This window comes from Streptomyces sp. LaPpAH-108 (genome assembly GCF_000373625.1).
Lineage (GTDB): Bacteria > Actinomycetota > Actinomycetes > Streptomycetales > Streptomycetaceae > Streptomyces.
The window spans coordinates 227,166-342,508 of the sequence record NZ_KB891996.1; the positions used below are offsets into that span (position 1 = coordinate 227,166).

A 115,343-nucleotide genomic window follows, 5' to 3' on the forward strand; every position below is an offset into this window, starting at 1 on the left:
CCGCGTGGTCGGCAGCACCCCGCACATCTGGCCCGCGACCGCGGCGACCATTCCGCACCGTTCGAGGTGCGACAGATAGGTCTGGCGCAGGCCCAGTCGTGGGCCGCCGATCCAGTGGACGGCACGCACCGGGGCGCCGCGCCTGCGCAGCAGCTCCAACGCGCTGTCCAGAGTCGGATCTCCTGTCGGCCGTGGCACCACCACGGCGATACGATCCCCGTCTGGGGCTATCCGTCCGGCCAGCGCCAGCTCCACTAGCTGTGCACCGGCCAGACCGAGGTCGAGCGACTGCGGCTGCGCAGTGGTACCCGTGGCCGGGTCCAGTGCGAGCAGCAGAAGCTCTTCCGGAATTGTTCTGCGGCTCCTGCCCATCCATGCCTCCCCGCGTGGATGAATGACAGGGTGACGCCTCTCACATTCATCTGTCGAGAGTGCGTGCCCGGTTCGTGGGGGAACCGGTAGGTATGTCGTTCTCGTCTACCACCCTGGGCAAGCCCCCACACAGGACACTGGTACATGGTTCGGACAGGGCGCGCGGCGAGCGTGCGGCGCATGGAGGAGGCATCGGTGGCGGGCGAGTCCCCCGACAGGTCGAAGCAGGGTTACTCCGTCGGTTCGGCGGAGGGGGTGGATTCGGCCGGGTCCGAGGACCGGTCCGCCGGGGCGGGGGTGTCGGGTGGGGTCAACTCCGGTGCGGGCGACGTGAATAACTCGACCGACGCCTCCGGCGGGGGCGCCACCGTGAAGACCTCGACCGGGTCCGCCTCCGGCGCGGGGGTCAACTCCGTCGAGGGCGACGGCGACTCCGCCACGAAGACTTCGGGGAAGTCCCGCTCCGGCTCCTCCGGTGACGCTGGCGACAACGTTTCCGCGGGTGGCGCCGACGCGGCCGAGGGCGATTCCGCTTCGCGTGCCGGTGGCGCCGCCGAGAGCGACAGCAAGCCGTCCGCCGAGGGCTCTGCCAAGGGCGGCAACGATTCCGCTGACGCGGCCAAGGGTGCCGTCAGGGGCTCCTCCGCTTCGCGCGCCGGTGGCTCCGCCGCCGCGAGCAAGAGCAGCGGCTCCGCCAGGGGCTCCTCCCGGGCGGCCAAGGGTGCTTCCGCCCCGCGCGACGGCTCTCCCGAGAACGTTACCGAGGGTGCCTCCCCCGTAGCCAAGGGGGCTTCCGCCTCGGGCGCCGAGGGCGTTCGTGAGGGCGACGACGAGAGTTCCGCTGGCGCGGCCAAGGGTGCTGCTGCTGCGGAGACCGGCGATGCCTCCAAGTCGCCCAAGGGCGCGGCCGGGGAGCGTTCCGCCTCGGGCGCCGAGGACGTTCGTGAGGGCGGCGGGAGTTCCGCTGACGCGGCCAAGAGCAGCGGCTCCGCCGGGGCGGCCAAGGGTGCTGCTGCTTCGGACGCCGACGATGCCTCCAAGCTGTCCGCCAAGGGCGGCAACGGTTCCGCTGACGCGGCCGAGGGGCCCGCCGGGGACTCCTCCAGGACGGGCAACGGTGCTGCTGCTTCGGACGCCGACGATGCCGCTGACGCGACCGAGAACAGCGGCGCTGCCGACGTGTCCGAGGGGCCCGCCGGGGGCTCCTCCCGGGCGGGCAACGGTGCTGCTGCCTCGGACGCCGACGGTGCCAAGGGCGGCGACGATTCCGCTGGCTCGGTTCAGGGTTCCTCCCGGGCAGCCGAGAGCGCTTCCGCTTCGGACGCCGCCAAGTCGTCCGCCAAGAGTGACAGCGAGGACGCTGGCGCGGACCAGGGCTCCGTCGGGGGCTCCTCCAGCGCCGCCAAGGGTCGTTCCGCTTCGGGTGCCGTTGGTGCCCCCGAGAAGGCCGAGGGCAGCTCCGCCGACAAGCCGGGCCTCATTGGGAAGTCCGAGGGCACGTCCGCCTCCGGTACCAAGGCCAGCCCCGCCAGTACCTCCAAGTCGGCGTCCGCCCCTGGCTCCGCCGGGCCGAAGGCCGAGGACGAACCGGCTCCCGCCGCCAAGCTCGAAGACACGACGGCCCAGGCGGGGAAGGCCGCCTCTGCCTCCGAGCCGGAGTCTGCCGGGACGCCCGAGGGCAAGGGCACCCCTGCCTCCAAGTCGGACCCCGCCGAGGACAAGCCGACCTCCGGGAGCAAGTCCGGCTCCGACGGCAAGGTCACCGCTGCCGAGAAGTCCGGCCAGGATGCCCCCGGCGGGAAGTCGACCCGGGCCGGGACGCCCGAGGGCAAGAGCACCCCCGCCTCTAAGCCGGGCGCCGCCTCCGGCTCCGCCGAGGGCAAGCCGACCTCCGGCACCAAGTCCGACTCCGCCGACGCCCGCGACACCAAGCCCGGCCAGGCCGCTCCCAGCGGCAAGTCGGCCGCCGCCAGGACATCCGAGGGCAAGACCGCCTCCGGCTCCGAGCCCGGCCCCGCCGACAAGGCCGACCAGGCCGCCCTCGACGGCAAGTCGACCCCGGCCGAAACGCCCGAGAGCAAGAGCACCCCTGCCCCCAAGCCAGGCCCCGCCGAGGACAAGCCGACCCCCGGCACCACGTCTGGCTCCGCCGACACCCGCAGCACCAAGCCCGGCCAGGACACCCCCGGCGGCAAGTCGGCCGCCGCCAGGACAGCCGAGGGCAAGACCGCCTCCGGCTCCGAGCCCGGCCCCGCCGACAAGGCCGACCAGGCCGCCCTCGACGGCAAGTCGACCCCGGCCGAGACGCCCGAGAGCAAGAGCACCCCTGCTTCCAAGCCGGGCCCCGCCGACACCCGTAATAGCAAGCCCGGACCGGCCGCCCCCGGCTCCGCCGACAAGGCCGACCAGGTCGCCCTCAGCGGCAAGTCGGCCGAGGCACCCGAGGGCAAGAGTGCCCCCGCCGCCGAGCCGGGCCCCGCCGACACCGCCACGCAGAAGCCGACCCCCGGCTCCAAGCCCGGCCAGGACACCCCCGGTGGCAAGTCGGTCGTCGCCGGGACGCCCGAGGGCAAGGCCGCCCCCGCTGCCGAGCCGGGCCCTGCCGACAAGGCCGTCTCCGGATCCGCCGAGGACGAGCCGGCCTCCGGTGCCGAGCCCGGCTCCGCCGGCACCTCCGGCAGCAAGGTCGCCGACAAGGCCGACCGGGACGCCCCCGGTGGCAAAGTCATCCCCGCCCCCAAGCCCAACCCCGACGACGAGCCCCCCGCCAAGGCGGCCCCCGTCGATCAGCCCACCACCACTCTCCGCTCCCCCAAGCAGCCGGGGAAGGATCAGGCGACCACCACGTTGCGGGCGCCGAAGGGGGTGGATCAGCCGACCGCGATGTTGAAGGTGCCGGAGCGGGAGGGGGAGAAGACCAGTCGGTTCGTCGCGCTCAAGGGGGACATAAGGACCGCGACGCCGCCCGCGGAGGAGACGCGGAGCGTGCCGCAGGTGGGGCCGGAGCGGACGACGCAGCAGCCGTTGCCGCCGAAGCCGCCGCTGGATCTGCTGGCCGAGCTGACGAACACCCCGCCGCCGCCGGAGACGCCGGTGCGGACGCTGGTGCGCAGGGTCAAGATCTGGACGCCGCTGGTGCTGCTGCTGGTGGTGATCCTGGGCGTCGTACAGGCGCTCAGGCCGCTGCCGCAGCCCACGCTGGAGCTGACCGCGAAGGACACCTACACCTTCCCCGGCACCACCGACATCCCGTGGCCCACCGACGGCCAGGCCGCGCTGGACGTGCAGGGCGTCGGCACCTTCGGCTCCTCCGGCTCGGACAAGCCCGTGCCGACCGCGAGTGTCGCCAAGGTGATGACCGCGTATCTGATCCTGCGCGACCACCCGCTGAAGAGCGGCGAGAAGGGTCCGAAGATCGAGATCGACAAGACGGCCGAGTCGCAGTCGAAGGCGGGCCAGGAGTCGACGGTGGTCGTCACCGCGGGTGACCGGATCACCGAGCGCGAGGCGCTGGAGGACATCCTGCTGGCGTCGGCGAACAACATCGCCCGCCTGGTCGCCCGCTGGGACGCCGGTTCGGTGGACGCGTTCGTCGCCAAGATGAACACCACCGCGAAGCGGCTCGGTATGAAGAACACCAAGTACACCGACCCCTCCGGCCTGACCGACTCGACGGTCAGCACCGCCCGGGACCAGGTGAGGCTGGCGAAGGCCGCGATGGCGTACCCCGCGTTCCGCGAGGTCGCGGCGATGATGTCGTACACCGACTACAAGGGCACGTACCACTCCAACTGGAACCAGCTCGTCGGGCACAACAACGTCGTCGGCATCAAGACCGGCACCACCACCTCCGCCCTCGGCAACCTGGTGTTCGCCGCGAAGCAGGACGTGGACGGCCAGACGCGTCTGATCATCGGTGCCGCGATGCGCCAGCCCCCCGCCAAGTCCGACAACTCGATCCTCACCGGTGTGCTGGAGGCGGGCGACAAGCTGATCCGGGCCGCGCAGGGCGCCCTGAAGTCGGCGACGGTCCTGAAGAAGGGCACGGTCGTCGGGTACGTGGACGACGGTCTCGGCGGCCGGACCCCGGTCGAGGTGACCGAGGACGTGAAGGCGACCGGCTGGGCGGGTCTGAAGGTGAAGCTGTCCTTCGCCGGTGACACCGTCCCGCACACCGCGAAGGCCGGTACGAAGGTGGGTTCCCTGACCGTCGGTGACGGCTCGGCGGGTGCGGTCCAGGTCCCCGTCGCGCTGCGTGACGACCTGGCCGAGCCCGGTCTGGGCAGCAAGCTGACCCGCCTGGGCTGAGCCCCGCGCCCGTGCCAGGCCGCACCCCGTCGCAGGTGTTCCCACCCGGGAGCCGTGCGGCGGGGTGCGTGCTAGCGTCACGAAACGGGGCAGGTCACCGGTCACGGGACAAGGCCGCACAGCGGGACGAGGACCGGCCGGGAGCACGCGGGGGACAGGTGGCCGGGAAGAGCAGACGGGACACGGGGAGTGCCTTCAGGTGGCCACAGCCGAGCCGACACGCGCCGACCACACCGAGGGCGGTGACCGCATGAGCCCCGAGTCCGGCACGGACACCGGCACGCGGACCCGCGTGCCCGCCGACCCGCGCGCCAAGGGCCGTACGGCCTGGCGCCGTTGGCCCCACGAGCACCCCGTCCTCTTCATCACCGCCCTCGCCGCCGTGCTGCACGTGATCTGGTTCTTCACATCGGCCAACAGCGGCGGCGACCTCGCGGCGCAGGACGCCTGGGCGGAGTTCGTCGGGCGGCACCCGGACTCGGCGTACAACCTCGCCTGGTACGGCGGCATGCACCCGGTGTCGTACAGCGTCCTGTCGCCGTATCTGATGTCCGTGCTCGGCGTGCGGACGACCATGATGATCGCGGGCACGTTCTCGGCCGGGCTGCTGACCCTGATCCTGGTGCGCGGCCGGGCGGTGCGTGAGCCGCTGTGGCCCGCGCTGGCCGGGGTGTTCGCGCTGATGGGCAACGCGGCCTCGGGCCGGGTGACGTTCGGGCTCGGCACGATGTTCGCGCTCGGCGCGGTCGCGGCGGTCTTCTGCTGGCCGTACCAGGGCCGGTACGCGAGCTGGGCGAAGGCGCTTGCGGCGGCCCCGCTGGCGCTGCTCGCCGGGGTGTTCGCGCTGCTTGCCGGGGCGGTGTCCGGCTGGGTGGCGTACGGACTTGCCGCGCTGTTCGGGATCGGCGCGATCGCGGTGCTGCTCTACTGGCCCTACGAGGGCCGCTACAAGCGCTGGGCGAAGGCGCTGGCCGCCGCCCCGCTGGCCGCGCTCGCGACGATGGCCTCGCCGGTGGCGGGGCTGTTCGTGGGCCTGGTGGCGGTCGCGCTGTTCCTCCAGAAGCGGCGCCCTGGCGCGTGGGCGCTGGGGCTGGCCCCGGCGGCCGTGGTGGCGCTGTCGGCGTGGCTGTTCCCGTTCTCGGGCACCCAGCCGATGACGTTCGGCTCGGTGGTCATGCCGCTGCTGTACGGGCTGCTGTGTCTGGTGCTGGTGCCGCGCACGTGGGTGACGGTGCGGCTGACGGCCGGGGTCTACAGCCTGAGCGTGGTGCTGGTGTGGCTGATCAGCTCGCAGATCGGCTCGAACATCTCGCGGCTTCCGATGCTGTTCGCGGGCGCGACGCTGGTGGCCGCGCTGCCGTTCGCGGTGCCGCGCACGCACAAGTGGTACGCGCTGGTGCTGGCCATCGCCGGGTTCGTGGGCTGGATCGGCTTCAAGTCGGTGGACGACGTGATCCACACGACCCCGGCCGCGTCCTGGGCGCGTGAGCTGGCCCCGCTGGTGAACGAACTCCAGCAGGTGGGCGCGGAGAAGGGCCGGGTGGAGGTCGTCCCGGCCCGCTCGCACCGCGAGGCGTCCGCGCTCGCGCCGTACGTGAACCTGGCGCGCGGCTGGAACCGCCAGGCCGACATGGAGCGCAACCCGCTCTTCTACGACGACACCCTCAACTCGGCCAACTACCACGAGTGGCTGCGGCGCTGGGCCGTGCACTACGTGGTGCTGCCCAGGGCGGACGACCCGGACGGCGACGGCGGGGAGCGCGAGCGGGAGCTGGTGCTGCGCGGGATGCCGTATCTGAGGCAGGTGTGGGGGAACGCGGACTGGCAGCTGTTCCGGGTGACGGACCCGGTGCCGCTGGCCGAGCCGAACGCGGTGGTGCTGCGGGCCGAGCAGGGCGAGATGACCCTGAAGGTGAGCAGGGCGGGCCGCATCCTGATCCGGATCCCGTACTCGCCCTGGCTGAGCGTGGTGGACGAGCACGGCAAGCCGCTCAAGCCGCCGCAGGAGACCGCTGCGTCCAAGGAGCGGGCGGAGGGCGTGCCGAAGACGTACGTCAACGTCAACGGCTGCCTGGCCGAGACTCCGCAGGACGCGGCGGGCGACGCCTGGACGGTGCTGCTGGCGCCGAGGGCGGGGACGTACCACCTGGCGGCGCCGTATCAGCTGCCGCGCGGGACGCCGTGTCCCCAGGAGCTGCGGGACGCCCAGGGGTGAGATCCGGCCGTGCACCGGCCCGTACCCGCTCACACGCACTCACACACGCTCACACCTGTGAACGCGTGAGCAAAGCGTTCACACCTGACCGGGAATGGCCTGGCGAGGCCGGTTTGCGCGGCTGATCGGACCGTTCGTGGTCCATTACAGTGCTGCCCGTCGGCCGGACGCGAGGTGCCGTGAGGGGGTCTGCATGGGTGCGACGAGCGGCGCCGTCTGGGGTCGCACCGAACAGCAGGACTTCCGCAGCCGGGTGCGCGGCACCCTGCTCGGCATCGCGCTCGGGGACACGCTGGGCGCCCCCGTGGACGTGCTCGGCCTGGACGAGATCCGCTCCGCGTACGGCGCCGAGGGCGTGCTCGACCTGGGCTTCGCGCACGGGCGGCGCGGTGCGGTCACCCACCACACCCAGCTCACCCTGTTCACGGTGGACGGCCTGATCCGCGCGCAGGTCCGCCGGGACACCGGCGCCTGGCATCCGCCGACCGATCTGCACCGGGCGTACTTGCGCTGGCGGGCGACCCAGCGGGACTGGGGGCCCGACGAGCGGCGCAAGGAGGACGGCTGGCTGGCCCGCGAGGAGTGGCTGTACGCCCGCAGGGAGCCTCCGAGGTCGCTGCTGAGCGGGCTCGGGGACGAGGTGATGGGCACGCTGGAGCGGCCGAAGAACCCCGGCGAGCTGGGGCCTGAGGCGGTGGCGCGCTCGGGGCCTTTCGGGCTGCTGGTGGGCTGGGAGCCGCAGCTGGTGGCGCAGTTGTCCGTCGAGTGCGCGGCGCAGACCCACGGCCATCCCGTCGCGTGCCTGACGGCCGGGGCGTACGCCGTGATCGTGCACGCCCTCGCGCGCGGCGAGGATCTGGACGCGGCCGTGTGGGGCGCGGTGGCGCTGCTGTCGGCGCGGCCGGGCCACCAGCCGGTCGTGGAGGCGCTCCAGCACGCGGTGAACGCGGTGCGCCTTGGCCCGCCGAACCCGGTCCGGGTGGAGGAGCTGGCCGGGGACGGCACGGCGGACGGGCTGCTCGCGGCGGCCGTCTACTGCGCGCTGGCGGCCGACGACGTACGCCTCGGCCTGTGCCTCTCGGTGAACCAGTCCGGCCCGTCCGCCGCCGCCGGGGCCCTCACCGGGGGGCTGCTCGGGGCGCTGCACGGCGAGACGGCCCTGCCCCCGGCGTGGCTCGCCGAGCTGGAGGGCCGTCCCACCATCCTGGAGCTGGCCGACGACTTCGCCATGGAGATGACCCAGGGCCCGGCCCTGCACAGCCCGGCGGGCTCGGCGCCGGGGTGGCTGGCGCGCTATCCGCGCGCCTGAGCCGGGGCCGGTACGGCCGCTTCCGCGCCGTCGCCGTCGGTGTTGATCCGCTCGATGACGGCCAGCCGCTCGGGGGTGTCCTCGGGCTTGATCAGGCCGATGACGACGTAGAGGACCAGGGAGACGGCGAGCGGGACGGAGACCTGGTACTGGAGCGGGACTCCGCCCTGGACCTGCCAGCTGATGGGGTAGTTGACCAGCCAGAAGGCCAGCAGTCCGGCGGCCCAGCTGGTGAGCGCGGCGGTCGGCCCCGAGCGGCGGAAGGGGCGCAGCAGGCCGAGCATCATCGGGATGGCGATGGGGCCCATGAGCCCGGCGACCCACTTGATGACGACCGTGATGATGTCCTTCAGGGCGGGCGAGTCGACCTGGGTGGCGACCGCCATCGACAGGCCGAGGAAGACCACGGTGGTCACCCGGGCCGCGAGGAGTCCCACCCGCTCGCCCCACACCCGCGCCCGCCGCCACAGCACGGGGACGACGTCCCGGGTGAAGACGGCCGCGACGGCGTTGGCGTCGGAGGAGCACATGGCCATGGTGTGGGAGAAGAAGCCGACGACCACGAGTCCCAACAGGCCGTGCGGCAGCAGCTGTTCGGCCATCAGGGCGTAGGAGTCGGAGCCGTCGGGCTTCTGGGCCGTCACCAGGAGCGGGGCGAGCCACATCGGCAGGAACAGCACCAGGGGCCACACCAGCCACAGCAGCGCGGAGAGGCGGGCGGAGCGCTCGGCCTCGCGGGCGGAGGCGGTGGCCATGTAGCGCTGGGCCTGGTTGAGCATGCCGCCGTTGTACTCGAAGAGCTTGATGAACAGGAACGCCAGCAGGAAGACGGTGCCGTAGGGGCCCGCGAGCGGGGTGCCGTGGCCGCGCAGGGCGGGCTGGTCCCAGGCGTCGAGCAGGCCGATGTGCCGGTCGCCCAGCTTCACGGCGACCGCGACGAGCATCGCGAGCCCGGCGAGCAACTGGATGACGAACTGGCCGAGTTCGGTGAGCGCGTCCGCCCACAGGCCGCCGATGGTGCAGTAGACGGCGGTGATCGCGCCGGTGATGAGGATGCCCTGGTTCAGGGACAGGCCGGTGAACACCGAGAGCAGGGTGGCGATGGCGGCCCACTTGGCGCCCACGTCCACGATCTTCAGCAGCATCCCGGACCAGGCGAGTGCCTGCTGGGTGCGCAGGTCGTAGCGGTTCTTCAGGTACTCCAAGGGGGAGGCCACGCGCAGCCGGGAGCGCAGGCGGTTGACGCGGGGCGCGAAGAGCCGGGAGCCGATGGCGATGCCGATCGCGATGGGCAGGGCCCAGGTCACGTAGGAGGTGACGCCGTAGACGTAGGCGATGCCCGCGTAGCCGGTGAACATCACCGCGCTGTAGCCCGACATGTGGTGCGAGATGCCGGACAGCCACCAGGGCATCCGGCCGCCCGCGGTGAAGAAGTCGCCCACGTCGTCCACGCGCCGGTGCGACCAGATGCCGATGGCCACCATCACGCCGAAGTAGCCGATCAGCACGGCCCAGTCGAGACCGTTCATGTCTCACCCTCCAGCGTCCGCAGCCATGTTCGGCAGTCAGGGATGTGAACTCCGGGTACGACCATGGGGGTTGGGGCGTGGAGGCGTCGAGTCACGGGGAGGTAAAATCGTTCGCCGGGGTGACTGACGTTCAGATGTATGAACCCGAGCGGGGGTGCTGCGAAGCCGAGCGGGGGTGCTCAGCTCGGGCGCACCCAGTCCGGCACCCAGGTCCCGGGCGCGTCATGGGCGGGCGTCGCTCCCGCGAGGTAGGCGCGCAAGGTGGTCAGGGCCGGGTGGGGGTTGTCCCGGTGCCACAGGAGGGAGTGCGGGTAGACGGGCGTCGGGTCGGTCACCGGGATGCGGCGCAGGCCGTGTCCTGCGGGCCAGGCGAGACGGGTGGGCTCGCCCATGAAGGTGGCCAGGGCCGGGGTGTCGGCGATGGTGTCGAGGAGGGCGTCGGAGCCGAAGTTGGGGCCGGTCACCTCGATGGTGAGGCCGAACTCGGCGACGAGGTCGTCGTAGTAGGCGGCCCACTCGGTGCCGGGGGCGACGCCGGGCATCCAGATCCGGTGCCCGGCGAGCTGGGCGAGGGTCACGGACCGGGCGCCCGCCAGTGCGTGGGCGGGGCCGGTGAGGAGCTGGAGCGGCTCGTCGAGCACCCGGACGGACGCGATGTCCTCCGGCAGAGGCCGGCCGGGCGCGGCGACGGCGCGGAAGGACGCGTCGATCGCACCGGAGCGGATGGCGGTGACGGCCGTCTCGATGTCGAACAGCATCATCACGTCGAGGCCGATCTCGGGGTGTGCGTGGTGGAAACCGCGCATCAGGCCCGACTGCGCGCTGCGCGAGGTGAGCACGTCGACCCGCAGCGGACGGCTCCCCCGGTGCACGGAGGCGACGGCCCGCTCGGCCACGCGCAGCAGCTCGCGCGCGTGCGGCAGGAACGCCTGCCCGTCGATGGTCAGCTCGGCGCCGCGCGGGGTGCGGGTGAACAGCCGGACGCCCAGGGCGCGTTCCAGCGCGGCGATCCGCTTGGAGACGGCCTGCTGGGTGACCGCCAGCTCGTCGGCGGCCTCCCGGAACCGGCCGGTGTCGGCGATGGCGAGGAAGGTGCGCACGGCGTCGAGGTCCATGGGGCCAGGCTAGAACGACAACCAGTGGTTGTCGCCCGGCGGCTCGGCGGTTGTTTGATCCCTGGTCGCTGAGCCCGCTTTGATGCATGGGGTCGCGGATCGGTTGTGGAGGCGGGTGACGGGTGTGAGGGACGGGCGTGGGCTCGGGCGGGCCTTCGGGTGGCTCTGGGGGGCGTACGGGACGAGCGCGCTCGGCACCTGGCTGGCCTTCGGGGCGTTCCCGCTGATCGCCGTGCGGGTGCTGCACGCGGGCCCTGCGGAGGTGGCCGCGCTGTCCTCGGCGGGGGCGGCGGTGGGCGCGGCGGTGGCGGTGCCGCTCGGGCCCTGGGTGGAGTTCCGGCGCAAGCGGCCGGTGCTGATCGCGATGGACCTGGTGCGGTGCGGGGCGCTGCTGACGATCCCGGCGGCGTACGCGCTCGGCGCGCTGAGCTTCGTGCAGCTGCTGCTGGTCTCGGTGGTGGTCGCGGCGGCGGACATCACCTTCCGGGCGGCCTCCGGGGCGTACCTCAAGACGCTGCTGCCGCCCGGGGACCTGCTCGTCGCCAACGCGCGCTTCGAGTCGACGGCCTGGACGACGACGATCGTCGGGCCGCCCCTGGGTGGCGCGGCGATCGGGCTGCTGGGGCCGGTGGTGACGGTGGTGGCGGACGCGGTCAGCTATCTGCTGTCGGCGCTGGGCCTGCGGGCGATCGGGGGCGGGGAGGAGCGGCCCGCCGGGCGCGGGGCGGCGGCGCGGCTGCGCCCGGGTGATCTGGTGGCGGGCTGGCGTTACCTCCTCGCCGATCCCACCCTGCGCCCGCTGTTCCTCAACGCGGCTGTGTTCAACGGCCTGTTGATGGCGACCGAGCCGCTGCTCGCCGTTCTGATGCTCGGGCGGCTCGGGTTCGCGCCGTGGCAGTACGGGCTGGCCTTCGCGGCGCCCTCGCTGGGCGGGCTGCTGGGCTCCCGGCTGGCGCGGCCGCTGGTGGCGCGGTACGGGCAGCACCGGGTGCTGATCGCTTCTGGACGGCTGCGGGCCCTGTGGCCTCTCGGCCTCGCCTTCCTGGGACCGGGCACGGGTGGGCTGCTGCTGGTGATCGGCGTCGAGCTGGGGCTCATCCTCTGCTGCGGGGTCTTCAACCCGGTGAGCGCGACCTGCCGCCTGGAGCGGACCCGGGCCGACCGCGTCACCCGCGTGCTGTCCGCCTGGACGGTGACGACGAAGGCGACGACGGCCCTGCTGACGGCCGTGTGGGGCGTCCTGGGCGCGCTGCTCGGGCCGCGTACGGCGATCGGACTGGCGGGGCTGCTGCTGTTGGCGACGCCGCTGCTGCTGCCCCGCCGTACGACGGTGCTCCCGGCCGAGCCGGAACCGAGCGTGGCCTGAGCCCTACGCCCGGCGCCGCTCCGGCAACTGGTTCACGACCAGCGCGACCCCGCTCACCAGGACGATCCGGGTCGCCGCGTCCAGCCCGTTCCAGGACTTGGACTGCCACATCGCGAACCACTCCCCGCCGATGGCGATGAACCCGGCGCCGAAGAGGAGTATCAGCATCAGCAGGCCGTAGGTGGAGACCCGGCGGGCCCGCTCGGCGTCCCGCCGCGCCCACAGCCAGGTCCCCCACACCAGCACGACGGCCGCGGCCGTCTCCCACACGATGATCGCCACGTACGCGGTGTCCTGCAGCGCGCTGCTCGTGATCGCCCGCCACATCAGGGCGTCGTCCTTGAACGTCGTGTCCATCGCCAGCACATGCCGGACGTACTGCTGGTTCGACCCGAAGTCGGTGATGTTCCCGAGGGCGACGAGGGCGATGTACAGCGCGAGCACCCCGGTGAACACCCCTGCGGCCAGGGAGAGGCCGGTGCGGGGTGTGGTGGGGGTGGGGGCGCTGATGTCGGTGGGAGTGGTGGTCATGGCTGAATTCTCGCCGGAACGGGGCGAGTTCTGGCGTACGCATTGCGCCAGAATGGGAAGGCCGGCTTCGGGGGAAGGACGCGGAATGGTGCGGGAACGGCCCTCCATGCAGGAGCTGATCGGGCGCCGCAGACGCGCGGGCTTCGTCGGACGCGGCGGTGAACGGGCCGCGTTCCGGGAGAACTTGGACCTCTCCCCCGAGGACGAGCGGCACCGCTTCCTCTTCCACGTCCACGGCAACGCCGGGGTCGGGAAGACCTTCCTGGTCCGGGAGTTGGAGCAGATCGCCCGGGAACGCGGGGCCCTGACGGCGTACGTCGACGAGAGCGCGGGCAGCGTGCCCGAGGTACTGGCGGAAATCAGCCGCGAATGCGCCCGGCAGGGACGGGAGTTCAAACGGCTTGACCGCGCGCTGGCCTCCTACCGCGAGCGGCGCCACGAGGCGGAGGCGGTGGCCGCCGGGCTGGATTCCGCGCCGGAGGGGCCGTCCCCGGTGACCTCGATGGCGGTACGGGCGGGGCTCGCGGGGCTGGGCCTGGTGCCCGGCGCGGGGCCCTTCGTGGGCGCGGTCGACGCGGCTCGACTCAGCCAGTACGCCGACCGGTTGCGGCGGGGGCTCAGCGCGCGGTTCGGCAACCAGGACGATGTCCAGCTGGTGTTGTCCCCCGAGCGGGCCCTGACACCCAAGCTGCTGGACGAACTTGCCGATGTCGCCTCCGACTTGGCGTGGATCGTGCTCGCCTTCGACACGTACGAGCGCTCCGGGCCCTTCCTCGACGCCTGGCTCCACGACCTCATGACCACCGACCGCTACGGCGCCCTCCCCGCCCACGTCATCGTCCTGACCGCCGGACAGCACCCCTTCGACACCGCCCGCTGGGGCGGCTTCGCCGACTTCATGACCGAGGTGCCGCTCGGGCCCTTCACGGAGGCGGAGGCCCGGGGGTTGCTGGCGGACCGGGGAGTCGTGGCGGAGCCGGTCGTGGCGGAGGTGCTGCGGCTGACCGGGGGGTTGCCGCTGCTGGTCTCGACTCTGGCGGAGCAGCGGCCGGTCGACCTGGATGACGTGGGCGACCCCAGTGCGACGGCCGTTGAACGGTTCCTGAAGTGGGAGCCGGATGCTGTGCGGCGGGGGGTGGCGTTGGCGTGTGCGGTGCCTCGGGGGCTGGACATGGATGTCTTCCGGGCCGTCGTGGGCGGGCCGGAGGAGGAGGCGGACGGTCTGTTCGCCTGGCTGCGGGGGCTGCCGTTCGTGGACGACCGGGGGGATCGGCTCCGGTATCACGATCTGGTGCGGGGGACGATGCTGCGGTTGCAGCGGGGGCGGTCGCCTCAGGGGTGGCGGGAGCGGCATGAGCGGCTGGCGGGGGTGTACGGCGGCTGGTGCGAGGACGCGGCCGTCGGCATCCGGCCGGTCAAGCTGTGGAGTCAGCAGCGGTGGCGCGAACTGCGGCTGGAGCAGACGTACCACCTGCTGTGCGCCCGGCCGCACACGGAGCTGGCCGGGGCGCTGAAGGGGCTGATCGCGGCCTGCCGCAAGGAACAGGCGGACGGCCGCCGCTGGGCCCACATGCTGGAAGAGGCGGGCTTCGCGACCGACGACGCGGAGCTTCGGGGCTGGGGCCGACGGCTCCGTGTCGCGCTCGCGGACGAGCGGCAGGGGGTGATCAAGGCGATGGACCTCCTCCTGTCCCGCCCCGGACTCGATGCGGTCGGATGGGCACTGGCACACGGGCTCAAGGGACGGGAGTTACGCAGGCGCGGTGAGTGGCAGGAAGCACTGGGCGAGTACGACAAGGCGATCACGTTCAGTGAGAGCACGGTCTTGCCCGACGCGGACCTCGCTGTTCTGTATACAGGCCGTGGCCTCACTCACCAGCGGCTGGCCGATACCCCGTCCGCATTGGCCGACTTGGACCGGGCCGACACGCTGTGCCCCGACGATGTGGCGATTTGCCGCGCCCGTGGCGGGGCCTACCGGAGGGCCGGACGGTATGAGGAGGCCGAAGCGGAATTCGACCGTGCCATCGCTCTGAACCCGGTGGACCATTTCGCGGTCGTCAGCCGGGGAGTCTGCCGCCACATGCTCGGGCGGCTGGACAAGGCACTGGCCGACTTCGACCGCGCTCTCGTCCTCAACTCCACATACGCCTGGGCGCTGGTCCGCAGGTCACGGCTACACCGCGACCGAGGCGACTGGGAGGCGTCCTTTGCGGACCTCGACCAGGCCGTGTCTCTCCAGCAGACATCGGCCTGGGTGGCGTCCGAGCGGGGCGACGCCTACCGGCTGGCGGGCCGGTACGAGGAGGCGGTCATCGAACTGAGCCGAGCCGTCGAGCTGCAGTCCGACCACGCTTCGGCGCTGGCCAGCCGTGGGGCGGCTCACCTCGAACTCGGCCAGTACGAGATGGCATTGGAAGACCTGAACCGCGCGGTCGAGGTGGTGCCCGGCTATTCCTGGGCGCTGGGTCACCGGGGTCTGTGCAAGCGAGAACTCGGCGACGAGGAAGGGGCGTTGGCTGATCTGCGGCAGGCAGCCGAGGCGGATACGAACAACCGCTGGATTCACAGAGAGCTGGGAGACGCCCTCAGGCATGCCGGACAGTACAGAGAGGCGTTGCCCGCCCTGCAGCGGGCGCTGGAGCTGGATTCCGAGGATGCCCACACCCTGGCCATCTTGGGCTCCACACACCGCCTCATGGCGGAGTACACAGAAGCCTTCCAGTACCTGGACCGCGCACTGACACTGGCTCCCGAATATGGCTGGGCGCTGATCCAGCGCGTCCTGGCAGCGCAGGAGACTGGGCGCGTCACGCGGGCGTTCGCTGATCTAGACCGATGTATCGCTCTTGAGCCCATCGCGAATTGGGCCCGCAGCGACGTCGTCGAGTTGCTGATCCGGTGCGGTCGTTGGCCGGAAGCGCTCGAACGGCTGGCTGAAGCCGAGCGCTTGGGGATCTCCGACGAGAACTGGGGCGAGCAGCGCGCGGAAGCGTACCGGCACATGCGGCAGTGGACGGCGGCCGTACAGGAAGCGGAGCGGATGCAAGTGCGCTATCCGCTCGCCGGTACGGCCCACATGGCCCTGGCCGTCACGGGTTCTCAGGGCGCACGCTCAGCAGAACGACTCTGGAGAGGGGTGCCCCCGCTGCTGGAGCCGGGCAGCCCTCAAGCCCCGATTGTGCGGTGCCTCGTGGGCTGTGCACTGGGCGAATGGGACAGCGCCGACTCGGCACTCGCTGAAGCTCTGTCGCGCCCCGCCTGGGACGACCTCGCCCTCCTGGCCGACGACCTCACCGAGCTGCTGAACGCCCCCGGCGCCGACCGCTCCCGTTTGATCCCCCGCCTAGCCGCCGTAACCAACGCCCGCGACGCCGTCCAGTCCCGCTACGCGGAATAACCCCCTCGAGCTGAAGGTCGCGGAGGACGGCGTGGTCCAGCTTGATGCCGGTGGTGCCGGTGAGGAGTCGGCCGAAGCGCGCGCCGGTCAGGTCCGCGGAGCGGAGGTCGGCTCCGGTGAGGTCGCACCCCGCGAAAGTGGCCCCGGGCAAAGACACACCGCTCAGGTCGGCATCGCGGAAGGAGCACCGGGTGAACGACAGCTCCTGGGGACGCGCGGACACAAGATCGCTGCCGTCGAAGGACTCCCCGCGCAGAGCCGCGTACCTCCGGCGGGACGCGAGGTCTTCCTTGGCTGTCGGCGCTCTGCCCATGGCCGACATCATGTCAGCAGCGCGGCGACCGCCTCCGGGGCCTCGCGCATCGCGTTGTGGCCGGTGGGGAGGTCGTGGACCTGCCAGTCGGGGTCGGCGAGGAGCCGGGTGCGGAGGTCGGTGAAGGGGGTCCGGTCTTCCCACCCCGAGCAGTAGACGAACTCCCGCCGGGGGATCTTGGCGAGCGCCCCCGTGAGGCGGATCGTCTGGACGAACGAGGCGAGGGGGTGGGGGCGGCGGCGGGGGTCACCGCCGGGCGGGGGCTGGACGGCGTAGCCGGTGGCGGCGGCGCCGGACGCGAACGCTTGCCGGTAGGTCTCGGTCGTCAGCGACCAGCACGAGTCACCGTCACGCGGTACGTACGCGTCGAGATGCACGAGCCGCGAGACCCGGCCGTCCGCGCGGTCGGCCGCCGCCGCGATCACCATCCCACCGTAACTGTGGCCCACGAGCGTCGCGTTGGTGAGGTGGGCTCGGTCGAGGAGCCGCAGTACGTCCTCGGCGTGCGTGTCCAGGTTGGCCGTCGCGACCGTCTCCTGGTCGTCGTCCGGCCGCAGCCCGGTCAGGGTCAGGGCGTGCACGGTGTGCCCGGCCCGCTCCAGCAGCGGGACCACCGGGTCGTACGACCAGGCGCCGTGCCAGCCGCCGGGCACGAGGATGAACGTCGCCATGCGCTTCTCCTTCTCCCGAGTTCTCCCGAAGCTTCCCCAGGCTGAGCGGGTGGCGATGCGGAAGCATTCCGTCCGGCCGGTGCGGAAGCCGTGTGGCTGCGAGCGGCTGCCGGAGTCCCTCGGCCGAGCTGGCGCTCAAGGCGGCGGAGGAGGAGGTTACTTGACGACCGCCACCCGCGTCCCCGAGTCGCCGAAGGCCCACAGGGCGGTGCCGTCCGCCTTGTGGAGGCGGATGCCGGTGGTCTGCTTGCCGTTGGCGGGGGGCGGTGAGGAGCCGTCGATGGCGTTGGAGAAGGCGGCGTCACCGGCCGGGGTGTGGGTGAAGTAGAGGATGTGCTCGATGGCGACGCCGTCGGAGCCGGTGCCCGCGGGCATCCGGCCGAGGACGGTGTACCGGCCGGGCTGCGGGCTCACCGTGCCCGGCCAGACCGTGAACGTGCGGGTGGCCTCGCCGGTCGCGTCGACCAGCCAGACCCGCTTCTCGCCGACCGAGTAGACGATCCGGCGGCCCTGCCCGGAAGCCTCCGGGAGCGCGGGCGGTCCGGAGGGCTTCTTCGGGGTCTCGGCGGTCGGGCTCGCGGCGGTGGAGACCGTCGCCGAAGGGCTCGGTCTCACCACCGCCGCCGTGGGATGCGGGCCGTGCTCGGCCTGTATCGCGAGGGCGATGACGGCGGCGGTCGCGCCCACCGTCAGTCCGGAGACCCAGGCCCACGAGGGCAGTCGGGCAGCCACGGGTACGCATCTCCTCCGCTGTGAGTCCCCCGCGTCAGATCCGGGGTCGGATCATCGTACTCAGTCCAGGACCGGCAGCAGATCCGGCAGGTGCCCGTCCGAGGCGCGGGCCGCCTTCCGCCGCTCCTCGGGGACCTCGCCGTAGAGGGTCGTCCGGGGCTTCGACGGGCGTCCGGCCGCCTCCGCGACCGCCTCCAGGTCCCGTACGGACTTGTACGAGCCGTACGACGAGCCCGCCATCCGGGAGATCGTCTCCTCCATCAGCGTGCCGCCCAGGTCGTTCGCGCCGGAGCGCAGCATCTCGGCCGCGCCCTCGGTGCCGAGCTTGACCCAGCTGGTCTGGATGTTGGGGATCAGCCCGTGCAGCAGCAGCCTGGCCATCGCCGTCACCGCGCGGTTGTCCCGCATGGTCGGGCCGGGGCGCGCGATGCCCGCGAGGTAGACCGGCGCGTTGGTGTGGATGAAGGGCAGCGTCACGAACTCGGTGAAGCCGCCGGTGCGTTGCTGGATACCGGCCAGCGTGCGGAAGTGGCCGAGCCAGTGCCGGGGCTGGTCCACATGGCCGTACATCATCGTGGACGACGAGCGGATGCCCAGCTCGTGCGCCGTCGTGATGACCTCGATCCAGGTGGCCGTGGGCAGCTTGCCCTTGGTGAGCACCCAGCGGACCTCGTCGTCCAGGATCTCGGCGGCCGTACCGGGGACCGAGTCGAGTCCCGCCTCCTTCGCCGCCGTCAGCCACTCGCGGATCGAAAGCCCGGTCCTGGTCGCGCCGTTGACGACCTCCATCGGGGAGAAGGCGTGGACGTGCATCCCGGGGACGCGCTCCTTGACCGCCTTCGCGATGTCGAAGTACGCCGTGCCGGGCAGGTCCGGGTGGATGCCGCCCTGCATGCAGACCTCCACCGCGCCCACGTCCCACGCCTGCTGGGCGCGGTCGGCGACCTGGCTCAGGGAGAGGGTGTAGGCGTCGGCGTCGGTGCGGCGCTGGGCGAAGGCGCAGAAGCGGCAGCCGGTGTAGCAGACGTTGGTGAAGTTGATGTTGCGGGTGACGATGTACGTGACGTCGTCGCCGACCACCGACTTGCGTACGTCGTCGGCGATCCGGCACAGCGCGTCCAGGGCGGGGCCGTCGGCGTGGAGGAGGGCCAGGGCCTCGTCGTCGGTGAGCTTCGTCGGGTCGTCGGCCGCCGTGCGCAGAGCGGCGCGTACGTCCGTGTCGATGCGCTCGGGGGCCATGCCGGGGGCCGCGGCCTCGCGCAGCTCGGCCCAGTCGCCGTAGACCTCGTCGAAGTCGTCGCGGCGGTCGGAGGTGCGCCCTTCGGAGTCGATGGTGGTGTGCAGGTCGGTGCGGCCGGTCGCGGTGAAGACCTCCTCGGGCTCCTGCCAGGGCAGGCCCTTCGGGAGGACGTCCGGGCGGGCGAGGCCCGTCTCCGGGTCGGCCAGGGCGGCGACGTGCGGGCGCAGCCGGGGGTCCAGCCAGGGCTCGCCCCTGCGGACGAACTCCGGGTACACGCACAGCCGTTCACGCAGCTCGAACCCGGCCTTCTGGGAGCGCTCGGTGAGCTGCTCGATCTGGGGCCAGGGGCGCTCGGGGTTGACGTGGTCGATGGTGAGCGGGGAGACGCCGCCCCAGTCGTCGATCCCGGCGCCGATCAGCCGCTCGTACGCGCCGTCGACGAGGTTGGGCGGGGCCTGGAGGCAGGCGGCGGGGCCCATGATGTGCCGGGCGACGGCGACCGTGGCGATCAGCTCGTCCAGTTCGGCGTCCGGCATTCCGCGCATGGCCGTGTCGGGCTTGGCGCGGAAGTTCTGGATGATCAGCTCCTGGACGCCGTGGTAGGCGCGGGCGACCTTGCGCAGCGCGAACAGGGACTCCGCGCGCTCCTCGTAGGTCTCCCCGATGCCGATCAGCAGCCCGGAGGTGAAGGGCACGGAGGAGCGGCCCGCGTCCTCCAGCACCCGCAGCCGTACGGCCGGTTCCTTGTCCGGGGAGCCGTAGTGCGGGCCGCCGGGCTCGGACCACAGGCGGGTCGCGGTCGTCTCCAGCATCATGCCCATGCTCGGCGCGACCGGCTTGAGCCGCTGGAAGTCCGTCCAGCTCATGACGCCCGGGTTGAGGTGGGGCAGCAGGCCGGTCTCCTCCAGGATGCGGATGGAGATGGCGCGGACGTAGGCGATCGTGTCGTCGTACCCGTGCGCGTCCAGCCACTCGCGTGCCTCGGGCCAGCGGTCCTCGGGCTTGTCGCCGAGGGTGATGAGGGCTTCCTTGCAGCCGAGCGCGGCCCCCTTGCGGGCGACGTCCAGGACCTCGTCGGGGGACATGAACATCCCGTGTCCGGCGCGGCGCAGCTTGCCGGGGACGGTGACGAAGGTGCAGTAGTGGCACTTGTCCCGGCACAGCCGGGTCAGCGGGATGAACACGCTCTTGGAGTACGTGATGACGCCGGGCCTGCCCGCCTGCTCCAGGCCCGCGTCCCGCACCCGCGCGGCCGACGCGGCAAGGTCCTCGAGCTGTTCTCCGCGCGCCTGAAGCAGCACCGCCGCCTCGGCGACGTCGAGCGCGACACCGTCCCGCGCTCGTTTGAGGGCGCGACGCAGGGAGTTCTCGGTGGGGCCGGTTCCGGGGGTCGCGGAAGTCGTCATTGCATGAGCATACGTTCGGGGGCACGGGGTGCCAGGGGGCCTTTGCCCGGCGGTGGGACGCGCGAGGGGTGGCCAGTGGAGTGGGCGGGGGCGGGTCGTGGGGCAGCCCCAAGTGCCGCTGCCCGCCTAGTCGCCGTCGTGCGGCCGGTCCCCGTGTCCGGTCCGCGCGTCCCGGCGCATTCCCATGATCTCCGCCACGGCGTCCAGCCAGCGGACGGCGCGCTCCTCCGTCTCGGCTCCGGTGGTGACCTGGGCGGCCGTCTCCAGCCATGCGCGCAGCAGCGCGGACGCTTCCGGGGAGGGCAGCGGCTCGGGCAGTTCCGCCGCGTACCGCAGGCCGCCCGCGCGGGCGATGTCGGCGACGAAGGCCACCGCGCGCGGCACCACCCCGAGCCGGTCCAGGCGTACGGCCACCGCGACGGCGCCGTCCCCGAACAGGGCGGTGCGCAGGGCCTGCTGGCGGATCAGCGGATCGTGATCGTGTAGACGAAGAACGCCGGGCGGTCGTCCGGGGTGCCCGACGCCGTCGGGAAGGGGCTCACCGAGGCCGTGCCGGTGACGGACGCGCTGGGGAGCGGCTTGCCCGACTCGGTGCCGCTGTGGCAGCGGGCCATGGGGCAGTGCAGGAGCTTCACGGTGGCGCTGCCCTTCGCCAGGGCAGTGGTGCCGCGCAGGCCGTCGAGGCGCTTGCGGCGGTCGGTGGTGTCCTCGGTCGTCATCGCGCGGCCCCTCAGTAACCGGAGAGCGCCGAGGGGTGCTCGGCACGGGTGGGCAGGGTGGTGACGTGATCCGGGCCCGCCGGGGTCGGCATCGTGGTCCCGGCCGGACCCGCGGGGACGCTGCGCACGCTGGTGTCCACGAGGCCGTCGCTGCCGGCGTAGGCGCCCTTGGACAGCCGTACCTTGTCGGCGAGTTCGTGCAGCGCGTCCTCCAGGGTGCGGGCCTCCGCCTCCCAGGCGGCGGCGCCCGCGTCGGGGCCGCCGAGGGTGTCGTCCGGGTAGCAGAGGGCGGGGGCGACGGCCCCGCGGATCGTGCCCGCGTCGTCGCCCGCGCCGTCCAGTTCCTTCGCCTGTCCGGTCAGCCCGGACCTGACCGTGTAACCGTCCGCAGACGTGCCCGTCCCGCTCCCCCGTTCGACGCCGCCCGGCCGCCGGGCACGCTGACACGGTGTGATCGCACGGGCGTTCCGTGCGCCGCACGGCATGTGGAGGGTTTGTGGAGCCACCCGCGCCGCCTTGTGATCGGCGTCTCGCACGGCTGACGGAAGCGGGCTCAAGAAGGCAAACTGGCCTAGGTACAGGGATGTCTAGGGGGCGAGCGCATGGACGGTGGGCCGCGGGTGCCTGAGCAGCGGGTCAGCGGCTTCGCCGGGTTGCGGTTCGGGGTGCTCGGGCCGGTGCGGGCGTGGCGTGGGGACGAACCGGTGAACACCGGGACGCCGCAGCAACGCGCGCTGCTGGCGGCCCTGTTGCTGCGCGAGGGGCGTACGGCGACGGCGGCCGAGCTGATCGACGCGCTGTGGGGCAGTGAGCCGCCGCACCGGGCGCTGGCGGCGGTACGGACGTACGCCTCGCGGCTGCGCAAGGCGCTGGGGCCCGGGGTGCTGGTCAGCGAGTCCAGCGGCTATGCCGTACGGGGTCTCGGCGAGGGCTCCCTCGATCTCACCTCGGCCCAGGAGCTGGCCGCGCGGGCCGAAAAGGCGCGCGGGGCAGGGGACTTGCCCGAGGCGGGCAAGCTGCTGCGGCTGGCGCTCGCCCTGTGGGACGGGGAGCCGCTGGCGGGTGTGCCGGGGCCGTACGCCGAGACGCAGCGGGTGCGGCTCGAGGAGCTGCGGCTCCAACTCCTGGAGTCCCGGCTCGACATGGACCTGGAGCGGGGCAACCACGCCGAGGCCGTCTCGGAGTTGACCGCGCTCACGGCCGCGCATCCGCTGCGCGAGCGGTTCCGCGAGCTGCTGATGCTCTCCCTCTACCGCAGTGGCCGCCAGGCCGAGGCGCTGGCCGTCTACGCCGACACCCGGCGGCTGCTCGCCGAGGAACTGGGCGTGGACCCCCGCGCGGGGCTCAGCGAACTCCAGCAGCGCATCCTGCGCGCCGACCCCGCCCTCACCGGACCCACACCGCCGCCCGCCGAGCCCGCCGTGGTGGCGGTCAAGCCCGCACAACTGCCCGCCTCCGTACCGGACTTCACGGGTCGCGACGCGTTCGTGGCCGAGCTGAGCGAGGTGCTGGCCTCGGCCTCGGAGGCGGAGGGCCAGGTGATGGCGGTCTCCGCGCTGGCCGGGATCGGCGGCGTCGGCAAGACCACCCTCGCGGTGCACGTCGCCCACCGGGCCCGCGCCGCCTTCCCGGACGGCCAGCTGTACGTCGACCTCCAGGGCGCGGGCCCCCGCCCGGCCGAGCCGGAGACCGTGCTCGGCTCCTTCCTGCGCGCCCTCGGCACCCCGGACCGCTCGATCCCGGAGTCCCCGGAGGAGCGGGCCGCGCTGTACCGCTCGGTGCTCGACGGCCGCCGGGTCCTCGTCCTGCTGGACAACGCCAAGGACGCGGCCCAGGTGCGCCCGCTGCTGCCGGGCACCGCGGGCTGCGCGGCGCTGGTGACCGCGCGGGTGCGGATGACCGGGCTCGCCGGGGCCCATCTGGTGGACCTGGACGTGATGTCCCCGGAGGAGGCGCTGGCCCTCTTCACGCGGATCGTCGGCGCCGAGCGGGTCGCCGCCGAGCGCGAGGCCGCCCTCGACGTGGTCGCCGCGTGCGGCTTCCTGCCGCTGGCCATCCGGATCGCCGCCTCCCGGCTCGCGGCCCGCCGCACCTGGACGGTCTCGGTGCTCGCCGCCAAGCTGGCGGACGAGCGGCGCAGGCTGGACGAACTCCAGGCCGGGGACCTCGCGGTGAAGGCCACCTTCGAGCTGGGCTACGGCCAGCTGGAGCCCGCCCAGGCGCGCGCGTTCCGGCTGCTCGGGCTCGCCGAGGGCCCCGACCTGTCGCTGGCCGCCGCGGCTGCCGTACTGGACCGGCCGCAGGAGGACACCGAGGATCTGCTGGAGTCCCTGGTGGACACCTCCCTCCTGGAGTCCGCCGCGCCCGGCCGCTACCGCTTCCACGACCTGGTCCGCCTCTACGCCCGCTCCTGCGCCGAGCGCGACGAGGCGGCGCCCGGCGAGTGCGCGGCGGCCCTCTCCCGGCTGCTGGACTTCTACCTCGCCACGGCCGCCCGGGTGTACGCCATCGAGCGCCCCGGCGACCGCACGGTGGAGCATCTGGACCCGGCCGCGCACGAGGGGCTGGCCTTCGCGGGGCACCGTGACGCGCTGGACTGGCTGTACGCGGAGGCCGATCCGCTGCTCGCGTGCGTACGCCAGTCGGCGTCCGGGGCGACGCTGCGGCGGGCGGTCGATCTGCTCGTCGCCTCCAAGGACCTGGCCGAATCCGGCGCCAACGCCCACCAGTTCGGGGCCGCCGCGACCGCCGTACGGGATGCGGCCGAGGCCGCAGGGGACGCGCGCACGGAGGGCCGGGCACGCACCACGCTGGCCCAGGTCCACATGGCGGCGGGCCGGTTCGACGAGGCGGAGGCCGAGGCGCAGCGGGCGGTGGAGCTGGCGGAGGACGCCCGCGACCCGTGGATCGACTGCAACGCCCCCAGCGAGCGCGGGATCGTCGCCGCCTACCACCAGCGCAACGAGGAGGCGGAGACCTACCTCCAGCGCACTCTGGACGCCTACCGCGCGGACGGCAACCTGCCCGGCGAGGCCAGCGCCCTGTGCAATCTGTCCCGGGTACGGCTCGCCATGGGACAGGTCGACAGCGCGGTGGAGCTGGCGGAGGCGGGCGTCGCCATCTACCGTGACCTGGGGCTCTCCGTCCGTCTGGCGAACGGGAGTTACGCTCTCGGGCTCGCGCTCGCGGAGTCGGGACGGCCGGCGGAGGCGGAGGCACGCCTCACGGAGGCGCTGACGATATTCCGGGACAGCAGGCAGCGGCTGTGGGAGGGCATGACGCTCTTCCGGCTCGCCGGGGTACGGCTCGCGGCCGGGTGGCCCGCCGCCGCTGCCGCCCAGGCCGAGCAGTCGCTCTCGGTGCTGCTGCACGTCGGCGGGGACTGGCGGCGGGCGGGTGTGCTGACCGTGCTCGGCAAGGCGCTGGACGCGCTCGGGGAGTCGGACCGGGCGCGGGCCTGCTGGACGGACGCGCTGGCCGTCTTCGAGCGGCTGGACTCCCCCGAGGCCGCTGAGCTGCGGAAACTGCTCACCCCTGCGCCGACGGGCTGACAGCGGGGGCCCCGGGGCGCCGCGTTCATCATTCGTTTATCGTGCCCGAGCACTCTCTAGGCAGTCGGCTCGTCGTTCACGGGGGACGCACAGGCCGGCTGGGCCCCGGCCCGTCCGGAAGTCCTCGGGGGAGCGGCCGGACGGGCCTGCCGTCCCAGCACACCTTCACAGCAACGGAGTTCAGACGATGAGCGACGCCAAGAAGTCCGACAAGGTCACTCCTCAGGAGAGCCACATCACGGGTGGGGAGACGGCGGAGGCCGCCGAGGTGACCCCGCAGGAGAGCCACATCACCGGCGGCGAGAACGCCGAGGAGCTGGACGACGTCACCACCCTGGAGAGCCACATCACCGGCGGCGACCCGCGCTGAGCCCGCTCCGGGGGGGAGCACACGGGGGAAAGTACGGGGGACGTGAGGCCGCGGCGGCGCGGGTGGGGGGATGCCGCCGCGGCCTTCGTGCGTTCACCAGCCGATCCGGGCCGCCACCGGCAGATGGTCGCTCCCGGTGTCCGGCAGCGTCCATGAGCGGTCCGGCGTCACGCCCCGGACCAGGATCTGGTCGATCCGCACCACGGGGAAGCCCGCGGGCCAGGTCAGGCCGAAGCCGCTGCCCGACGTGTCCTGGACGGAGCGCAGCCGCGCGGTGATTCCCGCGAACGCCCGGTCGTCCAGGGTGCCGTTGAGGTCACCGAGCAGCACCACCCGCTCGCTCGTGTCCTCCGCCAGCGCCTGGCCCAGGGCCCGCGCGCCGATGTCCCGGCTGCCGGTCCAGAAGCCCTTCCTGGGCATGAGCCGTACGGACCCCAGGTGGGCCACGTACACCGTCAGCGGGCCGTGGTCCGTGGTCACGGTGGTGCGCAGCGCGCGGTTGGCGGGCAGCTTCTGCGCCTCCGTCTTGGTGGCCGCGAGCGGGCCGTAGTCCATGATGTCGATCATCCGGGTGTCCGAGAGCGGCAGCGTGCTCCACAGTCCGACCGTGCCGCGCACCACGTGGTGCGGGTATGCCCGCGCGAGCCCCTTCTCGTACTGCGGCGTCGCCTGCGGGGTCAGCTCCTCCAGGGCCAGCACCTGCGCGCCGGAGGCGGCCAGGGCGCGGGCGGTGGCGGCCGGGTCGGGGTTGCCCGCGCCGACGTTGTGGCTGACCAGGGTGAGGTCGCCGCCCGGACCGGACTTGTCGGTGAGCAGCCCGCCGAAGAGGCTCAGCCACACGGTGACCGGCAGCACCAGCGCGACCACCGCCGAGGCGGAGCGGCGCCACAGGGCCCCGGCCAGCAGCACCGGGACCGGCAGGCCGAGCCAGGGCAGCAGGTTCTCCAGCAGACTGCCGAGGCCCGCGAAGTCGGTGACCTGGGCGTGCAGCGGCAGCAGCAGGCCGAGCAGCAGCGCCAGCGCGGTGAGCACCGGGCCACGCCGCCACAGCTGCGGCCGGGTGGTGGCGTGGATCGCCCGGTGGAGGCGCGCGCGCCAGGGGGCGGTGCGGCTCGGTCCGGGGGTGTTTCGTGTCATGGCACCAGTCAAGGACGGGTGATGTTGCCGGGGCGTATGCGCTTTTCGATACGTTGCCGATATGCGCCGACTCGTAGCCTTTCTCCCATGCGTGTGCTGATCGTCGAGGACGAGCCCTATCTGGCCGAGGCCATCCGCGACGGACTGCGTCTCGAGGCGATCGCGGCCGACCTCGCCGGGGACGGTGACACCGCCCTTGAGCTGCTGAGCGTCAACGCCTACGACATCGCCGTGCTCGACCGCGACATCCCCGGCCCCTCCGGTGACGAGGTCGCCCGGCGCATCGTCGCCTCCGGCAGCGGGATGCCGATCCTGATGCTCACCGCGGCCGACCGGCTGGACGACAAGGCGTCCGGATTCGGGCTCGGCGCCGACGACTACCTCACCAAGCCGTTCGACCTCAGGGAACTGGTGCTGCGGCTGCGGGCGTTGGACCGCAGACGCGCCCATCACCGGCCGCCCGTACGGGAGATCGCGGGGCTGCGGCTCGACCCCTTCCGCCGGGAGGTCCACCGGGACGGCCGCCATGTCGCCCTCACCCGCAAGCAGTTCGCGGTCCTTGAGGTCCTGGTCGCGGCCGAGGGCGGGGTGGTCAGCGCGGAGGAGCTGCTGGAGCGGGCGTGGGACGCGAACGCGGACCCGTTCACCAACGCCGTACGCATCACGGTCTCGGCGCTGCGGAAACGGCTCGGGGAGCCGTGGGTGATCGCGACGGTGGCGGGGGTGGGGTATCGGATCGACGCGGGAGGGGACGCGGGGGATTCCGGTGCGGCGGGTTAGGGCGGCGGGCGTGGATAGGGCGCCCGGGGTGAGCGTCCGGCTCAAGCTCACGCTCAGCTATGCGGGGTTCCTCATGCTGGCGGGGGCGCTGCTGCTCGCCGCGGTGTGGTGGTTCCTGCTGCGGTACGTCCCGGAGCGCGCGCTCATCGTCCCGGGCTCCACGGAGAACCCGACCGTCGGCGATGTCTTCCCGGTCCGCTCCAACCTGCTGCGTGTCTTCGCGCCGAGGGCGTTCGGGGTGCTGGCGTTCCTGCTGGTGTTCGGGCTCGTGGGCGGGTGGTTCCTCGCGGGGCGGATGCTCGCGCCCCTGGGGCGCCTCACGGAGGCCACCCGCAGGGCCGCGACCGGATCGCTCTCCCATCGGGTCCAACTGCCGGGCCGCAGCGACGAGTTCCGGGAACTGGCCGACGCCTTCGACACGATGCTCGCGCGGCTGGACGCGCACGTGGCCGAGCAGCGGCGGTTCGCCGCCAACGCCTCGCACGAGCTGCGCACTCCGCTGGCCATCTCGAAGGCGCTCCTCGATGTCGCCCGCTCCGATCCGGACCGCGACACCGATGCCCTCCTCGCCCGGCTCAGCGCCGTCAACACCCGGGCGATCGACCTCACCGAGGCGCTGCTCCTGGTCAGCCGTGCCGAGCAGCGGTCCTTCACCCGGGAACCGGTCGACCTGTCCCTCCTGGCGGAGGAGGCCACGGAGACCCTGCTCCCGCTCGCGGAGCGGCACGGGGTCGCGCTGGAGACCTCGGGTGACATCGCGACGGCGCTCGGATCACCGGCGCTGCTGCTCCAGTTGACGACGAACCTGGTGCACAACGCGATCGTCCACAACCTGGCGGAGGGGGGCACGGTGTGGGTGAGCACGGAAGCCCGGCCCGGGTCCGTGATGCTCACGGTCGAGAACACCGGCGAACGGCTCACCCCGGAACTGGTCGCGACGCTCACCGAGCCCTTCCGGCGCGGGACCGAACGCGTCCACACCGATCACGCGGGGGTCGGGCTCGGGCTGGCCATCGTCAGGACCCTCACCGAGGCGCACGACGGGACGCTGACGCTTGTTCCGCGCGAGGGCGGCGGCTTGCGCATCTCCGTGGAGTTGCCCGCGAGTTGAGGGCGCCCGGCGCGTCAGCCCGCCTGCCGCGCCGTACGCTCCGCCTCGCAGCGGCCCACGTCCAGCCCCTCCACACCGACCCGCACCAGCGTCTGCTCGGCACCCCGCGCGGGCACGTCCACCTCAGCCCGCCCGACGCGGAGTTCGGCACCGGTGCTGTCCAGGAAGTGCACGACAGCGGTGTACCGCACCTCGCGCTTGTTGTGGTTGGTGACTTCGACGGTCGCATACGGCTTCGCGACCGTCGCACAGCTCAGCACCCGGACCGTCCCGTCCTCGACGCTCCGCCCGCGCCCGCCGGCGGTGGAGGTGGGGTGCTGCGTACGGGGTGTCCGGTAGCCGCCGGTACTGCCGTACGAGTCGTCCGGATCGTACGTCGCCCCACCCCCGGAACTGGAGCCGGAGAAGCCCCCGCCCGACGACGACGTACTGTCGTGATCCTGGCTGGAGCTGCTACACCCAGCGCCCCCACCCGACCCGTGCCTGCTGTGCCCATGCCCCCGGGAAAACCCCGTGAGCGCCAGCACGGCAAGTGCCAGCACACCCATCAACCTGAGTCCGCGCCCCCGTAGCCCCATGCACTTCACCCTAACGGCCCACCCACCGAACACCCCGCGAACCCGCTAGCCCCCCACGCCCCTCGAAACCCCCGGCCGCACCCCGGCTCAGAACCAGCGCAGTGGTTGCGCCACCCCCGCATCACGCGCGGGTACGAACGTTCCGGCATCGCGTCCTCGAACGCCCGCCGGGCCCGGTCCCCCGGTCCGTCACGCCGTGCGGGCCGTCCCCGTTCCCTTCTCCGCGTCCAGGGCGTACACGCAGCGGTCCTTGCTGCAGGCGTAGACCACGCCGTCCTTGACGACCAGGGAGCCGGTGATCTCGCCGCCGGTGGCGAGTTTCCAGCGGAGGCGGCCGTCGTCGGCCTTGAGGGTGTAGATGAGGGCGTCGGTGGAGCCGAAGTGGATGCGGCCCTCGGCGACGGAGGGGGCGCCGACCACGTCGCCGCCCGCCTGGAAACGCCACTTGGGGGTGCCGGTCACCGCGTCCAGGGTGTACAGGCCCTTGCCGCTGCCGACGTGGACGTGGCCGCCCGCGACCAGCACCGGTTCCACGGAGGCGCGGGACTCGGTGGCGATGCGCCAGCGGTCGCGGCCGTCGGCGGCGTCGAGGGCGTAGACCGTGCCGAGGTAGTCGGCGAGGTAGACGCCGCCGCCGGTGACGGCCGGGCCGGGGACGAAGGCGGGCGGCGCGAGGAAGACCGCCGGGGCCTCGAAGTGCCAGCGCACGCGCCCGGTGGCCGCCTCCACGGCGAGCACCCGGCTGCCCGCGCACAGGTAGACGTGACCGTCGTCGGCCGGGGTCAGCCGGACCGGGACACCGCCGCAGGAGGCCGCGTCGCCGACCGGGTAGGACCAGCGCTCGTCGCCGGTGCGGGCCTCCAGGGCGCGCAGCCGGGCGTCCTGCCAGACGTAGACCGTGCCGTCGTGGACGACGGGTCCGGCCTCCGGGGACTCGAAGTCCGTCTGGCAGCCGGTGATCTCCCACAGCTTCTGGCCGCTGGACGCCTCCCACGCCTGGGCGCCGCCGCCCCGGGTGCCGGTGACGACGGTGCCCCGGTCGGCCTTGAGCGAGTACACCCACGCGTCCGTGGACAGCCGCCACAGATCCGTGCCCTCGCGGGCGTCCAGGGCGAACAGGGTGGGCCCGTCGGAGGCGTGGATGCGGCCGTCGGCGACGGTCATGGACCAGGCCACGTCGCGCGTCTTGAAGCGGCGGCGTCCGGTGGCCACGTCGAGCGCGTGCACCTCGAAGGAGGTGACGTAGACGAGGTCGCCGTCGACCGAGGGCGTGCCCCACACGTCGTTGGACATGCGGAAGCGCCAGGGCCGCCAGCCCGCCGCCTCCGGCTGGAGCGCCGGTACGGGCGGTACGGCGGGGTCGGCGCCGAGCACCCCGGGACGCGGCCGGGACCAGCTGGCCACGAGCCCGGCCTCCGGCGGCGGCGCCTTGACGGCGGCGGCGCGGGCGTCGGCCACCCGCGGCCCGGGCCCGATCGGCACCTCCACCCCGGCGAGCCGCACCGGACCGGTGTCGGGCCCGCCCAGCGGGACGGGCGCCGGGGACGGCACGACAGGGTCGTAGGAGGGCGGCGGGGGCACGGCCGCGCGGCCCCCGCTGCGCGGCCCCGGCGGCAGCGGCGCGGGCTTGGCGGGCGGACGGCCGCCCCGGCGCGCCTCGATGAGCGCGACGGCCTTCTCGGGCAGCCACGCGGAGGCGGTGCCGGAGTCGTCGGAGCCGGAGCCGAACAGATGCGGGGCGAGCTGGGACTGGAGGTCGGCGGGGCTGGGCCTGCCGGGTGCCTCCATCTGCATGCAGGCGTCGATGAGCGGGCGCAGCTCGTCCGGGAGCCCGGTGATGTCCGGGCCCTCGCGCAGCAGCATGAACACCGTCTCGACCGGGTTGGCCCCGTGGAAGGGCGGGTGCCCGGTGGCGGCGAAGACCAGGGTGGAGCCGAGCGAGAACACGTCGCTGGCGCCGGTGACGCTGCGGGAGTCCTTGGCCTGCTCCGGGGACATGTAGGCGGGGGTGCCGACCGCGACGTTCGTCATCGTCAGCCGGGTGTTGGACACCCCCGACGCGATGCCGAAGTCGATGACCCGGGGGCCGTCCTCGACGACCAGCACGTTGGACGGCTTGAGGTCGCGGTGGACCAGGCCCGCACCGTGGATGGACTGCAGGGCCTCGGCGACGCCCGCCGCGAGCCAGCGCACCGCCTGCGCCGGGAGCGGGCCGCACTCGTTCACTATCTCTTCCAGCGAGGGCGCCGGGACGTACGCGGTCGCCAGCCAGGGCACCGCGGCGCGCGGGTCGGCGTCGACCACGGCGGCCGTGTAGAAGCCGGAGACCGCGCGGGCCGCCTCCACCTCGCGGGTGAAGCGGACCCGGAAGAGCTGGTCCTCGGCCAGCTCCGTGCGGACGGTCTTGATCGCCACGCGCCGGCCGGACGCCGAGCGCGCCAGATAGACCAGCCCCATGCCACCGGCCCCCAGCCGGCCCAGCACCTCGAACGGCCCGATCCGCCGCGGGTCGTGCTGCGTCAGCTGATCCACCACTTGCCTGCCACCTCCCCGTACGAGCCGCGTCGCCCACCTGCGGACGCGGCCGTAGTGCAGCGTCTCACCACCGCACCGCCCTGGCGGCACGCACCCCGATTCTTCCTGGCCGGGCGGCCGGTTGCGAACCCGGCCGCGAATCGGGGTGTCTCGTGCCCAATCCCGTCATTTCGCCGCCGCGCGGTGCCCCGTCACCGGTGCAGCAGCGCGAACGACGCCCCCTGATTGTCGGTGACGACGGCCACCCGTCCGTACGAGGCGTCGAAGGGCGGCACCTGGACCCGGCCGCCGAGCCGCCGTACGGCCGCGAGGGCGGCGTCCAGGTCCTCGACCCGGAAGTGGACGACGAAGTGCGGGGGCATCTCGGCCGGGAACACGTCGGTCACGTCCGCGCGGCCGAAGTCGGGCTCGGTGCCCGAGCCGAACAGCGCCTCGTGGAAGAGGGCGCCGTAGAAGGCGTTCGCGGCGGCGGTGTCGCGGGTGTACAGCTCGGCCCAGACGAACGTGCCGGGCTCGCCCCGGCGCCCGAAGCCGGGGAGCGAGCCGGGCTGCCACAGCCCGAAGACCGCACCCTCGGGGTCGGCGGCGAGGGCGGCGGCGCCGAGGCCGTCCACCGGGAAGGGGCCGGAGATCAGGGTGCCCCCGGCCTCGGTGATGCGGCGGCCCAGCGCGCGGGCGTCCGGGGTGGCGAAGGAGACTGTCCACACGGTGGGCATCCGCCCGTCCGTCTTCGGGGCGAGCGCGGCGACCGGTGCGCCGTCCAGGCGGGCCCACACCGAGCCGCCGGGGGCCTCCTCGGCGGGCTCGAAGGTCCACCCGAAAAGTTCACCGTAGAACCGCTTGCCCGCCTCGACGTCGGGCAGTTGCGCGTCGACCCAGCAGGGCACGCCCTCGCCGTACGCCGGTGCACTGTTTTCGGCCATATCGTCAAAGTAACCGCGACGCGCGCACCCCGCAGACCAGGGAAATCGCCCCGAGATGGCCGGGCACCCCATTTGCAGTCGGCCGAATAGCGCTCCTGCTCCCCGTCGGTAAGCTGACGGCATGACAGGACAAGTGCGTACCGTCGACGGCCGCGTGGCCGGCCGGCGTGGGCAGGCGACCCGGCAGAAGCTGCTCGACTGCCTCAGCGAGATGCTCAGCTCCTCCCCCTACCGGGACGTCAAGGTCATCGATGTCGCCCGGAGGGCGGGCACGTCGCCCGCGACCTTCTACCAGTACTTCCCGGACGTCGAGGGAGCCGTCCTGGAGATCGCGGACCAGACCGCCGCCGAGAGCGCCGAGCTGGCCGAACTGCTCGCCGGGCGCAGCTGGGCGGGCAAGGCGGGCTGGCAGACCGCGCAGGAACTCGTGGACGGCTTCATGGACTTCTGGCGCCGCAACGACGCGATCCTGCGCGTGGTCGACCTCGCCGCCGCCGAGGGCGACAAGCGCTTCAACAAGCTCCGCATGAAGATCCTGAACGCGGTCAACGGCCCGCTCACCGAGGCCGTAGCCGACCTCCAGGCCAAGGGGCGGGTGGACAAGGACGTCAACCCGTCGGCGATCGCCGGCTCCCTCGTCACCATGCTCTCCTCGGTCGCCGCGCACCAGAAGGGCTTCTCCGCCTGGGGTGTGAAGCAGGCCGAACTCAAGCCGACGCTCTCGCTGTTGACGTATCTCGGCGTGACCGGCAAGAAACCCGCCAAGTAGCGCGTACCCCACGTCCTGTCTGGCGGGCGGTGGTCCCCCTCGGGTGGACCACCGCCCGTCCCGCGTCCGGGGGCGGCGGGGCCGCTGCGGCGATACTCGGTCCATGGCACACGAGGAGACCCCGGCCCACCCCGATCTGCCCGCCCTGCTGCGCACGCTCAGGGTGTGGCCGCCCGGGGCGACCGAGCTGCGCCCCTTCGACCCGGGCACCGCGCCGCCCTCCCCGCTGCCGCTGTTCACCGCGTGGTTCGCGGACGCCGTACGGGCGGGGCAGCCCGAGCCGCACACCATGTCCCTTGCGACGGCCGACGAGGACGGGAATCCGGACGTACGGATCGTGATGCTGCACGGCGCCGACGCCGCGGGCTGGTCCTTCGCCTCCCACGCCACGAGCCGCAAGGGCCGCGCCCTGGCCGCCCGCCCGTACGCCGCCCTGGCCTTCTACTGGCCCGTGCTCGGCCGCCAGGTGCGGGTGCGCGGCCCGGTCACCACCGCCCCGGCCGAGGAGGGCCAGGCCGATCTGCACGCCCGTTCCACCGGCGCCCTCGCGGCGGCGCTCACCGGCCGCCAGAGCGAGGAGCTGGCCTCGCCGGAGGCACTGCGCGAGGCGTCCGACCAGGCGTGGCGGCAGGCGCGCGAGAACCCCGCGGAACCGGTTCCCGGCTGGACGCTCTACCACCTGCGCCCCGAGACCGTGGAGTTCTTCCAGGGCGACCCGGAGCGCCGTCACGTACGCCTGGAGTACCGGCGCACCGAGTTCGGCTGGGCGCGCCAACTGCTGTGGCCGTGAAGCGTTTTCACACATTTCGCACTCCGCACACGTCATCGTTGTCAATCCGCAACCAATTCCGGTCTTGACCGATACCCATCAACCGGGGGTGTGATTACGCTCGCGCTCATGGCCGACTCGCGTCCCTCTCTCGCGCATCTGACCGCGACCCCCGCCGACCGTCCCGTCTATGTCATCGGCGCCGGTCCCGGCGGACTCGCCGTCGCGCACGCCCTCAGGGCACGCGGGGTGCGGGCGGTGATCCTGGAGAAGGCCGACCGGGTCGGCGCGTCCTGGCGCCGCCACTACGACCGCCTCCGGCTGCACACCACCCGCAGGCTCTCCGCGCTGCCGGGCCTCGCGATACCCCGCGCGTTCGGCCGCTGGGTGGCCCGCGACGACGTGGTGCGCTATCTGGAGAAGTACGCCGAGCACCACGAGCTGGAGATCGTCACCGGGGTCGAGGTGTTCCGGGTGGAGCCCGCCCCGGACGGAGCGGGCTGGCTGCTGCACGCCTCCGGCGGCCGGGAGCTGACCGGCAGCGCGGTGGTCGTCGCCACCGGCTTCAACCACACCCCGCGCCTGCCCGACTGGCCCGGACTGGAGGACTGGGACGGGGAGTTCCTGCACGCGAGCGCCTACCGGAACGCCCGCCCCTTCGCCGAGCGGGACGTGCTCGTGGTGGGCGTCGGCAACACGGGCGCCGAGATCGCCGTCGACCTGGTCGAGGGCGGGGCCGCGCGGGTGCGCCTCGCCGTGCGCACCGTCCCGCACCTCGTGCGCCGCTCGACGGCGGGCTGGTCCGCCCAGCACACCGGCATCCTGGTACGGCGGCTGCCGGTGCGGCTCGTGGACAGGCTCGCCCGGCCGCTGGCCCGCCTCAGCACCCCCGACCTCTCCGAACACGGCCTGCCCCGGCCGGAGTCGGGCCTCTACAGCCGGGTGCGCGAGGGCGCGATCCCGGTGCAGGACGTGGGCCTGATCGACGCGGTGCGCCAGGGCAAGGTCGAGATCGTGGCCGCCGTCGAGGGGTTCGAGGACGGCAAGGTGGCCCTCGCCGACGGCACCCGGGTGGCCCCGGACGCGGTGATCGCGGCCACCGGCTATTCACGGGGCCTGGACTCCCTGGTCGGGCATCTCGGGGTGCTGGACGGCCGGGGGCGCCCGGTGGCGCACGGCGCCCGCACCCCGAAGGAGGCGCCGGGGCTGTACTTCACCGGGTTCACCAACCCGATCAGCGGCATGTTCCGCGAACTCGCCCTGGACGCCGAGAAGATCGCCCGCGCCGTCGCCCGGCGGGCGGCCCGCGAGGCTACGCGGGCACGGTGAGCGGCGCCGGGCGGCGCCGGATCACCAGCACCATGAGCGTCGCCGCCGCGCACAGGGCGCCGGAGGCGTACCAGACCATGTCGTAGCTGCCGAACACATCACGGGCGACCCCGCCGAGCCAGGCCACCAGGGCCGCGCCGATCTGGTGCGAGGCGAGCACCCAGCCGAACACGATCGCGGAGTCGTCGCCGTACCGGTCCCGGCACAGGGCGAGGGTGGGCGGGACGGTGGCGACCCAGTCCAGGCCGTAGAAGACGATGAAGAACACCATCGGCGGATGCACGGCGGGGCCGAGGTTCAGCAGCATCGGCAGGAAGAGCAGCGAGGTCCCGCGCAGCGCGTAGTACACGGCGAGCAGACGGCGCGGCTCGAAGCGGTCGGTGAACCAGCCCGAGGCGATCGTGCCGACCACGTCGAAGACGCCGATGACCGCGAGCAGCGAGGCCGCCGCCGTGACCGGCATGCCGTGGTCGTGGGCGGCGGGCACGAAGTGGGTCTGGATCAGCCCGTTGGTGGAGGCCCCGCAGATCGCGAAGCTGCCCGCGAGCAGCCAGAACGGCCCGGTGCGCGCGGCCTGGGCGAGCACGCCGAGCGTCCGCCGGGCGGCCCCGGTCACCGGCGGCGGCTTCGGCACGAACTCCGTTGCCCCGTACGGCGCGAGGCCCACGTCGGCCGGATGGTCGCGCAGCAGCAGCCAGACAAAGGGGACCACCGCGAGGGCGGCGGCGGCGACCGTGACGGCCGCCGGGCGCCAGTCGTGACCGCTCTCGATCATCCAGGACAGCAGCGGCAGGAAGATCAGCTGCCCGGAGGCGGACGCGGCGGTCAGGATGCCACTGACCAGTCCGCGCCGCGCGGTGAACCAGCGCCCGGTGACGGTGGCGGCGAACGCCAGCGCCATCGAGCCGGAGCCGAGTCCGACCAACAGCCCCCAGCAGAGGATGAGTTGCCAGGGCTCGGTCATCCACACGGTGAGCCCCGAGCCCAGCGCGACGACGGTCAGCGCGACGGCGACCACCCGGCGGATGCCGAAGCGGTCCATCAGCGCGGCGGCGAACGGCGCGGTCAGGCCGTAGAGCGCGAGGTTCACGGAGACGGCCGCGCCGATCGTGCCGCGCGACCAGCCGAACTCCTCGTGCAGCGGGTCGAGGAGGAGTCCGGGCAGGGAACGGAAGGCCGCCGCGCCGATGATCGTGACGAAGGTGACGGCGGCGACGAACCAGGCGCGGTGCACCCGGCGTCGCCCTGCCGGAGTCCGGGGAGCGGCGGTGGCTTCGCTTGTCTGAGTCACAGCTCAAGGGTCGGGTCCGCATGCGCGCGCATCGAGTGGCCCGCAGGACAGTGTTCGCTAGGATCGGGCCATGGCCACGCCCGAGGAGTTCCGACCGCACCGTGTCGTCGTCCTGGCCCTGGACGGCCTGCTCCCCTTCGAACTGGGCATCCCCCACCGCATCTTCACCCGCGCCCGTGACGAGGAAGGGCGGGCGTTGTACGAGGTCCTGACCTGCTCGGTGCGTCCGCCGGGCCCGGTCGTGACCGACGCCGACTTCAGCGTGCACGTGCCCCACGGTCCCGAGGCGATGGCCACGGCCGACACGGTGATCGTCCCGGCGTCGTACGAACTCGGCCCGGAGTACGACGAGGGCAGGCTCTCCCCCGAACTGTCCTCGGCTCTCGCCCGCATCCGCCCCGGCACCCGCCTGGCCTCCATCTGCACCGGGGTCTACGTCCTCGCCGCCGCCGGATACCTCGACGGCCGCCCGGCGACCACGCACTGGGCCGACGCGGACCGCTTCCAGCGGATGTTCCCGGCGGTCCGCGTGGACCCCGAGGTGCTGTTCATCGACGACGGCGACGTGCTGACCTCCGCGGGGGTCGCCGCCGGGCTCGACCTGTGCCTGCACATCGTGCGCCGCGACCACGGTGCGGCGATCGCCAACGAGGTCGCCCGCCGCACGGTCGTGCCTCCGCACCGCGACGGCGGCCAGGCCCAGTACATCCACCGCCCCGTCCCCGACCCCCAGCTCGCCACCACGAAGGCCGCCCGCGCCTGGGCCCTCACCCGCCTCCACGAGCCGATCCAGCTCCGCGACCTCGCCGCCCGCGAAGCCATGTCCGTCCGCACCTTCACCCGCCGCTTCCGCGAGGAGGTCGGCATCAGCCCCGGCCAATGGCTCACCCAGCAACGCGTCGAACTCGCCCGCCGCCTCCTGGAGTCCACCGACCTCCCCATCGACCGCGTGGCCCACGACTGCGGCTTCGGCACGGCCCAGTCGATGCGACAGCATCTGCAGCAGAACCTGGGCGTGACGCCTACGGCCTACCGGCGGACGTTCCGGGCCACCGTCCGCGCCTAGACGGCCGCGACCCGGGCCCGCAGCAGACAGAACTCGTTGCCCTCCGGGTCCGCCAGTACGTGCCAGCTCTCCTGCCCGGTCTGCCCGATGTCGACCCGCCTGGCTCCGAGGGCGAGCAGCCGCTCCAGTTCGGCGTCCTGGTCGCGGTCGGTGGCGCTGACGTCGATGTGCAGCCGGAGCTTCGCGGGGCGCGGATCGGTGCTGGGGCTGAGGATCAGGGTGGGCTGCGGCCCTCCGAACCCGGCACCGGATGGCCCGATCCCGATGCTTCCGTCGTCCTCGCGGCCGAGTTCCACGTACCCGAGGACTTCGGCCCAGAAGAGGGCGAGCCGCTCGGGATCGGCGACGTCCAGGACCAGCTCACTGATACGGCATGCCATGAGGCGAGTGTAGGGAGCGGGGCTCGCTGGTCGGGGCGGGAGCGTTGCCGGTTCGGCTGTGCTCCCGCCCCGCGCGGACCGGGCGACGGCGCATCCCCCGGGCGTGTCCCCCTGTGCACGTCCGGCGCCGTCGGCCGGTGCGACCCACGCTCGGCGAGGACTTCGTCACCCCGGCCCTCGCCGTCCCCTCGCGGCGAATCGACGCACACCAGCGTGTTCACACACACTCGACGCGTCAACACCGTACGGGCGCCAGGGGCGTCCGCGCACTTCGCGGGGACCGCGCACGGGAGCACGCCCGGCGCATCGCCGGAAGGGGGGTCACACGGCTTCGAAGGTGAAGTCCTCGTACGCGGCCATGCCGCCCCCGTACGCCATCGCCACGCCCTCCCGGGGCGGCGAACAGCGGTCCAGCTCGCACCAGATGCTCTTGCCCGCGCCCTCGGCCTGCCAGCCCCAGCGGTCGGCGAGACAGTCCACGAGGGCCAGGCCCCGGCCGCCGGTGGAGTCGTCGCCCGCGCAACGCGGCACGGGGGCACGGGAGCTGGCGTCGGCCACCTCCAGGCGCACGGTGGCGGAGACGACGGTCACGCCCGTCTCCGCCGCGTCTGATGCGTCTGATGCGTCCGGTGCGTCCCGCGTGGCCTCCGGCTCGGCATCCTCGTCGGCCGCTCCGGTCTCCCCGGTCTCCCCGGACCGCTCGGGCTCCGGCCGTCCCGTACCGCCCGGCAGCGAGAGCCGCAGCAGGGCCGGGCGCCCGGTGTGCACCACCGCGTTGGTCACCAGCTCGGAGACGAGCAGGATCAGCGTCTCGGCCAACGGTTCGTCGGCCGCTATCCCGAGCCCGGCGAGCCGGGAGCGGGCCCACTTGCGTGCCCGTCTCACCTCCTCGGGGTCGGGCCGGATCTCCAGCTGCACTTGAAGCACCTGCACCGCTCACACCATCCGAACCGGCGGACACATGACCCCACCCCACCCGTCGTGCGCGACACGATCCGCGACGTCTAGTACGGCGAGGGCCACGATCGTAGCCATTTTCTGCATGGCCAGAACAACGGCCAGAGCAAGGGTCACGGAACGTGATTCCCTTACGAGACAGCATGGTTGACGTACAGTCACCCCAACAAGCGCTTCGGGCATATTCCCGCGCGAAGGAGTACCCGTGCGGCATACTGTGCGACGCGCATGTCGAGGAGTCGAACAATCGGGCCGGTATTCCACCGTCACCCCGTGAACAGCGGCGCGCGACACCGAGTCCGGGAACGCCCCAGGGGCATCTCCGGCACCATCCGTGCTCGCAGCCACTCGCATCTCACCCAAGGTACCCGAGCGGGCCGCCGACTCCGGGCCGTGACGAGTCGCGGAACGGACACAACCCGATATCGACGCTCAGTGATGCGAGTTCGCCACGATCCGCGACATCCGTGGCCATGAATTCCCGCGTGGCGGAACCGAATTACCGGAAGATCGTCTTCCGGGGAGGCCTCGGGGGCGGTTTCGGGGGCGGCTTGCGACCCCGGCTCAGGCCGTCAGCGAGTCCGGCCCGTCCGCCGTCGCGGCGGCCACGTCCGCGCGCACGTCGAAGAGGCGCCGGACGCCGAGCGCGCCCAGGACCCGGTTCACATGCGAGCCGTCCTCGGCGCCCCGGTCGGGCAGGATCAGCCGCAGCCGGCCCTGGCAGGAGCGGATCAGACGGCGGGACGCGATGAGCACGCCGACCCCGCTGGAATCGCAGAAGAAGACGTCGGAAAGGTCGAGGACGAGGCTGTGATGCCCCTCGGCCACCGCGTCGTGCACCCGCTGGCGCAGCACCGGCGAGGTCACCAGATCCAGTTCACCGCAGACTCGGAGCACGGCCCACGCGCCCCGCTCGGCGCCGGTCACTTCGAATGCCACGGCCACACCCCTCCGCTCGGCGGATCTCAGGGAACCGCCCGGAAATGGAAGCAGTCCCTACGTTTCTTTCCGCGCGGCTGCCCAGCGGGCGTTTCCCTGAAACACGAATTGGCAAACCGCGGAGGATCGGCAAAGGTCTTGTTTCGGTCACTATCAATCCTGTTCGATCGGAGTTGGACCATGCAAGAGTGAAGGGCGTGTGAAGGAGGCCCTATCACCTGCGACGCAGCGGGGGGCGCACATTGACACAAAGGGGCGTGCGCTGTCAGACGTGCCGACTACATTCGAGAGAAGGTCACCGGGACACCGGCCCGGGCCCGCACCGGGCGAGGGGAGGATCGGCATGGCGCGGCAGGACGTACCGCTCCGCCGGGACCGTGTGATGCAGCAGCGGCTGGCGCGCGGGGAGGCAGCGGCCCTCGGTGAGCTGTACGACCGGTACGCCTCGCTGGTGCACGGCCTCGCCCACCGCGTCCTAGGCGAGGAGGCCGCCGCCGACGCCCTGACCCGCGAGGTCTTCGCCCACCTGTGGCAGCACCCCGAGACCTACGACCCCCGCCAGGAGCCGCTGCGCACCTGGATCGCGGCGGTGACGCGCCGCCTCGCCGTACGGCGGCTGCGGGACGACGGGACGGCCGCGCTGGGCGGGGACGGCGGCTCGCCGGAGGAGCTGGAGCGCAAGGTCCACCGTGCGGCGGTCGCTGCCCGCGCCGACTACATCGTCCACTCGATGCCCCAACCCCTGCGTGCCGCCCTGGAGTTGGCCTACTTCCAGCGCCGTGACTACCGCCGCACCGCCGCGGATCTCGACGTCACCGAGGACGAGGCCCGCCGCCGCCTCCGCCTCGGCCTCCAACTCCTCTCCACGGCCCACGACACCCCACCGCCCGACGGGGGAACCCGATGACACCCCACGACCCCCGCCCTGCCGACACCGAGAACCACCTCCCCCACGAGGGGGCTGCCGCCCAGGAAAACGGGAAACCCCGAACGAAAGGCACCCCGGAACACCCCGCCCCGGAGGCCCCCTGGCCTCACCCCGGCGAGACCCGACCGGACGCGGAAGCCTTCGGGACGGCGGACGCAGAGGGACGACCCGGCGGAGCACGCCCCAGCGCCGAGGGCGTCGGGGCACGGCCCGGCAAGGGACTCCCCGGCGCGGAAGGCGTCCCGGCGGGGTCCGGCGGGGAACAGCCGGGCGTGGAGAACTTCGGGGCACGGCCCAGCAACGGACGCCCCGGCACGGACGGCGTCCAAGCACGGTCCGACGACGGACAGCACGGCGCGAAGGACTTCGGCACGGCGAACGCAGCGGAGCGGCCCGGCGGGGCACGCCCCGGCGCATGGCCCGACGGCGAACGCCCGGGCACGGAGGGTTTCACGTCAGGGCACGGCGAGGGCCGCCCCGGCACAGAGGGCGCCTGGGCGCGGTACGGCGAGGACCAGCCACGCGCGGAGAACTTCGGGGCACGACCCGACGACGGGCTCTCCGGCACGGAAGACGTCCGGGCGCGATCCGGCGGGGACCAGCCAGGCGCGGAAGCCTTCGGGACGGCGGACGCAGAGGGACGACCCGGCGGAGCACGCCCCAGCGCGAAGGACTTCGGGATACAGCCCGGCAAGGGACTCCCCGGCGCGGAAGGCGTCCCGGCGGGGTCCGGCGGGGAACAGCCGGGCGTGGAGGACTTCGGGGCTCGGCTTGGCGACGGGCGCCCCGGCGGGGACGCCGTCCGGATGCGGTCCGGCGGCGAACAGTCCGGCGCGGAGACCGCCGGGGTACAGACCGGCGAACGCCCCGGCACGGGCACCGCCGGAGCACGCCCCGGCACGGAGGGCTTCGGGTCAGAGGGCGCCGGGGCGCTGCCCGGTGGCGGGCGTTCTCGTGTGGAGGGTGTCCAGGTGTGGTCCGAGCGGGTGCCGGTGCCTCGGGAGGGCGGCGGGGCCGTGCCGTTGTCGCACGAGGTGTTGCGGTCTCTGCTTGGGGCCTGGGCGTTGGCGGCGTGTTCGGGGGTGGAGGCGGAGGCTGTTGAGGAGCATCTGGGGGAGTGCGGGGCTTGTGCCGATGAGGCGCGGCGGTTGCGGGAGGCGGTGGGGCTGCTGCACCGGCCCGAGCCGCTGGACGTGGACCCCACGCTGCGCGGTCGCGTGCTGGAGACCTGTCTGAGCCGTCGCCCGCCGCGCATCCCGGTGCCCGACTGGGCCGACGCCTACGACGCCGAGACCGCCCGGCTCGACGCCCTGCTCCAGGACTTCGGCGACGCCGAGTGGCACGCGCCCGTACGGCTGCGCTGGTTCGGCGCCGAGGGTGCGACCAGCCGTCGTACGACCGTCGCCGGGGTCATCGCGCATCTGCTCTCGGTGGACGGCCTGGTGGCCACCGCGCTCGGTCTGGAGGACCCGCTCGCCGAGGCCCTGGCGGAGCAGGCGCGCGGGAGCGGCGGCCCGGCCGAGCGGACCGAGGCGTTCTGGCAGGCCTCGCGCTACCCGCCCACCCGCCACGTCCGCGAGCCCTGGCGCGACCAGAGCCACCGCCTCGTGCGCACCGCGTCCTTCACCGGTGGCCGCGCCCGCGGCTTCGAGGTGTCCTACGGCGACTTCGCGCTCCCCCTGCACGACGCGATGCTGGACCGCGCCTTCGAGTGCTGGGTCCACGCCGAGGACATCGCGAGGGCGGTGGACTACCCCTACGACCCGCCCGCACCCCGCCACCTGGGCAAACTGATCGACCTGGCGATCCGCACGCTCCCCGCCGTCCTGGCCGCCCGCCCCCAGGCACCGCCCGGCACCGTCCTCCTGGAGATCGAGGGCAGCCCCTACGGCGGCCAGTACCCCATCCCCCTGGACCCCCGCACCCCGGACGCCGACCAGGTGGCCCAAGTAGCCCTGGACGGAGTCGAGTTCTGCCGTCTGGCAGCGGGCCACATCTCCCCGGAGGAAGCGGCGGCGGGCCAGAAGGGCGACAGGGAAGCGATCAGCGCGGTCCTGACAGCAACAGCAAGCCTGAGCAGGATGTAAGAAACCTTCAGGTGTCTCACCCAGGGGCGCGGGGAACTGCGCGATCAGCCACAACCGACCCGCACCCGCCCACGCTCTCTCAGGCGAACACCACGGTCCGGCGCCCGTTCAGAAGAATCCTCCGCTCCGCGTGCCACTTGACCGCCCGCGCCAGCGCCTGACACTCCACGTCCCGCCCCACGGCGACCAGCTGGTCCGGGGTGACCTCATGCCCCACCCGCTCGACCTCCTGCTCGATGATCGGCCCCTCGTCAAGATCCGCGGTGACGTAATGCGCGGTCGCCCCGATCAGCTTCACCCCCCGCTCATGCGCCTGGTGATACGGCTTCGCTCCCTTGAAGCTCGGCAGGAACGAGTGGTGGATGTTGATGATCCGCCCGCTCAGCGCCTTGCACAGGTCGTCCGAGAGCACCTGCATATAGCGGGCGAGCACCACCAGCTCGACCTTCTCCTCCCGCACCAGCTCCAGCAGCCGCGCCTCCGCCTCGGCCTTGGTGTCCTTGGTCACGGGGATGTGGTGGAAGGGGATGTTGTACGACCCCACCAGTTCCTCGAACTCGGTGTGGTTCGACACCACGGCCGCGATCTCCACCGGCAGCGCCCCGATCCGCGCCCGGAACAGCAGATCGTTCAGGCAGTGCCCGAACTTGCTGACCATGAGGACGATGCGCATCTTCTGGTCGGCCCGGTGGATCTGCCAGTCCATGTGGAAGGCGTCACCGATGGCCGAGAAGCTGGCGCGCAGCTTGTCCACCGTCACCGGCTCCTCGGCCGTGAAGTGGACGCGCATGAAGAACAGACCCGTGCCGTGGTCGCCGAACTGCTGGCTGTCCTCGATGTTGCAGCCGGTCATGAAGAGATAGCTCGACACGGCGTGCACGATGCCCTGTTTGTCCGGGCACGAGAGAGTCAGGACGTACTGGTCCGCCGCACCGGCGGCAACGCGGCTGGGCTGCTCGTTCATGCGTCACACGATCTCACGCCGCAGAGCCCCGGCGGGCGGGGTGTCCGGCAGACGGACCGCGCGGCTCCGGCGGCGCGCTGACCTACGCGGCCCTACGCGGCCCTACGCGGACCTGGTCATGATCTGCAGCACCTCGAGGCTGCGCGGCGGCGCCTCCGGGTCGTCCCCGTCGCTCGCGGCGAGCCGCAGATGGGCGTCGCGCGCGGCCCGTACCGCCTCCGGCCAGCCGGGGTGGTCGAGGTAGGCGGAGACGGGGGCGTCCGGGCCGACCTGGTGCATGATCCGCAGGACCCGCAGGACGGCGGTGTCGACGAGCGCCGCCTCCTGCGAGTCCCGGAATATCGTGCCGACGTATTTCTCGGCCGACCAGTTGTCCAGCCAGGTGTCCTCCACCAGCCGGTAGACCGCGTCGGTCACATCGCCGTACCCGGGCACACCGGCCAGCCAGACGTCGCGCTGGAACACCGGGTCGGAGAGCATGTGCAGCGCGGAACGCACGGTGCAGCGCCAGCGCCACCAGGGCATGTCGTTGAGTGGCATGACGCCCATGGTGGTGGAGCGGCGGCCACGACGGGAAGTGTTCTCCGAACCTTGCACGGTCAACGATCGTACGTTCCGTGTCCCGAGCGCCCCATTCGCCCCCGCTGTTCACCTCGCTGTCACCTGTCGTCGACCGAGGGTCACCTTTGGGTTGGGCACGTGAGGGAATCGTGCGTGTCCATGACCGGCAGGCGACTCCCCCGCGACTTCTTCCGCTTCTCCCTCTCCCGGCGCACCCGTACCGCGGCCCGGTACGCCGGGGCGCTGGCCGTGTGCGTGTCCCTCACCGCCGGGTGCGGTGTGATGGGCGGCTCCGGCTCCGGGGACGACACGGTGAAGGTCATGACCTGGGCGCCGGAGAACACCCGGGCCACCAACAAGCCCGGCATGCCCGCCATGGCCGTCGCCTACGCGAAGTGGATCAACGCGCGCGGCGGCATCGGCGGCCGCAAGCTCCAGGTGCTGACCTGCAACGAGCGCAACGACAGCGTGGCCGTGGCCCGGTGCGCCCGGCGCGCGGCGGACGAGGGCGTGGTCGCGGTCGTCGGCTCGTACAGCCAGTACGGCGACTCCTATCTCGCCCCGCTCGAAGGCGCGGGCATCCCCTTCATCGGCGGCTACGGCGTCACCAGCGACGAGTTCACCAGCCCTGCCTCGTACCCGGTCAACGGCGGTCAGCCCGCCCTGCTCGCCGGGCTCGGCCAGGCGCTGGCGGGCAACTGCGGCCCCGTCACGCTGGTGCGGCCCGACAGCATCGCCGGGGACGAGATGCCCCCGCTGTTCGACGCGGGCCTGAAGGCGGGCGGCCACACGGCGGCGAACGACCAGCTCGCGGCCGAGGACGCCACCGAGTACGGCTCCGCCTCCGAGCGGGCGCTGCGCGCGGCGACCGCCGAACCGGCGCGCAAGGGATGTGTGGTGCCCGCGCTCGGCGACCGCACCGACACCTTCATGGACTCCTTCCGGCGCGCCCGCACCGACTTCCCTGCGGTGCGCACGGCGACCGTGCTGGGCAGCGTCGACCAGTCGCTGATCAACGCGACGGGCGGCGCGAGCGGCCCGTACGAGGGGACGTACGTCACCAGCTGGTACCCGGTGGCCTCCGACCCGCGCTGGGACGCGATGAAGAAGATCATCGACGCGGAGGCGTTCGGGGACAACCGCATCGACCCGGCGGACGTCGGCGTGCAGACCACGTACATCGCCTACACCGTGCTGAAGGCGGCCCTGGAGCGGATCGGCAGCGGTGAGGTGAGCGCCGACACCGTGGAGCGCACCCTCAAGAAGGGGCTGCGGGTGGGCACCGGCGGGCTGACCCCGACCCTGCACTGGCCCCAGGAGACCCCGCTGTCGGCGGTCGGCTTCCCGCGCCTGGTCAACGCCGACGTGACCGTCCAGGTGGTCCGGGACGGCAAGCTGGTCGCGGCGAAGCGGGGTGCGTCGGCCTCCTCCGAGGTCACCGACATGACCGCCACGCTGGAGAAGGCGGACGTGGGCTGAGCCGTCCGGCGGCTTCCTGAGAGGGCCCGGCGCCGGGGGTGATCCCCGGGCGCCGGGCCCTTTCGTCACAGCTGGGTGGTCTGGCGCGTGGTCAGGCCGTACTTGGTCGCGATCGCGTTCCACAGCTGGGCGGCGCGGGTCTTCTGGGCGCTGGCGGTGCCGCTCGCCCGGTCGCCCGCCTGGGTCTGGTTGGTGGCGCGCGCGTGGCCCTTGGCGCAGCCGCGGCGGCCGGCCGCCTGGCCCGCCCAGGCCGCGTAGTGGTTGTCGGCGGACGCGGACGCCTGCCACGCCTTGGTCAGGGCGTCCTTCAGCGCGGCGTTGTCCGGCAGCTTGTCCAGGGACAGCTTGCCGAGCCGGGTGACCAGCTCGTTGCGCTGCCGGGCGGCGTCACGCAGATCGGCGGCGGCCTTGCCGAGGTCGCGGCACGCCTTGACGTTCTCCACCGAACGGATCACCTGGGCGCGGCTGTTGCCGCTGTCGGCGAGCACCTTGTCCAGCGCGACCGCCTGCTGCTTGGCCGGATCGTCGGCCGCGGAGGCGGACGGCTCGGCGCTGGCCGGGGCCGAGGCGGCGGCCGGGGTGGGGTCGGGCTTCTTGTCGTCCCCGCCGCTGCTGAGCAGCGCGCCCGCGCCGATGCCGAGGACCACGATGCCGATGCCCACGGCGGCGATCACCGGCACCCGCGAGCCGGTACGGCCGCCGCCCCGGCGTCCGCCGTCGTCCTCGTCCATCGGCGGCCGGTAGGCGGGCTGCCCGGAGATCACCGGGGCCTGGCCGACGGGCGCCGAGGGGACGCGCGGCATCTGCTGAGTGGCGCCCTCACCGGCCTGCGGACCGCGGAAGAGGTTGTCGAACTCGGCGGGCGGCTGCCGCTCGCCGTCGTCGCCCGGGTAGGGCGGGATGTACTGGGTGGCCGCCTCGGCGTGCGCGTGGCCGGGCTGCTGCTGCGCCGGGCCGCCCATCTCGGGCGGCAGCGCGCCGCCGCCCACGGGGGGTATGTACTGCGTGGCCGCCTCGGCGCCGCCGCCGGGGACCGGGGGTATGTACTGCGTCGCGCCCTCGGGGCCCGCGCCGGGCACCGGGGGCATGTACTGGGTGGCGGCCTCGTGCATCGGGGGCATCGGCGCCCCGGAGGCCGGGTAGCCCTGCGCGCCGTTCGCGTCACCGGCCGCCGGATAGCCCTGGCCGCCGCTCGCGTCGCCGTAGCGCGGGTACGACTCGCCGCCGTACGACGGCGCGGGGGCGCCCTCGGGCGGCATCGGGCCGGGACCGCCCGGCTGTTCGGGGGCGGGCCACTGCTGCGTCGCGGCGGGGGGCCAGCCCTGGCCCGGCTGCGGCGCCTCCTGACCGGGGCCCCACTCACCGCCCCAGGTCTGCCCGCCGGGCGGCGCGGAGGGCGCGGGTGCGCCCGTCGTGCCCGGCAGCAGGGGCTCTCCTCCGTCGGAGGGCAGCACGATGCCTTCGTGCGCGGGTCGCGCCGAGGGCTCCTCGCCCTGTCCACTCTGCGTCACCGGGACTCCTACGAATGGGGGACCTTCGGAATCGTCGGCTCACGCTACCGGGTCTCCCGAGCCCGGTGCCACGCAGCTCAGGGCCGCAGCGGCTTCCCTGTGACAGCCGTAACAAAACCTGCCCCCACCACGCTGTATTGGGCACCCGCGAGCGGAGCGGGTGCCGTTCACCGTCCCTTCACACGCGCACGGCCGCTTGTTCAGGCCGCCTGGCGTACGTCGAGCCGTGCCCCGAACTCCCTGACGACCGCCTCCTCCCGGAACGGTTCGAGGCGTTGCTGAAGGTCCGTCAGATACTCGGCGCCCCGGTCGGAGCGCAGGGTCTCCAGGAGTTCGACCGCCTTCATGCCGGTCTGGCACGCCTGCTCGATCTCGCGGCGCTGCACCTGGGCGGTGGCGAGCAGGACATAGCCGATGGCACGGCGCCGGGCGCGCGAGGCCGGGTGGCCCGCGAGGGACTGCTCGGCGTAGCGGGCGGACGCCTCGGGGCGGCCGAGGTCACGGTGGCAGTGCGCCAACTCGTCGGCCAGGTACGCCTCGTCGAAGTGCGCGATCCACGCCGGGTCGTCGCCGTCGGCCGCCTCCGCGCGCTCCAGCGCCGCGATCGCCCGCCCGGAGGCGGTGTCGGCCGAGCGCCCGTCGCCGAGCAGGGCGTGCCCGCGCGCCTCGGCCGCGTGGAACATCGCCTCCGCGCGCGGGGTCACCCGGCCCCGTGCACCCTCCTGCGCCGCGCGCGCCAACTGGGCGATCTCGCGCGGGTTTCCGAGCTGGGCGGCGAGATGGCTCATGGAGGCGGCGAGCACATAGCCGCCGTAACCGCGGTCACCGGCCGCCTGCGCCAGGCGCAGCGACTGGATGTAGTACCGCTGGGCCAGGCCCGGTTGACCGGTGTCCACGGCCATGTACCCGGCCAGCTCGGTCAACCGGGCGACGGCGGAGAAGAGTTCACGCCCCACCGCCTCCCGGTACGAGCCCGCGAGCAGGCCCGAGACCACGCTGTTCAGGTAGTGCACGACGACCGGGCGCACATGCCCGCTGCCGTAGGTGTGGTCCAGGCTCACCAGCGCCTCGGTCATGGAGCGCACGGCCGCCACGTCGGAGCGGCCCACGCGCGGGCCCGCCTGCCGGGCCACCTGGGCGTCCGGCGCGGAGATCAGCCAGTCGCGGCTGGGCTCGACGAGCGCGGAGGCGGCGACGGAGGAGCCGGACAGGAAGTCCCGCCTGCCCACGTCGCTGCGCCACAGCTCGCAGACCTGCTCGATGGCCCCCAGTACGGTCGGCGAGAACTGGAGACCCACGCCCGAGGCGAGGTTCTTGCCGTTGGCCATGCCGATCTCGTCGATCGTGACCGTACGGCCGAGCTTGCGGCCGAGCGCCTCGGCGATGACGGCCGGGGCGCGCCCGCGCGGTTGCTGGCCGCGCAGCCAGCGGGCCACGGACGTCTTGTCGTAGCGCAGGTCGAGGCCGTGCTCGGCGCCACACATGTTGACGCGCCGGGCCAGTCCCGCGTTCGAACACCCCGCTTCCTGGATCAGTGCTTGCAGCCGTTCGTTCGGCTGCCTCGCCACTAGCGGCCTCGCGGCCATCCGCTACCCCCTGCGAAACCCTGGAGCGTGAAGATCCGGCCGGACGATCCGGTCGATTCAGATCACTGCCCAGTCGACATAACGTCAATGCGTGACATGTGCGGTTTGCCGGGGTAAAGGCGGCGGCCTCTCCCCGCGGGCGGGTCCGACGGCGCCTCTCACGCCTGCGGCTCCCCGGACGTGGCTACCCGCGCCACGTCCGCGACCCTCCCGCGCGCCCCCGCACATGCACCCATGCGCCCCGAACGCCAGGCCGGTACGCCTCCCCCGCGCGCGGCCGGACCGTAACCACCTCCCGGTGCGGAAGTTGAGTGGGGCGTGACCGACACGAGCGCGGGCCCCGGGGCCGCCCAGATTCCACACCAGCGCACGGAGTCCCTGCTGGAGACCGCCGTACGCTATGCCGACGAGCGGCGCTGGGACGTGGTGGCGGGCAGCTGGCTGGAGACGGTCGGCGGGATGCTGTTCTGCTCGTGCGGGGACGGCGACTGTCCCGCGCCGGGGGCGCATCCCACCCGGCCCGACTGGGCGACGCTGGCCACCCGCAGCGTGAAGGCGGTGCGCGGGATGTGGCAGCGGCGGCCGACGGCGTCGATCCTGCTGCCGACGGGACGCACGTTCGACGCGCTGTCCGTCCCGGAGGGCGCGGGTCTGCTCGCGCTGGCCCGCATGGAGCGCATGGGCCTGATCCCGGGCCCGGTGATCCGCACCACCGACCGCCGGGCCCAGTTCTTCGTCCTGCCCGGCGGCTCCACCAAGGCCCCCGACCTCCTGCGCCGCCTCGGCTGGTACCCCGCCTCCCTCGACCTCACCTCCCTCGGCGAGGGCCGCTACGTCACCGCCCCACCCTCCCGGGTCGGCACCCGAGGCGCCGCCCAATGGGCCGCCCCACCCACCCTCGCCAACCGCTGGCTCCCCGACGCGGAGGAAGTAATCCCGGCCCTGGCATACGCATGCGGCCGGGACCGTTGATCATCGAGTGGACCGACCCCCTCACCAGGGGTGCCCGAGGCGCCGTAGGGTTTTGGCATGACCGAGGCAGCAGTGCGGATACGGGGACTCTGGAAGCAGTTCGGGCAGCAGGTCGCGGTCGGGGGGATCGATCTCGATCTGCCCGCCGGGAAGTTCATCGGACTGGTCGGTCCCAACGGGGCCGGTAAGACGACCACCCTGTCGATGGTGACCGGGCTGCTCCGGCCCGACCAGGGCAGTGTGGAGATCGCCGGGCAGGACGTCTGGCGCGACCCGGTGGCCGTGAAGGCCCGGATCGGGGTGCTGCCGGAGGGGCTGCGGCTCTTCGAGCGGCTGTCCGGGCGGGAACTGCTCGGCTACTCCGGGCGGATGCGCGGGCTGCCCGGCGCCGAGGTCGACAAGCGGGCCACCCAGCTGCTCGACGTGCTCGACCTGGCCGGGGCCCAGCACAAGCTGGTCGTCGACTACTCGACCGGTATGCGCAAGAAGATCGGCCTGGCCGCCGCCCTGCTGCACAACCCCGAAGTGCTCTTCCTGGACGAGCCGTTCGAGGGCGTGGACCCGGTCTCCGCGCAGACCATCCGGGGCGTCCTGGAGCGCTACACCGCCTCCGGCGCCACCGTCGTCTTCTCCTCGCACGTGATGGAGCTGGTGGAATCACTGTGCGACTGGGTGGCCGTCCTGGCCGCCGGACGCATCCGCGCCACCGGCCCGCTGGCCGAGGTGCGCGGCGAACACCCCACCCTCCAGGCCGCCTTCCTCGAACTCGTCGGCGCGCACGACCGCGGCGCCGGGTCCGACCTGGACTGGCTGGGCGGCGGTGCCCCGCGATGACGGCCCTGACCCCCACCCTCGTCCGCCTCAAGCTCTCGCTGCTGCGCGGCGGGCTGCGCCAGTCGGCGGGCCGCCGGGCCGCGTTCGTCTGCTCGGCGATCGCCGCGCTGCTGATCGGCCTGCTCCAGATGACCGGCCTGATCGCACTGCGCGGCTACCCGCACGTCGAGAACGTCGCGGTGATCGGCGCGGCCGTGCTCGCACTCGGCTGGACCGTCATGCCGCTGTTCTTCCCGAGCGGCGACGAAACGCTCGACCCGACCCGTCTGGTGATGCTCCCGCTGCGGCCCCGCCCGCTGGTACGCGCCCTGCTCGCCGCCTCCCTGGTCGGTATCGGCCCGCTCTACACCCTGCTGGTCCTGACCGGCTGCGCGCTCTCGCTCGCGCACGGCCCGGCCGGGTGGACGGCCGCCGTCCTCGCCCTGCCGCTCGCGCTGCTGGTGTGCGTGGCGCTGGCGCGTACGGTCGCCGCGGCCAACGTACGGCTGCTGACCAGCCGCCGGGGCCGGGACCTCGCGGTACTGAGCGGTCTGGTGATCGCCATCGGCGCGCAGCTGCTCAACTTCGGCCTCCAGCGCCTCGGTTCGTCCACCGGGCTCGGACAGCTCCAGCCGGTGGCCGACGTGCTGTCCTGGCTGCCGCCCGCCTCCGCGCTGGCCGCGGTGCACACGGCGAGCACCGGGTCGTACGGCGTGGCGCTGGCCCAGCTCGCGCTCTCCGCCGCCGCCCTGGCGCTGCTGATCGCCGCCTGGGCCCGCAGTCTGACCCGGCTGATGACCGCCCCGGACGGCTCCACCCTCCAGGGCGCCGACACCAGCGCGCCCGGCCGCGCCTCGGCGGGCCTCCTCGGGCGGCTGCTGCCCGGCGGGCGCACCGGCGCCGTCATGGAACGCACCCTGCGCTACATCTGGCGCGACCCCAAGACCAAGGCGGCATGGGTCACCTCGCTGGCGATCGGGCTGATCGTGCCGGTGTTCAACGCCGTGCAGGGCACCGGCTCGGTCTACTTCGCGTGCTTCGCCTCGGGGATGCTCGGGATGCAGATGTACAACCAGTTCGGGCAGGACGCCTCCGCCTTCTGGATGGTCGCCATGACCATCTCCTCGCCCCGCGACGCCTACGCCGAGCTGCGGGGCCGCGCGCTGGCCCTGCTGCTGATCACCCTGCCGTACGCGCTGCTGGTGACGGTGGTGACGACCGCGCTGCTCGGTGACTGGGACCGGCTGCCGGAGGTGCTGGGGCTGTCCCTGGCGCTGCTCGGCGCGATGCTGGCGACCGGGGCGTGGACGTCTGCGCGGTTCCCGTACTCGATCCCGCAGGAGGGGCATCGGAATGTCGCTCCGGGGCAGGCGGGGCTGGCCTTCGCGGCGATCTTCGGGGGCATGGTGTCGGCGGCGCTGCTGTGTGCGCCGGTCATTGCTGCGGTGATCTGGCTGAATGTCGCGGAGGGGGGCGCTCGGTGGGCTTGGGTGCTGTTGCCTCTGGGAGCGGTGTACGGGGCGGGGTTGACTGTGGCGGGGCTGCGGTTGGCTGCGCCGCGGACGGTGGGGCGGTTGCCGGAGATTTTGGTGGCGGTCAGTCGGGGGTGAGGGTGGGTTCTGCGGTCGTTCGGGTGCGGCGCCGATTGGGCTGGTCGCGCAGTTCCCCGCGCCCCTAAAAGCGTGTCAGTCCCCGTGTCCCTGGAAAGCGCCGGCCTCCGTGTCCCTGGAAAGCACCAGCCCCCTCCGTGCTCCTGGAAAGCACCGGCCTCCGTGCTCCTGGAAACCTAAAAGCAGGTCAGCCCCGGTCGGAGCCTGTTTTCAAGTGCCCAGCGCTGCCAGAAACGGCTCCACCGCTCTTCTCCAGGCCGCCGGCTGGTCGTAGTGGATCAGGTGGCCCGCGTCGGTGATCTCGGCGTATTCGCCTCGGGGGAGGACGCGGACCATTTCCTGGGCCTCGGCGCGGCCGAGTTCGCCGTCGAGGCCGCGGACGACGAGGGTGGGGCAGGTGACCTGGGCCAGTTCCTCCCAGTGGGCGTCGTGGACCCAGGTCTCGCGGGTACGGAGCATCCGCTCGGGCTCGAAGACGGGGCGCCAGCCGTCCGCGCGCTCGTGCATGACCTCGGCGTAGAACTCGCCGCGGGTGGGGCTCGGGCGCTCCAGGCGGGGGTCGTCCTCGCCGAACCATCTGCGGACGTCCGCGAGCGTGGCGAAGGGGACCGGCCAGGAGCGGAACCACTCGTCCCACTCGCGCTGCGAGGCCGCGCCGAGCGCGGAGGCGCGCATGTCGCAGATGACGAGGCCGCGCACCAGGTCGGGGCGGCGGGCGGCGAGCTGCCAGGCCGTCAGGGCGCCCATGGCGTGGCCGATGAGGACGGCGGGGGCGAGATCGAGCTGTTCGAGGGCGGCCTCGGCGTCCGCCACGTAGTCCTCGCGGGTGCAGGCGGCGGCCGGGGGGTGCTCGCTGCGGCCGTGGCCGCGCTGGTCGAGCGCCACCGCGCGATACCGCTCCGCGAGCCAGCGGGCGGTGGCCGCCCAGTGCGAGGCGCGGCCCATCAGCCCGTGGAGCAGCAGCACGCCGGGCAGGGCGGGGTCGGCCCCCTCCTTGGGCGGGTCAGCGAACTCCCAGGCGGCCAGTCGTACGCCGCCCGCTCCTGTCACGTCGATACGCCGTGCCATCGCCTGGCACCCCCCAGCCTTGCCTGCCTCGTACCGGTGTACTGCCCTGCCGTCGTCGTATGCCGTGGTTCGTGGTCGTACTGTCGCAGACTATCGAACTGCTATTCGAACATCGGGTCTGTGCGAGGAACACCCCTCGTTCGAGTGACACCAGAAGAGGAATGATCGCCACCGCCGGGGGGATCTTCTCTGGCGAGGGGGGCGGACCGCTCGGGGAAAAACGGTCCGAAGCTGACCCTGGGAGCTCGGGGCTCCGGGTCAGCGTCCGGGGAGGTGAGACCCCGGCGCCGCGGCGGCGCCGGGGTTCTCTCATCAGCTCAGCGCTTGGCGACGAAGACGTGCGAGGCGACCTCCGAGACCAGCTCGGCGGCCTCGCCGCCGCTGCCGACCAGGACACCGCCCGCCGACTCGGTCACGCTCACCACGGAGCCGGGCTGCACGCCCGCGCGCCGCAGCGTGTACATCAGCTGCGCGTCCGTCTGGATCGGCTCCCCGATCCGGCGGACGACGACCGTCTTGCCGTCCTGCCCCGGGTCGAGGTCGGCCAGCGAGACCATGCCCTCGTCCAGGAACGGGTCGGCGCCGTCCTTCTCGCCCAGCTCCTCCAGGCCCGGGATCGGGTTGCCGTACGGCGACTCGGTGGGGTGCCGCAGCAGTTCGAGCACGCGGCGCTCGACCGCCTCGCTCATCACGTGCTCCCAGCGACACGCCTCGGCGTGCACCTGCTCCCACTCCAGGCCGATGACGTCGACGAGCAGGCACTCGGCGAGCCGGTGCTTGCGCATCACGCGCGTGGCCAGCCTGCGGCCCTCGTCGGTCAGCTCCAGATGACGGTCGCTGGCCACGGACACGAGCCCGTCCCGCTCCATCCGCGCCACCGTCTGACTCACGGTCGGCCCGCTCTGGTCGAGCCGCTCCGCGATGCGGGCGCGCATGGGGACGACGCCTTCCTCTTCCAGTTCGAGGATGGTGCGGAGATACATCTCCGTGGTGTCGATCAGTCCGGACATACGTGCCCCTCGATTACCTCTGCCGGAAGCTCACCGCTCCCCGGCGCGTGCGCTGGCCCAGACCTCAATTCTGCCGGATACCACCGACAACCGTGCCGCCCCGGCAAAACCGGGGTGCGCCGCGGGCCGAAGAACCAGGATGACACCCCCTGAGTCCGCCGCGCCCACCGCCGGAGGCGTCCCGTATTGACACTGGGATGGTCCAGACCGCACCGTGATCCGCGACACCGAGCGTGAAGGGGCACCGGATGAGTGACGGCACGCCTGCCGAGTTGTTCTTCGAGGCCGCCGCGGAGTTGTTGCGGCGGGTGCGGGAGGAGGAGGGTGGGGCCATCGCCGAGGCGGGGGGTCTGCTGGCGGACACCGTGACGGACGGGGGGCGGCTGTTCGCGTTCGGGGCCGGGCACTCCTCGCTGGCCGCGCAGGACGTGGTCTACCGCGCCGGTGGCCTCGCCCTGATGAACCTGCTCGCCGTGCCCGGAGTCGTCGGCGTGGACGTCATCCCGGCGACCCTCGGCTCCGCCCTGGAGCGGGTCGACGGCCTCGCGAGCGCCGTACTGGACACCTCACCGGCCCGCGCCGGGGACGCCCTGGTGATCATCTCGCTGTCCGGCCGCAACTCCCTGCCCGTCGAGATGGCGCGCGGCGCCCGGGAACGCGGCCTCAAGGTCATCGGCGTCACCTCCGTCGCGTACGCCACCGAGACCGCCTCCCGGCACGCCTCCGGCACCTTCCTCAAGGACCACTGCGACGTCGTGCTCGACTCGAAGATCGCGGTCGGCGACGCCGAGCTGAGCCTGGACTCCGTACCCGCCCCCTTCGCCCCCGCCTCCACGGTCGTCACCTCGGCCCTGATGCAGGCCATGATGGCCACCGCAGCCGCGGAACTGGCCGAGCGCGGCATCGAGCCCCCGCTGCTGCGCTCCGGCAACGTCGACGGCGGCCACGACTGGAACGCGCGGATCATGGAGAAGTACGGCGACCGGATCTTCTACCGGCACTAGGCACTAGCCCGCGGATGCCGGTGACAGCCCGCGGACACCGGCTCCAGCCCCGGCCACCAGCCCCCGCCACAGGCCCCGGCCCTCAGCCCCGCACCGCCGCCGCCAGATCCAGCGCCGCCCCGATCCGCGCCGCCACCTCCTCCGCGTACGCCACGTCGGACCGGTCGAACCGCCCCCGCCCCGGCCCGCGCAGGAAGGTGAGAACGCCCAGCGTGCGGCCCCGGCTGCGCACCACCGCGCACAGCGCGTGCGCGGTGTCGGCGGGCCACAGCCGGGCCCGCGCCCACTCGCGCGGCCGCTCGGCGGGCCCCGACCCGGCGTCCACGCGCACGGTCCCGGTCCGCTCGCCGCACTGCAGCGCGGGATGCCCGGCGCCGTACCGCACCGGCAGCCCGGAGGTGCCGGGCGGGGTGTCGGGGCCGGGCGTACCGGCGGGGGTGGCGGCGAGCCGTACGAGCCGTACGGAACCCTCCTCCGAGCCCGGCGGCACCGGCGCGACCCGGTCGAGCAGGGCGTGGTCGGCGAAGCCCGCGAGGGCGAACTCCAGGTGGACCACGGCCGCCTCCGCCGGGTCCTCGCACTCGGCGGCGGCGCGGGCCGCGCGGTGCAGCTGATTGGAGCGGAACCGCAGCTGGGACGCCTCCCGCTCGCCCTGCCGCGCCTCGGTGACGTCCTGGAAGAGCCAGCCGACCCCGAGCGGTACGGGCTCCTCGGCCAGCGGCGAGGCCAGCCGGACGAAGCCGCTGCGCCAGCAGCGCCGCCGCTCCCCCTCGGCGGTGCGCACCGTCACCCACATCTCCGCGGGCCCGGGCGGCGCCCCCTCGGCCAGCACATGGGTCAGCGCGCTCTCCAGCTCCTCCACACCCTGGGCGAGCAGTTCCCCGAGCGGGCGCCCGAGCGCGGACGTACGGCCGACACCGAGCGCGCGGGCCGCGTGCGCGTTGACGACGGCGGGCCGCAGGTCCGCGTCCACCAGCACGACGCCCCAGGACGCGTCCTCGAACAGCGCCTCGCTGAGCGCGATCGACCGCTCCAGGTCGATCTGGGCGTGCACCTCGCTGAAGGCGCAGTACAGCCCGGCCGGACTGCCGTCGGGCCCGCGCACGGCGGCGGACTGGGTCCGCACCAGCACCCGCCCGCCGTCCTTGGTGACCAGCGCGAACTCGTGCACCTGCCGCCCCGGCGCGCGCATCGCGGACATCAGCCGCCGCTGCACCTCCTCGGCGTCGGCGCTGCGCACCGCCCACCCGGCGAACCCCGGCCGCCCGACCGCCTCGGCCGCGCTCCACCCCAGGATCCGCTCCGCCTCACGGTTCCAGTGGGTCACCACCCCGTCGGCGTCGAAGGCGCACAGGGCCGCGTCCATGCCGTCCAGCAGCGCGGCGAGCAGATCCTCCCCGCCCGGCTCCCCCGGCCCCAGCTCATCGGTGGCCCCACCACGCCGGGAAGCACTCACCCTCGACCCCCTGGAGGCTGCGTCGGGCACACCCCTCGGCACCCGTTCCGCTCACTGGCCTGCGTCGTTCGCTTGTCATTCAACTCGACAGTGACCCGGCACACATCAGGTTCCCGCAAGATTGCGGGAATCATTCCCCGGTTCCCCGGGCAGCGGGCTCAGCCGCAGGTCGGCCCATTCGTCCCGCTCCCCGTCGAGCACGTAGCGCTCGGTCTCGACGAAGCCGTGGTGCCCGGCGAACCGCAGCCCGTCCTCGTTCACCGCGAGCACGCACGTCTCGACCGCTCGCGCACCCGCCCGGCGCGCGTGGTCGAGCGCACGCAGATAGAGGGCCGTGCCGAAACCGCGTCCCCGGAAGGCGGGCAGCACCCGCGCGATGACCGTCGCGACCGCTTCCTCCCCCGTCGGCGGGCGGACCGTGGAACAGCCGACCAGTTCCTCCCCGAGGTACGCGTTCTCCAGCCGGTATCGCTCCGCCCGCTCCCGCGCGTCCTCCGCCGACATGGCCGCCGGAGGGACGATCACGTTGTGGACGTACCGCCACTGTTCCAGCATCGAGGCGCCGTCCACCGGCACCACCCGCAGATCTGTCATGCGCGGCAAGGTAGGAGCCGGGGGCGTGCGCCGTCCAGCGCGTTCCGGCGGCCGGATTCCAGGAGGCGCCGAAATTCGTTTGAAGCGTGTGCGGCGGCTTCCTAGGCTGTGGAGCACACACGAGAGGAGGTGGTTCGGCAGATGTACGGAAACCGGACGCGTGAGGTGGCTGCGGGCTAGCAGCCCGGCACCACGTCTCGTTGAGGTGTCGGACCAGCGCGTGTGTGTTGCGCGCCGCCGGCCAATCCATCGCAGTCGCCCGACCCGTGAACTCGCCGGTACGTCCGGCCGGCTCTCCGCCTTGGTGGAGGACCCGAGTTCGCGGGTCGTCTGCGTTTTCGGGGAGGGGTCAGGGGCTGAGGCGGTCGATCGTCCAGGTGCCGTCGGGGAGGGCGGCGTAGCGGAGGCGGTCGTGGAGGCGGTTCTCGCGGCCCTGCCAGAACTCCATGGTCTCGGGGGCGACGCGGAAGCCGCCCCAGTGGGGCGGGACGGGGACCTCCTCGCCCTCGGGGTAGCGGGCGTGGAGCGCGGCGTACGCCTCGTCGAGTTCGGCGCGGGAGCCGACCACTGTCGACTGCGCGCTGGCCCAGGCGCCGAGCTGGGAGCCGTGCGGGCGGCTGTGGAAGTACGCGGCGGTCTCCTCGCGGCTCGTGCGGCGGGCCACGCCCGAGACGATGACCTGGCGGGCGATCGGGTGCCAGGGGAAGAGCAGCGAGATGTACGGGTTCCCGGCCAGGTCACGGGCCTTGTGGGAGTCGTAGTTGGTGTAGAAGACGAAGCCGTCGGTGTCGTAGCCCTTCATCAGGACCGTGCGCGAGCTGGGGCGCCCGGCGGGGTCCACCGTGGAGACGACCATCGCGTTGGGCTCGTACAGCGTGCCGTGGACCGCCGCGCGGGCCGCGTCCGCGAACCAGCGCGCGAACTGGTCCATCGGGTGGCCCCCGAGATCCGGCTCGTCAAGGCCCCGGGCGCGGTACTGCTTGCGCATGAACGCGGGGTCGGTGGCGGGGTCGGGCATGGTGTCGCGATCGGTCACACCCGTCATCCTGCCGTATGGCCGGATGACCGTACGGGGGCGTACGGGCCGTGGGTCCACCTCCGGGGCGCCACCGTCGTATACCCCTAACGTGGCACTCAGTGCCGCAAGGTCTCCCCAAGCCTGGCACTCAGGGCTATCGTGCTGGTTCCCGCCCCGTGTCCGGGTGACCTCCGGCCGGACGGGGCATCACCGGTGTGACCGCCGCCGACCCAGCATGAGGAGCCGCCTTATGTCCGAGTTCGTACCCGGGCTAGAGGGAGTCGTCGCCTTCGAGACGGAGATCGCCGAGCCGGACAAGGAGGGCGGTGCCCTGCGGTACCGGGGCGTCGACATCGAGGACCTGGTCGGGCACGTGTCCTTCGGGAACGTGTGGGGGCTGCTGGTCGACGGCGCCTTCGACCCCGGTCTGCCGCCCGCCGAGCCGTTCCCGATCCCGGTGCACTCCGGGGACATCCGGGTGGACGTACAGTCCGCGCTCGCCATGCTGGCGCCCGTGTGGGGCCTGAAGCCGCTGCTGGACATCGACGCCGGGCAGGCCCGCGACGACCTGGCCCGTGCCGCCGTCATGGCGCTGTCGTACGTCGCCCAGTCCGCGCGCGGGCAGGGTCTGCCGATGGTGCCGCAGCACGAGATCGACAAGGCGCGGTCGGTGGTCGAGCGGTTCATGATCCGCTGGCGCGGCGAGCCGGACCCGAAGCATGTCGCGGCCGTCGACGCGTACTGGACCTCGGCCGCGGAGCACGGCATGAACGCGTCCACCTTCACGGCGCGGGTCATCGCCTCCACCGGGGCGGATGTCGCCGCCGCGCTCTCCGGGGCCGTCGGCGCCATGTCCGGTCCCCTCCATGGCGGGGCGCCCTCCCGGGTGCTCGGCATGATCGAGGAGATCGAGCGGACCGGGGACGCGGAGGGGTGGGTACGGCAGGCGCTCGACCGCGGGGAGCGGCTGATGGGGTTCGGGCACCGGGTCTACCGGGCCGAGGACCCCCGGGCGCGGGTACTGCGGCGTACGGCGCGGGAGTTGGGGGCGCCTCGGTACGAGATCGCGGAGGCGTTGGAGAAGGCGGCGCTGGAGGAGTTGCACAATCGGCGGCCGGATCGGGTGTTGGCCACGAATGTGGAGTTCTGGGCGGCGATTCTGCTGGACTTCGCGGAGGTGCCGGCGCATATGTTCACGTCGATGTTCACGTGTGCCAGGACTGCTGGGTGGTCGGCGCACATTCTTGAGCAGAAGCGGACGGGGCGCCTGGTGCGGCCTTCAGCGAAGTATGTGGGGCCCAGTTCTCGTCGGCCTGAGGACATTCCTGGGTTTGCGGGGATCGCTCACTGAGTTCGCCCACTGGGATGGGGTGTTGGGGCGCGTGGGCGGCTGCGGACCGGTTGTGGCTGGTCGCGCAGTTCCCCGCGCCCCTAAAAGACAAAAGCAAAACCCCTACCCCTAGGCCGGTGTCAGCAGGCTCGCGTGGTGTCGTTCCGCCACCAGCGGGTGTGCTCGCAGCTTGCCCTTCAGTTCGTTGAAGCCGTACTCCGCGTACAGCGGGTTCGTCGGGTCCGTCGTCACACCCGGGGCCAGGTCCGCGTGGGGGAACGGGAGCGGGGCGATCCTCGCGTCCAGGCGGGGGTTGTAGAAGAACGGGACCGAGAAGCGTTCCGTGGCTCCGGGCGGGCTGACGACGCGGTGGTTGGTGGCGAGGAGGTAGCCGTTGGTGGCGACTTCGAGGAGTTCGCCGAGGTTGACCACGAACGCGCCGTCCAGGGGCGGGACTTCGTGGAAGCGGCCGTCCTCGCGCTGGACCTGGAGGCCGCCGACGGAGTCCTGGAGGAGCAGGGTGAGGAAGCCGTAGTCCTTGTGGGCGCCGACGCCCTGGTCGGTGCCGTCGCCCGCGCTGCCGGGGTAGCGGACGAGCTTGAGGTGCGGGTGGGCGTGGGCGCCGAAGATCGGGTCGTAGAAGTCGGCGGGAGCGCCGATGGCGGTCAGGAGTTCATGCAGCAGGCGCTGGGCGACCGCGCTCAGCTTGTCGATCCAGGCGAGGGCGGCGGTGCGCAGCTCGGGCAGAGCGGCGGGCCACTGGTTGGGGCCCTGGAGCCACCAGTACGGCGCCTCGTCCGGGCCGGGGACGCGGGCGGGGCGCTCGGCGCCGATGTCGAGCTGGTCGCGCCAGTCGCGGGCACCGGCGGTGCGCTCGTCGCCGGTGCGCGTGTAGCCCCTGAAGTGGGGGGAGTTGACGTTGTCCAGGGCGAGCCGGTCGGCCTCGGGCAGCGCGAAGAAGGCGCGCATCGCGGTGAGCAGGGCGTCGGTCTCCTCCTGCGTCACCCCGTGCCCGACGAGCTGGAAGAAGCCCACGTCATGGGCGGCCGAGTGCAGCTGCTCGTGCAGCCGCGCCCGGTCCTCGGGGCCGCGGTCGGCGGCCGACAGGTCGATGATCGGGAGCTGGGCGTACGACGGGTTCGTCGCGTGAGTCGTCATGGCGCGTCCGCGGGTGTACGGGGCACGGGTGGCCGCGGGGGTGTGCGGCCCCCGGGTGCCGGAAAGGAAGAGACGAGAAAAAGGGGGCTGGGTCAGGCAGAACGCCGACAGCCCATGCTCGTGACGCGCACGTAGTCCACGTGGCGGCGGCGAACGAGCATCGGAAGCATGCGGCCAGAATACTGCGGCCCGCCGATTCCGGGTGTGACGGTCATCACCTCCGCAATACCCGCGAACCCGGAGCTTCAGAACGTGCCCCAGGGGTGCGCCGCCAGAGGCCGACCGGACACCGGCGGGCCGTGGTGGCGGAGCGCGGGCAGCGGACCCGCTCGGGGTCGTCCTCGGACGATGCGGACGACCAGCCCGTCGGCGGGTGGCTGGGCCCCGGTCCGAGCGGGCGCGGGTGCGCTCGGCGCGCACGATGCCCTCGCTCGCCAGGCGGTCGGCCACGCGCGCGGCGAGGGCGGGCTCGGGGAGAGGGCGGGTGCGTCCGCTTCGGTGGACGGTTGTCCGTGGGCAGCGGCTCAGGCGGCGGAGCGTTCTCCGGCCGGGCGGCGGCGGAGCTGCTGGTGCTGGAGGGGTGGGGGGACGTACGCCTGGTCGAGGGGGCCCGCGTCGGTGCCGGGCGGGACGATCGCGTCGATGCGGTCGAGGAGGTCGTCGGAAAGGGTGACGTCGAGCCCGGCGAGGAGGTCGTCCAGGTGAGCCATGGTGCGCGGTCCGACGAGGGCGCTGGTGACGCCGGGGTGGGCGATCGCGAAGGCCAGGGCGAGGTGGGTCAGCGGCAGGCTCGCCTCCTCGGCGAGGGCGCTGAAGCGCTCGACGGCGTCGATGCGGCGCTCGTCGTTGAGGTGGCGGAAGAAGCGCGCCCGGGTGAGGCCGTTGGGCTCGCCCCTGCGGACCCGGCCGGAGAGCAGGCCCTGCCCGAGCGGCCCCCACACCAGCGTGCCCATGCCGTGGCGCTGGGCGACGGGCAGTACCTCGCGTTCGATGCCCCGGTCGAGCAGGGAGTACGGCGGCTGCTCGGTGCGGAACGGCTCCAGGCCGCGCCGTTCGGCCACCCACCGCGCCTCCACCAGGTCGGACGCGGGCATGGTGGACGTGCCGATCGCGCGGACCTTTCCGCTGCGGATCAGGTCGGTGAGCGCGGACAGCGTCTCCTCGATGTCCGTGGTGGGGTCGGGCCGCTGGAGCTGGTAGAGGTCGATGTGGTCGGTGCCCAGGCGGCGCAGCGAGTTCTCGACCGCCGTCATGATCCGGCGCCGGGAAGCGCCCCGCTGGTGGGGGCCCTCGCCCATCGGCAGGCCGAACTTGGTCGCGAGGACGACCTGGTCCCGCCGCCCCTTGAGCGCCCGGCCGACGACGTCCTCGGAGTCGCCGTAGACGTCGGCGGTGTCGATCAGGTTGATCCCCGCGTCCAGCGCCTTGTGGAGGATGCGCGCCGAGTCCTGGGGGTCGGGGTTGCCGACGGAGGTGGCGAACATCAGGGTGCCGAGCGCGTAGGGGCTGACCTGGATGCCGGTGCGGCCGAGTGTGCGGTAGCGCATGGGGCCATGCCTTTCTCGCCGTGCGCGACGGGGCGTACGGGCTGCGAAGGAGGATGTGGGCCACGACGGAGGACGCGGGATCACGGGTTCGCGGGGCCGCCCTCAGCCTGCTGCGGCTCGGCCCCGTACGGGAGAGACCCCCTCATCCCGGGACCGGCGCTCCCTGGATACGGGCGGGGCCCGCGGGCAGGGTGGAGGCGTGGACCGAACCGAGCTGGCCGACTTCCTGCGCCGCTGCCGTGCCCGGCTGACCCCCGCCGACGTGGGGCTCCCGGCGGGCGCGCGGCGCCGTACCCCGGGGCTGCGCCGCGAGGAGGTGGCGCAGCTCGCGGGCATGTCCACGGACCACTACACGCGGCTCGAACAGGCCAGGGGCGCCCGCCCGTCCCGCCAGATGCTCGCCGCCGTGGCCCGCGCGCTGCGGCTGAGCCGCGACGAGCGCGACCATCTCTTCCACCTGGCCGGTGAGGAGCCCCCGCGCCACCGCCCGGCCACGGAGCACGTCCGCCCCGGGCTGCTGCTGATCCTGGACCGGCTGACCGACATACCCGCCCAGGTGGTGAGCGACCGTGGTGACGTCCTCGCGCAGAACGCGATGGCCAGGGCGCTGCACGGCGATGCCGCAGCCCTGCCCGAGGAGCAACGCAACGTCGTCTGGCGGTACTTCACCGATCCCGCCGCGCGGGAACTCTTCCCCGCCGAGGACCGTGACCGCGCCGCCCGCGCGGCGGTGGCCGACCTGCGCGCCACCCTGGCCCGCCGCCCGGAGGACGCCCGGCTCGCGGGGCTCGTACGACGGCTGCGCGCCCGCAGCGCGGAGTTCGCGGCGCTGTGGGACACCCACGCCGTCGCCGTGCGCCGCAGCGACGTCAAGCGCTTCCTGCATCCGGTGGTCGGGCTGCTGGAGCTGGACTGCGAGGTGCTGCTGAGCCCGGAGCACGACCAGCGGCTGATCGTCCACACCGCGCGGCCGGGGAGCGCGGCCCGCGAGCGGCTGGAGTTGCTGCGGGTGGTGGGGGTGCAGGAGCTGAGCGGGCGGGGCCGCTGAGAGCGAGGCCGCTGGGAGCCGGGTGTCACCCCAGCGCCTCGTCCAGCAGTACGGCCCACTGCGCCACGACCCGCTCCCGGCGCGCGGTGTCGTCGGTGAGGAGGGTGGCGAGGCCGAGGCCGCGGGCCATGTCGAGCAGGCCCTGGACGGTCTCGCGGACGCCGGGCTTCGACTCGTCGGCGTCGAGGAGTTCGACGGCGATGCGGTGGCACTCGCGGCCGACGCGTCCCTCCAACTCGGTGACCCGCCCCCGCAGTTGTTCCTCGTTCGAGGCGGCCACCCACAGGTGCAGGGCGGCCCGGAAGAGCGGCCCGGTGAAGAGGCCGATCAGGGCGGAGATCACGGCCCGCCGGTCCCCGGGGCCGTCCGGGAACAGTTCGCGCAGCGCCGTCGAGCGTTCCTCGGCCACGTACTCGACGGCGGCGGTGAACAGGTCCTCGCGGGTGGGGAAGTGGTGCTGCGCGGCGCCCCGGGAGACGCCCGCGCGCTCGGCGACGACCGCGACCGTGGAGCCCGCCCAGCCGTACTCGGCGAGGCAGGCCACGGCGGCCTCCAGGAGCCGCTGCCGGGTGGCCCGGCTGCGGTCCTGCTTGGGTACGCGGTCGCGTTCCGCCGTACTCACACCACCCATGCCGCATCCCGTCTTTCCAGGAAGGCCGTCATCCCCTCCCGGGCCTCGGGGGCGGAGAACAGCCGGGCCGAGAGGGCGGTCAGGTCCGCCGCGTCCCGGTCGAATGTCTCCAGCACCCTAGCCGTGAGCAGCCGTTTCGTCGCGGCCAGGGCCTCGGGCGAGGAGCGGCGCAGACCGTCCAGGACGGGCGCGAGGACGTCGTCCACCTCGTCCCCGGACGCGGTCAGCAGGCCGAGGCGTACGGCCTCGGCGGGGCCGAAGCGCTCGCCGGTGAGGTAGTAGCGGGCGACCGCGCGGGGGTCGGCGCGGGGCAGCACCGGCAGGGAGATCACCGCCGGGGCGACCCCGATCCGTACCTCGGTGAAGGCGAAGGTGGCTCCGGCGGAGGCGGCGGCGATGTCGCAGGCGGCGAGCAGCCCGAGCCCGCCCGCGCGCACGTGCCCGGTGACCCGCGCGACCACGGGCTTGGGCAGCTCGACGATCTGCCGCAACAGCCCCACCAGCGCGTCTGGTTGGGGCGGGTCGCGCAGATCGGCGCCCGCGCAGAAGGTGCCGCCGGTGTGGGTGAGGACGACCGCCCGGACGCCGGGGTCCTTGGCGCAGTCGGCGAGGGCGTCGGCGAGCGCGGCGACGAGGGGTGCGGAGAGGGCGTTGCGGGTGTCCGGGGAGTCCAGGCTCAGGGTCTCCACGGCCCGTTCGCGGGTCCGGCCGACAAGTGTCATGGGCGCTCCCGCAGTTCGCGGCGCAGGATCTTCCCGGAGGCGGCGCGCGGCACGGAGTCGGTGAAGGTCACCCGCCGGACCCGTTTGTACGGCGCGACGTGCTCGGCGACGTACAACATGACCTCGTTCCCGGTCAGTTCGGGCGCGGTCGGGCGGCGGACGACGAAGGCGTGCGGGATCTCGTTGCCCTCGTCGTTCAGGGCGCCGACGACGGCCGCGTCCGCGATGCCGGGGTGGGTGAGGAGCAGCGCCTCCAGCTCGGCGGGGGCCACCTGGAAGCCCTTGTACTTGATGAGTTCCTTCACCCGGTCCACCACGAACAGCCAGCCGTCCGCGTCGACTTGGCCCACGTCCCCGGTGTGCAGCCAGCCGTCGCGGTCGATCGTCCCGGCGGTGGCGTCGGGCCGGTTGAGGTAGCCCTTCATCACCTGCGGGCCCCGGATCAGGATCTCGCCCGCCTCCCCGGCGCCGAGGTCCTTGCCGGGGTCGTCCAGGGAGACGATCCGCATCTCGGTGCCCGCGATCAGCTTGCCCGCGGTGCCGGGCGGTGCCTCGTGCAGCAGGTCGAGCGGGACGACATGGGTGCCGGGCGACAGCTCGGTCATGCCGTACGCCTGCCCGAGCGGCGGAAGGCCGAGCCGTTCGGCGCAGGCCGCGGCGAGGGAGGCGTCCAGCGGGGCGGCGGCGCTGATCACGTACTTCAGCGAGGAGAGGTCGTAGCGCGCGACCGAGGGGTGCTTGGCGAGGGCGAGGACGATCGGCGGCGCGACGTAGAGGCCGGTGATGCGGTGGGTCTCGATGGCCGCAAGGAAGGTGTCCAGCTCGAAGCGGGGCAGCACGACGACGGTGGCGCCCTTGCGCAGGGGCGCGTTCATCAGGGCGGTGAGGCCGTAGATGTGGAAGAGCGGCAGGACGGCGAGGATGCGGTCGCCGGGCTCCGCGCTGATGGCGGGCTCCAGTTGGGCGAGGTTGGTGACGATCTGCCGGTGGGTGAGCATCACCCCCTTGGGCACGCCGGTGGTCCCCGAGGAGTACGGCAGGACGGCGATGTCCTCGGCCGGGTCGAGCGCGATCTCCGGCTCGGGCCCGTCGCTCGCCAGCATGTCGATCAGGGAGCGGTGCCCGGGCGCGCTGTCGCACACGATGATCTCCCGTATGCCGCCCGCGAGTTCGGCGGATCTGCGGGCGGCCGGGAGCAGCGGGGAGACGGTGACGATCCAGCGGGCCCCGCTGTCCGCCAGCTGGCGGGCGAACTCCTCGGGTGTGGCGAGCGGGTGGGCGGTGGTGACGGTGGCGCCCGCCCGGGTGGCGGCGTAGAACGCCAGTGGGAACGCGAGGGTGTTGGGGCTGTGCAGGGCCAGCACATCGCCCTTACGCACCCCCGCTTCCGCGAATGCCGCCGCCAACCTGCGGTGGAACCGGTCCAGTTGCTCGTAGGTCAGGGTCGTGCCGTCGGTGCCGTCGATGAGCGCGGGCCGGTCCCCGAAGGCGGCGGCACCGCCCAGCACGGCGTCGTGGACGGAGAGTTCTACGGGCGGTACGTCGTCGTACGCGCTGTGGAACACGGTTCCTCCAACGGGCCTGTGTCTAGTAGGACTTGGGGAGACCCAAGGTCTGGTGGGAGATGTAGTTGAGGATCATCTCCCGGCTCACCGGGGCGATGCGGGCCACCCGGGCGCCGGTGATCAGCGAGGCGAGGCCGAACTCGCGGGTGAGGCCGTTGCCGCCGAGGGTGTGCACGGCCTGGTCGACCGCCTTCACACAGGCTTCCCCGGCCGCGTACTTGGCCATGTTGGCGGCCTCGCCCGCGCCGATGTCGTCCCCGGCGTCGTAGAGCAGTGCGGCCTTGCGCATCATCAACTTCGCTAGTTCCAGGTCGACATGGGCCTGGGCGAGGGGGTGCGCGATGGCCTGGTGGGCGCCGATGGGGACGTTCCACACGGTGCGCTCACGGGCGTACTCCACGGCCCGGGCGAGGGCGTAGCGCCCCATGCCGATCGCGAACGCGGCCGTCATGATCCGCTCGGGGTTCAGCCCGGCGAAGAGCTGGAGCAGCCCGGCGTCCTCGTCACCGACGAGCGCGTCGGCGGGGAGCCGTACGTCGTCCAGCACCAGCTCGAACTGCTTCTCCGCCGCGTTGACCTCCATGTCGATCTTGTTGCGCGTGAAGCCCTCCGCGTCGCGCGGCACGATGAAGAGGCAGGGCTTGAGCCTGCCCGTGCGGGCGTCCTCCGTGCGGCCGACGATCAGTGTGGCGTCCGCCTGGTCGACGCCGGAGACGAAGACCTTGCGGCCGGTGAGCAGCCAGTCGTTGCCGTCGCGGCGGGCGGTGGTGGTGATGCGGTGGGAGTTGGAACCGGCGTCGGGCTCGGTGATGCCGAAGGCCATCGTGCGGGTGCCGTCGGCTATTGCGGGGAGCCAGGTGCGCTTCTGCTCTTCCGTGCCGAAGCGGGCGATCACTGTTCCGCAGATCGCCGGGGAGACGACGAGCATGAGGAGGGGGGCGCCTGCGGCACCCAACTCCTCCAGGACGATGGAGAGTTCGGTTATGCCGCCGCCTCCGCCGCCGTGTTCCTCCGGGAGGTTGACGCCGAGGTAGCCCAGCTTGCCTGCTTCTGACCAGAGTTCTGTGGGGTGGCGTCCCTCGGTTATGGCGCGCGTGATGTAGTCGCGGCCGTAGCGCTTGCCCAGGGCGGAGACGGCCTTGCGGAGTGACCGGTGTTCTTCGGATTCGATCAGGGGGGTCATTCTTTTCCTCCGGGTGCGGCTTGTCTGTGGCTGGTCGCGCAGTTCCCCGCGCCCCTGGCTTAGTTGGTCTCGACCACCGCCAAGAGGGCGCCCATCTCCACTTGCCGGCCCACCGCCACCGGCAGGGTCGTCAGGGTGCCGTCCGTCGGGGCCGTGATCAGGTGTTGCATCTTCATCGCCTCCAGCCAGATCAGGGGCTGGCCCGCCTGGACCTCGGTGCCTTCGGTCAGGCCCTCCGCTGTGCGGACGACCGTGCCGGGCATCGGGGCGAGGAGGGAGCCGGGGGCGTGGGCGGGGCGGGGGTCGGGGAAGCGGGGCAGGGCGGTGAGGGGGGTGGTGTTGACGTAGACCTGGTCGCCGTAGCGGGCCACCTCGAACTTCCGCTCCACGCCGTCGACTTCGAGGACGACGAGGGTGGGTTCGGCGCGGACCACGCGGACGCCGTCCGCTGTCAGGCCGGTCCGGGTGGGGCGGTAGGACGCCTCGGTCTCCTCGCCCGCCATCTCGTACCGCTTCACCTGGGGGGCCGACGGCAGGTTGCGCCAGCCGCCGAAGCGGGAGCCGGAGCGGGGACTGGTGCTGGTGCGGTCGGCGGCGTCCGCGAGGGCGGCGGCCAGGGGGGCGTACGGGTCGGGGGCGGGCTCGGTGAGAGCGGTGAGGTGGCGGTCGTAGAAGCCGGTGTCCATGCGGGCGGTGGTGAACTCCGGGTGCCGCAGGGAGCGGACGAGCAGGTCGCGGTTGGTGACGGGGCCGTGGACCGCGGCCCGTTCCAGGGCGCCCGCGAGGGTGCGGACGGCCTCCGTGCGGGTCGGCGCGTGGGCGACGGCCTTGGCGAGCATCGGGTCGTAGTGCACGCCGACCGTGTCGCCGTCGCCGTACCCGGCGTCCAGGCGTACGCCCGGTACGGCGAGCCGGTGCAGGGTGCCGGTCTGCGGGGCGAAGCCGCGTGCCGGGTCCTCGGCGTAAAGGCGGGCCTCGACGGCGTGGCCGCGCGGGGTCGGCGGGTCGAGCGGCAGGGCGTGGCCCTCGGCGATCCTGATCTGCTCGGCCACCAGGTCGAGCCCGAACACCGCCTCGGTGACGGGGTGTTCGACCTGGAGCCGGGTGTTCATCTCCAGGAAGTGCGCGCGGCCGTCGGCCACCAGGAACTCGACGGTGCCCGCGCCCTCGTAGGACACGGCCCGCGCGGCCCGTACCGCCATCGCGTACAGCTTCTCGGTGAGCGCGGGCGGCAGGCCCGGTGCCGGGGCCTCCTCGATCACCTTCTGGTGGCGGCGCTGGAGGGAGCAGTCGCGGGTGCCGAGGGTCCAGACGGTGCCGTGGGTGTCGGCGAGGATCTGCACCTCGATGTGGCGCCCGCGCTCGAGGTACGGCTCGACGAACACCTCCCCGTCGCCGAAGGCGCTCGCGGCCTCGGCGCGGGCGGCTTCCAGCGCGCCGGGAAGGTCTTCGAGGCCGCGGACGACGCGCATCCCGCGTCCGCCGCCGCCCGCCGCGGCCTTGACCAGCACGGGGAGGTCGGAGGCGGTGAGCTGGTCCGCGTCGAGCGGGGCGACGCCCATCAGCTCCTTGGCGCGGGTCTTGGACGCCATCGCCTCGATCGCCTCGGGCGGCGGCCCGATCCAGACCAGTCCGGCGTCCAGGACGGCGCGGGCGAAGTCGGCGTTCTCGGAGAGGAAGCCGTAGCCGGGGTGCACGGCGTCCGCGCCCGCCGCGAGGGCGGCCTTCACGATGAGGTCGCCGCGCAGATACGTCTCGGCGGGGGCCGCGCCCGGGAGCCGTACCGCTGTGTCGGCCACACATGTGTGCAGCGCACCCTCATCCGCGTCGGAGTGTAGGGCGACGGTGCGGATGCCCAGGTCGGCGCAGGTGCGGAAGATCCGGCAGGCGATCTCGCCCCGGTTGGCCACGAGCAGGGTGGAAATCATGGGCCTCACATCCGGAAGACGCCGAAGCCGCCACGGGCGCCCTGGTAGGGGGCCGTGTGTAGGGCGGACAGACATATGCCGAGGACGGTTCGGGTGTCGCGGGGGTCGATGACGCCGTCGTCGTAGAGGCGTCCGGACAGGAACAGGGGCAGCGACTCGGACTCGATCTGCTGCTCCACCATGGCGCGCAGCGCGGCGTCCGCCTCCTCGTCGTACGGCTGTCCCTTGGCCGCCGCCGACTGCCGGGCCACGATCGACAGCACCCCGGCGAGCTGCTGGGGGCCCATGACGGCGGACTTGGCACCGGGCCAGGCGAACAGGAAGCGGGGGTCGTAGGCGCGACCGCACATGCCGTAGTGCCCGGCGCCGTAGGACGCGCCCATGAGGACGGAGAGGTGGGGGACCTTCGAGTTGGACACCGCGTTGATCATCATGGCGCCGTGCTTGATGATCCCGCCCTGTTCGTACTCCTTGCCGACCATGTAGCCGGTGGTGTTGTGCAGGAACAGCAGCGGGATGTCGCGCTGGTTGGCGAGCTGGATGAACTGGGCGGCCTTCTGCGACTCCTCGCTGAACAGCACCCCGCGCGCGTTGGCCAGGATGCCGACCGGGTAGCCGTGCAGCTCGGCCCAGCCGGTGACCAGGCTCGTGCCGTACAGCGGCTTGAACTCGTCGAAGTCGGACGCGTCGGTGATGCGGGCGATCACCTCGCGCGGGTCGAAGGGGGTGCGCAGATCGCCGGGGACGATCCCGAGCAGTTCCTCCGGGTCGTACTTCGGCGGCTCGGCGGGGCCCGGATCGGCGTGCGCCTTGCGGTGGTTGAGCCGCGCGACCACCCGGCGGGCCTGGCGGATCGCGTCCCGCTCGTCCACCGCAAAGTGGTCGGCGAGGCCGGAGGTGCGGGCGTGCATCTCGGCGCCGCCCAGCGACTCGTCGTCGCTCTCCTCACCGGTCGCCATCTTCACCAGCGGCGGCCCGCCGAGGAACACCTTCGCGCGCTCCTTGACCATGATCACGTGGTCGGACATGCCGGGGATGTACGCGCCGCCCGCCGTGGAGTTGCCGAACACCACCGCGACGGTCGGGATGCCCTCGGCCGACAGCCGGGTGAGGTCCCGGAAGATCGCCCCGCCGGGGATGAAGATCTCCTTCTGCGAGGGCAGATCGGCTCCGCCGGACTCGACCAGGCTGATGCAGGGCAGCCGGTTGACCCGGGCGATCTCGTTGGCCCGCAGCGCCTTCTTCAGGCTCCACGGGTTGCTGGCGCCGCCGCGCACGGTCGGGTCGTTGGCGGTGATCAGGCACTCCACGCCCGCCACCACACCGATTCCGGTGACCAGCGACGCCCCCACCGTGTACTCACTGCCCCACCCGGCAAGGGGCGACAGCTCCAGGAACGGCGTATCGGGATCGAGCAGCAACTCGATCCGCTCCCGCGCGAGCAACTTCCCGCGCTTACGGTGCCGGGCCACATATTTCTCCCCACCACCCGCGAGCGCCTTCCCCTGTTCGGTCTCCAGCTCGGCCAGCTTGCCGAGCATGACCTCACGGTTGGCCTGGAAGTCGGGGGCGGTGGGGTCGAGGGAGGTGGGGAGGACGGTCATGGGCGGGCCTCCGGGGGACGGGGGGTGGTGGGGTGTGCGGGACCGGTGCTCGCCCCGGCCCTCACAGCAGCTCCTCCGGGAGGTCCACGTGGCGGGCGCGGAGCCATTCGCCGAGGGCCTTGGCCTGGGGGTCGTAGCGGTGGCGGGCGGCGACTCCGGCGCCGAGGATGCCGGTGACGACGAAGTTGAGGGCGCGCAGGTGGGGCAGGACGTGCCGGGTGACGGGCAGGTCGCGGGCCTCGGGGATCAGCTCCCGGAACCGGTCGACGGTCAGCTCGTGCGCGAGCCAGCGCCAGGCGTCCTCGGAACGGGCCCACACCCCGACATTGGCGTCCCCGCCCTTGTCCCCGCTGCGGGCCCCGGCGAGCAGGCCGAGGGGGGCGCGGCGGGTAGGGGCGCCTGGTGGGAGGGGGTCGGGGAGGGACGGGTCCGGTACGTCGTCGAGGGGACGCGTGTCCTGGGGCGGCGCCACATGGATGCGGCGACCATCGTGGAGGACGGCCGTGTGGTCGACGGCACCATGGGGCACGTACACCCCCTCGAAGACCCCATAGGGATCGCCCTTTCCAGGTGGCGCCAGCACATGGAAGCCGGGGTAACTGGCGAGGGCCAGCTCGATCGCGGCCCCGCTCAGCGCCCGCCCGACGACCTGCTGGTCACGGTCCCGTACGATGAGCCGAAGGACGGCCCCGGCCGTCTCCTCGGTGTCGGCGTCGGGCCGGTCGGTGCGCACCAGTTCCCAACGGGACTCCGCCGGAGGGGACTTGGCCAGCGCGGCACTCATCTGCTCGCGCACCAGCGCCGCCTTGGCCTCGATGTCGAGCCCGGTCAGGACGAAGGCGACCTCGTTGCGGAACCCGCCGAGCCGGTTGAGCCCGACCTTGAGCGTGGGCGGGGGCGCCTCGCCCCGCACCCCCTCGATCCGCACCCGGTCCGGCCCCTCCCGGCGGAGCCGTACCGTGTCCAGCCGGGCGGTGACATCCGGCCCCGCGTACCGCGCGCCCCCCGTCTCGTACAGCAGCTGCGCGGTGACCGTCCCGGTGTCCACGAAGCCACCGGTGCCGGGGTGTTTGGTGATGACGCTGCTGCCGTCGGCGTGAATCTCGGCGAGCGGGAAGCCGGGACGGCGTACGTCACCGTCCCCGAAGAACGCGTAGTTGCCGCCGGTGGCCTGCGTCCCGCACTCCAGCACATGTCCGGCGACCACGGCCCCCGCGAGCCGGTCGTACTCCCCCGGGCCCCAGCCGAAGTGCGCGGCGGCGGCCCCGGTGACGAGGGCGGCGTCCGTCACCCGGCCGGTGATCACGATGTCGGCCCCCGCGCGCAGACACTCCGCGATACCGAAGCCGCCGAGGTAGGCATGTGCGGCGAGCACACCAGGGTGAGCGGCGGTGAGGTCGTCCCCCTCCACATGTGCGACACGCACAGGTATCCCGCGCCGGTCCGCCAACCCCCGCACCACATCCGCGAGCCCCGCCGGATTGAGGCCGCCCGCGTTGGTGACGATCCGCACCCCGCGCTCGTGCGCGAGGGCGAGGCAGTCTTCCAACTGGCGCGGAAACGTGCGGGCGTACCCGGCCGACGGGTCCTTCAGCCGGTCGCGGGCGAGGATCAGCATGGTGAGTTCGGCGAGGTAGTCACCGGTGAGGACGTCCACCTCGCCCCCGGTGAGCATCTCGCGCAGGGCGTCGGCGCGATCGCCGTAGAAGCCGGAGAAGTTGCCGATGCGGAGGGGCGGGACGGGTGCCGCGGCGGCGGGTGTCACGTGGGCCGACGCCATCTCGCCGGGCGCCCTTTCGGCCGGCGTCATCGGCCCGCCTCCCCCGGCGCGCGCCCCTGCCCCGGTGGCCCCGCGAAGGCTTGGGCGATGTCCAGCCACCGGTCGGCGTCCGCGCCCACGGCCACCAACGCCAGGTCGGCACGGTGGGCGCGCTGGGTGACCAGCAGGCAGAAGTCGAGCGCGGGACCGGTGACGCGCTGCGGGGCGTCGGGCGGGCCGTAGGACCACACGTCACCGGCGGGGCTGACGAGTTCCACCCGGAACTCCTCTTCCGGCGGCGTCAGTCCGTGCACCCCGTGGGCGAAGTCCCGCGTCCGCACACCGAGCCGCACCACATGCCGGAGCCGGTCCGTAGGGGTCCGCACCACACCCAGGGCGGCGGCAACGTCCAGCCCATGGGCCCAGGTCTCCATGAGCCGGGCCGTTGCCATGGAGGCGGCGGCCATGTGGGGCCCGTACCAGGGGAACCGCGCCCCGTCCGGCGCGTCCCGCAGCGCCCGCTCCAGCGCGGCCCGGTCCGCGCGCCACCCCGCCAGCAGCTCGGCGGGCGCGAGCCGCGCCCCCTCCTCCGCGCCCTCGTCCACGAAGGACCCGGGCGATGCGAACGCCTTCTCCACCAGCACCCGGAACCCGTCGGGATCGGTGACCGCGGTCAGCGCGGACCGGTCGGTCCAGGCGAGATGGGCGATCTGATGGGCCACGGTCCAGCCGGGCGCGGGGGTCGGCAACGCCCACTGCTCCGCACTCAACTCCCCGACCAACAGATCGAGTTCATCACTCTCGGCACGCAAGTCGTCCATGACGGGCGTCGGATCGGCCATGGAGGGGAGCATGGCAGCGACCCCAGAAACAATCAAGCGTGCTTGCATGAAAAAAATTCGGCACCGGAGCACCCCGGCCGCCCGGTACCTTCGCCCGATGCGCGAACCGACGACGCCCTTCGACCTCCCGGAACTGCTGCGCGAAGCGCTGGGCCCCCGCGCCGAGGCCGTCGGCGTCGAGCGGCTGCGCGGCGGCAGCAAGAAGGGTGTGTACCGGGTACACCTCGACGGCACCGGACCCGCCACCGTGATCGTGTACCGCTGGGCACCGGACGAGGACTTCTGGCCGGAACCCGCCGGTGAGCCGCGGCCGGACCCCCTCACCCCCGCCACCGGCCTCGCCCCCTACCTGGCCGCACACCACACCCTCCGGCAGGCGGGGGTCCGCACCCCGGACCTGCTCCACGCGACCGACCCCGGCGCGATCGCCCCAGGCACACCCACCCCCGCCCCCGGCACCGCCGACCTCGCCGTCGTCGCGGACCTCCCCGGCGGCACCCTGGAGTCACTGCTCACCGCCGACCCCACCCGCGCCGCCACACCCCTGGCCGAACTCGCCCGCGCCCTGGACCACATGCGACACGCCCAGGCTCCGCACTACGGCAGTGTGGCCCGCCCACACCCCGCCGACCCGGCCCCCGCCGAACAACTCGTCCTCGATCGCGCCCTACGCGACCTCGCCGAAGCCGCCCGCCGCGACCCCACGATCCACCCGGCACACGACCGCCTGGCGGCCCGCCTGCACGACCTGCGCGCCCACGTGCGCCCCCGCATCACCTACGGTCTCGTCCACGGCGAACTCGGCCCCGACCACGTCCTCCTGGACACCGACGGGCATCCCGTCCTCATCGACATCGAGGGGCTGCTCCACTTCGATGTGGAGTGGGAGCACACCTTCCTGCGCCTCCGCTTCGGCGCCCATTACGACCACCTCGCCCGCCGGGATCTCGACCCCGACCGGCTCGCGCTCTACGCCCTCGCCCAGCACCTCTCCCTGGTCGCGGGCCCGCTCCGGCTGCTCGACGGCGACTTCCCCGACCGCGAGGCCATGCTCGGCATCGCGGCCCACAACGCCCGGGCGGCCCTGGCCACGCTGAAGTGACGGCGGGCGGCCCATTCCGCTCAGGCTTCCGGCGCGCGCGTCGGGACCGAGGTACGGCGGGTCTGGGTGCGGACCGCGCCGATGCTCGCCGCGATCACCAGGGCGATGGCCGCCGCCTGCATGGCGGACAGAGTCTGGTGGAGGACGAGGAAGCCCGCCGTGGCCGCGAGGGCCGGCTCCAGGCTCATCAGGATGGCGAAGGTGGGGGCGGGCAGACGGCGCAGGGCGAGGAGTTCGAGGGTGTAGGGCAGCACCGAGGAGAGCAGGGCGACCGCCGAGCCGAGCGCGATGGTGGTCGGGTTCAGCAGCCGGGTGCCCGCACCGGCGATGCCCAGCGGGAGGAAGAGCAGCGCGGCCACGGCCATGGCGAGGGCCAGCCCGTCGGCCTGCGGAAAGCGGCGGCCCGTACGGGCGCTGAAAACGATGTAGGCCGCCCACATGGCGCCCGCGCCCAAGGCGAAGGCCACACCGGCGGGGTCGAGCGTGTCGAAGCTGCCCCCGCCGAGCAGGAAGACACCGCCGAGGGCGAGCCCGGCCCACAGCACGTTGATCGCGCGGCGGGAGGCGAAGACGGAGAGGGCCAGCGGGCCCAGGACTTCGAGGGTGACGGCGGGACCGAGCGGGATACGGGCGACCGCCTGGTAGAACAGGCCGTTCATCCCGCCCATGGTGATGCCGAAGACGATCACCGTGGTCCAGTCGGCGCGGGAGTGTCCGCGCAGCTTGGGGCGGCAGACCACGAGCAGCACCACGGCCGCCGCGAGCAGCCGCAGGGTGACCACGCCGAGCGCGCCGGTGCGGGGCATCAGCGTCACCGCGAGCGCGCCGCCGAACTGGACCGACACCCCGCCGGCCAGCACCAGACCGACCGGCCCGAGCGAGCCGAACCTGCCCCCGCCCGGCGGCGACTGCTCACCGGCTGCCGAGGTGGTCGTGCTGGAGGTGCTGACGGGAGTCACGGGCGGTCCTGAGGTCGGGCTCGGAACGGATCATGTGCATCTCGATGTACTGCCCGGTCCACGGTAATGGACTACCGTCAGGTGTGTGAAGCGTTTTTGCGGCTGTACGACCGACCGTCCCGGATGCTGAGAAACGCCCCCTCCGACCACCCCCGCGACCAGCGGTTTCAGCGGCGGCGCAGATATGTCTCCAGCGCCTTGTGCAGCAGCCGGTTCAGCGGGAAGTCCCACTCCCCCACGTACTCCACCGCCTCGCCGCCCGCCCCCACCTTGAAGCGGAGCAGGCCGAGGAGATGGTCGGACTCCTCCAGGGTGTCGGTGATGCCCCGGAAGTCGTAGACGTGCGCGCCGCGTTCCTGGGCATCGGTCATCATGCGCCACTGCACGGCATTGCTGGGCTGGACCTCGCGCCTGCGGGCGGTGGAGGCGCCGTAGGAGTACCAGACATGGCCGCCGACGGTCAGCATCGTCGCCGCCGCCAGCACCTCCCCGTCGTGGTGCGCGAGGTACAGGCGCATCCGGTCGGGGTCCTCGGCGGTGAGCGCGGTCCACATGCGCTGGAAGTACGGCAGCGGGCGCGGGACGAACCGGTCGCGCTCGGCGGTCTCGGTGTACAGTTCGTAGAAGGCCGGCAGGTCCTCGTGGCCGCCGCGCACGACCTTGACGCCCGCCTTCTCGGCCTTCTTGATGTTGCGCCGCCACTGCTGGTTGAGCCCGGCGCGCAGGTCGTCGAGCGAGTGCCCGGCGAGCGGCACCTGGCACACGTACCGGGGCTGGCCCGCCGCGAAGCCCTCCTCGGCGCCCGGCTCGCTCTGCCGCCAGCCCATGCGGCGCAGCCGGTCGGCCAGGTCGCGGGCGCGCGGGTCCTCCGAGGTGGGCTCGGCGTCGCGCAGCCGGTGCGCGGCCGGGTCCGCGATGGCGGCCTTGACCGCCTCGGGGCTCCAGCGCCGGGCGACCACGGGCGGCCCCATCTTCACCGAGAACGCACCGCGCGACTTCAAGTACGTCAGCAGCGGGGCGAGCCAGCGCTCCAGGTCGGGGGTGTGCCAGTCGATGACCGGGCCCTCGGGGAGGTAGGCCAGATAGCGCCTGACCTTGGGCAGCGGTCGCAGCAGCACCAGGCCCACCCCCACCAGGCGCCCGTCCGCCTCGAACCAGCCAAGGCTCTCCGCCGTCCAGTCCGGCTTCACGTCCCCCCAGGACGGCAGCTGCATGTGGCTGGCCGAGGGGAGGGAGGCGACGAAGGACAGATGCTCGGCTCGGGTGACGGGACGCAGGGTGAGAGTCATGCGCGGGACTCCTTCACGGCACGGTCGCTGTGCGCTCACCCTACGAGCGGGGGCCGCCCCCGGCCCTGGCACAGTCCGCCCGGCACCCCGGCCCCGCACGCCCCCGAGCGCGCTGCCGCGAGGGGCGCACAAGGCCGCCGTCCGGCCGTTCCTCCCGCTCACGGCACTCCTTCCGCCCGGTCCAGCGCGTCCGCGAGCACCTCCGCGAGATGGCGCCCGCGTATGCCGCCCAGTTGGGCCAGCTGGGTGCGGCAGGAGTAGCCGTCGGCGAGGATCACGGCGTCCGGGGGCGCCTGCCGGACCGAGGGCAGCAACTGGTCCTCGGCGCAGGCGTGGGAGACCTCGAAGTGTCCTTTCTCGAAGCCGAAGTTGCCCGCGAGCCCGCAGCAGCCGCCGCTGAGGTCGCCGCTCAGCCCCGCCGACGCCCGGAGTCTGCGGTCTGCGCCGTCCCCGAGCACCGCGTGCTGGTGGCAGTGGGTCTGGCCGGTCACCGGGCGGTCCACGGCGGGCGGTGTCCACAGGGGCGCGTGCCGCTCCAGCGCCTCCGCGAAGGTGAGGACGGAGGCGGCCAGCCGGGCCGCACGCGGGTCCTCGGGCAACAGCTCGGGCAGGTCGGAGCGGAGCGCCGCCGCGCAGCTCGGCTCCAGGACGACGACCGGCGCGCCCGCCTCCAGCACCGGTTCCATCAGGTCCAGGGTGCGGCGCAGCACCGCGCGGGCGGTGTCGAGTCGGCCGGTGGAGAGGTAGGTGAGGCCGCAGCAGACCCGGTCCCGCCGGGCCCGGAGCAGTGCGGTCGCCGCGCGGGAGCGGCCGTCCCCGACCGGGCGGCCCCGCAGCCGCAGCGTCGGCGGCAGGGCGACCCGCAGCCCGGCCGCCTCCAGCACCCGCACCGCCGCCCGCCCGACGGACGGGGACAGATGCTCGGTAAAGGTGTCCGGCCACAGAACCACCAGGTCCCCGGTGCCACCGGGCGCGGTACCACCAGGCGCGGTACGGCCCGTGCGCTCACCGCCACCCGAGCCGCCCGAGCCACCCGACCCGCCGAGACCGCCCCGCCTACCCAGCCCCCCGAGCCCGCCCAGCCCGCTCAGCCCACCGTCCGGATCGCCCGGACTCCCCCTCCCCCGCCACCACTGCCCGAACGTCCGCTCCGCCACCCGGGGAATCTCCCGCTCGGCCGCGATCCCCGCCGCCCAGCGCGCCGCCCGGGCCAGTGGGCGCACCGAGGCGAGGGCGTTGAGCAGGGGCGCGGTGCGGGTGCGGGCGATCCAGCGCAGCCACACCGGGAGCGAGCCCATGCTGTAGTGCGCGGCGGGGCGCAGGCGTCCGGCGTAGTGGTGGTGCAGGAACTCGGCCTTGTAGGTGGCCATGTCGACGCCGACCGGGCAGTCCGAGCGGCAGCCCTTGCAGGACAGGCACAGGTCGAGCGCGTCCCGGACCTCGGTGGAGCGCCAGCCGTCGGTGATCAGTTCGCCCGCGAGCATTTCGTGCAGCAGCCGGGCCCGGCCGCGTGTGGAGTGGGCCTCCTCGCCGGTGGCCCGGAAGGAGGGGCACATCACGGCGGCCCCGGACACGCTGGTCGTACGGCACTTGGCGACGCCGACGCAGCGCCGGACGGCCGCGCGGAAGTCGCCCCCGTCGGCCGGGTAGCCGAAGGTCACGTCCACCGGGCGGTGGGGCAGCGCGGCGAAGCGCAGGTTGGCGTCCAGCGGGGCCGGGCGGACCAGGATCCCGGGGTTGAGCAGGTCGTCCCGGTCCCAGACGGCCTTGGCGCGCTCGAACAGCTCGACCGTCTCGGCGCCGTACATGCGCGGCAGCAGCTCCGCGCGGGCCTGCCCGTCGCCGTGCTCCCCGGACAGCGAGCCGCCGTGGGCGACGACCAGGTCGGCCAGTTCCTCGGAGAAGCGGCGGAAGCGGCCGACGCCCGCCTCGGTGAGCAGGTCGAAGTCGATGCGGACGTGGACACAGCCGTCCCCGAAGTGGCCGTACGGCGTGCCGCGCAGGTCGTGGGCGGTGAGCAGGGCGCGGAAGTCGCGCAGATAGGGGCCGAGCCGGGCGGGTGGCACCGCGCAGTCCTCCCAGCCGGGCCATGCCTCGGTGCCGTCGGGCATCCGGGTGGCGGTGCCGGCCGCGTCCTCGCGCAGCCGCCACAGGGTGCGCCGTTCGGCCGGGTCGGTGACCACGCGCGCGTCCACCGCGTCGGCCGCGCGGACCACCGTCTCGGCCCGCGCGCGTGCCTCGCCCGGTGAATCCGCGCCCGTCTCCACGAACAGCCAGGCGCCGCCCTTCGGCAGTCCGGCCGGGGCGCGGATCAGGTCGGCGGCCATGCCCTCCACGGTGAGCGGGGCGAGCGGCAGCAGTCCGGGGGCGGCCTCGGCGGCGGCGCTCTCGTCGGCGTAGCCCAGCACGGCCAGGGCACGGGCTCGGGGTTCCGGCACCAGGCTCACGACCGCCTCGGTGAGGAGACCGAGGGTGCCCTCGGAGCCGCAGAAGGAGCGGGCGACATCGGCGCCGTTCTCGGGCAGCAGGGCGTCCAGCGCGTACCCCGAGATGCGGCGGGGCAGGTCCGGGAAGCCGGTGCGCAGGCGGGCGAGTTCACCCTCGGCCAGTTCGCGCAGGCCGGGTGGGGCCCCGGCCCAGTCCCGCCCGAGGCGCAGCCGGTCGCCGCGCGCGGTGAGCACGGACAGCTCGCGCACGCTGTCGGCCGTCGTGCCCCAGGCGACCGAGTGGGAGCCGCAGGAGTTGTTGCCGATCATCCCGCCGAGGGTGCAGCGGCCGTGGGTGGACGGGTCGGGTCCGAAGCGCAGCCCGTGCGGGGCGGCGGCCTCCTGGAGGCGGTCGAGCACCAGGCCGGGCTGGACCACGGCGGTCCGCGCCTCCGGGTCCAGTTCCAGCAGGGTGTTCATGTGCCGGGTGAAGTCCAGGACCACGCCCGTGCCCGTCGCCTGTCCGGCGATGGACGTGCCTCCGCCGCGCGCCACGACCGGCACCTCGTGCGCCCGGCACACCGCCACCGTCGCCGCCACGTCGTCCGCGTCCTTCGGCGCCACCACGCCCAGCGGGACGCGGCGGTAGTTGGACGCGTCCATCGTCACGAGCGCGCGGTCGGTGACGCCGAAGCCGACCTCGCCCCGCACGGCCCGCCGCAGCTCCGCCTCCAGCCCTTGCTCGAACCGCTCTTCCTCGAACTGCCCCTGCTCGAACTGCCCTTTCCCGAAGCTCATCCCGTCCCCCGTAGCTCGCTCGTGGTCCCGTGAGCCGGTCGTGGTCCCGCAGACCGGCCGTGGATCCAGCATGCATCCGATCACCCACGGGCATCGGAAGTTGTCCACAGGCCCACCCCGGTCCTGCGATCGTCGTACGAGCACACAAGTCCACGACCTGGTGATCTCGTCTCATCCGACGGACAGGGCTTCGTACCGTTTCGCGCACCGGATACGCTCCGACTCGTGGCCGACATCGAGATCCCCGCTGACATCAAGCCCGCCGACGGACGCTTCGGCGCGGGCCCCTCCAAGGTGCGGACGGAGGCGCTGGCGGCGCTCGCCGCCACCGGCAGCTCCCTGCTGGGCACCTCCCACCGCCAGGCCCCGGTCAAGAACCTGGTGGGCCGGGTCCGCGAAGGCATCAGCTCCCTGTTCTCCCTCCCCGACGGCTACGAGGTCGTCCTCGGCAACGGCGGCTCCACCGCGTTCTGGGACATCGCCACGCACGGGCTGATCGAGAACAAGTCGCAGCACCTCACGTTCGGTGAGTTCTCCTCCAAGTTCGCCAAGGCGGCCAAGCTCGCGCCGTGGCTGGCCGAGCCGACCGTCATCGCTTCCGACCCCGGCACCCACCCCGAGGCCCGCGCCGAGGCGGGCGTGGACGTGTACGCGTTCACGCACAACGAGACCTCCACCGGTGTCGCCATGCCGATCGAGCGCGTGGCCGGTGCCGACGAGGGCGCGCTGGTCCTGGTGGACGCCACCTCCGGCGCGGGCGGCCTGCCGGTCGACATCGCGCAGACGGACGTCTACTACTTCGCCCCGCAGAAGTCCTTCGCCTCCGACGGCGGCCTGTGGATCGGCGTGTTCTCCCCGGCCGCGATCGAGCGCGCCGAGCGGGTGCACGCCTCCGGCCGCCACATCCCGGAGTTCTTCTCGCTCCCCACGGCGATCGACAACTCCCGCAAGAACCAGACGTACAACACCCCGGCGCTCGCCACCCTCTTCCTGCTCGACGAGCAGCTGAAGTGGCTGAACGGCCAGGGCGGTCTGGACTTCGCCACCGGCCGCACCAAGGACTCCTCGACCCGGCTGTACACCTGGGCGGAGGAGTCCAAGTACGCCACGCCGTTCGTCACCGACCCGGCCAAGCGCTCGCAGGTCATCGGCACGATCGACTTCTCGGACGAGATCGACGCCGCCGTCGTCGCCAAGGCGCTGCGCGCCAACGGCATCGTGGACACCGAGCCGTACCGCAAGCTCGGCCGCAACCAGCTGCGCGTCGCGATGTTCCCGGCCATCGACCCGGCGGACGTCGAGGCGCTGACCAAGTGCGTGGACTACGTGATCGAGCGGCTCTGACCGCCGGTCGAACGACGGCAGGGGGCGCCCGGTGTCACACCGGGCGCCCCCTGCCGTACGCACGCCTGTCGTGCGCTGCTACGCGCCGTCGCCCTTGCGCCGCATCCGCCGCACCCCGAACAGCGCCGCCGCGCCGAGAGCCACGACGACGGCGCCCATCCCCACGTTCCCGCCGGAACCGGCCCCGTCACCGGAGTCCGAACCCCCGCCGCCGGACGGCGACTTGGCCGCGGAGGCGTCCGTCGATCCCTTCGGCGCGTCCAGGGCGCGCACCGAACTCTCCGCGCCCTCGCTGCCGTAGAGCAGCTTCGTGCCGTCGACCGAGTAGGTGACGGACTCCCCCTGGCCCTGGAGGGGCACGTCGAGCCGCCCCTTCCGTTCGATCTTGCCGCCGTTCCAGTCGTAGTAGATGCCGCCGAGGTAGCCGCGTACGGCGAGTTGTCTTCCGTTGGGCGAGATGGCGGCGTCCGTGGCCCACAGGTCGACCCCGGCGACCGGGCGGAAGATGTTCGTGCCCGAGGAGGACAGCTCGGCGGGGCCCTCGTAGAGGTGGCCGCCGTCCTCGTTCTTGTCGATGATGTACGCGCGCCCGGTCTTGGGGTCCACGACCAGCGACTCGGCGTCGCGCGGGCCGTCGGAGTACTTGACGACGTACTGCGTCGCCGTGATCGTCTGGTCCTTGAGCGTCTTGGGCTCGGGCAGACGGTAGATCCACACGTAGGGCCAGCGGCCGTGGAAGTTGTCGCCGATGTCGCCGACGTAGAGCTGGTTGCCGGGGCCCATGGAGATGGCCTCCACGTCGCGCGGGGAGCCGATGCCGCGCAGCGTCACCGTGGCGACGGTCTTGCCGGTCGCGCTGTCGACGGCGTACAGATACGGGCCGTCGTCGCTGTCGTTGTGGGTCCAGTAGATCCCGGGGTGCTGCCGGGAGGCGGCCAGGCCGCTGGACTCGGTGATCCTGGGGTCCTTGATGGTGAACCCCTGGTCCCCGTCGGCGGCGGACGCGGGCAGCGCACAGGCCCCCGCGAGCAGGGCCCCGGCGAGCAGGGCGAACGGTCGGCGCATGAGCCAAGCGTGCCACCCCGCGCGGGTGTTCACCGGGCGAGTCGCCGGGCCTGCCCGTGGCGGGCCTCACACCCCGTCCGATTCCCCGCCCGGCCCTGTGATCGTCCATGATGAGCGAATGCTCAGGTTCATGTCCGTAGGTGACTCCATGACGATCGGGAGCGCGGGCGAACACACGTGGCGTTACCGGATGTGGCAGCACCTGCGCACGACGTACGGCGGCCCGTTCCAGATCGTCGGCCCCCGCGAGGCGCTGTACGACCAGGCCACGCAGTCCGCCGACTCCTACGAGTACGCCGACCCCGACTTCCCCCGCGCGCACCTCGCCGGCTGGGGCGAGGGCTGGCTGCACATGGCCCCCCTCATCGGCGACGCGGTCCGCGCCCACCGCGCGGACGTCCTCCTCGTCTCCCTCGGCCTGATCGACCTCGGCTTCTACACCAACGCCGAGCAGACGGCGGACAACGTACGCGCCTTCATCGCCGCGGCCCGCGAGGCCCGCCCCCGCGTCCGCATGGCCCTGCTCCCGGTCATCCCCAACGTCCGCGCCGCCGAGGACGCCCCCTTCGCCGACCAGGTCACCCTCTTCAACACTCTCCTCGCCAAAACGGTCGCCGATCTGGACGAACCCCGCTCACCCCTGCTCCTGGCCTCCACGCCGAGCGGCTGGGACATCCACACGGACACCTACGACGGCACCCATCCCAACGCGAGCGGGGAGCACCGCATCGCGGGGGCGTTCGCGGGGGCGATGTACGAGGCGTGGGGCGTGGGCGAGCCGTACGTGGCCTGAACGGATCGACCCGGCCGGGCCGCGGACCACTTGCCTGGAGCGCACTTCAAGTCGTTGGCTAGGGAGGCATGAGGTACACGCAGCTTGGACGTACGGGACTGAAGGTCAGCCGGCTGGTGCTGGGGACCATGAACTTCGGGCCGCAGACCGACGAGGCGGACAGTCACGCGATCATGGACGCGGCGCTGGACGCGGGGATCAACTTCTTCGACACGGCGAACGTGTACGGCTGGGGTGAGAACAAGGGCCGTACCGAGGAGATCATCGGCAATTGGTTCGCCAAGGGCGGCGAGCGGCGCGAGAAAGTCGTACTGGGCACCAAGGTTTACGCGAACATGGGCGCAGAAGGCGACGCGTGGCCCAACTACGACAAGCTCTCCGCGCTGAACATCCGCCGCGCGGTGGACGCCAGCCTGAAGCGGCTGAAGACGGACTACATCGACCTCTACCAGTTCCACCACGTCGACCGGAACACCCCGTTCGAGGAGATCTGGCAGGCGGTCGACGTCCTAGTCACCCAGGGCAAGATCCTCTACGCGGGCTCCTCCAACTTCCCCGGCTACAAGATCGCCCAGGCGAACGAGACCGCGCTGCGGCGCGGCAACACCATCGGCCTGGTCAGCGAGCAGTGCCTGTACAACCTGGAGGAGCGACGCGCCGAGATGGAGGTCATCCCGGCCGCCCAGGAGTACGGGCTCGGTGTCATCCCCTGGTCGCCGCTGCACGGCGGGCTGCTCGGCGGGATCATCCGCAAGGAGGCCGAGGGCGGCCGTCGCACCTCGGGCCGCGCCGCCGACGCGCTCGCGAACGCGGCCGTGCGCACGCGCCTGGAGGCGTACGAGGAGCTGCTGGCCAAGCACGGCCTGGAGCCCGGCGAGGTCGCACTGGCCTGGCTGCTGACCCGCCCCGGCATCACCGGTCCGATCGTCGGACCGCGCACGGCGTCCCAGCTGGAGTCCGCGCTGCGCGCGGTCGAGCTGGAGCTGAGCGAGGAGCTTCTGACCGGCCTGGACGAGATCTTCCCGGGTCCGGGGCCGTCCCCGGAGGCCTTCGCCTGGTAGCGGCACGGCAGTCCGTACGACGGTGAGGCCGCTCCGGGAGGCACCGCGGAGCGGCCCCGCTAGCGGAGGGCCGCCACAGCGACGACCACCAGCAGGAGAACGAGCGCACCGGCCATGATCCGGTTCCGGGTATTCGGGTCCACGGCAATGAGCCTAACCGGACGCGCCGAGTGCCCAGCGGGCGACCGCCTCGTACCGGGGCTGCTCGCCGGGTACGCCGGACCTCGGCAGGTCGCTGCGGACCAGGGTGAGCGCGTCCACGGTCCAGGTGCGGCCGGTGAAGTCCGCGAGGGCGTCGGCGTACGGGCCGAGGTCCACGGTGTCCCGGCCGCGTGCGAGGGTCAGGTGGGGCTGGTAGCGCCGGTGCTCCTCATGGCCGACGCCCGCCTTGCGCCCCGCTGACCGCGCCCGCTCGGCCAGCAGCCGCAGCGCGTCCACGTCGCCGCGCGCGCCCGCCCACAGGGCCTTGCCGCGCCCGAAACGGCCGCCTCCCGCGATCGCGAGCGGGAAGGGCGCGGTGCGGTGGGCGGCCCGCGCCAGCCGCTCCGAGAGGGCGGGGACGGCTTCGTCCGCGACCTCGCCGTAGAAGGCGAGGGTGAAGTGCCAGCCGGGACGCCCGGTCCAGCGCAGCCCGTCCGCCCCGGGCAGCCGCCGCAGCAGCGCGACCTCCCTCGCCAGGTCCGCGGCGACGTCCTCCGGGGGCAGGACGGCGGCGAAGAGTCTCATGCCCTCACCTTGGCAGACCGGGCCGCCGCCCACCTGCATGATGAGGCCATGACGATCACGATGCGGGAGGGCGGCCCGGCGGACGTGCCGCTGGTCCTCGGGATGTTCGACAGCGCGGTGGCCTGGCTGGCCGCTCAGGACCGTACCGGGCAGTGGGGCAGCAGCCCCTGGTCCGAGGACCCGGCGGCGGTGGCGAAGATCGAGCGGTACGTCGCCCATGGCGTGCTCTGGATCGCGGAGGTGGACGGCGAACCGGCCGCCGCGCTGGTCCTCGCGGACTCCCCCGCGCACTATGTGGCGCCCGCCGACGAGCCCGAGCGGTACATCCAGATCCTGACCTCGGACCGCCGCTTCAAGGGCCACGGCGCCGGAGCCGCGCTCATCGCCCACGCGGTGGAGGAGACCCGCCGCGTCGGGGTCTCCCTGCTGCGCGTGGACTGCTACGCGGGCGACGACGGCAAGCTGGTCGCCTTCTACGAGAAGAACGGCTTCGCCCCGGCCGAGTCCTTCACCGTCGGGGAGAAGGAGTGGCCGGGGCTGGTGCTGACGCGCCGGGTCTAGGACCGCATTCCAGCAGGCTTCAGGCCGCCGCCGTCAGCTCCTCGCGTTCGCGGGGGACGAAGCGCAGGCTCGGGTGGCCGCGGTGCCAGCCGACGGCGAGGCGGAGGTTGCCGACGCGGGCCAGGACCAGGCCGATCGCGGTCGCCGCGGCGACCGAGACGAGGCCGCCGGCCGCGAAGCCCACACGCGCGCCGTAGGCGTCGGTGATCCAGCCGACGAGCGGGGCGCCCAGCGGGGTGCCGCCCATGAAGACCATCATGAACAGGGCCATCACCCGGCCGCGCATGGCCGGGTCGGTGCCCATCTGCACGGCGGTGTTCGCGGTGACGTTGACCGTGAGGCCGAAGACGCCGATGGGCACCATGAGCGCCGCGAACAGCCAGTACTCCGGCGTCACCGCGGCCACCGTCTCCAGCGCGCCGAACCCGATCGCGGCGGCGATCAGCACCCGGAGCCGGGCGGTGCCGCGCCGGGCGGCGAGCAGGGCGCCGCCGAGGGAGCCGACGGCCATGAGGGTGTTGAAGAGGCTGTAGGCGCCCGCGCCCGCGTGGAAGACGTTGTCGGCGAAGGCGGAGAGCCAGACCGGGAAGTTGTAGCCGAAGGTGCCGACGAACCCGACCAGGACGACCGGCCAGATCAGATCGGGGCGCCCGGCGACGTAGCGCAGCCCCTCGCGCAGCTGGCCCTTGCCGCGCGGCGCACGGCGGCCGGGGTGCAGTTCGCGGGCGCGCATCAGCATCAGGCCCGCGATCGGCGCCACGAAGGACAGGCCGTTGAAGAGGAACGCCCACCCGGTGCCCACGCCGGTGATCATCAGACCGGCGACGGCGGGGCCGACGAGCCGGGCGGACTGGAAGTTCGCGGAGTTCAGGCTGACCGCGTTCTGGAGCTGGTCGGGGCCGACCATCTCGGAGACGAAGGACTGCCGGGCCGGGTTGTCCACGACCGTGGCGAGACCGACCGCGAACGCGGCGACGTAGACGTGCCAGACCTGGACGTGCCCGGAGAGGGTGAGCAGGGCGAGCGCGAGGCCGGTGAGCGCCATGGCGGTCTGGGTGACCAGCAGCGTGGGGCGCTTGGGCAGCCGGTCGACCAGGACACCGCCGTAGAGGCCGAAGAGGAGCATCGGCAGGAACTGCAGGGCGGTGGTGATGCCGACGGCGGCGGAGGAGCCGGTGAGGCTGAGTACGAGCCAGTCCTGGGCGATGCGCTGCATCCAGGTGCCGGTGTTGGAGACGACCTGGCCGATGAAGAACAGCCGGTAGTTCCGGACCTTCAGCGAGCTGAACATCGAGGACTTGGCGGGAGCGGGGTTCGTAGGGGTCATCGGTGCGGGGGCGGAAGCTGCTCCGGGGCCCGTACTCAAAAGGTCGCCTCCTTGCGGGTACTGCGTGGCTTACAGATGCGCGAGTTTCTCCAGCACGGGGGCGGCGGCGCGCAGCGCGGCCCACTCGTCCTCGTCGAGGCCCTCGACCAGGCCGGCCAGGAACGCGTTGCGCTTGCGACGGCTCTCCTCGAGCATCGTCTCGGCCTGCTCGGTCCTGGTGACGACCTTCTGGCGGCGGTCCTCGGGGTGCGGCTCGAGGCGGACCAGGCCCTTGGCCTCGAGCAGCGCGACGATGCGGGTCATCGACGGCGGCTGGACGTGCTCCTTGCGGGCCAGCTCGCCCGGTGTGGCCTGGCCGCACAGGGACAGGGTGCCGAGCACCGACATCTCGGTGGGGCTCAGCGACTCGTCGACACGCTGGTGCTTGAGCCGACGGGACAGCCGCATCACTGCGGAGCGGAGGGAGTTCACGGCGGCCGAGTCGTCGCCATGGGTGAGGTCCGGCATGTCCTTAGCGTAACTCATTACTCTGACTAAGGAACAACGGGGACGCACCGCGATGCCCGTGATGCGCGCCACTGAAGCCATAGATCACCCATACGAGTGAGTCAGTTGCGAAAAGTGACCCATCGGGTGGCCGGATATGGCGACCCTCGTACGCATGGGGACCAGTGTGCTCAGCCTGCGGATAGACGAGGAGCTGCTAGCGAGGCTCCGGGACCGTGCGGCCAAGAGGGGAATGAGCGTGCAGGACTATGTGATCCGCACGCTCGTCCGCGACGACTTCGACGAGCGCTTCCAGAACGCGGTGGAGGAGACGGAAAAGTTCTACGGGGCCACACCGGAGGCTCGTGACGCCTCGTGTGACCCCGTAGTGCCCTGACCGGGCCGGGTGCCGGGGGTGGCCCCAGGGGGTGTCTTCCCGAGACACCCCCTGACCGGGCCACCCGTCAGGTCAGACCCAGCGCCGGCATCAGGTAGTAGAAGCCGAAGACCGCCGCGACGACGTACATCGCCGCCGGGATCTCCCGCGCGCGTCCGGCCGCCAGGCGCAGCACCACGAAGGTGATGAAGCCCATGCCGATGCCGTTGGTGATCGAGTAGGTGAACGGCATCATCACCATGGTCACGAAGGCCGGGATGGCGATGGTGAAGTCGGCCCAGTCGATCTCACGGACCGAGCCCGCCAGGATGAGGAAGCCGACCGCGATCAGCGCGGGCGTGGCGGCCTGCGAGGGCACCATGGTGGCGATCGGGGTGAGGAACAGCGCGACGGCGAACAGCGCGCCGGTGACCACGTTCGCCAGACCCGTGCGGGCGCCCTCGCCGACGCCCGCGGTGGATTCCACGAAGCAGGTGGTGGCCGAGGAGGAGCTGGCGCCGCCCGCCGCGACGGCGAGACCGTCGACCAGGAGGACCTTGTTGATGCCGGGCATCTGGCCCTGGGCGTCGGTCAGCTTGGCCTCGTCGCTGACGCCCATGATCGTGCCCATGGCGTCGAAGAAACAGGACAGCAGGACGGTGAAGACGAAGAGGATGCCCGTCAGGATGCCGACCTTGTCGAAGCCGCCGAACAGGCTGACCTTGCCGATCAGACCGAAGTCCGGGGTGTCGACGGGGTTGCCCGGCCACTTCGGGGTGGTCAGACCCCAGGAGGGCACCTTGGCGACCAGGTTGATGATCACCGCGAGGACGGTCATCGCCACGATGGAGATCAGGATCGCGCCGGGGACCTTGCGGACGATCAGCGCGAGGGTCAGCAGCACACCCAGGATGAAGACCAGGACCGGCCAGCCGTTGAGGTGACCGTCGGCGCCGAGCTGCAGCGGGACGGTGGTCTGGGCGACGTCCGGGATGCGGCTGACGAAGCCGGAGTCCACCAGGCCGATCAGCATGATGAACAGACCGATACCGATGGAGATCGCCTTGCGCAGACCGTAGGGCACGGCGTTCATGACGCGCTCGCGCAGACCGGTCGCCACCAGCAGCATCACGACGAAGCCGGCGAGAACCACCATGCCCATCGCGTCCGGCCACGACATGCGGGGCGCGAGCTGGAGGGCGACCACGGTGTTGACGCCGAGACCGGCGGCGAGCGCGATCGGGACGTTGCCGATGACGCCCATGAGCAGAGTGGTGAACGCGGCGGTGACCGCGGTGGCCGTGACGAGCTGGCCGCTGTCCAGGTGGTGCCCGTACATGTCCTTAGCGCTGCTAAGGATGATCGGGTTCAGCACGATGATGTACGCCATCGCGAAGAACGTCGCGAAACCGCCTCGGATCTCGCGGGCGACGGTGCTGCCGCGCTCGGAGATCTTGAAGTAGCGGTCCATGGCGCCGTAGGCGGGCGTACCGCCCGGCTGCTCAGGGGCGGGGGCGGCCTTGGTGGGTGCCGACGTGGGCATTCGGTTCCTCATCACCATTGGGGTTCCCCCGAGCCCCGTTGGAGTTTCCTACGATCAGAAGCGGTCAAAGACAAACGGTTTCAGTATGAACGTATGAACCACGGATCGCTAACTCCACGCGTAGATTTCGGCGGAACATCCGAGCGGAACAGTGCCTGCCGAGTGACCCGGGCCACCTCGTAAGCTGTCTGCCATGACGAAGTGGACACCCAGGCACGAAGCGCCGGAGCCCCTGGAGGGGCCCGTGGTCGGCACCATCACCGGCGGCACGATCCTGTGGTTCGTCCTCTTCCTGGTCCAGCTCCCCTTCTACGGCTGGTTCGAGGACCACGGCCACCTGTGGTGGCTGTGGACCTGCCTGGCCGGTGCGGGGCTCGGCCTGATCGGCATCTGGTACGTCCGCAAGCGGGACGCGGCGATCAAGCGGGACGCGGCACGGGAGGCCGTGCCGGTCGAATGACCGGACCCATGCCGGTGGAGTGACCAGGCGCCCGTGGCGGCCCCGAAGGGCCCCCGGCGCCTCGAAGAACCCTCGTGCGAGACCCCTGGACGGAATGCGGATTCCGTGTTGTCATGCCCACTGCTGTCCGATGACAACGTTGTTCCGCACCGCTGACAACGTTGCCTCGCTCCTCCCCGAGCAAGTCCGGCCCGCTTCCCCAGAGGTTCGAATGACATGGACACGGCATATCGGGCTGTGCCTGGCCGGGACGCTGGCGGCGACCGCGCTGCTGACCGCCCCCGCCTCCGCCCAGTCCGGCCCGCCCGCAGGCACCCGGCTGACCGATCTCGTCAACCCGTTCATCGGCACCCAGAACGAGGGCAACACCTACCCGGGCGCCGCCGTGCCCTTCGGCATGGTGCAGCTCTCCCCCGACACCGGCCACAACACCGGCTACGACTACGCCCAGGACCACATCAGAGGCTTCTCCCTGGTCCACCTCTCGGGCGTGGGCTGCGGCCTGGGCGGCGATCTGCCTGTCCTGCCCACCACCGGTGACGTCACCACCACCGACTACGCGCGCTATGCCGCGAAGTTCAGCCACGACGACGAGAGCGCGAGCCCCGGCTACTACCGCGTCGGGCTGGACAGCGGCATCCAGGCCGAGCTGACCGCGACCGCCCGCACCGGCGTGCAGCGCTACACCTTCCCGGCCACCACCAAGGCCAACGTGCTGGTCAACGCGGCCCAGTCGCTGCACAGCCGCGTCGCCACCAAGGTGGAGATCCTGGACGACCACACCCTGCGCACGACGCTCACCGGGCGCGGCTTCTGCCAGGACACCGTCCCGTACACCCTGTACACGATCACGCGCTTCGACCGCCCCTTCACCGCCCACGGCACCTGGACCGGCTCCACGGTCACCGACGGCGCGAAGACGGGCGCGGACGGGGCGTACGTCCGCTTCGACACCACCGAGGACCGCACCGTCGAGGCGACCACCGCGCTGTCCTACGTGGACGCGCGCGGGGCGGCGCTCAACCTGCGCGCGGAGGGCGGCCGTTCCTTCGACACGGTGCGTACGGCCGCCCGGCGGGCCTGGGAGGACCGGCTGGACGACGTGCGGGTCCAGGGCGGGGACGACACCCTGCGCCGCACCTTCTACTCCTCGCTGTACCGCTCGTTCCTCGCGCCGAACATCGGCAGCGACACGGACGGCCGCTACACCGGCTGGGACCAGAAGGTCCACCGCGCCCAGGGCTTCACCTACTACCAGAACTGGTCCCTGTGGGACACCTACCGCACCCAGTCCCAGTTGCTGTCCCTGCTCGCACCGCGCGAGGCACGGGACATGGCGATCTCCGTCGTGCACATCGACGAGGAGAGCGGCTGGCTGCCCAAGTGGGGCTACGGCACGGTCGAGACGAACATCATGACCGGCGACCCGGTCACCCCGTTCCTCACCAACGCCTACCAGCAGGGGCTGCTCAAGGGGTACGAGGAGCGGGCGTACAAGGCGCTGAAGAAGAACGCCGACGGCGTGCCCCCGGCCGACTCCCCCGCCGTCGGGCGCGAGGCGAACAAGGAGTACATCGCCGACGGCTTCGCCCCGTACGTCAAGGACCGCCCGCACGCCAAACCCGGCGACTCCGACTACGACCACGGCGCCTCGGCCACGCTGGAGTACGCGCTCTCCGACGCGATGCTCGCCCAGATGGCCCGTGACCTGGGGCACCGCACCGACGCGGCCCGGTATGCCGCCCGCGCCCAGAACTACCGCCGGGTCTTCGACGCGTCGACCGGCTTCTTCCGGGCCCGGGACGCCTCGGGTGCCTTCACGGGGCCTGCCGACCCGGCGCAGAGCGAGGGCTTCCACGAGGGCACCTCGTGGCAGTACCAGTGGCTCGTGCCGCAGGACCTGCCCGGGATGGTGGACCTGATCGGCGGCAAGCAGGCCGCCAACGACCGCCTCGACTCCTTCTTCGCCTACGCCGACCTGCTGAAGGACCCGGCGAAGACGGCGCGGGAGACCTGGGTGAACGGGCCGTACGACTACTACAACGCGGACAAGTACAACCCGCAGAACGAGCCCGACCTCATCGCCCCCTACACCTATCTCTCCACCGGCCAGCCGTGGAAGACCACCGACGTGGTGCACGCGGCGCTCACCCTGTTCACCGATGGCCCGACCGGAATGACGGGCAATGACGATCTCGGCACGATGTCCGCGTGGAACGTGCTGTCGTCCATCGGCGTCTTCCCGGTCCAGCCGGGCTACGACACCTGGGGTCTGTCCACGCCGGTCTTCGACCGGGTCGACCTCACCCTGGACCGCCGCTGGTTCCCGCACGGCAGGCTCACCATCAGCGCGCCCGGCACCTCGGCCGACGCCCGCTACATCCGGTCGGCCCGGCTCGACGGCGCCGCCTACGGGCGGACCTATCTGACCACCGCCGATCTGCGGGCGCACCGCTCGCTGGCCTTCACGGTGGGGTCCGAGCCCTCGGACTGGGGCACGGACGCGGCGGCGGCACCGCCCGCGCTGCGCTGACGGGGCGGGGCGCCGCGACTCGCCCTGGTACGGATTCAGGGGCACCCTCGGTTCACGTCGGGGGCGCCCCTGAGTCGTCCCCTATTTCCGGCCACTCGGCAGGTGATCCGGGCCGTCCGCACGTAACGTCGAGGCATGACGCATATCGACGCGGGCGCCGGACTGGACCCCGTGCACCCGGTCGCGCCGCCCGGCACCCGCTCGGCGGGACTGACCCGCGCACAGGTCGCGGAGCGGGTGGCACGCGGTCAGGTCAACGACGTACCGGTGCGCAGCAGCCGCTCCCTCTCCGAGATCGTGCGGGCGAACGTGTTCACCCGGTTCAACGCGATCATCGGCGTGCTGTGGATCGTCACGCTGTTCGTCGCGCCCATCCAGGACAGCCTGTTCGGCTTCGTGATCCTCGCCAACACCGGCATCGGCATCGTGCAGGAGTGGCGGGCGAAGAAGACGCTGGACTCGCTCGCGGTGATCGGGGAGGCCCGGCCGACCGTGCGCCGGGACGGCAGATCCGTCGAGGTGCCGACCAACGCGATCGTGCTGGACGACCTGGTGGAGATCGGACCCGGCGACAAGATCGTGGTCGACGGGGTGTGCGCCGAGGCCGACGGTCTGGAGATCGACGAGTCGCTGCTCACCGGCGAGGCGGACCCGGTCCTCAAGCACACCGGTGACCGGTTGCTCTCCGGCAGCTTCGTGGTCGCGGGCGGCGGCGCCTTCACCGCGACCAAGGTCGGCCGCGAGGCGTACGCGGCACAGCTCGCGGAGGAGGCGTCCCGGTTCACCCTGGTCCACTCCGAGCTGCGCACCGGCATCTCCACGATCCTCAAGTACGTGACGTGGATGATGATCCCGGCCGCGCTCGGCCTGATCGTCACCCAGCTGGTGGTGAAGAGCAACGACTTCAAGGGCTCCATCGCGCGCACCATCGGCGGGATCATCCCGATGGTCCCGGAGGGGCTGGTGCTGCTCACCTCGGTGGCCTTCGCCATCGGTGTGATCCGGCTCGGCCGCAAGCAGTGCCTGGTGCAGGAGCTGCCCGCGATCGAGGGGCTGGCCCGGGTGGACACGGTGTGCCTGGACAAGACCGGCACGCTCACCGAGGGCGGGATGGACGTGTCCGCGCTCCGGATGCTGGACGGCGCCGACGAGGAGCACGCGCGCAAGGTGCTCGGCGCCCTCGGGGAGTCCGACCCGCACCCCAACGCCTCCCTCCAGGCGATCATCGACGCCTATCCGGACAGCGAGGAGTGGCGGTGCGTGGAGTCGCTGCCCTTCTCCTCGGCGCGCAAGTACAGCGGGGCCGCGTTCAGCGAGGGCGACGGCCAGGTGAGCACCTGGCTGCTGGGCGCCCCGGACGTGCTGCTCGGCGCGGACGACCCGGCGCTGGCGGAGACCTCACGGCTGAACGAGCAGGGGCTGCGGGTGCTGCTCCTCGCCCGCGCCGCCCAGGGGCTGGACGCGCCCGAGCCCGCCGAGGGCGCACATCCCGTCGCCCTGGTGGTGCTGGAGCAGCGGCTGCGCCCGGACGCGGCCGACACCCTGCGCTACTTCGCCGACCAGCACGTCCACACCAAGATCATTTCCGGGGACAACGCGGTGTCGGTGGGCGCGGTCGCGCACAAGCTGGGGCTGAAGGGCGCGGCGGTGGACGCGCGGAAGCTGCCCGCCGAGCTGCCGGAGATGGCCCAGGCGATGGACCGGGCGACGGTGTTCGGGCGGGTCACCCCGCGCCAGAAGCGGGAGATGGTCGGCGCGCTCCAGTCGGAGGGGCACACGGTCGCGATGACCGGCGACGGGGTGAACGACGTGCTGGCGCTCAAGGACGCCGACATCGGTGTCTCGATGGGCTCCGGCTCGGAGGCGACGCGGGCGGTGGCGCAGATCGTGCTGCTGAACAACAGCTTCGCGACGCTGCCCTCGGTGGTCGCGGAGGGCCGCCGGGTGATCGGCAACATCACCCGGGTGGCGACGCTGTTCCTGGTCAAGACCGTGTACTCGGTGCTGCTCGCGCTGCTGGTGGTGTGCTGGCAGGTGGAGTACCCGTTCCTGCCCCGGCATCTGACCCTGCTGTCCACGCTCACCATCGGCATCCCGGCCTTCTTCCTGGCCCTCGCGCCGAACACGGAGCGGGCGCGACCGCACTTCGTGCGCCGGGTGATGCGGTACTCGATACCGGGCGGCCTGGTGGCGGGGCTCGCGACGTTCGCGACGTATCTGCTCGCCCGGCACCATTACACGGGCGCGGGGGCGCTGTCGGCCGAGACCAGTGCGGCGACGCTGACCCTGTTCCTGATCTCCATGTGGGTGCTCGCCATCATCGCGCGGCCCTACACGTGGTGGCGGGTCGCGCTGGTGGCGGCGATGGGGGTCGCGTTCCTGTTCGTGCTGATCGTGCCCTGGCTGCAGGACTTCTTCGCGCTGCGGCTGGTGGGGAACACGATGCCGTGGGCCGCGGTGGGGATCGCGGCGGTGGCGGCGGCCGTCCTCGAACTCATGTGGAGATGGGTCGACCGCCGCTTCCCCGCCTAGGCGGGGCCGTGCTCACCTACGGGGCTTACCGCACGTCCACGTAGTCGCCGGTCGCGCTGACCGAGGGGGTGGTGGAGGTACCGGCGAAGCTGTAGCGCCAGTAGCCGTCGCTCGCGGCGGTGACGGTGGTCTTCAGGTTGCCCTTGGAGTCCGAGGTCACCGTCTTGACGGTGGTGTAGCTGGTCGCGCCCTTCTTCTTGAACTGAAGCTGGACGGACTGGCCGGTGTAGCCGTGGTACTTGTGGTCCTCCCAGTTGGCGCGGGTCAGGGCGCCGGTGACCGTGAGGGTCTTGCCCTTCTTGACCGGCTCCGGGGAGGCGTTGACGGTGAGCTTGGAGTAGCGCAGCAGGCTGGTGGTGGCCAGGCCCGCCTTCTCGTTGAAGCCGACCTTGCTCCAGTCGGGCTTGTCCGGGTTCTGGCCGTTGAAGGCGGTGGCCTCGGCGGCCACGGACCACTTGCCCGCGTCGGCGTTCAGCAGACCGCCGTCCTTGGGGTACACGTCGACGGTGCCGGTGCAGGTCGCGGTGCCCGCGGTGGTGACCGCGCAGGTGGCCGGGTCGTCGCCCTCGACGGTGGCGGACGGGTCGTCCAGGGAGCCGCGGTAGAGATAGGCGTCGGTGTAGAAGTCGGACGCCTTGATGTCGACGCCCGAGCCGTACGTGAGGGTGTACGTGTAGGTCGTGCTGACCTCGTTCGTCGTCCCGGCCTTCATCGACGAGGCGATCTTCAGGTTCGAGAAGCCGACGTTGAGGGTGTACGGCATGGGGTCCGCGTGCGCGGCGGGCGCGACGAAGGCGGACAGCGCCAGGGCGCCGGTGACGGCGGCCACAGAGGCACGAATGCGCATGTGTGTTCCCTAGGAGGGAGAAGAGTTCGGTGAGTCGGTCGACTCGGGTGATCAGATCCATGACACCCGCGCCGAGTTGTACGCCGAGCGCCCTCAAGGACCCGATTTTGCCGACGTATTGCCAGGTCAGCCCGCAGGTCAAGAGACCTTGATCCCCAGGTCAAGCCCCACCCGCGGACCAGCTCCGCGAAGGTGGGCAGCGGGGCTGCGGGCATGCCTCCGGCCCCGGAGGCTGGGTGCCTTCGGGGCCGGGGGGAACTGCTTTGCGGTGGTGCTTACTTCACGTCGACGAAGTCGGACGTCGAGGCGATCGCCGGGGTGGTGGAGGTGCCGGCGAAGTTGTAGCGGAAGTAGCCGTCGGCGGAGGCCTTGACCGTGGTCTTCAGGTTGCCCTTGGAGTCCGAGGTGACGGTCTTCAGCGTGGTGTAGCCGGCGGCGCCCTTCTTCTTGTACTGCAGCTGCACCGACTGCTTGGTGTAGCCGTGGTACTTGTTGTCCTCCCAGTTGGCGCGGGTCAGGGCGCCGGTGACCGTGAGAGTCTTGCCCTTCTTGACCGGCTCCGGGGAGGCGTTGGTGGTCAGGCGGGAGTTGCGCAGGACCGAGATCTTGCCGAGGCCGCCCTTGTCCGCCATGGCGACATCGCCGTTCTCCGGGTCGCTCTCGTCGATGTTGAGGGCGAGCGCGGCACCCTTCCAGCTACCGGCGTCGGAGTTGAACAGCTCGCCGTCACCGGGGTAGAGGTCGATCTTGCCCGTGCAGGTGGCGGTCGTGTCCGTGACCGCCTTGCAGGTGGCGGGCAGGTCGCCGAAGGCCCAGTTGTCCGGCTCGTCGAAGGAGCCCTTGTAGATGTACGGGCCGGTGGCGAAGGCGTCGGACTTGATGTCCACGTCCGCGCCGTGGGTCAGCGTGTACGTGGCGGTGACGGCGACGTGGTTGGTGGTGCCCACCTTGACCGACGAAGCGATCTTGAAGTTGGAGAAGGACGCGTCCAGCGGGACGATGTCGCCGTCGCCCGGCGCGGCCTTGACACCCCGCTTGCCCGCGTCGTTGTGGGCGGCCTGGAGGAGCTTGACGACCTCGGCACGGTACCCGGAGTCGTTGCCGACGGCGTGCGCGGCCGTGCCGGCGAAGGCAGAGAGGGCCACGGCGCCGGTGACGGCGGCCACGGTGGCGCGAATGCGCATGTGCGTTCCCCTGCGTAATGGGGCTCCAGGACGCGCTGGCATCCCGGAGCCCGGAGATCTGGGGAGCCTGTTGGCTCACCCGATCAGACATACGCCTGAGGCGAATGGTTGTACGGATGTTGAGGATTCTGCAGTGAATCGGTGAAGATCCAGTTCCGCTTCAGTCGAACCAGCGGTCCCGCGCCAGCTCCTCCGTCCGCGACGGGTCCTCGAGGAGCGCCGCCACCTCGAACCGCCGCGGCCACTGGCCCGCCGCCCACGCGAGCCCCGCCGCGACGCCCTCCAGGGTCGCCGCGTGCAGCACGCCGTCGTCGGTGAGCCGCCAGTCGATCTCCACGCCGTCCACGACGAGTTCGTCGTGCTCGACGTACCGCGCCGGGGTGCGCGCCCCGAGCAGCACCCGCACCGCGTCCGGCACGTCGTGCTCGGCGCCCTCGGAGTCCACCGCGCCCGTGACGGACTCGCTCAGCCGCCGCACCTGGAACAGCTCGGCCAGCTCCGCCGCGCGCGCGGGGCGTACCGGCAGCAGCGGCACACCGGAGGTGAAGGGCAGCAGGTCGGGCGAGTCGACGACCACCGCGTCCCGCGCGTCCACGACGGTCACGCGGCCGTCGGTCACCGCGCGCACCTCGTCCGGCAGCGTCACCTGCTCCGGGTCGAGATCGGCCAACGCGCTGTAGAGACCGTGCAGTTGGGACGGGCTGACCGGGCGGTCGGGATCGGCCAGGCGGTCGAGGAGTTCGGCCGCGCCACCGGGCTCGTCCAGGAGGGCAGCCACCGAGGTGCGGACGCCGAGGGCGCGCAGCACCTGCTCGTCCTCGAAGCCGGTGGCGTCCGCCTCGTCGTACAGCCCGCGCAGCAGCGGGTCGCCGCCCGCCGCGAGCAGTCCGGCCGGGCGGCGGCCGTCGAGCACCGGGTGCCCGCGCAACCACCAGGCGGTGTACGGCCGTACGACCTCGTGCGTGCCGTCGGGCAGCAGGACGCGCACCGGCTGGGTGAGGGCGTCGCGCAGCGGCGGCTGGGCGAGCAGGGCCAGGGCCTCGGGCCAGTGGTCGTCGTCCACGAGGTCCAGGTCGCGTACGGCGACGAGTTCGGTGGCGACGGGCGGCACGGGGCTGTCCGGGAAGCGGTCGAGAATGTCCTCGCACCACACGTCCACCGCGTCGAGCAGTCCGGCGTCGTCGGGCTCGGCGAAGTCGCCCTCGCGGGGCTCCAGTTCGTCCGGGTCGAGAACGACGTCGGTGGCGCGGACGAGGGCGAAGTCCGCCAGCACCCCACAGGCCGTCAACGGCTGCTGGCCCCATCGCTCGGCCAAGTCGGCGTCCACGGCGGCCAGTTCTCCCTCGCGGATGACGCGGGCGAACGGGCTGCCGGGCAGGACGAGTTCACCGGCCGGGGCGAGTTCGCCGTCCTCGTCGGGCAGGGCGAGCGCGCCGAGCCAGGGCTCGTCGCCGGGCTCCAGGCCCGCGTCGCGCACCAACGCCAGGACGGTGTCGGCCAGTTCCTCCGCGTCGGGCACGTCCTCCTCCCACAGCGCCCCGCCGTCGTCGTCCAGCGAGGCGGCCACGGCGGCCCGTACCTGCGGGGTGGTGAGCACCGCGCGCGGGGTCGCGGGCAGCGCGCCCAGCTTCTCCAGGAGCGGGTGCGCGGCGTCCGCGTGGGCGACCTTGAGGCCGAGACGGCCGAGCACGTCGGGGTCGACGGCGGCGGTGTCCGGGGTGGGCAGCAGCACCTGGCGGGGGCCGATGGTGGTCCGCCCCGTCCCGGCGAGCGGCACGGGCAGCCCGGAGAGCCGGTCGGGGTCGATCCCGGCGAGGCTGTCGTAGAGCCGCCACCACCACTCGGGGTCCTTCTCCAGACCGGCGAGCCGGTCGACGGCGTCGGCGAGCGGCAGCCGGGCGACGCCGAGCGCGCGCAGTTCGGGGCGGCGCTCAAGTCCCGCGGGGAGCAGGGTGGGCAGCACCTCGGCGAGGACCCGTACGGTCTCGGCGCCCGCGCCCTCCACGATCTCGGCGTCCCTCGGGCGCAGCGCCTCGGGCAGGTCGTCGTCCTCGCCCGGCGCGAGGGCCGGGGGCAGGAACGCGGTGCGCGGCAGCCGGTCGAGCACGGCCTGCCGCAGCGCGCCGTCCAGTTCGCCCTTGCCGAGCGGGCCGGGTACGAGGTCGATAGCGCTCTCGGTCACCGGGCGCCAGGCGGCGAGGAGTTCGGCGTAGGTGTCGGCGGCGCGCTGGACCAGGAAGTCGGTGAGCGGGCCGGGGGCGGCGTGCCGTCGGGTGGTGTCCAGCGGGAACGACGCGATGAGCAGGGCGGGGATGCCGAGGGGTTCGTCGCTGGGGGTGGGGGCGTGCAGGACGGGGCTGGTGCGGGGGCGGAACGGGCGGCCTTCGGCGTCCTCGGGCACGGCCCAGGTCACCGACCAGTGCGGGCGCAGGCGTTCCTCGACGGGGCGGTCCGCGAGCAGGTCCGCGGTGAGGGGGCCGTGCGCGGTGGCGGTGCGCCAGCGGGTGCGGCCCTCGCGGGAGTCCTCCACGAGGGTGACGGGGCCGTCGGTGGTCCGGCGCAGGGTGCGGGGCGTCTCCCCCTCGATCTCGACCACGACCTCCGCCAGGCCCGGCAGAGCCAGTAGCAGGGCGTCGTCCACGGCGTCGAGCAGCCGCTCGGCGAGCCCGGCGGCGGCCGGGTCGCGCAGCGGGAGGATCACGGCGGTGTCGTACGGGTCGGGGGCGGTGCCCTCGGCGGCGAACGGCAGGCGCAGCAGGGGTACGTGGCCGTCGCGGCGGCGCACCTCGTCGCCGAGCCCTGGGCTGTGCCGGGCGGTCTGGTCGGCCAGCTCGCGGGCCTCGGCCAGCGACCAGCGGACGCCGCCGTGGCGTCCGACGATCGCGGGCTCGTCGGTGACGGCCAGGACGGCGGAGAAGCCGACGCCGTAGCGGCCGACCGTGCCGGCGGTCCCGTGCTCGTCGTCCCGGTCGCGCTTCGCGGAGGCGCGCAGGGTGGACAGGGACTCGACGCCGACCGCGTCGAGGGGGGCGCCGGTGTTGGCGGCGATCAGCACGTTGTCCCGGAGGGTGAGGCGGAGGCGGCCGGGGACGTGGGCGCGGGCGGCGGCGTCGGCGGCGTTCTGGGCCAGCTCGACCACGAGGCGGTCCCGGTAGCCGCCGAGGGCGAGGTCCTCCTCGGCGTTGGCGTCCTCGCGGAACCGGGCGGGACTGGCGGCCCAGGCGTCGAGGACACCGCGGCGGAGCCGGGCGGTACCGAAGGGGTCGGCGCCCTCGGCCGCCGGCCGCACGTACTTGCTCACGATCACACTCTCCTCATCGGCGTGAGGTCGAAGGTACAGCGAGGGCGGGGGTGGGCCGGTCGCGGCGTACGCGGGGGTGCGTCCGCGGGTGGGGGCGAGGTACGGGCCGGTGGGGTGGCCCCGACAGTCCGGACACCGCCGGACAGCGCCCGGACAGTCACCGTACGTATCGACAGCGTGGCTGTTCCCCGTCGGCGGGCGGGGCCACGCTGGGCGGCGTGATCGACGAAAACATGCCGTACATCCCGCATTTCCGCGTGACCTTGTCCGCCACGCCCCGTGGGGCGCGACTCGCGCGGCTGCTGGCCACCGAGCAACTGCGCGCCTGGGGGCTGCCGCCGGACAACGGCCCGCTCGTCGTCGCCGAACTCGCCAAGAACGCCGCGACCCACGGCCGTGCGCCCGACCGCTACTTCCAGCTCACCATGCTCGTCATCGGTGAAAACCTCCGCATCGAACTGACCGACACCCGCACCGACTCCCAGCCGCGCCTCGGCGAGGGCTACGGCCTCCAGCTGGTCGACGCCCTCGCCGCCCGCTGGGGTACGACGGACTCCTTCTCCCCCTGCAAGACAGTCTGGACGGAACTCACCCTCACGACCCCACCGAACATCACCCGAGGCCGCCGCCTCCGGATCATCGGCCCACTGGACTTCCTACGCTGACCGACAGGGGTGCCGGTTTCCCCGCGGAGACGGGCGCCATGGCGTGCCGAGCCCGCGCGCCGCTGCGCGGCCAAGGCGAATATGGCGGGCCCGCGCGCCACTGCGCGGCCAAGGCGGATGCGGCTGGCCCACGCGCCACTGCGCGGCCAGGGCGGATGCGGCGGGCCCGCGCGCTTGTGCTGCCACGGCCTCAGAAGCGGGGCCTCAGACGGGCGCCACCGTGTGTCCGGCACGGCAGCTCCGCCGAGCCCGGCAGCCCTGGCCCGCCCGGGACGCAACCGCCCCGATCAAGCCCGGGCGGCACCGCCGTGACCTGCCGAGCCGGACGACCGACCTACCCGAACCCGAACCACCTCAACCCCTCCGAGCCGAGCCGACATCGTCCCCGCACCCGGAAACGCCGTACCCACCGAGCCCGAACCCCCATAGCCACCCCGAGCCGGACCGCCGCGCTCCGCCGGGCCCAGACAGCCAAACCGCCAAGCCACCCCCAGCCGCCCTACCGCACGCCAGGCCCGAGCCACCAAACCGCGGAGCCACCCTGAGCCGGGCCGCCACGCTCCGCCGGACCCAAGCAGCCGAACCGCCCCGAGCCGCCGTAGCCGCCCCGAGCCGAGCCGCCGCGCTCCGCCCGGCCCAGACAGCCAAACCGCCAAGCCCCCCAGCCGCCCTACCGCACCAGGCCCGGGACCAAAACCGCCGTAGCCGCCCCCAGCCGTCGTAGCCGCCCCGAGCCGGGCCGCCACGCTCCGCCGGACCCAGGCAGCCGAGCCGCCAGTCACCCCCAGCCGCCCTACCGCACCAGACCCGAGCCACCCCGAACCGCCGTAACCGCCCCAAGTCGAGCCACCGCGCTCCGCCAGGCCCAAGCAGCCGAGCCGCCAAGTCACCCCGAGCCGCCCTACAGGCCCGGGCCACCAAGCCGCCAAGTCACCCCGAGTCGAGCCCCCGTACTCCACCGCCCCCGGGCCACCGACGTACCCGGCGAACCCCCGGAGGGACTACGCGTGGCCCAGTTCCGCCGTTTCCTCGTCGCTCGTTTCCGGGACGGAGCCCGTGGGGCGGAGGGGGAAGGGGTCGAGGCGGGTTTCGTCGACGACCGGTTCGGCGGGGCGGGGCGGGGTGGGCATGACGGCGGCCTCGGAGTGGGCGCCGCAGCCGTAGGCGAGGGAGACGACACGGCCGTCGGCCGGGGAGAACTCGTTGGCGCAGACACCGAAGGCCTGGCCGAGGGAGCCGCCGATGGGGTTGAGGAAACCGCAGGTGGCGCAGGTGGCGGGGGCCGCCTGGGCCATCGCGGACTTGGGGCCGAACGCCTCTTCCCAGCGGTCGGCGGCGACATGCAGCCCGTAGCGGGAGAGCACGCGGGCGCGGCGCATCCCGATCTCCTCGGCGACCGCCGCGATGGAGCCGCGCGCGGGCACCGTCGGCTGTTCGGCGGGGCTGCCGGGGGTGACGTCGGCGTCCTCCTCCTCGGCGAGTTCCGCGATGCCCTTGGCGACCACGGAGTTCGGCGGGGGCTCCTCCTCGCCGCTGAAGCCGGGCTCCAGGCGGAGGTCGCCCTCCTCGGTGGGGAGCAGGTCGCCGGGGCCGAGGTCGCCGGGGCGCAGCCGCTCGCTCCACGGCACCCATTCGGGCGCGAGGATGGCGTCCGGGCCGGGCAGCAGCACGACCTCGTCGAGGGTGACGAGCTTGGCACGGGAGGCGCGGGCGACGGTGGCGGCCCAGCGCCAGCCCCGGTAGCCCGGTTCCTTGCACTCGAAGAAGTGGGTGACCACCCGGTCACCCTCCGCCGTCATCCCGATGTGCTCGCCGACCACGCCGGGTGCGGCCGCCTCCTCCGCTGCGGCGCGTGCGAGGTCGATCGCCTCGGCGCACAGGCGGTCGGGGGTGCGGCTTCGCGTGGTCGCTGCGCTCACAGGTATCGCTTCTCTCCTACGCCGTCTACGAGTGCGGATGCCCTCCGGCGGTGAAGCGGACGGAGCGGACCTGTGGGCCGCATCGACGTCCGCGTCCGATCACGCGCGGGCGCACCTCTGCCATCCATTCTGCGTTATGGCTGAGATACGCACGCTACCCCGTCGCCCGTGGTGGGGGACAGTCCGCTGCGGTTCGGCGGGTTCCGCGCTCACCGGCGAAGACGTCTCGAACAGGCCGCGCGGCACCCTCGTACCGCTTCCGCGGCGGGTCCGCCACCCGGGAACGCCGATCAACTCGCTCGGCCGCAAAACGCACATGTCCCGTCTCCTCGGGGCAGTATGAAGCTCGTGGCAGCCACGGACAGGGGGAGCGGTGGCAGCGGTTCGGGCCGCGTCGGCGGTGTCGTCCGCTCGGTCGGGCGTGCCCTGCATCTGCCGGTGACCGGGACGGCGCGCGGCATCCGGCGGGCGACGCACGCGCACGGCGCGGGCGAGTCGGGGCTCGGCAAGCTGATCGAGCTGCACGCGGTGAACGGCGCCGGAGACGTGATGATCACCGTCGCGCTCGCCTCGACCGTGTTCTTCTCGGTGCCGACCGACGAGGCCCGCGGGCGCGTCGCGCTCTATCTCGCCATCACCATGGCGCCCTTCACCGTCCTCGCCCCCGTCATCGGCCCCCTCCTGGACCGCCTCCCGCACGGCCGCCGCGCCGCGATGGCCGCGTCGATGCTGGCCCGCGCGCTGCTCGCGCTGGTCATCTCGGGGGCGGTCGCGACCGGCGCCCTGGAGCTGTACCCGGCGGCGCTCGGCGTCCTGGTGGCCTCCAAGGCGTACGGCGTGGTGCGCAGCGCGGTCGTGCCCCGGCTGCTGCCGCCCGCCTTCTCGCTGGTGAAGGCCAACTCCCGGGTCACCCTGGCCGGACTGCTCGCCACCGGTGTGGCCGCACCCATCGGAGCGGGCCTGCAAATGGTGGGCGACCCCTGGCCGCTGTACGGCGCCTTCGTGATCTTCGTGGCGGGTACGGTCCTGTCGTTCACGCTGCCGCACAAGGTGGACTCGGCCAAGGGCGAGGGCGTGGCGCTGCTCTCGGCCGACGCCTCGGGCCTGCCGGGGTCGCGCGGCAAGCAGCGCGCCCGGCGCCCGGGACTGCGCTCGGTCGGTACGGCCGTCACGCACGCGCTCGGCGCCAACGCCGCCCTGCGCTGTCTGTCCGGATTCCTGATCTTCTTCCTCGCCTTCCTGCTGCGCGAACACCCGCTGACCGGCGAGAGCGCGGCCCTCTCGCTCGGCATCGCGGGCGTGGCGGCGGGCGCGGGCAACGCGCTGGGCACGGCCGTGGGCGCGTGGCTCAAGTCCCGCGCGCCGGAGGTCATCATCGTGACCGTGGTGGCCGTGGCGCTCGGTACGGCGATCCTGGCCGCCGCGTTCTTCGGCGCCCTGCTGGTCGCCTGTCTGTCCGCCGTCGCCGGGTTCGCGCAGGCCCTGGCCAAGCTGTCCCTGGACGCCCTGATCCAGCGGGACGTGCCGGAGGCGGTGCGCACCTCGGCCTTCGCCCGCTCCGAGACGCTGCTCCAGATGGCCTGGGTGCTCGGCGGCGCCATCGGCATCGTGCTGCCCCTGAACGGCACCCTCGGCCTCTCGATCGCCGCCCTGATCGTGGCCACCGGATGGGTGACGACGCTGCGCGGGCTGCTGGCGTCGGCGCGGCACGGGGGGCGGGCGCGGGCGCGGGTGGTGTGAGGGCGTGTCGCGGGGCGGCGGGCCTTACCGGGTGCGCTGCGGGCCGTACCGGGTGCGCTGGGCCGTCCCGGTCGGCGGCCTGTCGTCGTAACGAACCGGGCACGCCGTACCCCACTTGGGGGTCGCCGCCGGGGTGCCCGATAGCCTTCGGCCATGACCTCGCTGCAATCCCGCTCGCGACGCCGCCGCGCCGTCGCCGTCGCCGGTGCCGTTTCCGCCGGACTGCTCGTCCTGTCGGCCTGTGACAAGCCGACGCCCGTCGCGACGGTGACCGTCGGCGACAGCTCGGTCAACTCCGAGGCCGTCTGCTGGAACGACGGCAAGGCGCTCGACGCGCAGTCCCTGGCGAAGTGCGCCAAGAAAGCCGACGACATCAAGTCGATCGACGTGGACCAGGACAGCACGGTCCGCATCGGCGTCGACCCGAAGATCGCGGACGAGGGCTGGACCCTGCTGGTGAACGGCCGCCAGTTCACCGACGCCAGCAAGAAGACGTACCGCACGATCCCGAGCAGCGCCTTCTTCAACGCGCAGTACGGCACCCAGGGCAACACGAACACCGTGTCCGTCCAGATGGGTGAGAAGGCCGCCAAGGGCCTGTGGAGCTTCAAGGTCAAGAAGTCCGACTCCTGATCCCGGCTCCCGCCATGAACGCCCGCGTGCTCGTCGCCACCGCCGTCCCCGCCGAACGGGACGCGGTGGCACGGGCGTTTCCGGGCACCGCCGGGGAACTGCGCCTGCCGGGCGTCTCCGTGGTCCGTACGGCCGCCGGGTGCGATCTGCTGGCCGCCGGGGTGGGCCCCGCGCTCGCCGCCGCCTCCACCGCGACCGCGCTGACGGCAGCGGCCCTGGCGGGCACCCCGTACCGGCTGGTCGTCTCGGCCGGGATCGGCGGCGGCTTCCTGCCCGAGGCCCCCGTGGGCTCGCTGGTCGTCGCGGACGCGATCACCGTCGCCGACCTGGGCGCCGAGACCGCCGACGGCTTCCTGCCGGTCACCGAACTCGGCTTCGGCACCGTCAATCACGTGCCGCCGGAATCAGCCGTACGAGCGATCACCGAGGCCACCGGTGCCCGCGCCGGGACCGTCCTGACCGTCTCCACGGTCACCGGCACCGCCGCGCGCGCCGCCGAGCTGCGGGCCCGTCATCCGCGCGCCCTGGCCGAGGGCATGGAAGGCTTCGGGGTGGCCGAGGCCGCCGCCGCGCACGGGGTGCCCGTGCTGGAGATCCGCGCGGTGTCCAACCCGGTCGGCCCGCGCGACCGCGCCGCCTGGCGCATCGGCGACGCGCTCGCCGCCCTCACCGAGGGCTTCGGGAAGATCGCGCCCGTCCTGGAGAGTTGGAACCCGCATGACCAGTGAATCCCCGGCGGCCGGTGCGCCGCTGCAGATCGCGTACTCGCCCTGCCCCAACGACACCTTCGTCTTCGACGCCCTCGCCCATGGCCGCGTCCCCGGCGCCCCCGCGCTGGACGTGACCTTCGCGGACATCGACATCACCAACGGCATGGCCGAGCGCGGCGAGTTCGACGTGCTGAAGGTGTCGTACGCCGTCCTGCCGTACGTCCTCGACGAGTACGCCCTGCTGCCCTGCGGCGGCGCGCTCGGCCGGGGCTGCGGGCCGCTGGTGCTGACGCGGGAGGCGGGAGCCGACTTGACGGGCCGTACGGTCGCGGTGCCGAGCGAGCGCTCGACCGCGTACATGCTCTTCCGGCTGTGGGCGGCGGACACCCTGCCCGGTGGGGTCGGGGAGATCGTGGTGATGCCGTTCCACGAGATCATGCCCGCCGTGCGGGACGGCAAGGTGGACGCCGGGCTCGTCATCCACGAGGCGCGGTTCACCTACCAGGAGTACGGGCTGCACAAGCTCGCCGACATGGGCGAGCACTGGGAGCGGACGACCGGGCTGCCGATCCCGCTCGGCGCGATCATCGCCAAGCGGTCGCTGGGCGCGGAGACCCTGACCGGGCTCGCGGACGCCATCCGCGGCTCCGTCCGGGCCGCCTGGGACGACCCGGAGGTCTCCCGGCCGTACGTCATGGCGCACGCCCAGGAGATGGACCCGGCGGTGGCGGACCAGCACATCGGGCTGTACGTCAACGAGTTCACCGCCGACCTCGGTGAGGACGGGTACGCAGCGATCCGCGGCCTGCTGACCCGGGCGGCGGCCGAAGGGCTCGTACCGCCGCTCGGGCCGGGGGCGCTGGCGTTTCCGTAGGGGGTGGGTCGCTTCGCTGGAGGGGCGGTTGCGGGTGGACGTCCCGGGGGGCGGGTGTCGTGGGGGCGTCCGCTGGTCAGGGACGTCTGCCGTCGTGGAGGTCGGACCTCGCGGAGATCAGGCCGGACATCACTGAGGTCAGGTCAGACGTCGAGCTGGTCGGCGACCGCGCGCAGGAGGCCGGCGATACGCTTGCCCGCGGTGCGCTCCGGGTAACGGCCGCCCTCCAGCTGCGGGGTGATCTTCTCCAGGAGGGTCGTCAGGTCCTGCACGATCGAGGCCAGCTCGTCCGGCTTCTTGCGCTGGGCGGCGGCGACGGACGGGGTGGGCTCCAGAACGGTCACGGAAAGCGCCTGGTCGCCGCGCTGACCGGCGACGACTCCGAACTCCACGCGCTGTCCCGGCTTGAGTGAATCGACTCCGGCGGGGAGAACCGAGGAATGCACGAAGACGTCACCGCCGTCGTCGCGGGAGAGAAAGCCGAAGCCCTTCTCGCTGTTGAACCACTTGACCTTGCCGGTAGGCACGTCTGTCCTCGTCCTCGTACTCGTCGGGAAAACTGCTCGGAAACTGCTCTGGATAGCACTAGAGCGGGTCGTCCCTGACCCGCCGACACCAAGGCTAATGGTCTGTGAGCGGCTGACAAGACGTCGCCCGGTTGTTCCCTTGCGCTGGGAACTACCCTGGTCCGGTGCGTGACAAAACCCAAACGAATTCCGCCGGGCCCGGTGACGGACTGATCCGCGCCGGAGTCATCGTGTTCTTCCTCGGCGCCCTGGCCACGCTGGTCACGGTGACCCCCCTCTTTCTCGGCGCCAAACCCTTTCCGACCTACATGTTCGGCCTCAGCATGCTCATGGCCGTCGGCTTTCTGCTGGCGGGCGCGGGGGTACTGCGGTCGGCGTCGGCGGGCCGCAGACAGGCGAGGACGCTGCGCTAGGCCTTGGCCGGGGGGCTCCGGGTCGGGGTGGGGTTCGGCGCGGGGTTTGAGCTGGGTCGGGGCGTGGTTCGGCGCGGAGTTTGCGTTGGACCGGAGTGGGTTCAGCTCGGAGTTTGGGCTGGGCCGGGGCGTGGGGCGGCACGGAGTTTGAGTTGGACCGGAGTGGGGGTCGGCTCGGAGTTTGGGCTGGGCCGGGGTGGGAGTCGGCGCGGGGTTTGAGCTGGGCCAGAGTGGGGGTCGGCTCGGAGTTTGGGCTGGGCCGGGGTGGAAGTCGGCTTGAGGTTTGGGCTGGGCCAGAGTGGAGGTCGGCTCGAGGTTTGAGCTGGGCCGGAGTAGGGGGGCGGCGCGGGGTTTTGAGCTGGGCTCGGGCGGGGGATTTGGCCGGGGATCGCTCAGCCCGCGCCGGAGATCCGCGCCGGGTCGCTCAGACCGGGGAGGCCGGGGAGCAATTCCGAGGTGCGGAACTCAGCCGCGCCGCGTCCCCACGTGGGACTCCAGCCACGCCGGGAACGCGTGGAGGTCGGGGAGGACCACATCCGCGCCCGCCGCGGTGAGTTCGGCGTGGTCGCAGGGGCCGGTGGTCAGGGCGACGGAGAAGGCGTCGGCGGCGTGGGCACCGCGGACGTCGCCCACGTGGTCACCGACGTACACCTGCGCGCCGTACTCGCGGAGCGCTTCCGCCTTCTGCTCGGCCCAGAGGTCACCGACCACCACGTCCGGCTGGATGCCGAGGTGGGCGAGGTGGAGCTTGGCGTTCGGCTCGTACTTCGCGGTCACGACCATCGTCCGGCCCCCGGCCGCCCGCACCGCCTCGATCGCCTCCCGCGCCCCGGCCATGGCGGGCGTCGCGGTGACGGCATGCTCCGGGTACATCTCCCGGTACAGCTCCGCCACCCCCGGCACCTGCTCCGCCGGGAACCAGTTCCCCAACTCCTCCACCAGCGGCGGCCCCAGCCGCGTCACCGCGAGATCCGCGTCCACGTACACCCCCGTCCGCTCGGACAGCGCGACGTAACACGCCCGAATCCCCGGCCGCGAGTCGATGAGCGTCATGTCGAGATCAAACCCGACAGTGAGAACGGGGACAGGGCGCGCAGTCATCGGCCCATTGTGCCGCCTGCCCTCCGGGCACCCACCACCTGGCCATCGGCCGAGCCGCGGACCCGCCCGGACGGATCGATGCGGGGCCCACCGGCCCGAGCGGGGCTGGTCAGCGCCAAGCGGCTCCAGCCAGACAAGACAGGCCCGACCGAGCGTGCCCGAGCCGGCCCCGGCGAGGTCAGGTAGGCCCGAGCCACGCAGGACAAGTCCGAGCGGGCCGGGCCAGGCGGGGCCGAGCGGGCAGGGCAAGTCCGAGCTGGGCGGGCCGAGCCGGGCAGGTCCAAGCCAGGCCAAGTCGAGCCCGAGCCGAGCAGATCCGGGCAGGCAAGGCAGGCCGAGCTGAGCGGGCCCAGGCGGAGCGGGTCCGAGCCGGACCGGGCGGGGTCAGGCGGGTCCGAGCCACGCAGGGGAAATCCGAGCAGGGCGCGCCGGGCGGAGCAGAGCAGGGCAGGTCCCAGCCGGGCCGAGTCGAGCCGTTCCGAGGAGCCGCGCGGGCCCAAGCCGAGGCTCCGAGGGTTCGGGCGGAATGGGCCGGGCCGAGCGCAGCCAAGCTAGGCAAGGCAGGTCCGGCCCAGGCTGGACACCGGCCAAGCGGGTCCGGGCCGAGCCGAGCGGGGTCCAGGCAACGCCGGGCGGGTTCGGCCGGGCCGGGGTCAGGGAGGGGCAAGCGTCCGGGTAGGACATAGCCAGGCAGGGCAAGGTCCAGGCGAGGCTTGGCGAGGCGGAGCGGTTCCAGGCCGGGCCGGACCGAGCGGGACCGGGCGGAGTCCGAGCCGGTCCGGGCAGGTCCGGGCGGTCAGGGCCCGGCAGGGCAAGCCCGAGCGGGTCCGAGGAGCCGGGCAGAGCGAAGCCGCGCCGCGCCGGGTCGCGCGGATCCAGGCAGGCAAGGCAGGGCCGAGCTGAGCGGGCCGAGGCGGAGTGGGTCCGAGCCGGACCGGGCGGCCGGTGCTGATCCGGGCGGAGTCAGATGGATCCGAGCCACGCAGGGCAGGCCGAGCAGGCCGAGCAGGCCGAGCAGGCCGAGCAGGCCGAGCAGGCCGAGCAGGTCCGAGCAGGTCCGAGCAGGCCGAGCAGGTCCGAGCAGGCCGAGCAGGTCCGAGCAGGCCGAGCAGGTCCGAGCCAGGCCGAGCAGGTCCGAGCCAGGCCGAGCAGGTCCGGGCCGAGCCGAGCGGGCCCAGGCCGAGCGCACCCGGGGCCGGGCCGAGTGGGGTCCGGGCGCAGCCAAGCAGGGCAACGGAGGTCCGGCCCCGACTGGACAGCGGCCAAGGGGGTCCGGGCCGGGCAGGGCGGGCCCAGCCATGGCCAGGCATGGCCGGGTCAGTTCGGGCCGGGGCCGGGGCCGGGAGGAGTCAAGCATCTGGGCAGGACATGGCCCGGCAGGGCAGGTCCAGGTGAGGCCGGGCCGAGCAAGACCGGCAGAGCTGGCTGGGGCGGGTCGGTCCGGGGCCGGTCAGGTCCCAGCTTCTTGGCGTGGGGCGGGCCCCGGGGTGTGCGGCGGGGGAGTTGGTCTCAGTTACGGCCGCGCCTTGTCCCGGTTCCGGCCGCGCCGTATCCCCGCGAACCGCCGGACGGCTCACCGTTGGCGTTGGGATCGCCATACCAGGAACGCCGCCGATGCCAGTGCCGCTCCGCGGACCACCCACGGCCAGGTGGCTGTGATGGCTGCGGACAGGTGGGCGGAGGGGAGGGGGGTGCCCCAGTGGTTGGTGTGGCGGCCCCAGAGCCAGAGGGTGCCGGTGGCGATCGAGAGGGCCGGGATGATGATCACGGCCCATTTGGTCTCGGCCGGGGTGAGGCGGCGGGAGCCGTAGGCGATGAGCCAGCCGAGGATCAGGACGAACCAGTTGCCCAGGACCGCGCCCGCCACCAGGGCGAGTGCCGCCAGCAGGAGGAGGGGGTTGGTCCAGCCGGTGGCGGGGCCACGGGGGAGGAGGCGGAGGAAGCGGGCGCGGGGGGCGGGCTCCGGGTCCGGGGCGGGTTCCTCCTCGGTCGGCTCGGGCTTGGCCTCCGGCTCCGCCGGGGGGCGCCTCAGCAGCTCGGGGATCTCCACGCCGCCGACGAACCCGGGGACGGAGTCGGCCGCCGCCGCGCCGAAGGGGCTGTTGTCGACACGCCACCAGTCCGGGCGGGTGACGGAGTCCCCGAGTTCGTCGGCCGAGGCGAGATGGGGCGGGGAGGGAACCTGCGGCCGGGGCGCCGGTGCCTCGGGGGCGGACGGCCGCTGGCCGGGGAACGTACCGCGCAGGGACTTCAGCCCCTTGGGCCGTTTCGACGGCTCCGGGTCCGGGTCGCGCTGGAGCGGGACCGCCGTGGCCGGGCCGCGCGGGACACTCCCGGCGCCGCCCGCCGACGCCACCACCTCGTCCGGGCTGCCGAGCCGGTCCAGGATGCGCCGGACGGCGGCGGGCGAGTCCACCGTCGTCTTCGCCCGGTGCCGGTCGATCTCGTTGCGCAGCTCGGACACCAGCCGCATCCGCGTCGCGGACGGCAACTGCCGCTGCTGCGCGACGTCTCCGACACGGCTCAGATACTCGTAGACGACCTGGTCGCTCTCGATCCCCAACGGAACCCCTCCGGGGCAACGGCGATGAAACCCCGTGAGGAAGGTAGCGCAGCGGGCGGTCACCGGGACGTACCGGCTCGGGCACGGTGTCGGGGGGCCGGGGCCAGGCCGGGGCCGCAGCCGCTACCGTGGGTCAGATGAGCCCCGAGGCCCCCTCAACCCCCCGGTCCCTCGCGGAGGCGCTCCGCGCGCGGGACGACGCCTCGCTGGCCGCGCTGCTGCGTGGCCGACCCGACCTCATCACCCCCGTGCCCAGCGACCTCACCCAGCTGGCCACCCGCGCCGGTACCCGCGCCTCGGTGCTGCGCGCCCTGGAACGGCTGGACCGGTTCGCCCTCCAGACCGCCCAGGCCCTGGCCGTCGCCCCGGACCCGGCGCCGTACGACACCCTGCTCGGGCTGCTGGCCGGGGACGCCGGGGACGAAGCCGTCGCCGCCGCGCTGCCCCGTACCGTCGCCTCCCTGCGCGAGCAGGCGCTGGTCTGGGGCGACGACGACCGGCTGCGCCTGGTGCGCACCGCCCGCGAACTGCTCGCCCCCTCCCCCCAGCACCCCTCCCCCACCGGGCTCGGCCCGACCGTACGGGAGGCCACCTCGGGCATGTCGCCGGGGCGGATGCAGGAGATCGTCGCCACCGCCGGGCTCCGCTCCACGCATGACTCGGTGTCCGCCGTCACCGCGCTGACCGCGCTGTTCACCGAGCGCGACAAGATGGCCAAGCTGCTCGACGGGGCCCCGGAGGCCGCCCGCGAGGTGCTGTCCCGGCTGGTGTGGGGGCCGCCGTACGGCCAGGTCACCGCCGATCCGGCCGCCCATCTGCGCTGGCTGCTCGACCGGGGGCTGCTGCTGCCGACCGCGCCCGGCACCGTCGTCCTGCCCCGCGAGGTCGCCCTGCATCTGCGCGGGGGCCGCGCGCACCGGGCGCCCGAGCCGCTGCCGCCCGCCGTCGAACCGGCCGCGACCCACAGCCCGGCGGTCGTCGACGCCACCGCCGCAGGACAGGCCTTCACCGCCCTCTCCACCGTCGAGGAACTGCTGAAGTCCTGGGACCAGGGCGGCCCCGCCGTCCTGCGCGCGGGCGGTCTGAGCCAGCGCGACCTCAAGCGCACCGCCGTCGCCCTCGATCTGTCCGAGCCCGTGGCCGCCTTCTGGATCGAACTGGCGTATGCCGCCGGTCTCCTCGCCTCCGACGGCGAGGCCGACGAGCGCTACGCCCCCACCCCCGCCTACGACACCTGGCGGGAGCTGCCCCCCGCCGAGCGCTGGGCCCACCTCGCCGGGACCTGGCTGACGGCCACCCGCACGGCGGGGCTGATCGGCGGCCGGGACGCCAAGGACCGCATGCTCTCCGCGCTCGGCCCGGGCCTGGACCGCTCGGCCGCGCCCGAGGTACGGCACCGGGTGCTGACCCTGCTCGCCGGGCTCCCGGAGGGCGGCGCTCCGTCCGCCGAGGCGGTGCTCGCCCGGCTGAGCTGGGAACGGCCCCTGCGCGGACCCCAGCGCGCCAGCACCGAGGACCTGCGCACCCGGCTCGCCCGCTGGACCCTCACGGAGTCCGAAGCCCTCGGCGTCACGGGCCGGGGCGCCCTCTCCGGCCAGGGCCGCGCCCTGCTGGGACAGGTGGGCAACGCGGAGGGCACCAGGTCGGACGCCCTCGGCTCGGCGGACGCCCCCGGCCCCGGGAGCGATCCCCTCTCCCCCACCGAACAGGCCGCCGCCACCTCCGCCGCCGCCCGCCTGCTCGCCCCGCTCCTGCCCGAACCCCTCGACCACGTGCTGCTCCAGGCCGACCTGACGGCGGTGGCGCCCGGCCCGCTGCGGCGGCCCCTCGCGGACGTGCTCGGGGTGCTCGCGGACGTGGAGTCCAAGGGCGGCGCGACCGTGTACCGCTTCACCCCCGGGTCGGTGCGCCGCGCCCTGGACGCCGGGCAGACCGCCGCCGACCTGCACGTCTTCCTCGCCGAACACTCCCGCACCCCCGTTCCGCAACCGCTCGCGTATCTGATCGACGACGTGGCCCGCCGCCACGGCCACCTCCGGGTCGGCGCCGCCTCGTCCTACGTCCGCTGCGACGACGACGCCGTGCTGAACGAGATCCTGGCCGACAAGCGCGCCGCCGCCCTGCGCCTGCGCCGACTGGCCCCGACCGTGCTGGCCGCCCCGTGCGACCCGGCCACCCTGCTGGAGGGGCTGCGCGGGATGGGGTACGCCCCCGCCGCCGAGTCCGCCGAGGGCGATGTGCTGATCGCCCGCGCCGACGCCCACCGCACCCCGCCGCGCACCGCGCCCGACCCGGTGCCGGACGGTCCGCCGCCGCCCGACGCCACGCTGCTGACGGCGGCGATCCGCGCGATCCGCGCGGGCGACCTGGCCGCCACCGCCCCGCGCAAGAGCACCGGCACCGAACTCGCGGGCGGCGAACTGCCCCGCACCGGCCCCGCCGACACCCTGGCCACTCTCCAGGCCGCCGTCCTGACCGGCGACGCCGTCTGGATCGGCTACGTCAACGCCGAGGGCGCCGCCAGCCAGCGCGTCGTCGCCCCGATCCGCGTCGAGGGCGGCTTCGTGACCGCGTACGACCACACGGCCGACGAGGTCCGCACCTACCCCCTGCACCGGATCACCGGAGTGGCCGAGCTGGCGGAGGACTGACCCGCTTCCTTCACACATCGGGCACACTGGAGGTTTGGCCGTGCGGAAGGAAGTCATCAGGTGAACGGTCCGCTGATCGTCCAGTCCGACAAAACTCTGCTCCTGGAAGTCGACCACGAGCGGGCCGACGACTGCCGTCGCTCCATCGCGCCCTTCGCCGAGCTGGAGCGGGCGCCGGAGCACATCCACACCTATCGGGTGACGCCGCTCGGGTTGTGGAACGCGCGGGCCGCCGGGCACGACGCCGAACAGGTCGTGGACGCGCTGGTGCAGTTCAGCCGGTATCCGGTGCCGCACGCGCTGCTGGTGGACATCGCCGAGACGATGGACCGGTACGGCAGGCTCACGCTCACCAAGCACCCCGCGCACGGGCTCGTGCTCTCCACCACGGACCGGCCGGTGCTGGAGGAGGTGCTGAAGTCCAAGCGGATCGCCCCGCTGGTCGGCGCCCGTATCGACCCGGACACGGTCGCCGTGCACCCCTCCGAGCGCGGTCAGATCAAGCAGACCCTGCTCAAGCTGGGCTGGCCGGCCGAGGACCTCGCCGGGTACGTGGACGGCGAGGCGCACCCCATCGACCTGGACGAGGACGGCTGGGCGCTGCGGCCGTACCAGAAGCAGGCCGTGGAGAACTTCTGGCACGGCGGCAGCGGTGTCGTCGTGCTGCCCTGCGGCGCCGGAAAGACGCTGGTCGGGGCCGGGGCCATGGCGCAGGCCAAGTCGACCACGCTGATCCTCGTCACCAACACCGTCTCCGCCCGGCAGTGGAAGCACGAGCTGGTGCGGCGGACCTCGCTCACCGAGGACGAGATCGGCGAGTACAGCGGGACGAAGAAGGAGATCCGGCCGGTCACCATCGCCACCTATCAGGTGCTGACGACCAAGCGGAAGGGCGTCTACCCCCACCTCGAACTCTTCGACTCCCGCGACTGGGGACTGATCCTCTACGACGAGGTGCATCTGCTTCCCGCTCCTGTCTTCAAGTTCACCGCCGACCTCCAGGCGCGCAGGCGGCTCGGGCTGACCGCGACGCTGGTCCGCGAGGACGGCCGCGAGTCGGACGTGTTCTCCCTGATCGGGCCCAAGCGGTTCGACGCGCCCTGGAAGGAGATCGAGGCGCAGGGCTACATCGCGCCCGCCGACTG

General features: G+C 72.9%; 91 protein-coding genes and 1 pseudogene (2 of these 92 cut by a window edge). 39 read left to right on the plus strand and 53 right to left on the minus strand.

The features are described from left to right. Window positions 1–372, minus strand: the 5' portion of a protein-coding gene (locus tag B079_RS0123250) for a GOLPH3/VPS74 family protein (protein ID WP_026248996.1). Its footprint begins 375 nt before the window's first position; only the first 372 of its 747 coding nucleotides appear in the window; the start codon lies at window positions 370–372; its stop codon lies beyond the left edge, outside the window. A 2,508-nt stretch (window positions 373–2,880) separates the two neighbouring features. On the opposite strand from B079_RS0123250, the pseudogene B079_RS36620 reads away from it, so the two are divergent. The 3 genes and pseudogenes from B079_RS36620 to B079_RS0123265 form a co-directional block, all read left to right on the plus strand. Continuing rightward, window positions 2,881–4,680 (plus strand): annotated as a pseudogene (locus tag B079_RS36620) (D-alanyl-D-alanine carboxypeptidase); the annotation flags it as partial. A 199-nt stretch (window positions 4,681–4,879) separates the two neighbouring features. Then, a complete protein-coding gene (locus B079_RS0123260; protein ID WP_018548247.1) occupies window positions 4,880–6,895 on the plus strand; it encodes a hypothetical protein in 2,016 nt (671 codons plus the stop codon). 193 nt (window positions 6,896–7,088) lie between these two features. Then, a complete protein-coding gene (locus B079_RS0123265; RefSeq protein WP_018548248.1) occupies window positions 7,089–8,204 on the plus strand; it encodes an ADP-ribosylglycohydrolase family protein in 1,116 nt (371 codons plus the stop codon). On the opposite strand, the gene B079_RS0123270 is transcribed toward B079_RS0123265, so the two are convergent. Next, window positions 8,189–9,733 carry a sodium:solute symporter family protein gene (locus tag B079_RS0123270; protein ID WP_018548249.1) on the minus strand — a complete coding sequence of 515 codons (1,545 nt, stop codon included), beginning with the start codon at window positions 9,731–9,733 and terminating at the stop codon, window positions 8,189–8,191. The genes B079_RS0123265 and B079_RS0123270 overlap by 16 nt on opposite strands. A gap of 179 nt (window positions 9,734–9,912) precedes the next feature. Beyond that, on the minus strand, window positions 9,913–10,848 hold the full coding sequence (locus B079_RS0123275; protein ID WP_018548250.1) for a LysR family transcriptional regulator: 936 nt from the start codon (window positions 10,846–10,848) through the stop codon (window positions 9,913–9,915). A gap of 82 nt (window positions 10,849–10,930) precedes the next feature. Between B079_RS0123275 and B079_RS0123280 the strand changes: the two genes are divergently transcribed. Continuing rightward, window positions 10,931–12,214, plus strand: coding sequence for an MFS transporter (locus B079_RS0123280; RefSeq protein WP_037801818.1), 1,284 nt, complete (start codon window positions 10,931–10,933; stop codon window positions 12,212–12,214). 3 nt (window positions 12,215–12,217) lie between these two features. On the opposite strand, the gene B079_RS0123285 is transcribed toward B079_RS0123280, so the two are convergent. Further along, window positions 12,218–12,745, minus strand: a complete 528-nt coding sequence (locus tag B079_RS0123285) for a DUF2165 domain-containing protein (protein ID WP_018548252.1) — start codon at window positions 12,743–12,745, stop codon at window positions 12,218–12,220. A gap of 85 nt (window positions 12,746–12,830) precedes the next feature. Between B079_RS0123285 and B079_RS0123290 the strand changes: the two genes are divergently transcribed. After that, window positions 12,831–16,145, plus strand: a complete 3,315-nt coding sequence (locus B079_RS0123290) for a tetratricopeptide repeat protein (protein ID WP_018548253.1) — start codon at window positions 12,831–12,833, stop codon at window positions 16,143–16,145. Here the strand turns inward: B079_RS0123290 and B079_RS34235 are convergent. From B079_RS34235 to B079_RS35575, 7 genes are all read right to left on the minus strand, one after another. After that, window positions 16,039–16,470, minus strand: coding sequence for a pentapeptide repeat-containing protein (locus tag B079_RS34235; RefSeq protein WP_324604072.1), 432 nt, complete (start codon window positions 16,468–16,470; stop codon window positions 16,039–16,041). The two genes, B079_RS0123290 and B079_RS34235, sit on opposite strands and share 107 nt — an antisense overlap. Continuing rightward, window positions 16,467–17,129, minus strand: a complete 663-nt coding sequence (locus B079_RS0123295) for an alpha/beta fold hydrolase (RefSeq protein ID WP_018548254.1) — start codon at window positions 17,127–17,129, stop codon at window positions 16,467–16,469. The genes B079_RS34235 and B079_RS0123295 overlap by 4 nt, the downstream gene beginning before the upstream one ends. A gap of 156 nt (window positions 17,130–17,285) precedes the next feature. After that, entirely contained in the window at window positions 17,286–17,861 is a 576-nt protein-coding gene (locus B079_RS0123300; protein ID WP_018548255.1) for a hypothetical protein, read from the minus strand. Window positions 17,862–17,921: 60 nt separating this feature from the next. After that, window positions 17,922–20,507 carry a bifunctional FO biosynthesis protein CofGH gene (locus B079_RS0123305; protein WP_018548256.1) on the minus strand — a complete coding sequence of 862 codons (2,586 nt, stop codon included), beginning with the start codon at window positions 20,505–20,507 and terminating at the stop codon, window positions 17,922–17,924. Window positions 20,508–20,633: 126 nt separating this feature from the next. Then, complete coding sequence (locus tag B079_RS32615) at window positions 20,634–20,921, minus strand: hypothetical protein (RefSeq protein ID WP_018548257.1); 288 nt, start codon at window positions 20,919–20,921, stop codon at window positions 20,634–20,636. A gap of 50 nt (window positions 20,922–20,971) precedes the next feature. Continuing rightward, complete coding sequence (locus tag B079_RS33385) at window positions 20,972–21,226, minus strand: hypothetical protein (RefSeq protein ID WP_018548258.1); 255 nt, start codon at window positions 21,224–21,226, stop codon at window positions 20,972–20,974. Between the two features lie 11 nt (window positions 21,227–21,237). Continuing rightward, window positions 21,238–21,711 carry a hypothetical protein gene (locus B079_RS35575; RefSeq protein ID WP_018548259.1) on the minus strand — a complete coding sequence of 158 codons (474 nt, stop codon included), beginning with the start codon at window positions 21,709–21,711 and terminating at the stop codon, window positions 21,238–21,240. Window positions 21,712–21,828: 117 nt separating this feature from the next. Here B079_RS35575 and B079_RS0123320 point away from each other — a divergent pair, with 117 nt between their 5' ends. Next, window positions 21,829–24,777, plus strand: coding sequence for an AfsR/SARP family transcriptional regulator (locus tag B079_RS0123320; protein WP_018548260.1), 2,949 nt, complete (start codon window positions 21,829–21,831; stop codon window positions 24,775–24,777). Window positions 24,778–24,964: 187 nt separating this feature from the next. Next, on the plus strand, window positions 24,965–25,147 hold the full coding sequence (locus tag B079_RS0123325) for a hypothetical protein (protein WP_018548261.1): 183 nt from the start codon (window positions 24,965–24,967) through the stop codon (window positions 25,145–25,147). Window positions 25,148–25,240: 93 nt separating this feature from the next. On the opposite strand, the gene B079_RS0123330 is transcribed toward B079_RS0123325, so the two are convergent. After that, window positions 25,241–26,284: an endonuclease/exonuclease/phosphatase family protein gene (locus B079_RS0123330; RefSeq protein ID WP_018548262.1), complete on the minus strand. Its 1,044-nt coding sequence runs from the start codon at window positions 26,282–26,284 to the stop codon at window positions 25,241–25,243. Between the two features lie 87 nt (window positions 26,285–26,371). On the opposite strand from B079_RS0123330, the gene B079_RS0123335 reads away from it, so the two are divergent. Beyond that, window positions 26,372–27,064, plus strand: coding sequence for a response regulator transcription factor (locus B079_RS0123335; protein WP_018548263.1), 693 nt, complete (start codon window positions 26,372–26,374; stop codon window positions 27,062–27,064). Window positions 27,065–27,092: 28 nt separating this feature from the next. Beyond that, on the plus strand, window positions 27,093–28,175 hold the full coding sequence (locus B079_RS0123340) for a sensor histidine kinase (RefSeq protein ID WP_018548264.1): 1,083 nt from the start codon (window positions 27,093–27,095) through the stop codon (window positions 28,173–28,175). Between the two features lie 14 nt (window positions 28,176–28,189). On the opposite strand, the gene B079_RS34690 is transcribed toward B079_RS0123340, so the two are convergent. From B079_RS34690 to B079_RS0123355, 3 genes are all read right to left on the minus strand, one after another. Next, window positions 28,190–28,435 (minus strand): hypothetical protein, encoded by a 246-nt coding sequence (locus B079_RS34690; RefSeq protein ID WP_018548265.1) that lies wholly within the window; start codon window positions 28,433–28,435, stop codon window positions 28,190–28,192. A 507-nt stretch (window positions 28,436–28,942) separates the two neighbouring features. Beyond that, window positions 28,943–31,288, minus strand: a complete 2,346-nt coding sequence (locus B079_RS0123350) for a PQQ-binding-like beta-propeller repeat protein (protein WP_018548266.1) — start codon at window positions 31,286–31,288, stop codon at window positions 28,943–28,945. A gap of 191 nt (window positions 31,289–31,479) precedes the next feature. After that, window positions 31,480–32,211 (minus strand): VOC family protein, encoded by a 732-nt coding sequence (locus tag B079_RS0123355; protein ID WP_018548267.1) that lies wholly within the window; start codon window positions 32,209–32,211, stop codon window positions 31,480–31,482. Between the two features lie 133 nt (window positions 32,212–32,344). Here B079_RS0123355 and B079_RS0123360 point away from each other — a divergent pair, with 133 nt between their 5' ends. From B079_RS0123360 to B079_RS0123370, 3 genes are all read left to right on the plus strand, one after another. Next, window positions 32,345–32,980, plus strand: coding sequence for a TetR family transcriptional regulator (locus tag B079_RS0123360; protein WP_018548268.1), 636 nt, complete (start codon window positions 32,345–32,347; stop codon window positions 32,978–32,980). Window positions 32,981–33,083: 103 nt separating this feature from the next. After that, window positions 33,084–33,770 carry a pyridoxine/pyridoxamine 5'-phosphate oxidase gene (locus B079_RS0123365; protein ID WP_018548269.1) on the plus strand — a complete coding sequence of 229 codons (687 nt, stop codon included), beginning with the start codon at window positions 33,084–33,086 and terminating at the stop codon, window positions 33,768–33,770. A gap of 108 nt (window positions 33,771–33,878) precedes the next feature. Next, entirely contained in the window at window positions 33,879–35,078 is a 1,200-nt protein-coding gene (locus tag B079_RS0123370) for a flavin-containing monooxygenase (RefSeq protein ID WP_018548270.1), read from the plus strand. Here the strand turns inward: B079_RS0123370 and B079_RS0123375 are convergent. Next, window positions 35,062–36,369: an MFS transporter gene (locus B079_RS0123375; RefSeq protein WP_026248999.1), complete on the minus strand. Its 1,308-nt coding sequence runs from the start codon at window positions 36,367–36,369 to the stop codon at window positions 35,062–35,064. The two genes, B079_RS0123370 and B079_RS0123375, sit on opposite strands and share 17 nt — an antisense overlap. Before the next feature lie 70 nt (window positions 36,370–36,439). Here B079_RS0123375 and B079_RS0123380 point away from each other — a divergent pair, with 70 nt between their 5' ends. After that, window positions 36,440–37,435, plus strand: a complete 996-nt coding sequence (locus tag B079_RS0123380) for a GlxA family transcriptional regulator (RefSeq protein WP_018548272.1) — start codon at window positions 36,440–36,442, stop codon at window positions 37,433–37,435. On the opposite strand, the gene B079_RS0123385 is transcribed toward B079_RS0123380, so the two are convergent. The 3 genes from B079_RS0123385 to B079_RS0123400 form a co-directional block, all read right to left on the minus strand. Then, window positions 37,432–37,815, minus strand: a complete 384-nt coding sequence (locus tag B079_RS0123385; protein WP_018548273.1) for a VOC family protein — start codon at window positions 37,813–37,815, stop codon at window positions 37,432–37,434. The genes B079_RS0123380 and B079_RS0123385 overlap by 4 nt on opposite strands. Before the next feature lie 321 nt (window positions 37,816–38,136). Next, on the minus strand, window positions 38,137–38,748 hold the full coding sequence (locus tag B079_RS0123390; RefSeq protein ID WP_106432368.1) for an ATP-binding protein: 612 nt from the start codon (window positions 38,746–38,748) through the stop codon (window positions 38,137–38,139). Window positions 38,749–39,336: 588 nt separating this feature from the next. Then, window positions 39,337–39,717 carry an STAS domain-containing protein gene (locus tag B079_RS0123400; RefSeq protein WP_018548276.1) on the minus strand — a complete coding sequence of 127 codons (381 nt, stop codon included), beginning with the start codon at window positions 39,715–39,717 and terminating at the stop codon, window positions 39,337–39,339. A gap of 337 nt (window positions 39,718–40,054) precedes the next feature. On the opposite strand from B079_RS0123400, the gene B079_RS0123405 reads away from it, so the two are divergent. Both B079_RS0123405 and B079_RS0123410 read left to right on the plus strand, forming a co-directional pair. After that, entirely contained in the window at window positions 40,055–40,618 is a 564-nt protein-coding gene (locus tag B079_RS0123405) for a sigma-70 family RNA polymerase sigma factor (RefSeq protein ID WP_018548277.1), read from the plus strand. Window positions 40,619–41,445: 827 nt separating this feature from the next. After that, the gene (locus B079_RS0123410) at window positions 41,446–42,726 is read left to right on the plus strand and encodes a maleylpyruvate isomerase N-terminal domain-containing protein (protein ID WP_158685050.1); all 1,281 of its coding nucleotides are present in this window, start codon (window positions 41,446–41,448) and stop codon (window positions 42,724–42,726) included. A 79-nt stretch (window positions 42,727–42,805) separates the two neighbouring features. On the opposite strand, the gene purU is transcribed toward B079_RS0123410, so the two are convergent. Both purU and B079_RS0123420 read right to left on the minus strand, forming a co-directional pair. Beyond that, complete coding sequence (gene purU, locus B079_RS0123415; protein ID WP_018548279.1) at window positions 42,806–43,690, minus strand: formyltetrahydrofolate deformylase; 885 nt, start codon at window positions 43,688–43,690, stop codon at window positions 42,806–42,808. Window positions 43,691–43,792: 102 nt separating this feature from the next. Continuing rightward, complete coding sequence (locus B079_RS0123420) at window positions 43,793–44,293, minus strand: SCO4402 family protein (protein ID WP_078496069.1); 501 nt, start codon at window positions 44,291–44,293, stop codon at window positions 43,793–43,795. A gap of 117 nt (window positions 44,294–44,410) precedes the next feature. Here B079_RS0123420 and B079_RS0123425 point away from each other — a divergent pair, with 117 nt between their 5' ends. Next, on the plus strand, window positions 44,411–45,730 hold the full coding sequence (locus tag B079_RS0123425; RefSeq protein WP_018548281.1) for an ABC transporter substrate-binding protein: 1,320 nt from the start codon (window positions 44,411–44,413) through the stop codon (window positions 45,728–45,730). A gap of 65 nt (window positions 45,731–45,795) precedes the next feature. On the opposite strand, the gene B079_RS0123430 is transcribed toward B079_RS0123425, so the two are convergent. Together B079_RS0123430 and B079_RS0123435 are read right to left on the minus strand one after the other, a co-directional pair. Continuing rightward, a complete protein-coding gene (locus B079_RS0123430) occupies window positions 45,796–47,241 on the minus strand; it encodes a hypothetical protein (RefSeq protein WP_026249000.1) in 1,446 nt (481 codons plus the stop codon). Between the two features lie 200 nt (window positions 47,242–47,441). Beyond that, window positions 47,442–48,827: a hypothetical protein gene (locus tag B079_RS0123435; RefSeq protein ID WP_026249001.1), complete on the minus strand. Its 1,386-nt coding sequence runs from the start codon at window positions 48,825–48,827 to the stop codon at window positions 47,442–47,444. Window positions 48,828–49,145: 318 nt separating this feature from the next. Between B079_RS0123435 and B079_RS0123440 the strand changes: the two genes are divergently transcribed. Genes B079_RS0123440 through B079_RS0123450 form a run of 3 tightly spaced genes read left to right on the plus strand, consistent with a single transcriptional unit; the run spans window position 49,146 to window position 52,222 of the window. Beyond that, a complete protein-coding gene (locus B079_RS0123440) occupies window positions 49,146–49,799 on the plus strand; it encodes a bifunctional DNA primase/polymerase (protein WP_018548284.1) in 654 nt (217 codons plus the stop codon). A gap of 57 nt (window positions 49,800–49,856) precedes the next feature. Further along, on the plus strand, window positions 49,857–50,633 hold the full coding sequence (locus B079_RS0123445) for an ABC transporter ATP-binding protein (protein WP_026249002.1): 777 nt from the start codon (window positions 49,857–49,859) through the stop codon (window positions 50,631–50,633). Then, window positions 50,630–52,222 (plus strand): hypothetical protein, encoded by a 1,593-nt coding sequence (locus B079_RS0123450; protein ID WP_018548286.1) that lies wholly within the window; start codon window positions 50,630–50,632, stop codon window positions 52,220–52,222. Before B079_RS0123445 ends, B079_RS0123450 begins: the two co-directional genes overlap by 4 nt. 210 nt (window positions 52,223–52,432) lie before the next feature. Here the strand turns inward: B079_RS0123450 and B079_RS0123455 are convergent, their stop codons facing one another. Then, entirely contained in the window at window positions 52,433–53,290 is an 858-nt protein-coding gene (locus B079_RS0123455) for an alpha/beta fold hydrolase (RefSeq protein WP_018548287.1), read from the minus strand. A gap of 317 nt (window positions 53,291–53,607) precedes the next feature. Further along, complete coding sequence (locus tag B079_RS0123460; RefSeq protein WP_018548288.1) at window positions 53,608–54,300, minus strand: metal-dependent transcriptional regulator; 693 nt, start codon at window positions 54,298–54,300, stop codon at window positions 53,608–53,610. A 248-nt stretch (window positions 54,301–54,548) separates the two neighbouring features. Here B079_RS0123460 and B079_RS0123465 point away from each other — a divergent pair, with 248 nt between their 5' ends. Beyond that, window positions 54,549–55,304, plus strand: a complete 756-nt coding sequence (locus B079_RS0123465; protein WP_018548289.1) for an SIS domain-containing protein — start codon at window positions 54,549–54,551, stop codon at window positions 55,302–55,304. Between the two features lie 82 nt (window positions 55,305–55,386). Here B079_RS0123465 and B079_RS0123470 read toward each other — a convergent pair whose 3' ends face one another. The 3 genes from B079_RS0123470 to pdxH all read right to left on the minus strand — a co-directional run bounded on the left by B079_RS0123470 (window position 55,387) and on the right by pdxH (window position 58,390). Beyond that, a complete protein-coding gene (locus B079_RS0123470; protein WP_026249003.1) occupies window positions 55,387–56,760 on the minus strand; it encodes a PAS domain-containing protein in 1,374 nt (457 codons plus the stop codon). Between the two features lie 105 nt (window positions 56,761–56,865). Beyond that, window positions 56,866–57,354, minus strand: a complete 489-nt coding sequence (locus tag B079_RS0123475) for a GNAT family N-acetyltransferase (protein ID WP_037801823.1) — start codon at window positions 57,352–57,354, stop codon at window positions 56,866–56,868. A 349-nt stretch (window positions 57,355–57,703) separates the two neighbouring features. After that, complete coding sequence (pdxH, locus tag B079_RS0123480; protein WP_018548292.1) at window positions 57,704–58,390, minus strand: pyridoxamine 5'-phosphate oxidase; 687 nt, start codon at window positions 58,388–58,390, stop codon at window positions 57,704–57,706. 232 nt (window positions 58,391–58,622) lie between these two features. Between pdxH and B079_RS0123485 the strand changes: the two genes are divergently transcribed. Next, window positions 58,623–59,723 (plus strand): citrate synthase 2, encoded by a 1,101-nt coding sequence (locus tag B079_RS0123485; RefSeq protein WP_018548293.1) that lies wholly within the window; start codon window positions 58,623–58,625, stop codon window positions 59,721–59,723. Window positions 59,724–59,831: 108 nt separating this feature from the next. Here the strand turns inward: B079_RS0123485 and B079_RS0123490 are convergent, their stop codons facing one another. Beyond that, complete coding sequence (locus B079_RS0123490) at window positions 59,832–60,860, minus strand: isopenicillin N synthase family dioxygenase (RefSeq protein ID WP_018548294.1); 1,029 nt, start codon at window positions 60,858–60,860, stop codon at window positions 59,832–59,834. A gap of 524 nt (window positions 60,861–61,384) precedes the next feature. After that, window positions 61,385–62,407: an aldo/keto reductase gene (locus tag B079_RS0123495; RefSeq protein WP_018548295.1), complete on the minus strand. Its 1,023-nt coding sequence runs from the start codon at window positions 62,405–62,407 to the stop codon at window positions 61,385–61,387. Window positions 62,408–62,606: 199 nt separating this feature from the next. Here B079_RS0123495 and B079_RS0123500 point away from each other — a divergent pair, with 199 nt between their 5' ends. After that, the gene (locus B079_RS0123500) at window positions 62,607–63,455 is read left to right on the plus strand and encodes a helix-turn-helix transcriptional regulator (protein WP_018548296.1); all 849 of its coding nucleotides are present in this window, start codon (window positions 62,607–62,609) and stop codon (window positions 63,453–63,455) included. A gap of 25 nt (window positions 63,456–63,480) precedes the next feature. Here the strand turns inward: B079_RS0123500 and B079_RS0123505 are convergent, their stop codons facing one another. The 8 genes from B079_RS0123505 to B079_RS0123540 all read right to left on the minus strand — a co-directional run bounded on the left by B079_RS0123505 (window position 63,481) and on the right by B079_RS0123540 (window position 73,689). After that, window positions 63,481–64,086, minus strand: coding sequence for a TetR/AcrR family transcriptional regulator (locus tag B079_RS0123505; protein ID WP_026249004.1), 606 nt, complete (start codon window positions 64,084–64,086; stop codon window positions 63,481–63,483). After that, window positions 64,074–64,808 (minus strand): enoyl-CoA hydratase family protein, encoded by a 735-nt coding sequence (locus B079_RS0123510; protein WP_018548298.1) that lies wholly within the window; start codon window positions 64,806–64,808, stop codon window positions 64,074–64,076. Before B079_RS0123510 ends, B079_RS0123505 begins: the two co-directional genes overlap by 13 nt. Then, on the minus strand, window positions 64,805–66,373 hold the full coding sequence (locus tag B079_RS0123515; RefSeq protein WP_018548299.1) for a 4-coumarate--CoA ligase family protein: 1,569 nt from the start codon (window positions 66,371–66,373) through the stop codon (window positions 64,805–64,807). The genes B079_RS0123510 and B079_RS0123515 overlap by 4 nt, the downstream gene beginning before the upstream one ends. Window positions 66,374–66,395: 22 nt before the next feature. Next, window positions 66,396–67,556 (minus strand): acyl-CoA dehydrogenase family protein, encoded by a 1,161-nt coding sequence (locus B079_RS0123520; protein WP_018548300.1) that lies wholly within the window; start codon window positions 67,554–67,556, stop codon window positions 66,396–66,398. Window positions 67,557–67,615: 59 nt separating this feature from the next. Beyond that, complete coding sequence (locus B079_RS0123525; RefSeq protein ID WP_018548301.1) at window positions 67,616–69,484, minus strand: acetyl/propionyl/methylcrotonyl-CoA carboxylase subunit alpha; 1,869 nt, start codon at window positions 69,482–69,484, stop codon at window positions 67,616–67,618. 5 nt (window positions 69,485–69,489) lie between these two features. After that, entirely contained in the window at window positions 69,490–71,088 is a 1,599-nt protein-coding gene (locus B079_RS0123530) for an acyl-CoA carboxylase subunit beta (protein WP_018548302.1), read from the minus strand. 61 nt (window positions 71,089–71,149) lie between these two features. After that, window positions 71,150–72,868, minus strand: coding sequence for an acyclic terpene utilization AtuA family protein (locus tag B079_RS0123535; protein ID WP_051095279.1), 1,719 nt, complete (start codon window positions 72,866–72,868; stop codon window positions 71,150–71,152). Between the two features lie 26 nt (window positions 72,869–72,894). Next, entirely contained in the window at window positions 72,895–73,689 is a 795-nt protein-coding gene (locus B079_RS0123540; protein ID WP_026249006.1) for a TIGR03084 family metal-binding protein, read from the minus strand. A gap of 97 nt (window positions 73,690–73,786) precedes the next feature. Between B079_RS0123540 and B079_RS0123545 the strand changes: the two genes are divergently transcribed. Further along, entirely contained in the window at window positions 73,787–74,791 is a 1,005-nt protein-coding gene (locus B079_RS0123545) for a hypothetical protein (RefSeq protein ID WP_018548305.1), read from the plus strand. A gap of 20 nt (window positions 74,792–74,811) precedes the next feature. Here B079_RS0123545 and B079_RS0123550 read toward each other — a convergent pair whose 3' ends face one another. From B079_RS0123550 to B079_RS0123560, 3 genes are all read right to left on the minus strand, one after another. Continuing rightward, window positions 74,812–75,750, minus strand: coding sequence for an EamA family transporter (locus B079_RS0123550; RefSeq protein ID WP_018548306.1), 939 nt, complete (start codon window positions 75,748–75,750; stop codon window positions 74,812–74,814). A gap of 167 nt (window positions 75,751–75,917) precedes the next feature. Next, window positions 75,918–77,039: a lipid II:glycine glycyltransferase FemX gene (locus B079_RS0123555; RefSeq protein ID WP_018548307.1), complete on the minus strand. Its 1,122-nt coding sequence runs from the start codon at window positions 77,037–77,039 to the stop codon at window positions 75,918–75,920. Window positions 77,040–77,197: 158 nt separating this feature from the next. Next, entirely contained in the window at window positions 77,198–80,263 is a 3,066-nt protein-coding gene (locus tag B079_RS0123560; RefSeq protein WP_018548308.1) for an FAD-linked oxidase C-terminal domain-containing protein, read from the minus strand. A 225-nt stretch (window positions 80,264–80,488) separates the two neighbouring features. On the opposite strand from B079_RS0123560, the gene serC reads away from it, so the two are divergent. After that, window positions 80,489–81,607 carry a phosphoserine transaminase gene (serC, locus tag B079_RS0123565; RefSeq protein WP_018548309.1) on the plus strand — a complete coding sequence of 373 codons (1,119 nt, stop codon included), beginning with the start codon at window positions 80,489–80,491 and terminating at the stop codon, window positions 81,605–81,607. 78 nt (window positions 81,608–81,685) lie between these two features. On the opposite strand, the gene B079_RS0123570 is transcribed toward serC, so the two are convergent. Then, a complete protein-coding gene (locus B079_RS0123570; RefSeq protein WP_018548310.1) occupies window positions 81,686–82,672 on the minus strand; it encodes a hypothetical protein in 987 nt (328 codons plus the stop codon). Between the two features lie 118 nt (window positions 82,673–82,790). On the opposite strand from B079_RS0123570, the gene B079_RS0123575 reads away from it, so the two are divergent. Both B079_RS0123575 and B079_RS0123580 read left to right on the plus strand, forming a co-directional pair. Then, the gene (locus B079_RS0123575) at window positions 82,791–83,465 is read left to right on the plus strand and encodes a GDSL-type esterase/lipase family protein (RefSeq protein ID WP_018548311.1); all 675 of its coding nucleotides are present in this window, start codon (window positions 82,791–82,793) and stop codon (window positions 83,463–83,465) included. Window positions 83,466–83,533: 68 nt separating this feature from the next. Then, window positions 83,534–84,526 (plus strand): aldo/keto reductase, encoded by a 993-nt coding sequence (locus tag B079_RS0123580; protein ID WP_018548312.1) that lies wholly within the window; start codon window positions 83,534–83,536, stop codon window positions 84,524–84,526. Window positions 84,527–84,679: 153 nt separating this feature from the next. On the opposite strand, the gene thpR is transcribed toward B079_RS0123580, so the two are convergent. Further along, on the minus strand, window positions 84,680–85,252 hold the full coding sequence (gene thpR / locus B079_RS0123585) for an RNA 2',3'-cyclic phosphodiesterase (protein WP_018548313.1): 573 nt from the start codon (window positions 85,250–85,252) through the stop codon (window positions 84,680–84,682). Window positions 85,253–85,300: 48 nt separating this feature from the next. Between thpR and B079_RS0123590 the strand changes: the two genes are divergently transcribed. Continuing rightward, window positions 85,301–85,813, plus strand: a complete 513-nt coding sequence (locus B079_RS0123590) for a GNAT family N-acetyltransferase (RefSeq protein WP_018548314.1) — start codon at window positions 85,301–85,303, stop codon at window positions 85,811–85,813. A gap of 19 nt (window positions 85,814–85,832) precedes the next feature. On the opposite strand, the gene B079_RS0123595 is transcribed toward B079_RS0123590, so the two are convergent. Beyond that, entirely contained in the window at window positions 85,833–87,179 is a 1,347-nt protein-coding gene (locus B079_RS0123595; protein WP_086022413.1) for an MFS transporter, read from the minus strand. Between the two features lie 30 nt (window positions 87,180–87,209). Then, window positions 87,210–87,647, minus strand: a complete 438-nt coding sequence (locus tag B079_RS0123600; protein WP_018548316.1) for a MarR family winged helix-turn-helix transcriptional regulator — start codon at window positions 87,645–87,647, stop codon at window positions 87,210–87,212. Between the two features lie 136 nt (window positions 87,648–87,783). On the opposite strand from B079_RS0123600, the gene B079_RS32625 reads away from it, so the two are divergent. Beyond that, on the plus strand, window positions 87,784–88,023 hold the full coding sequence (locus B079_RS32625; RefSeq protein WP_018548317.1) for a hypothetical protein: 240 nt from the start codon (window positions 87,784–87,786) through the stop codon (window positions 88,021–88,023). Window positions 88,024–88,090: 67 nt separating this feature from the next. On the opposite strand, the gene B079_RS0123610 is transcribed toward B079_RS32625, so the two are convergent. Continuing rightward, window positions 88,091–89,545 (minus strand): NCS2 family permease, encoded by a 1,455-nt coding sequence (locus tag B079_RS0123610; protein WP_018548318.1) that lies wholly within the window; start codon window positions 89,543–89,545, stop codon window positions 88,091–88,093. A 193-nt stretch (window positions 89,546–89,738) separates the two neighbouring features. Between B079_RS0123610 and B079_RS0123615 the strand changes: the two genes are divergently transcribed. The 3 genes from B079_RS0123615 (at window position 89,739) to B079_RS0123625 (ending at window position 95,070) form a co-directional block, all read left to right on the plus strand. Then, the gene (locus B079_RS0123615; RefSeq protein ID WP_026249008.1) at window positions 89,739–90,005 is read left to right on the plus strand and encodes a DUF2530 domain-containing protein; all 267 of its coding nucleotides are present in this window, start codon (window positions 89,739–89,741) and stop codon (window positions 90,003–90,005) included. A 211-nt stretch (window positions 90,006–90,216) separates the two neighbouring features. Beyond that, window positions 90,217–92,538, plus strand: coding sequence for a GH92 family glycosyl hydrolase (locus B079_RS0123620; RefSeq protein WP_018548320.1), 2,322 nt, complete (start codon window positions 90,217–90,219; stop codon window positions 92,536–92,538). 135 nt (window positions 92,539–92,673) lie between these two features. Further along, the gene (locus tag B079_RS0123625; protein ID WP_018548321.1) at window positions 92,674–95,070 is read left to right on the plus strand and encodes an HAD-IC family P-type ATPase; all 2,397 of its coding nucleotides are present in this window, start codon (window positions 92,674–92,676) and stop codon (window positions 95,068–95,070) included. Window positions 95,071–95,095: 25 nt separating this feature from the next. Here B079_RS0123625 and B079_RS0123630 read toward each other — a convergent pair whose 3' ends face one another. The 3 genes from B079_RS0123630 to B079_RS0123640 form a co-directional block, all read right to left on the minus strand. Next, the gene (locus tag B079_RS0123630) at window positions 95,096–95,917 is read right to left on the minus strand and encodes a hypothetical protein (protein WP_026249009.1); all 822 of its coding nucleotides are present in this window, start codon (window positions 95,915–95,917) and stop codon (window positions 95,096–95,098) included. Between the two features lie 275 nt (window positions 95,918–96,192). After that, on the minus strand, window positions 96,193–97,101 hold the full coding sequence (locus B079_RS0123635; protein WP_018548323.1) for a hypothetical protein: 909 nt from the start codon (window positions 97,099–97,101) through the stop codon (window positions 96,193–96,195). A 160-nt stretch (window positions 97,102–97,261) separates the two neighbouring features. Then, window positions 97,262–100,402: a sacsin N-terminal ATP-binding-like domain-containing protein gene (locus B079_RS0123640; RefSeq protein WP_026249010.1), complete on the minus strand. Its 3,141-nt coding sequence runs from the start codon at window positions 100,400–100,402 to the stop codon at window positions 97,262–97,264. Window positions 100,403–100,635: 233 nt separating this feature from the next. Between B079_RS0123640 and B079_RS32630 the strand changes: the two genes are divergently transcribed. Beyond that, window positions 100,636–101,067, plus strand: a complete 432-nt coding sequence (locus B079_RS32630; RefSeq protein ID WP_018548325.1) for an ATP-binding protein — start codon at window positions 100,636–100,638, stop codon at window positions 101,065–101,067. Between the two features lie 1,001 nt (window positions 101,068–102,068). On the opposite strand, the gene B079_RS0123650 is transcribed toward B079_RS32630, so the two are convergent. Then, complete coding sequence (locus B079_RS0123650; protein WP_018548326.1) at window positions 102,069–102,986, minus strand: DUF3027 domain-containing protein; 918 nt, start codon at window positions 102,984–102,986, stop codon at window positions 102,069–102,071. A gap of 339 nt (window positions 102,987–103,325) precedes the next feature. On the opposite strand from B079_RS0123650, the gene B079_RS0123655 reads away from it, so the two are divergent. The 4 genes from B079_RS0123655 to B079_RS0123670 all read left to right on the plus strand — a co-directional run bounded on the left by B079_RS0123655 (window position 103,326) and on the right by B079_RS0123670 (window position 106,943). Further along, complete coding sequence (locus B079_RS0123655; protein ID WP_018548327.1) at window positions 103,326–104,726, plus strand: MFS transporter; 1,401 nt, start codon at window positions 103,326–103,328, stop codon at window positions 104,724–104,726. Window positions 104,727–104,879: 153 nt separating this feature from the next. Beyond that, the gene (locus tag B079_RS0123660; RefSeq protein ID WP_018548328.1) at window positions 104,880–105,359 is read left to right on the plus strand and encodes a hypothetical protein; all 480 of its coding nucleotides are present in this window, start codon (window positions 104,880–104,882) and stop codon (window positions 105,357–105,359) included. A 14-nt stretch (window positions 105,360–105,373) separates the two neighbouring features. Then, window positions 105,374–106,087: a futalosine hydrolase gene (locus B079_RS0123665; RefSeq protein WP_018548329.1), complete on the plus strand. Its 714-nt coding sequence runs from the start codon at window positions 105,374–105,376 to the stop codon at window positions 106,085–106,087. Further along, window positions 106,077–106,943 (plus strand): 1,4-dihydroxy-6-naphthoate synthase, encoded by an 867-nt coding sequence (locus tag B079_RS0123670; RefSeq protein ID WP_018548330.1) that lies wholly within the window; start codon window positions 106,077–106,079, stop codon window positions 106,941–106,943. Before B079_RS0123665 ends, B079_RS0123670 begins: the two co-directional genes overlap by 11 nt. A 143-nt stretch (window positions 106,944–107,086) precedes the next feature. Here B079_RS0123670 and B079_RS36470 read toward each other — a convergent pair whose 3' ends face one another. Continuing rightward, window positions 107,087–107,470 carry a cold-shock protein gene (locus B079_RS36470; protein WP_018548331.1) on the minus strand — a complete coding sequence of 128 codons (384 nt, stop codon included), beginning with the start codon at window positions 107,468–107,470 and terminating at the stop codon, window positions 107,087–107,089. 164 nt (window positions 107,471–107,634) lie between these two features. On the opposite strand from B079_RS36470, the gene B079_RS0123680 reads away from it, so the two are divergent. Next, window positions 107,635–107,883: a hypothetical protein gene (locus B079_RS0123680; protein ID WP_026249012.1), complete on the plus strand. Its 249-nt coding sequence runs from the start codon at window positions 107,635–107,637 to the stop codon at window positions 107,881–107,883. Between the two features lie 465 nt (window positions 107,884–108,348). Here the strand turns inward: B079_RS0123680 and B079_RS0123685 are convergent, their stop codons facing one another. Continuing rightward, on the minus strand, window positions 108,349–108,984 hold the full coding sequence (locus B079_RS0123685; protein ID WP_026249013.1) for an HAD family hydrolase: 636 nt from the start codon (window positions 108,982–108,984) through the stop codon (window positions 108,349–108,351). Between the two features lie 1,573 nt (window positions 108,985–110,557). Beyond that, a complete protein-coding gene (locus B079_RS0123690; protein ID WP_018548334.1) occupies window positions 110,558–111,547 on the minus strand; it encodes a hypothetical protein in 990 nt (329 codons plus the stop codon). A gap of 137 nt (window positions 111,548–111,684) precedes the next feature. On the opposite strand from B079_RS0123690, the gene B079_RS0123695 reads away from it, so the two are divergent. Both B079_RS0123695 and B079_RS32635 read left to right on the plus strand, forming a co-directional pair. After that, a complete protein-coding gene (locus tag B079_RS0123695) occupies window positions 111,685–114,198 on the plus strand; it encodes a helicase C-terminal domain-containing protein (protein ID WP_018548335.1) in 2,514 nt (837 codons plus the stop codon). Window positions 114,199–114,258: 60 nt separating this feature from the next. Beyond that, window positions 114,259–115,343, plus strand: the 5' portion of a protein-coding gene (locus B079_RS32635; protein ID WP_018548336.1) for a DNA repair helicase XPB. Its footprint extends 631 nt past the window's final position; the window shows 1,085 of its 1,716 coding nt (coding positions 1–1,085); the start codon lies at window positions 114,259–114,261; the stop codon falls past the right edge of the window.

Excerpts from the sequence above, each read along its gene's own strand:
- B079_RS0123635 (WP_018548323.1), bottom strand. The coding sequence starts at position 97,101 with ATGCGCATTCGCGCCACCGTGGCCGCCGTCACCGGCGCCGTGGCCCTC.
- B079_RS32630 (WP_018548325.1), top strand. The coding sequence starts at position 100,636 with ATGCCGTACATCCCGCATTTCCGCGTGACCTTGTCCGCCACGCCCCGT.
- B079_RS0123380 (WP_018548272.1), top strand. The coding sequence starts at position 36,440 with ATGGCCACGCCCGAGGAGTTCCGACCGCACCGTGTCGTCGTCCTGGCC.
- B079_RS0123695 (WP_018548335.1), top strand. The coding sequence starts at position 111,685 with ATGAGCCCCGAGGCCCCCTCAACCCCCCGGTCCCTCGCGGAGGCGCTC.
- B079_RS0123590 (WP_018548314.1), top strand. The coding sequence starts at position 85,301 with ATGACGATCACGATGCGGGAGGGCGGCCCGGCGGACGTGCCGCTGGTC.
- B079_RS0123475 (WP_037801823.1), bottom strand. The coding sequence starts at position 57,354 with ATGACAGATCTGCGGGTGGTGCCGGTGGACGGCGCCTCGATGCTGGAA.
- B079_RS0123540 (WP_026249006.1), bottom strand. The coding sequence starts at position 73,689 with ATGGCCGATCCGACGCCCGTCATGGACGACTTGCGTGCCGAGAGTGAT.
- B079_RS0123295 (WP_018548254.1), bottom strand. The coding sequence starts at position 17,129 with ATGGCGACGTTCATCCTCGTGCCCGGCGGCTGGCACGGCGCCTGGTCG.
- B079_RS0123530 (WP_018548302.1), bottom strand. The coding sequence starts at position 71,088 with ATGACCGTCCTCCCCACCTCCCTCGACCCCACCGCCCCCGACTTCCAG.
- B079_RS0123685 (WP_026249013.1), bottom strand. The coding sequence starts at position 108,984 with ATGACTGCGCGCCCTGTCCCCGTTCTCACTGTCGGGTTTGATCTCGAC.
- B079_RS0123370 (WP_018548270.1), top strand. The coding sequence starts at position 33,879 with ATGGCCGACTCGCGTCCCTCTCTCGCGCATCTGACCGCGACCCCCGCC.
- B079_RS0123535 (WP_051095279.1), bottom strand. The coding sequence starts at position 72,868 with ATGGCGTCGGCCCACGTGACACCCGCCGCCGCGGCACCCGTCCCGCCC.
- B079_RS0123365 (WP_018548269.1), top strand. The coding sequence starts at position 33,084 with ATGGCACACGAGGAGACCCCGGCCCACCCCGATCTGCCCGCCCTGCTG.
- B079_RS0123485 (WP_018548293.1), top strand. The coding sequence starts at position 58,623 with ATGTCCGAGTTCGTACCCGGGCTAGAGGGAGTCGTCGCCTTCGAGACG.
- B079_RS0123655 (WP_018548327.1), top strand. The coding sequence starts at position 103,326 with ATGAAGCTCGTGGCAGCCACGGACAGGGGGAGCGGTGGCAGCGGTTCG.
- B079_RS0123610 (WP_018548318.1), bottom strand. The coding sequence starts at position 89,545 with ATGCCCACGTCGGCACCCACCAAGGCCGCCCCCGCCCCTGAGCAGCCG.
- B079_RS0123665 (WP_018548329.1), top strand. The coding sequence starts at position 105,374 with ATGAACGCCCGCGTGCTCGTCGCCACCGCCGTCCCCGCCGAACGGGAC.
- B079_RS0123275 (WP_018548250.1), bottom strand. The coding sequence starts at position 10,848 with ATGGACCTCGACGCCGTGCGCACCTTCCTCGCCATCGCCGACACCGGC.
- thpR (WP_018548313.1), bottom strand. The coding sequence starts at position 85,252 with ATGAGACTCTTCGCCGCCGTCCTGCCCCCGGAGGACGTCGCCGCGGAC.
- B079_RS0123325 (WP_018548261.1), top strand. The coding sequence starts at position 24,965 with ATGAGCGACGCCAAGAAGTCCGACAAGGTCACTCCTCAGGAGAGCCAC.
- B079_RS0123425 (WP_018548281.1), top strand. The coding sequence starts at position 44,411 with ATGACCGGCAGGCGACTCCCCCGCGACTTCTTCCGCTTCTCCCTCTCC.
- B079_RS0123265 (WP_018548248.1), top strand. The coding sequence starts at position 7,089 with ATGGGTGCGACGAGCGGCGCCGTCTGGGGTCGCACCGAACAGCAGGAC.
- B079_RS0123495 (WP_018548295.1), bottom strand. The coding sequence starts at position 62,407 with ATGCGCTACCGCACACTCGGCCGCACCGGCATCCAGGTCAGCCCCTAC.
- B079_RS0123455 (WP_018548287.1), bottom strand. The coding sequence starts at position 53,290 with ATGGCACGGCGTATCGACGTGACAGGAGCGGGCGGCGTACGACTGGCC.
- B079_RS0123460 (WP_018548288.1), bottom strand. The coding sequence starts at position 54,300 with ATGTCCGGACTGATCGACACCACGGAGATGTATCTCCGCACCATCCTC.
- B079_RS0123580 (WP_018548312.1), top strand. The coding sequence starts at position 83,534 with ATGAGGTACACGCAGCTTGGACGTACGGGACTGAAGGTCAGCCGGCTG.
- B079_RS0123505 (WP_026249004.1), bottom strand. The coding sequence starts at position 64,086 with ATGGGTGGTGTGAGTACGGCGGAACGCGACCGCGTACCCAAGCAGGAC.
- B079_RS0123600 (WP_018548316.1), bottom strand. The coding sequence starts at position 87,647 with ATGCCGGACCTCACCCATGGCGACGACTCGGCCGCCGTGAACTCCCTC.
- B079_RS0123450 (WP_018548286.1), top strand. The coding sequence starts at position 50,630 with ATGACGGCCCTGACCCCCACCCTCGTCCGCCTCAAGCTCTCGCTGCTG.
- B079_RS0123285 (WP_018548252.1), bottom strand. The coding sequence starts at position 12,745 with ATGACCACCACTCCCACCGACATCAGCGCCCCCACCCCCACCACACCC.
- B079_RS0123320 (WP_018548260.1), top strand. The coding sequence starts at position 21,829 with ATGGACGGTGGGCCGCGGGTGCCTGAGCAGCGGGTCAGCGGCTTCGCC.
- purU (WP_018548279.1), bottom strand. The coding sequence starts at position 43,690 with ATGAACGAGCAGCCCAGCCGCGTTGCCGCCGGTGCGGCGGACCAGTAC.
- B079_RS0123625 (WP_018548321.1), top strand. The coding sequence starts at position 92,674 with ATGACGCATATCGACGCGGGCGCCGGACTGGACCCCGTGCACCCGGTC.
- B079_RS0123290 (WP_018548253.1), top strand. The coding sequence starts at position 12,831 with ATGGTGCGGGAACGGCCCTCCATGCAGGAGCTGATCGGGCGCCGCAGA.
- B079_RS0123630 (WP_026249009.1), bottom strand. The coding sequence starts at position 95,917 with ATGCGCATTCGTGCCTCTGTGGCCGCCGTCACCGGCGCCCTGGCGCTG.
- B079_RS0123615 (WP_026249008.1), top strand. The coding sequence starts at position 89,739 with ATGACGAAGTGGACACCCAGGCACGAAGCGCCGGAGCCCCTGGAGGGG.
- B079_RS33385 (WP_018548258.1), bottom strand. The coding sequence starts at position 21,226 with ATGACGACCGAGGACACCACCGACCGCCGCAAGCGCCTCGACGGCCTG.
- B079_RS0123385 (WP_018548273.1), bottom strand. The coding sequence starts at position 37,815 with ATGGCATGCCGTATCAGTGAGCTGGTCCTGGACGTCGCCGATCCCGAG.
- B079_RS0123405 (WP_018548277.1), top strand. The coding sequence starts at position 40,055 with ATGGCGCGGCAGGACGTACCGCTCCGCCGGGACCGTGTGATGCAGCAG.
- B079_RS0123510 (WP_018548298.1), bottom strand. The coding sequence starts at position 64,808 with ATGACACTTGTCGGCCGGACCCGCGAACGGGCCGTGGAGACCCTGAGC.
- B079_RS0123355 (WP_018548267.1), bottom strand. The coding sequence starts at position 32,211 with ATGGCCGAAAACAGTGCACCGGCGTACGGCGAGGGCGTGCCCTGCTGG.
- B079_RS32625 (WP_018548317.1), top strand. The coding sequence starts at position 87,784 with ATGGCGACCCTCGTACGCATGGGGACCAGTGTGCTCAGCCTGCGGATA.
- B079_RS35575 (WP_018548259.1), bottom strand. The coding sequence starts at position 21,711 with ATGCCGTGCGGCGCACGGAACGCCCGTGCGATCACACCGTGTCAGCGT.
- B079_RS0123545 (WP_018548305.1), top strand. The coding sequence starts at position 73,787 with ATGCGCGAACCGACGACGCCCTTCGACCTCCCGGAACTGCTGCGCGAA.
- B079_RS0123280 (WP_037801818.1), top strand. The coding sequence starts at position 10,931 with ATGCATGGGGTCGCGGATCGGTTGTGGAGGCGGGTGACGGGTGTGAGG.
- B079_RS0123520 (WP_018548300.1), bottom strand. The coding sequence starts at position 67,556 with ATGACCCCCCTGATCGAATCCGAAGAACACCGGTCACTCCGCAAGGCC.
- B079_RS0123620 (WP_018548320.1), top strand. The coding sequence starts at position 90,217 with ATGACATGGACACGGCATATCGGGCTGTGCCTGGCCGGGACGCTGGCG.
- B079_RS0123560 (WP_018548308.1), bottom strand. The coding sequence starts at position 80,263 with ATGAGCTTCGGGAAAGGGCAGTTCGAGCAGGGGCAGTTCGAGGAAGAG.
- B079_RS0123305 (WP_018548256.1), bottom strand. The coding sequence starts at position 20,507 with ATGACGACTTCCGCGACCCCCGGAACCGGCCCCACCGAGAACTCCCTG.
- B079_RS0123570 (WP_018548310.1), bottom strand. The coding sequence starts at position 82,672 with ATGCGCCGACCGTTCGCCCTGCTCGCCGGGGCCCTGCTCGCGGGGGCC.
- B079_RS0123490 (WP_018548294.1), bottom strand. The coding sequence starts at position 60,860 with ATGACGACTCACGCGACGAACCCGTCGTACGCCCAGCTCCCGATCATC.
- B079_RS0123465 (WP_018548289.1), top strand. The coding sequence starts at position 54,549 with ATGAGTGACGGCACGCCTGCCGAGTTGTTCTTCGAGGCCGCCGCGGAG.
- B079_RS34235 (WP_324604072.1), bottom strand. The coding sequence starts at position 16,470 with ATGATGTCGGCCATGGGCAGAGCGCCGACAGCCAAGGAAGACCTCGCG.
- B079_RS0123335 (WP_018548263.1), top strand. The coding sequence starts at position 26,372 with ATGCGTGTGCTGATCGTCGAGGACGAGCCCTATCTGGCCGAGGCCATC.
- B079_RS0123525 (WP_018548301.1), bottom strand. The coding sequence starts at position 69,484 with ATGATTTCCACCCTGCTCGTGGCCAACCGGGGCGAGATCGCCTGCCGG.
- B079_RS0123330 (WP_018548262.1), bottom strand. The coding sequence starts at position 26,284 with ATGACACGAAACACCCCCGGACCGAGCCGCACCGCCCCCTGGCGCGCG.
- B079_RS0123270 (WP_018548249.1), bottom strand. The coding sequence starts at position 9,733 with ATGAACGGTCTCGACTGGGCCGTGCTGATCGGCTACTTCGGCGTGATG.
- B079_RS0123445 (WP_026249002.1), top strand. The coding sequence starts at position 49,857 with ATGACCGAGGCAGCAGTGCGGATACGGGGACTCTGGAAGCAGTTCGGG.
- B079_RS0123555 (WP_018548307.1), bottom strand. The coding sequence starts at position 77,039 with ATGACTCTCACCCTGCGTCCCGTCACCCGAGCCGAGCATCTGTCCTTC.
- B079_RS0123410 (WP_158685050.1), top strand. The coding sequence starts at position 41,446 with ATGCGGTCCGGCGGCGAACAGTCCGGCGCGGAGACCGCCGGGGTACAG.
- B079_RS0123660 (WP_018548328.1), top strand. The coding sequence starts at position 104,880 with ATGACCTCGCTGCAATCCCGCTCGCGACGCCGCCGCGCCGTCGCCGTC.
- B079_RS0123670 (WP_018548330.1), top strand. The coding sequence starts at position 106,077 with ATGACCAGTGAATCCCCGGCGGCCGGTGCGCCGCTGCAGATCGCGTAC.
- B079_RS0123575 (WP_018548311.1), top strand. The coding sequence starts at position 82,791 with ATGCTCAGGTTCATGTCCGTAGGTGACTCCATGACGATCGGGAGCGCG.
- B079_RS0123435 (WP_026249001.1), bottom strand. The coding sequence starts at position 48,827 with ATGGCCGCGAGGCCGCTAGTGGCGAGGCAGCCGAACGAACGGCTGCAA.